The sequence below is a fragment of the Bacillus hominis genome (assembly GCF_030348325.1).
GTDB classification, from domain to species: domain Bacteria; phylum Bacillota; class Bacilli; order Bacillales; family Bacillaceae_G; genus Bacillus_A; species Bacillus_A hominis.
On sequence record NZ_JAUCFS010000005.1, the window covers coordinates 3,707,483 to 3,821,111 of the forward strand.

Sequence of the window (113,629 nt, forward strand, 5' to 3'; positions counted from 1 at the left end):
GTGTCGAACCTGATAAACAAGTAAAACAAAAGTTAGATCAATATAAAGAAAAAATCGCACCCCTTGTAAATGAAGTAGTCGGAAAGTCTACAGCACCTATTGACCGGAAACAAAACGATGCTGGTGAATCTACACTTGGAAATTTAGTTGCCGATGCCCAGCGCCAAACTATGCAAACTCAAATCGCACTTATGAATCCTGGCGGCATTCGCAATGACTTAGACGCTGGCGATATTACATGGGGCGAATTGTACGGCATTCAACCTTTTGGAAATCAATTGATTAAAGTAGATTTAACAGGTCAAGACATTCGCGATATTTTAAATCAACAATGGCAAAAAGGTACAACGAGAATGCTTCAAATTTCAGGTATTCAATATACTTGGGATGCGAGCAAACCAAACGGTGAGAAGGTTACGAATATACGCTTAACAAATGGAGAAGAATTATCTCCATCTACAACGTATAGCGTAGTTGCAAATGCTTTCTTAGCTTCTGGCGGTGATGGATTCGTATCATTTAAAAATGGTAAAAATGCAGAAACTGGTCCAAACGATTTTGAAGCATTAGTCGATTATGTAAAACAAGTGAAAGAACCAATTCAGCCAATTATTGATGGACGTATTCAAAAAATCAACTAAATACTATTTAAACTAGTGCGTGACACTCGAAAGAAGAAGCTCCTTTTATATGCAAGGAGCTTCTTCTTTTAGAGTCATACGTATTGTCATTCTTCTAGTGCAGTAAAGGATACGCACATAGCCCCTTGTTTCCTCGTAGTATATAGAAAACTATAATGGGAGGGTTTATATGTATTTCTATCCAAACAATGACGATACATTATCTCGACAAAACGACAAACTCATTCGTAGTATTGAGAAAGCAATTAATGGAGAATATAGTGCCATTCATTGTTATGCTAAATTAGCTAATTTAGCTCCAGACATAAATGAACGAAATCAAATCCTTGAAATTCGGCAAGATGAAATAAAACATTTTCACCAATTTGTACAAATCTACACCTTTTTAACTGGTAAAAACCCTGAGCCCCAAATCACTGAAGAATGTCCAACTCTTTATTTGAACGGATTAGAATTCGCTATACAAGATGAGCAACGAACAGTTGATTTTTACTTAGAAATTGCAGACGAAGCGACAAATCAACAAGTGAAAGAAACATTTCGGCGCGCAGCAGCAGATGAACAAAATCACGCTGTTTGGTTCCTATATTACTTTTCGAAACAAAACAAAAAATAAAATGAAATAAGACAAAAAGGATACACGCTCTTATATGGAACATAGTATCCTTTCTTTTATTTCTCTGGATACGTTTCATGATTAACATCATACCGTTGCAAAAATTCCTGTAGTGCTTCTTCTACAATTTTAGACTTTTGAATCCCTTTAACTTCAGATATAACATCTAATCTCGCTAATATTTCCATATTAATAGAAAATGTTCGTTTCTTTTTCTCAGCAATTTTACTAATAATTGGAACACTTACTTCTTCCCTTTTTCTTAACAATTCATAAATGCTTTGTAATTGTTCATAAATTAGTAATTGATAGTCTGTTTTGGCATATTGAAGGGCAGTAGCTTCTTGGATTTGCAAATGACGCGGCTCTTCACCATCACCTATAAAGATACGTTTTTTCTGCTCTCCATCATATTCATATCCAATCACCCTTAATTTCTTTGATAATGCATATGGGCTCATTTCAAGCCGTTTCGCTATAATAGCAATTGATTCGCGTCTATTTAAAGAATCAATAATTTCTCCAATCGTCACATTCTCCCTCCTCTCTTAATCGCCTAAGCTTGAAATCTAACCAGTATGTTATGATACAATGATTTTCTAGTAGTATATGCAAAAGAAAGAGCCTGTGCGATTCATACCATTTAAGAAAAGGAGGGTTACATATGCTTTTTCGTAGCCATACCCCTCGGTTTTATAACGAAAAGAAGCAATTAATCCCTAACAGTATCGCTACAATAGAAAACGTTATGATTAATGACCGGAAACAATCTCTCCTTATACGCGGACAAAACGTGGAACAGCCTATTTTATTATGCTGTCACGGTGGGCCTGGTATGGCACAAATTGGCTTTATTCGTCATTTTCAAAAAGAGTTAGAAAAGCACTTTATCGTTATTAATTGGGATCAACGCGGGGCAGGTAAATCCTTTTTATGGAAAGATATCCAAACAAATTTTACGATTGATCAATTTGTTTCAGATGCAAAAGAAGTCATTCACTATCTTCTTAAACGCTTTAAAAAACAGAAATTGTTTCTCGCTGGACATTCTTGGGGGAGTATTATCGGACTGCAAATCGCTAATCAATATCCCGAATATATAGAAGCATACATCGGCATCGGTCAAATCGTACATATGAAGCAAAACGAAGAATTACTATATCAACATTTAATTAGCTCTGCAAAAAAACATGACCATAAAAAAGCATTATCTTCTCTTTTAAAATTGGGGAAACCGCCCTTTTTAGATACAAGACGTCTCATCATTCAAAGAAAGTGGCTTGGTACATTTGGCGGAGCAATACAAAACGGATCTTCCTTTTCTTTCATACGAAAAGGTTTCTTTTCTCCTGAATATACGCTATTAGATTGGTTCAAATTTCTCGCAGGAAATTTAAAGTCCGGAGTTTTATGGGAAGAGATGCTAACAATCGATTTTTTTTCGTCTATTTCAAGTTTATCCGTTCCAGTTTATTTTTGTTCTGGTCGCTATGATTATCAAACTCCTTATGCACTCGTTCAACAATATTGCGATATCATTCAAGCTCCTATTAAAAAGATGATTTGGTTTCCAAACTCGGCACATTCTCCAGATTTAGAAGAACCTGAACTATTCGCCAAATCTTTACAATCAATTAAACAAGAACTATCTTTTCAACATAAATAACGAAAGGCTCTTTTACATTTCATAGAAAACATTTTATAATGATATGTCGCAAGTATATGTCACTGCAAACACTTGCTTGCCTTAACAGAATAAAAATTAGGGAGATTACATTTATTATGAACGCTGTACTCATCGCAGTAGCAGTCATGCTATTGCTTAGTTTGTTACGTGTCCAAGTCATTGTCGCCATTATCGTTGGAGCTTTAACAGGCGGACTTATCGGCGGACTCGGTATTTCAGAAACAATTAGTACTTTTACAACCGGTCTTGGGAACAGTGCTCCCATCGCATTAAGCTACGCAATGCTCGGTGGATTTGCTATTTCCCTTTCAAAAACAGGACTTCCTGATGCAATGATCCAATCAGCTTTAAAATGGATCGGCAACGAACAAGACACGAAAAAACAAGTCTATTCTAAAATACTTATATTATTTATCATTTTAACAATGGCTTGTTTCTCACAAAATGTTATCCCTGTCCATATCGCCTTCATCCCTATCTTAATTCCAGCACTTTTAAAAGTATTAAATGAGCTGAGGGTGGATCGTAGGCTTGTAACATGTCTTATTACATTTGGGTTAATTACCCCTTACATGTGGGTCCCAGCAGGATTCGGAAAAATTTATCATGACGTATTGCAAACAAATGCTGCGCAAAGCGGTCTTACATTTGATGTCGCACTTATTCCAAAAGTAATGACTATTCCAGCAATCGGTATGATTATCGGATTATGTGTAGCGGTTTTCATTACATACCGAAAACCACGTACATATGAAACAGAACAAATTCATGCTGCACAGAATGAAATCGTTCCCTATACGAAAAGAAGCATTACTTTTGGTTTATTATCAATAATCGCTACATTAACTGTGCAATTAGCAACAGAATCAATGATTTTTGGTGCTTTAGCAGGTATTATCGTTTTATCAGTTAGCGGTAGTCTCCCTCTTAAAGAAGCCGATGCTATTTTAACGAGTGGAATGCGTATGATGTCCTTTATCGGATTTGTTATGATTTCTGCCGCTGGATTTGGCGCTGTTCTTCGAAAAACGGGACATGTTGAATCTCTTGTGCAAACGAGTGCACATATAATTGGAAATAATAAACCGCTTGCCGCATTTCTTATGCTCGTTATTGGACTTCTCGTTACGATGGGAATTGGCTCTTCCTTTTCAACAATCCCAATCTTAACAACAATTTTCGTACCGTTATGCGTCCAGCTCGGATTTAGTCCAATGGCAACAATCGCAATTATAGGTACAGCTGGTGCACTAGGTGATGCAGGTTCTCCAGCATCTGATAGTACACTTGGACCAACATCCGGTTTAAATGCTGATGGCCAGCACCACCATATATGGGATACATGTGTTCCAACTTTTCTGCACTATAATATACCGTTACTTATATTCGGCTTTATTGCCGCAATTACACTATAAAAGGTGCGTTTTATCAACGCACCTTTTATAGTGTTGTTTCTCTCTCAATACATCTAAATTCTGTTTCAACTTCTTCTTGTCGCACTTGTTTCTTATTTATTTTTCCTATTAACTGCTGAAATGCTATTCCCCCATTTTCTTCGATATAACTTCCAATCGTCGTTAATGATGGGCTTATCCACTCACCCTCTATACTTCCGTTAAATCCAATGATTTGCAACTTACCTGGTATATGAATATTAAGAGTTTTCGCCGCCCTGATTAGCTCAATAGCGACCTTATCACTTGAAGCTACAATCCCATCTATGTATGGATGTTTTTGTAACAATTCAAGAAACTGTTGATTCGTATACCCTTGTACAATTTCCTCTCGATAAGAAAGTCCTTCTTTCCAAGCAGTATCTAAAAACCCTGCCACATGCTCTTCCATTTCTTCACTCTCTACTCCCTCACCGATATAAGAAAGAAACTGGCAGCCTTTCTCTTTTAATAAAGAAACAGCTTTCTGTCCACTTTCATAATAGCTCATAAGAGATTGCCTTCCCTCAAGCACAACGAAAGGAAGTGAAACTTCTCCTATACTTTGGAAAACAGATTTCGTCATTATAACGCCTGCAATGTCATTTTGTATGAACACCTCTATGTAGTTCTTCTTGTTTTCTATATTACAAACAACTACTTGATACCCTTCTTTATATGCAATTTCCTCAACGTAACGGAGCAAAGTGATGTATGATGGGTTATGCAAATTATCTACAAGTAATGCAATCATTGTTGCAGGCTGTTTAAATAAAGGTTTTGCTGTAGCATTCGGCCTATATTGTAACTCTTCAATTGCCTGTTTTACTTGTTTTACCGTATCTTCATGGACATATCCTTTTTCATTAATAACTCTTGAAACAGTTGCGACTGAAACCCCGGCCAATTTTGCAACATCACGTATAGTTGCCACATCGTCACCCCTTAATATGGTAATAGATTACAATTTTAAACTAAACCAAAATATAACATTCGTCAAGGTTATTGTTTTATATTTCTGAAAATTGTTACATAATTTACGTTTTACTTACAATTTATATTCCAGCTGAATTTCATGTGAAATCGCGATATTATCATAACCAATAAACGGAATTTCTTTTTTTATTTTTCGTGCTTCTTCCACAGCACCTACATATAGATTTGTCATGCTAAATTTACGTTTTTGATAAAAACGAAGTGCATTCATATTATCATTCGTCGTAATGAGCCAAACTTTTTTACATTCATTCTCTTTTGCCACTTGCAATGCACAATCCACCAGTTTTGTACCAATCCCCTTTCTTTCCTCAAAACTATCTAACGATACAATTTCACACATGTTTTTTATCACTTCATACGTTAAAATTCCTACTATTCCGTCATTTTCAAGCACAACAAAACCGGGTAATTCTTCTAAATGATGTACTCTGCCTCGTGAGACCATCATTGAGCTCCCCCAGTTTTTACACATAAAATCCTGAATTACTTCTTTCATTTCTGGTGTAATTTTTTGTATATGAACCATATACGATTTCGCCCCTTTTTACATCATTGTGATACAATGTTAGTGTATCATATGTAGAGGTATTTGGAGGATGAGGTAAAGTATGAAACGTTTTTTTACAGCATTGTTTACTATACTAGGTGCACTAACTGCGATTGGGATTTTCTTTACAAATAAAGTTATGTACTTGAAGAAAAAAACAGAGGAAGAAGTTTTGGAACGCGAAACAAAAAAGCATTTTCATTTGGACGATTTTAAGGCTATTCAAAAAGAAGAGGTTCACATCCCGTCTCAATTCGGATACGAACTTCACGGATATTACATGCCAGCTGGTCATTCCAATAAATTTATGATTTTTTGTCATGGTGTGACTGTAAATAAAATGAATTCCGTTAAATATGCAAATTTATTTTTAAATAGAGGATATAACGTATTTATTTATGATCATCGCCGTCATGGTAAAACAGGTGGTAAAACAACAAGCTATGGCTATTATGAAAAACATGATTTGAAGTCAGTAGTTGACTGGCTAAAAGATCGTTTCGGAACGAATATTACACTCGGAATTCATGGTGAATCTATGGGTGCTGCAACTCTTCTTCAATATGCAGGACTTGTAGAAGATGGTGCTGATTTTTATATTGCTGATTGTCCTTTTTCTGATTTTTATGGACAGTTACAACATCGTTTGAAAGTTGAGTTTCATTTACCAAAATGGCCTTTATTACCTTTAGCAAATGCCTTTTTAAAAGTTCGTGACGGCTATACAATTCGTGAAGTTTCACCAATTGATTGTATAAAAAATATTAACAACCCTGTTCTCTTTATTCATAGTAAAGATGATGACTATATTTTATCTGATATGACAAAATCACTTTATGAAGCGAAAGAAAATAATAAACAGCTTTATATTGCAGAACATGGTGCACACGCTTGCTCTTATAATGAAAATAAAGAAGAGTACGAAGATGCCATCGATCAATTTTTAAACACATATGTAAAAGAAACAAAAAACAGGCTTGCATAAGCCTGTTTTTTTACTGCGCTAAAACGTCTGTAACTTGTTCCATATTTTCAGAAATCCACTTTACTGCCTCGTCTAGCGTTGGGAATTCCGTCGTTTGAAAAGTCACCTCATCTTGAAGTAACCAAACATCTTTCGGTTCTTGGCCTACACCTGCAATGGACCAATGAAGTAAACTATATGGATGATTATCATTCAAAAATGATGCCCATGTGCGCTCATTTGCAATATTTTGTAGTGTTTGTAATTTTTTATCCATCTTTCGTCACCTTACTCTAGTCAGTTATAAAAACTATTATAACACTCTCTTCTCTCTCAAACAAAGTGCTCTTTTTATCCCGCTATTTGCGGGCAGTAAGACTCCCATCTCAAAATTCGGCTGAGGCAAAGAAGTTAGGAGGGCGATTAACTGCCCATAAACGCCCGATTGGTGAAGGCTAATAATCAGCGGGATGAACCCGCATTGATTAAAGTTTCACTTTATATTGTCAAGTACTTCCCTTGATTATATGATGAGATTAAGCGTTTGGAAAGGAGGGATAACGTTGGCAAAAGTACAAATTAAAGTAAATGATAATGGCTCTTTTCGCGTTACAGGGGACGTGGAATTAGTTGACTCACAAGGGAATGTATTCCCAGCAAAACCAGCATTTTCTTTATGTCGTTGTGGTTTATCAAAAAACATGCCTTATTGCGATGCTTCGCATAAAGGAAAATTCGAGTCTGTTGTTAGAGCACCAGAGGCAGAATAAATATTTAAAGAGCATGCACATTTATTTGTGCATGTTTTTTCTTTTGATCAAAGCCTATACAGCCCTTCCCCTTTCAACATTTCTATTACTTTCGTCCCCATTCAAACCGGCATGTATTTTCACACAATTCTTCACATTCAAATATTTTTTGCTAGCCTTTTTTCTTTTTTGTGCTATAATTTGACCAAACAGCATCCTTCGGGGTCGGGTGAAATTCCCAACCGGCGGTGATGAAGTGAAAACTTCTAAGTCCGTGACCCGTTTTCAACTCGAAAACGGTGGATCTAGTGAAACTCTAGGGCCGACAGTATAGTCTGGATGGGAGAAGGATATGTTTCTAGTTTTTTATATAGTGAATACACTTTTATTTCAGTATGCACATATATATAAATTCATTTTGAATTTATATATATGTTTAGTTTTCTATACTCATTTTTTATACTGAAATAAAAAAGAGACAACTAGCGTTTAAAAAATTTGATATCTTTGCTAGGTTTTTTCCTTATGCAAAAATGTCAATCATCGTTAGGTTTCTTTCCTATACTTTCGTATTCGAACTATATTTCTAGAAATCACGTCTCCCAAACCCCAAGGATATTAAATCCTTGGGGTTTTTTGATTTTTTTAGGAGAGGTGAAGAGAATGACAGATCAAGAATATATGAGGATTGCCTTGCAGTTAGCACAAGGGACATCAGGACAAACGAGTCCAAATCCTATGGTTGGTGCTGTCGTTGTAAAAGATGGAAACATCGTCGGTATGGGTGCCCACATGCGTGCTGGTAAAGAACACGCAGAAGTTCATGCCCTTCAAATGGCTGGTGAGAATGCAAAAAACGCTACCGTTTATGTAACACTTGAACCGTGTAGCCACTTTGGAAAAACACCACCTTGCTGTGAATTGCTCATCGAAAAGAAAGTTAAGCGCGTTGTCATTGCTACCCTTGATTGTAACCCGCTCGTTTCTGGTAATGGAAAAAGGAGATTAGAGGAAGCTGGAATCGAAGTAACTACCGGTGTTCTTGAATCAGAAGCAGTTTTATTAAACCGCTACTTTTTTCACTACATGAAAACGAAACGTCCATTTGTAACAATAAAAACAGCGATGAGCTTAGATGGAAAAACAGCAACTGTAACTGGTGAAAGCAAATGGATTACAGGTAAAAAAGCACGAGCTGATGTTCACCTGTATCGCCATACTCATGATGCGATTCTTGTAGGGGTGAATACAGTTGTAGCTGATAATCCTCATTTAACAACAAGAATTCCTAACGGGGGTAAACATCCTATACGCGTTATTTTGGATACCCATTTACGAACGCCACCATCTTCCCATGTCATGACAGATGGTTTAGCACCGACATGGATTATTGTCGGTAAAGATGTAAATAAAGAGAAAATAGCTTCTTATGAATCTGAAAATATAGCTATATTCCAAATGAAAACGAAACAAATTGAAATCCAAGATGTCTTATACCTACTCGGCGAGAAACAGATACTTTCTCTTTTCGTCGAAGGTGGTCAAACAGTGCATGCAAGTTTCTTACAATCAAACAATTTCAATGAAATTGTAACGTATATAAGCCCAAAGTTAATTGGTGGAAAAGATGCACCTACTTTATTTGGCGGATCTGGTTTTTCAAAATTACAAGATGCACTTTCCTTAACAATTCAAGAGATGAAACAAATTGGTAATGATATAAAAATTGTTGCAACCTTAAAAAGCGAGGTGACGGAATGTTTACAGGAATTGTAGAAGAGTTAGGAACAATATCAAGCATGACTCAAAGTGGTGAAGCAATGAGGCTAACTATTAGCGCAAATCAAATTTTATCAGATGTCAAGTTAGGTGATAGTATCGCGGTTAACGGCATTTGCTTAACAGTAACTACTTTTACGACTACTTCATTCACTGTTGATGCAATGCCTGAAACGATGAAATCAACATCACTTCGCCTGCTTAAATCACACTCTAAAGTAAATTTAGAGCGGGCCATGGCTGCAAATGGACGATTCGGTGGACATTTCGTTTCAGGACATATTGATGGCATCGGAACAATTTTAACAAAAAAACAACATTACAATGCCATCTATTATAAAATAGCAATTTCTGATGAATTACTACGCTATTGTTTGCATAAAGGATCCGTTGCTGTTGATGGAACGAGTTTAACGATATTTGATATAGACGATTCTTCTATTACCATTTCACTCATCCCGCACACAGTAAGCGAATCTGTTATCGGGGACAAGAATGCTGGAGATATCGTAAACATTGAGTGTGACATGATTGGTAAATATATCGAACGCTTTATTACTAAACCTGTAAAAAGAACAGATTCAATGACCGAAAGCTTTTTACAAGAAAACGGATTTCTATAAGGGGGAAGCACAATGTTTCATCGTATTGAAGAAGCTCTAGAAGATTTAAAACAAGGAAAAGTCGTTATCGTATGTGATGATGAAAACCGAGAAAATGAAGGCGATTTTATTGCTTTAGCAGAGTACATTACACCAGAAACGATTAATTTTATGATTACACACGGTCGTGGTCTCGTTTGCGTACCGATTACGGAAGGGTACGCAGAACGTCTACAGCTAGAACCAATGGTTTCTCATAATACGGATTCGCATCATACTGCCTTTACAGTAAGCATCGATCACGTTTCTACAACAACAGGCATTAGTGCTCATGAGCGTGCTACAACAATACAGGAATTATTAAATCCCGCATCTAAAGGAACGGATTTTAACCGCCCTGGACATATCTTTCCATTAATTGCGAAAGAAGGTGGCGTCCTTCGCCGCGCAGGTCATACAGAAGCTGCTGTTGATTTAGCAAAACTTTGCGGAGCTGAGCCAGCTGGCGTCATTTGCGAGATTATAAATGAAGATGGGACGATGGCACGTGTACCTGATTTAATACAGTGTGCAAAACAATTCGATATAAAAATGATTACAATTGAAGATTTAATTGCTTATCGCCGCCATCACGAAACACTTGTGACGAGAGAAGTGGAAATTACATTACCTACAGATTTCGGTACTTTTCATGCAATTGGCTATTCTAACTCATTAGATATGAAAGAACATATCGCGCTCGTAAAAGGTGATATTTCAACAGGCGAACCTGTACTTGTACGCGTTCATTCTGAATGCTTAACAGGAGATGTATTTGGTTCGTGCCGCTGTGATTGCGGACCACAGCTACATGCTGCACTTGCTCAAATTGAAAGTGCAGGAAAAGGTGTTCTTCTCTATATGAGACAAGAAGGACGAGGCATTGGCCTTCTTAATAAGCTTCGCGCTTATAAGTTACAAGAAGAAGGGTTAGATACTGTAGAAGCAAATGAAAAACTTGGGTTCCCAGCTGATCTTCGTGATTACGGTATTGGCGCTCAAATTTTAAAAGATTTAGGCTTACAAAGTTTACGATTATTAACGAATAATCCACGAAAAATTGCTGGCTTACAAGGTTACGATTTAGAAGTAACCGAGCGTGTACCGTTGCAAATGCCAACAAAAGAAGAAAATAAAACGTATTTACAAACGAAAGTAAATAAATTAGGACATTTACTAAACTTATAATTAAGGGAGAGATAAATTATGGTATTCGAAGGTCATTTAGTTGGTACAGGATTAAAAGTTGGGGTTGTTGTTGGGCGCTTTAATGAGTTTATTACAAGTAAGTTACTTGGCGGAGCTTTAGATGGATTAAAGCGTCACGGTGTAGAAGAGAATGATATTGATGTTGCATGGGTTCCTGGTGCATTTGAAATTCCTTTAATCGCTAAAAAGATGGCAAATAGCGGAAAATATGATGCTGTTATTACATTAGGTACAGTAATTCGCGGTGCTACAACACATTACGATTACGTTTGTAATGAAGTAGCAAAAGGTGTTGCGTCTTTATCACTACAAACGGACATTCCAGTTATTTTCGGTGTATTAACGACAGAAACCATTGAACAAGCGATTGAACGTGCAGGTACAAAAGCTGGTAATAAAGGATATGAATCAGCAGTTGCTGCGATTGAAATGGCTCATTTATCAAAACAATGGGCTTAAAAAAAAGAGGCTGTGGCCTCTTTTTTTTATTTTCTCACCTTTTTTCGTACATCTTCTATTAATTCATCCATCGTTTTTCCTTCTGTTTTTATACGAAGAGTTTGTGCTGTTCTCCACACATTTTCTCTTTTTTCCGCTTCTTCTATAATAGAAATTTCCTTCCTCACTTCTTTTAAATCTTTTCCTTCTGTTTCAAGTCCAAAATGTTCAGCTTTCGTTCGAAAATGCTGTTCAATTCTTTGTTGCATTTCTTTTTGTTCAGGATTTTCAGCCGCCTTAACTGGATCAGCACTTATCGCTTTTATTAAAATCAGACAAGTCATAATGGCTAATATGTATTTGTACATGTAAAATCCTCCACCCCGATATAAATTACATTTTTACTATGTACAATTGAGGCTTGGAAAATTCGTCCACAAAAATTATTTTTCTCGTCCAAAAGCGACTACTATCAAGCGTTAATGGACTTTTATTACATTTTATTTACAAAAAAAGCAAACCCTTTAAAGAGTTTGCTTTTCATCTATTTTATAGCGCACATTCTTCAATCTCAAATCCTAAATCTTCAATCATACCCCAGTCCGCAGTCGGCTCTTGTCCAGCTGTTGTTAAATAGTCACCGACAAAGATAGAGTTTGCTGCAAATAGACCAATTGGCTGTACAGAGCGTAAATTAAGTTCTCGGCCGCCTGAAATACGAATTTCTTTTGTTGGATTTACAAAACGCATCATCGCCAGCACTTTTAAACATTCTACAGGTGTTAATTCTTTTTGTCCTTCAAGCGGAGTACCCTTTACAGCAACAAGGAAATTACATGGGATAGAATCCGCATCTAAACGTTGTAATTCAAATGCAATTTCAGCGCGCTGTTCAATCGTTTCTCCCATTCCGAAAATTGCCCCAGAGCATGGAGAAATACCGGCTTGCTTCGCTTTTTGGACTGTATCAACACGATCGTCATACGTATGCGTTGAACAAATGCTATCATAATTGTTGGCATGCGTATTTAAATTGTGGTTATAACGATGCACACCAGCTTCTGCTAACTGACCTGCTTGATCTTCATTTAAAAATCCTAAACAACAGCAAATCTTTAAATCTGTCGTTTCACGAATTTCCTTAACTGCTCCAATAACGTGATTTACTTCTTTATCCGTCGGACGACGACCAGATGCAACAATACAATATGTACCTGCTTTACGTCTAATTGCTTCGTGCGCTCCTTCAACAATTTTCTCTTGTGTTAACCATGCATACTTATCAATCGGTGCTTCTGAAATAATAGACTGTGAACAATACCCGCAATCTTCAGGACATAATCCAGATTTCGTATTTATAATCATGTTCAACTTTACTTTCTTACCAAAATGATGATGGCGAATGATGTAAGCTGCATTCATAATTTCTAAAACCTCTGCATCATCAGCTTCTAATATTGCAATTGCATCTTCTTTCGTAATCATTTTCTCTTCTACTACGTCGTATGCAAGTTTTTTCCAATCCCTTTTTGTTTGTACTTGTTTCATTTCATCTCTTCCCCTCTTTTGTTATATACGTAAATAAAGCATGATATGTTGCTACTATCCCTTCTTTTTCCGTGAAGTCTCTTTCGTATATACGAAGCATCGTACGAAAGAGTGAAGGGCTTTGACAATAAGACTCTTCATTACTATTGGTCGCTCCTATTTTTCGAATAGAATGTAGGAACTCCCTAACTTCTGCAAAACTCTCTATGTAACATGTTTCAGAAACATGCACATCCCCTGTTTCTATCTTGCATATATGAAGCAACTGATCTTTCGAATAAAAACGTTGACCAATCAAAGTTTCATTTTGAATATTTTTTTCCTCTTTCGCTCGCTGAAACGAAGCATGGAGCTCTTGAAAAGTTTCTTGTCCAAAGGTGGAAAAGAGTACTATCCCATCTGTAGACAAATGATGAAATAAATTTCTTATCACTTGTTTTACATTGTTAAGCCATTGAAATGTGGCATTTGAAATTATGACATCATACGATTCTTCTAATCGTAAACTTTCGATATCCTCACAGTGAAACGTTACGTTTTCGATATTTTGTCTAGTTTTTGCAACCGCAATCATACTTTCAGCAAAATCAACGGCTGTAATTTGTGCTTTTGGAAATAACTTTGATAATTGCTCTGTGACATAACCTGTCCCGCATCCAAGTTCTAAAATACGTATTGATGATGTTTCACTATATCGCCGCTTCAATATAGAAAGTAACGAATGTGCCATCTTTTTTTGTACGTTTGCATATTGATCGTAGGATACAGCTGCCCCGTTAAACCGTTTTTGCAGTAACGTTTTGTTGATCATGTCGTATCCCCTCTACAAATTGGATAATTTCATTTGCGCAATATTCAAAATTCGTTACACATAATGCATGACCCGCCCCGCTTACTACTTTTAGCGTAGCATTCGTATTCTCCGTCATATTATGAGCTGCGGATAATGGACATATCACATCCTGTTCTCCATGAAGAAGTAACAACGGGACTTTGATATCTGTTAATTCGTTTCTCATATCTGTTTCTATTAAATAATCTAAGCCTAATTGTAAAGACTGAATCGAGTCCCCTTTAAAATTCAGCGCAATCTCTTTAAAACTCGTATTCTCCTTCAGCTCATTTTTTGTAAACATATTTTCATAGAACCGCTGTAGCGTATCTTCTTTCTTTCTCGCCAAATTCTTTTTCAACCGTTCTACATGCAAAGAATTCCATCCGCTCGTATAGTCGCTCGTATTTGTAAATTTAGCAGTACCACCAATTAGTACAATACCTTTCGCCTTAATCTTTTTATAAGCTTGAATTGTCGCTAATGCTCCTAATGACCATCCAACTAAAATTACATTTTCATCACGTGCTACATCTATTATTCGTCCCACAAATTCACTTTTCTCTTTCACGTTACGCCAATCTATGCATTGAACAGGATATCCTTTAAAATACGGAAGTACTAAAGTCCAAACACCTTCTTCCATTCCCCACCCAGGAATAAAAATAATCTTTAGCTCTTTCATACTGAAAACCCCTCTTCTTTACCAATGCGTATAATATGCTGAATGGCCCATTTTAAATCCGCCATTGTATGTTGTGACGTAACTGCAAAGCGAATTCGGGAACTCCCAACCGGAACAGTTGGCGGACGAATTGCAATGGCTGCGATACCTACCTCTTGTAATCTTTCACTAAACCGTAAAGCATTTTCATTTGAACCGACTACAATTGGTACAATATGAGTTGAGCTATTCCCAATATCAAAACCAGCCTCTCGTAAATGAGTCCTGAAATATGCACCATTCGCTATAAGGTTCTCTCTTCTTTCGTTATCTTCTTTTACAATCTCAATTGCTTTTTGCACTGCTCCTAACGTTCCTGGTGGTAAAGCTGTAGTAAAAACAAAGCTTCTCATCATATTTTGTAAGTACTCTATATAAATTGCATCACCTGTTAAATACGCACCATAACACCCTAAAGCCTTACTAAACGTCCCCATATGTATATCAATTTTTTGAGCAATATCTTTTTCTATATGAGCTAATCCAGCTCCGCCGATTCCATATATTCCACTCGCATGCGCTTCATCAACTATAATGATTGCCCCGTATTTCTCTTTAAGTTGCACTAAGCCTCTCAAGTATGCAGTATCACCATCCATACTAAAAACAGTATCAGTTACGATTAATTTCCTCTTTTCAGGTGACGCTATTTTCAACATCTTCTCTAAATGATCCAAATCATTATGACGATACCTCTTATGTTCTGCTCCGCTTAATATAATTCCATCAACAATACTTGCGTGATTTAATTTATCACTAAAAACAATATCGTGACGACCAGCTAAAGAAGATATAGCACCTACATTTGCTGTATACCCACTATTTACGATTAACGCTCTTTCAGTACCTTTCCAGTTGCATATACTTCTCTCCACCTCTTCATACAGTGGATAATTTCCTACAACGAGACGAGAAGCTGTCGCTCCAGTTCCATATATTTTTGTACACGCAACAGCAGCTTCTTTTAACCTTTCATCTCCAGCTAACCCTAAATAATTATTTGACGCTAAATTTAGCATCCTTTTCTCATTTCGAATAAGCCATGTCTCTTCCGCTTGCTCTGTCACATGCAAATTACGATACTGCCCTTGCTCTCTTAATTGTTCTATTTTAGAGTGAAGGTGTGTGTGCCACATTTGATTCATTTTGAATGAACTCCTCTAATTTCGAGATCATAATATGTTCTTTTGCAGATTCTAATACTTCTTCCCGAGTAAATTCACCTGTAAAGAATGGTAATAAACCTAAAACCGGTACTCCGCTTAACTCTTCAATCATCTCTTTATTTTCTTGCACTCTTTCCATTTCACACTCTTTACAACCAGATAAAATTACACCTGCTACTTTTAAACCATGTGCCTTTGCATAAGAAATTGTTAAAACAGTATGATTCACTGTTCCTAGCGTAGGACGCGCTACTACAATTAGAGGAAGCTGTAATTCTTTTGCAAAGTCAATCACTAAAGCATCTTCTGTATATGGGACTGCAAGCCCACCAGCCCCTTCTACAAATAGATTATTAAACTCTTTTAGTAGTTCATTATAGTGCTCAGTAATTTCTTTTAACGTTACTGTCCTTCCAGCTCTTTTCATAGCAAGTCTCGGAGCAAGTGGTTCTTCAATAGAATACGGACAAATTTCTTCTTCTCTTGTCGATACACCCGATAAGGCTTTTAACCTTGCTGCATCTCCCTCTGCATTTGATGCAACGTGTCCGCTTTGCAACGGTTTATATACCCCTACGTTATATCCCAACTCTCTAAATACACCTGCTAACGCACCTGCTACCACAGTTTTCCCAACTTCAGTATCTGTTGCTGTTATGAAAAAACCACTCATTATTCTTCCTCCGTAACATCCGAGATTGCTTTATATAAAATGCGTAACATCTCATCAATTTCAGCAATTGTAGATGCAAGAGGAGGCATAAATACAATGGTGTTACCAAGCGGACGTAAAATCATGCCTAACTCTCTTGAACGTTTACACACTTGAACACCGACTCTTTCTGTCCATTCAAACGATTCTTTCGTTTCCTTATTTTTCACAAGTTCAATACCAATCATTAACCCGCACTGACGAATATCACCTACGTGCTTATATTCATTAAGCGCTTCTAATTGCCCCGCTACATATTCTGTTTTATGCGCAACAGATTCTATTAAATTAGTTTTTTCATATAGTTCTAGATTCGCAATTGCTACCGCACACCCTAACGGATTACCTGTGTAACTATGCCCATGGAAAAATGTTTTTTGTTCCTCATACTCTCCTAAGAAGGCATTATATATTTCGTCTGTCGTTACCGTAACAGCAATTGGTAAATATCCACCTGTTAAACCTTTCCCAGCTGTTAAAATGTCCGGCGTCACATTTTCATGTTCACACGCAAACATTTTCCCCGTACGCCCAAATCCAGTCGCTACCTCATCTGTAATAAATAAAACATTATATTTTGTACATAAATTACGTAGCCCTTTTAAATATCCTTTTGGCATTGTAATCATGCCTCCAGCACCTTGCATTAAAGGTTCTACAATAATTGCTGCAATTTCTTCATGTTTTTCTTTCAACAATTCTTCCATTTCTTCTAAATGCTTATTCACAATTTCTTCCTTGTCATTTCCATAAGGAGAACGATATGTATACGGATACGGCATTTTAATTGCCTCAAATAATAATGAACTATACACTTGGTGAAACAAGTCTATTGCTCCTACTGAAACTGCTCCAATTGTATCACCGTGATACGCTTCTTTTAATGTAACAAATCTTTGTTTTCTCGGTTTCCCTTTGTGCTGCCAATATTGAAAGGCCATCTTAATTGCAATTTCAACAGCTGTCGAACCAGAATCTGAGTAGAATACTTTCTTCAAACCTTTTGGTACAACATCGATAATTTTTTCTGCTAATAAAATAGATGGAACGTTAGCAAGTCCTAACATAGTAGAATGTGCAATTTTATTTAATTGTTCACGAATTGCCTCATCTAGTTCCGGTACTTGATGCCCATGAACATTTAACCAAATAGACGAAACACCGTCCCAATATTCATTTCCGTTCACGTCGTATAACTTTCTTCCCTCTCCACGTTCAATAATGACAGGATCTTCTTCTAAATAATCTTTCATTTGTGTAAATGGATGCCATACGTAATCTTTATTCCTCTTCGATAATTCTTCATATGTATAAGACGTTTTTTTACTCGTGTTACTATTAACAGTCACAATTGCCACCCCTAATGTTAACTTGTTTATAAATATAGTTAACATTAAAATTAAATAACTGTCAATTATTTTTAAATCAAATAGTTCTTAAAAAAGAACAACTTATCATACGATAAGTTGTCCTACTTTCCATGTTGTATCTTGCCAATTTCTAAAATAATCTCTTCATCTTTTTTACCTTCTGTATCAATTCCAAGTTGTTTTGCATGCTCAATTAATAGATCGTGGCGCTTCTCAAATCTTGCGGTATTTACTTCTTTCGCAACCTCTTCTTTTGTTTTCCCATCAGTAGAAACTCCTAGTTTCGCAGCTGCTTTTTCCATCGATTTCTTCTCTTCAGCTTCTTTCACTTTCTTCACTTCTGACTGCTGTATTTGCTTTTGTTTCGACTGCTCTGATTCAGCTGCAAAAGCTGTGTAAATTCCAGCACTTCCGCCAACGACTAGTAAGGTGGTAAAAAGAATTATTTTTTTCTTCACTCTTTCCTCCCCTTTCAAATTCATTATAACGCACATTTTTACAGTATTAAAAACATTTCTCCTTTATTCCCCTAAAAAAATATCGAATATTTTTATTGACATGTATGATGAATATATGATAAAAATTTAACTAACATCATATGAATCGGCGTTGATAGGATTTAGTAGTATTTCGATTTCTGATTTCAGAGAGCTGGTGGTCGGTGCGAACCAGTACAGAGCGATTTATGAATTACCCCCTGGAGCTTCTTTTACGAAACGTGAGGAGTAGTGAAAGACGGTTATAGACCGTTATGTCTAAAGAGTGGTGAAACGACACTGTTTCACAATTTAGGGTGGTACCGCGAATTTTTCGTCCCTGCATATATTGCAGGGGCGTTTTTTATTTTATTAGCGCATATCATATGACCCTTTATTTTGTGATACATTCATTTCACAAGCTAGGGTGGTACCGCGATTTCTTCGTCCCTGCATAATTATATGCAGGGACGTTTTTTTATCCAATCATTTCCGTATCATATAGAAGTATTGACAATTACCGGTAATTTGTCGCAAAATTCTAAAATTTAGAAGGAAATAAACAATATTGGCGAATTTTATATAAAAAAGAGCTATTTTAGATTATTTAGGAGGGAAAAACAATGGTTTCAAAAATGGAATCTGTTCTTTTAACAATTTTTATCTTTTTCTGTATTGGTTTTAGTGTTATTCAATTAGAAGTTTCACCACACATCCCAATTTTATTTGGTATCGTTCTTTTATTAGCATTTGGATTTATGAAAAAAATCTCTTGGTCTACTATGGAAAAAGGAATGATCAGTAGTATTTCAGCTGGTATTCCATCAATATTTATTTTCTTACTTGTTGGCGTATTAATTAGTGTTTGGATCGCAGCTGGAACAATTCCAACTTTAATGGTATACGGCTTCCAACTTGTATCTCCAAAAATTTTCGTTCCAACTGTTTTTGTTGTTTGTGCAATTGTTGGAACGAGTATCGGTAGTGCGTTTACAACTGCTGCAACTGTAGGTCTTGCCTTTATGGGCATGGGTAGTGCTCTTGGATACGATCCAGCTCTTATTGCTGGTGCAATTATTTCTGGTGCATTCTTTGGGGATAAAATGTCTCCTTTATCTGATACAACAAACTTAGCTCCAGCTGTAACGGGTGTAGATTTATTTGAACATATTCGTAACATGCTTTGGACGACAATTCCAGCTTTCATTATTGCTTTTATTGCATATTTCATTTTAGGAAGTGGATCTGGAGGCAATGTTGATTTCACATCCTTTATTAGCACGTTAGAAAAAAATGCAACAATTTCTATCATTACACTTATTCCAATTTTATTACTGTTCCTATTCGCATTTAAAAAGGTTCCAGCAGTTCCAACATTACTTGCAGGAATCGTAGTAGGGATTATTATTCTCTTTATTTTTAAACCTAGCACTTCTTTAGCTGATTTAATGAAAATTATGCAGGATGGTTACGTTTCTAAAACTGGTATAAAAGATATTGATAGCTTATTATCTCGCGGTGGTTTACAAAGTATGATGATGTCAATTGCTCTTATTTTCCTCGCTCTTTGTATGGGTGGCTTACTACAAGGAATGGGCATTATCACGCAGCTTATGAATATCATCTCTAGCTTTGTAAAATCAAGTACACGCTTAATCATCTCTACCGCTTCCACTGCAATTGGTGTGAACTTCTTACTCGGCGAACAATACTTATCCATCGTTTTAACAGGACAAGCATTCGCTAACAAATACGATGAAATCGGTTTAGAACGTCGTAATTTATCACGAGTATTAGAAGATGCAGGTACAGTTGTTAACCCACTCGTACCATGGGGTGTAAGTGGCGTATTCTTAACAAACGTCCTTAGCGTTCCAACATTCGATTATGTTCCATACGCAATCTTCTGTTTAGCCTGTCCAGTCTTAACAATTATTGTTGGTTTCACTGGATTTGGTCTTTCATGGAAGAAAGAAAAAGCAGTACCAGTTTCATAATATATACGTAAAAAAAGGATTACCGATTACGGTAATCCTTTTTTTACAATACTTTACTATCTATTTGCTTTCTTTCTTCTAAATAACATAAGTAATCCCGCTCCAACAAACGCAAGACCCGCTCCTATTGTAGAAGCAACACTTGCACCTGTTTTCGGTAAATCACGTTCCTCTTTATCTGCTTCTTTATTTTCACTTACAGTTTCTTTTGTATTTTGATTATCCGTTGTAGTTTGTCCAGATCCTGCGTTGTTTCCATCTTGTTTTGGTTCATTTCCATTATTACCTTCATCTGTTGGCGGTGCCGTTGGATTCTCCCCATTATTTCCATCACCTGTTGGTGGTGTCGTTGGATTCTCTCCATTATTTCCATCACCTGTTGGCGGTGTCGTTGGATTCTCTCCACCAGTTTCCTTATCACCGTCGTTCTTCTTCGTTATATCAATTGCATATTTAGCGAATTCATTTTCAGATGGTCCAACATATGATATTTTTCCATCTTTCTTTATATATTTTTGTGCATTTGGTGAAGAATCAAATGTTGTATTTAATTTATCTGCAATAATCGGTTTAAACGCCCAATTTTGATCTGCTGCTGGATTAATAACTGGTGTTTCTTGCATATACTTCACAATAATTTGACGCGTTTCATCTTGTGATTGGTATACAACCTCCCCTTTACTTACACCAGGGAACGTTTGGCTACTTCCACGATAGTTATTTGTAGCAACGATAAACTCTTGGTTGTCAGCTACAGGCTTACCTTCATACGTCATATTTACAATACGATTCGTATTTGCATTTACAACTTTTCCATCTTTATCATATTTCGCCGGCTGCGTCACATCAATTTCGTATTTTAAACCATCTAAAACATCAAAATTATATGTAGGATAGCCTATATTTACTAGTGGCTGTTCTTCTGTTTTCTTTGGATCAATTTGATTAAATTGACCTGCAGACATTTCAAGCCATTCTTTCACTTGTGCTCCACTTACTTTTACAGCATATAATGTATTTGGATATACGTATAAATCTGCAACGTTTTTAATCGCTAAAGTTCCAGCTGGAATATCAGTATAATATGTAGCACCGTTTCGGCCACCTGCTTTAAATGGTGCCCCTGCAGATAAAACTGGAATTCCTTTATACTTACTGTATTGTCCATTTTCAGCAAATAACTTCTCAACATACCATTTTTGTGCATTTGTCACAAGTTGCACTGAAGGATCATCTTGTACTAATGAAAAATAACTATTGATTGGCGCTGTCGTTTTACCTACAGCTGTATTTACATAATCGATTGTCGCTTTATGATCATCTTTAATTTCATTAACTAGTTTTTGATCAGATTCTACTAATGGATTACCTTTACTATCAGCGATCGGACGAAGTTGTGGCTTCGATTGCTCTTTTTGTACTTCCCATTTTCCGTTTACCTTTTTCAATTGCATATCAATAATACCTAAGTTACTGCCAAAAACACCAGGCATTACAACTGGAACACCATTAAATACATCCTTCACTTCAGTATGTGAATGTCCCATTAATACTGCATCTACACCCGGAACCTCTGTTAAATAATACGACGCGTTTTCCATTCCAACGTTGTATCCACTCTTATCAACACCTGAATGAGCTAACGCAACGATAACGTCTGCACCTTCTGCTTTCATTTTCGGTACCATTTTCTTAGCTGTTTCAACAATATCTTTTGCTTTAACTTTTCCTTCTAAATTTGCTTTATCCCAATTCATAACTTGAGGTGGAACAAATCCCATTACACCAATTTTCACCTTTTGTTTTTGACCTGATTCATCTTCTACTTCTTTTTCAAAAATATGATATGGTTTAAAGTAATTTTGGTCGTTTTCTTCATTATTATCTTTATCGTCTTTATAGACGTTCGAATTAATAACCGGGAATTCTGTTTTACTAATTACTTTGTTTAAATAATCTAAACCGTAGTTAAATTCATGATTCCCAAGAGAGATGACGTCATACTTCATTAAATTCATTAAACGATATAATGGATGTACATAACTAGGATCAACTGGCTTCTGCGGATCATTTATTTTATTCGCTACATAATCCCCAAGTGGCGTCCCTTGTAATGCATCCCCATCATCAAATAGGACAGAATTCTTCGCTTCTTCACGCGCTTTATTAACAAGTGTTGCAGTTTGCACGAGACCTACTTTATTATCTGTTTTCGTTTGATAATAATCATAATTCATTAAGTTAACGTGAATATCTGATGTTTCTAAAATTCGTAAGTTAACTGTACTCTCCCCAGCTTTTTCCTCTGCATGAGCTGTTGTCGGCAACACTTGCGGTGCTATAACGCCAATTGCAAGTGTTGCTCCAGCTAGCATTTTTTTTGACTTTTTCACAAAAAATCCCCCTTATACAATTACCAAAGAATAATGAAATGAATTTCTATCTGTCTCTAACCACATACCTTTTTTCTTCTATTAAAGACACGATTTTCATTTCATCCTGCGCTAACGAGTAGTCCCCTTAAACGCCTGATTGATGAAGACTAACAATTAACGGGAGATAAAGCTCCCACTAAGTAGATTTTCACCTTATCTGACATTATCATATCTAAAGTTCTTTCCTACCGTCAATATTTTTTGACACACTTCTACAAATTTTCTGTAAAGTTATTGTAAAATTTTCATAAACATATAACATGCCCTTACATTGCTTATACTGCTGAATATGATACAATTACCAATTACAAGGAGGATGAATTTATGAAAAAAGTCATCTTAACAATTGTTTGTCTCCTCCTTCTAATCATTTCTTATTCTAATTTTGAAAAGAACGATGAGACAAAACAAAAAGAAAATGAAAGCAAAACAGAAAAAACATCTGCTCCCAGTTGGATTGATAAGCAAGCGAATGACTCCTTTTATCACCTCGTATTAGGTGATTCACTCGCAAAAGGATATGGCTCAACACAAGGGGGATTTGCCGAATTAGCCTCTAGACAACTAGAAGGACAAATTCATAAACCAATTACGGTGGAGAACCTCGGTGTAAATGGGCTCACTACAGATCGTCTCGCTAAAAAAGTCCAGTCAGAAAAAGTTCAACAAAAGATTAGGGAAGCAAATATAATTACTATTAATATTGGAGGAAATAATTTATTCCGCTTAAATCGTGATGTAGGTGTTATAGATGGTATTAAAATGTTAAATAAGGAAAAAGCCCGTTTTGAAACGGATGTAAAAAATATTGTAAAGACCGTTCGAGATCAAAATCCGAATGCTTTACTCATTCTATCTGAACTCTATAACCCTCTACAACTAGATGACTCCATCTCAAGTTATGCAGATATGTTTTTAGATGGTTGGAATGATTCTGTTTATGCTATTTCAAAAGCGAATCAGCCATCTATCGTTTTACCAATTCGAAAATTAATATCGAATGATAAAAAAGATTTACTATTTGACCAAGTACACCCAAATGATAACGGCTATGCGATTATTGCCAATACATTTACAAAGCAAGTATTATCCTACAAATATTAAGACGACCATAAAACAATTCTATTTTTATACCTTGTCTTTTTTGTTACAATGATAGTGGAAGGGGGCCGTTATATGGAATCACGCGAGTGGGAACGTATTGTTGATCATCTTCTTTCGCTAGTGCCTCTTTTTTATCGCAAATTTATGCTTCCTGGAGAATTTTCTTCTCAAAGACATATGCCGCCGTCACATACACAAGTGTTACTGCTTTTGCATGAAAATGGTACATTAGCAGTTTCAGAAATTGGCAAGCGGCTAGCGATTTCACGGCCTAACATGACCCCTCTATTAAACAAACTCATTCAAGAAGAACTAATAGAGCGTCATTATAGCGAAAAAGATCGACGGGTCATTTTAATTTCCCTAACAACTGAAGGGAAATTGTTAGTAAATCAATATCAGCAATTCATTTTAGACAAACTAAAAGAAAATTTTCAAACATTATCTGAGGAAGAGCGCGAAAAGCTCATTCATTCTCTTAAAACCATTCAAAATTTAATTTTGAAAACAAACGCATAAAGCTGCTTCTAAATAGAAGCAGCTTTATGATTCGTAATAATTACCATAGTATACATTTGAATACGGCCATGTCATTAAATATGGCTTTCGTTCTTGAACAGGTTGCTGCTCAGGCTGTTGCATTTGCTGTATTTGTCGCTGCGGATATACTCCGAATTGCTGCTGCCTCATATCATTTACAGGATAATAATTTGTATATGGATACACTTGAGGTACATAGTAATAATACATTCATTCTCTCCCCCTTTTTCTTAAACATATTCAAAGGAGAAAATGAATGTGACATTCTTTATATTTGCACAAGTGGTTCTCTCACTTGTTTCTTTCTTTTCTTCAAACGTAACTTACGATTCTTTTCATATAAATAATGCACAACGAAGTATGAAATTACCCCAAACACAATTCCTATTATCGTCATGCCAATTAATACATACACTTCACTCTGTAATAAGCTCTTTAACATTGTAAAAATATGACTCGAAAATAAATCTGACATCGTAAATGGTTCATGATGCATTTTCTTTACATCAAATGGATAAATCATTTTCCCTAACGCATAAGCAAACGGAAATAAAAATACTGGTAGAAACGATATTTTTCCAATAATATTACCAATAACTGCAGCTGGAAAGGATCCCTTTGCTAATCGGACTACCGGATAAAAGATTAAATATACGAGCGATGCTGTATAAATCACCAACATTTCTAAACCGAATCCAATAGCAAAACCTAACGATACTTTCTTTGCTCCTTCTGGCGATCGAAGCAACTTAAAATATTGAAACTTTAATATTCTCCACATCCGCTGGAAAAACGAATATGTTTTCTTAGTTGTTTTCAAATTCATCATCTCTTTAACTATATTTTTATACCTAGTATGTCCTTACATCATATGAAAAATAAATTTAGTTTTCTCTTTTTATTATAAATGATATAGAAAGAATTAACTAAATATACATCCGACATTTCAACACAAAAAAACCTCCCTTTTAGGAAGGCTCCTCTACATTTTTAAATAAACTTACTAATAATGCTTTTTGAGCATGTAATCGATTACCAGCTTGCTCAAAAACAATAGACTGTGGTCCATCAATAATTTCACCTGTTACTTCTTCTTCACGATGGGCAGGTAAACAGTGTAAGAAACGGTATGTTTGCTTCGCATTTGTAACAAGCTCTTTATTTACTTGGAACGGCTGGAATAAAGTGTATTTCTCTTCTTCTCCTTCTTGCCCCATACTCATCCAAACGTCAGTATAAATAAAATCTGCTTCACTTGCCGCTAATTCAGGACTATGCAAAATTTCAATTTCAGCTCCTGTTTCCTTAGCAATGGCTAACGCTTTTTTTACAATTTCTTCATTCGGTTCATACCCTACAGGAGTGGCAACGGTCATATTCATTCCGACTTTTGCACTCGCTAGCAACAATGAATGACATACATTGTTCCCATCACCTACGTACGCCAATTTAATTCCTTTAAATGTATTCACTTCTTCATATATTGTCATTAAATCTGCCAATGCTTGACAAGGGTGATGATCATCCGTTAATCCATTAATAACAGGAATGCTCGATTCTTTTGCCAACTCTTCTACATCCGCGTGTGAGAATGTACGTATCATAATCCCATCAATATAATGAGATAATACTTTTGCAGTGTCTGAAACAGTCTCCCCTCTTCCGATTTGCATTTCTTTCCCACTTAAAAACATTCCATGTCCTCCGAGCTGTACCATTCCTGCTTCAAAAGAAACGCGAGTACGGGTTGAATGTTTATCAAAAATAAGCCCTAATATTTTACCTTGTAGTAAAGGCTCCTGCTTATTCTTTTTTAAATATATAGCAAACTCAATTAAAGAAATGATTTCTTCTTGCGTCAATTCTTCTAATGTTAAAAGATCTTTCGTATTTAATTTCGGTACTTGTACAGTTGACATGAAACTTCCCCCTTATATGATTGATACGTTTTTTGTACAAACTACTTTTTTTATCATATATACTGCCTGTTCTAACTCTTCATTCGTTACAATAAGTGGCGGTAATAGTCTTATAACATTAGGTCCTGCTTGTAATACGAGAAGTCCTGCTTTTTCTAGTTGTTCTATGAAATTTGCAACCTCATGCTTACATTCGATCCCAATCATAAGTCCCTTACCACGAATATTTTGAACACATTCAACGTGTCGTAATTCTTCTTGCAATTTCTTTAATACATACTCGCCCTTTTCCTGTACTTCTTTTAAAAACGATTGTTCCTTAATGAATTGCAATACTTCTTTCGCTGCAGTCATAGCAATATAATTCCCACCAAACGTTGAACCGTGTGATCCTGCAGTAAACGATGTTCCGAGTTCTTTCTGGCCGATCATCGCTCCAACAGGAATGCCATTTCCAAGAGCCTTAGCGGTAGTAACGATATGAGGATTTATTCCCATTTGTTCGTAAGCAAATAATGTCCCTGTTCTTCCAATTCCTGTTTGTACTTCGTCTATAATAAATAAGGAACCGAACTTATTACATAATGTTTCAATCGATTTCAAAAAAGATAGATCAGCAGGTATGACTCCTCCCTCTCCTTGAACAACTTCTACCATTATCGCCGCAACTTCTTCATTCATTACTTCCTCTAATACCTTAATATCGTTAAAAGGGATATGTAAAAAAGACGGAAGGAGCGGACCAAATCCCTCTTTCACTTTATCTTGGCCTGTTGCACTCATCGTTCCAAAGGTTCTACCGTGAAAAGATTGCTCACATGTTATAACGAGAGATTTTCCAGTATGCTTACGGGCTAGCTTCAAAGCTGCTTCATTCGCTTCTGCTCCGCTATTACAGAAAAACACATAATCTAATGCTGTATTTTCTGTTAATAATGACGCGACTTCTTCTTGTAAGCTGTTTGTAAACAGGTTAGATATATGCCATATATCATCAAGCTGCTCTTGTACAGCTTTCATAACAGTAGGGTGACAATGCCCTAAATTACATACGCCAATTCCTGATGTGAAATCTAAATATTGCTTACCGTTATTATCAATGACTTTCGTTCCCTTTCCTTTTACAAACTCAATATTTCTTCTTCCATACGTTTGAAAAAGATGACTTGTCATGCAATACTCACGCCCCTCGTTACCGTCGTTCCGATACACTCACCTGTAACCTCGGTAAAATCCGTCATTCCATTTACGATACTAACCTTTTGCACTCCCATTTTTAATGACGCTAGTGCCGCCTGTACTTTCGGAATCATCCCGCCTGTAATAACACCTTTTTCTATAAATGTAACAATTTCAGATTCATCCGCTTTCTTTACTAATTTCCCTTCATGTAATATCCCATCTACATCTGTAATAAAAATGAGTTCTTTTGCGGATAGTGCGGCTGCAATTCCAGCTGCGGCAGTATCTGCATTTATGTTATAAACTTCATTACCACTTATCCCAATTGGAGCAATAACAGGAATATAATTCATATCTATCAATCCTTTTAATAAGGCTGTTTCTACATAACTTACTTCTCCTACATATCCCATCTCTTCGCCAACAGGTTGAACTTGAAGTAAATTACCGTCACATCCTGAAAGCCCCACCGCAAGTAAATCATATTTTTGTAAATTCATTACGAATTTTTTATTCGTACTTCCGCATAGTACCATTTGAACAACATCCATAACCTCTTTTGACGTTACTCGTAATCCATCTTTCTTTTCTACCTTGATATTAGAGTCTTCTAACTTGGCATCAATTTCTGGGCCACCGCCATGGACAATAACAACCTTATACTTATTTTGCAATTTCTTTATGCACTCAAAAAACACACTATTTAATCGATTCAACATGCTACCGCCACATTTAACTACAATATAATCACTCATCTTCTCTCTCCTTATGTACGATAACAAGCATTTATTTTCACATATTCATAACTTAAGTCACAGCCCCAAGCTGATCCCGTTTCATCTCCTAAATGTAAACACACATCAATTTTTATTTCATGTTCTTGTAACTTCTTTGTCATTTCCTCTTCAGAAAACATTTGAGGCTCACTATTTTTTAATACGGCGATAGATTGAAGAGTTATATCAATTGTATTTGGGTTAATAGTTACTTCACTCTGCCCAATACTACTAATAATTCGTCCCCAATTTGGATCCTCACCGTATATTGCTGTTTTCACAAGACTCGAACCGACTATTTGTTTTGCAATTTTCTTTGCTTCTTCATTTATTCGAGCCCCTAACACGTTTACTTCTATTAACTTCGTAGCCCCTTCACCATCTTGTGCAATTTTTTTCGCTAAATCTTCACATACCTTTTGTAAAGCCAATACGAAAGTTTCCCAGTCTTTATGTTCCATATTCATCGTTTTCGTTTCTGATAATCCACTTGCCATAACGATGACCATATCATTTGTAGAAGTATCTCCGTCCACCGTAATTTGATTAAACGTATGATTCGTAATTTGTGATAATGCTGTTTGCAATATTTCATGCTCTATATTGGCGTCTGTTGTAATAAAACTAAGCATCGTTGCCATATTCGGATGGATCATCCCTGAACCTTTTGCGACCCCAGCAATGGTCACTGCTTCCCCATCAATTATCATCTCATAGCAAGTTTCTTTCGTTATAAGATCCGTCGTTAAAATCGCTTCAGAAAAAGAACGTGCCCCACTTACGTTTTTTGTTGGTATAAGAGTTTCAACTCCATGCCGAATTATATCCATCGGTAAAGGGACACCAATTACACCTGTTGAAGCTACCGCGACGTAATTTTCTTTCACACCAAGATGTTCTGCTCCTAATCCGCGCATCTCGTATGCATCTTGTAGCCCCTTCATTCCCGTACAAGCATTTGCATTTCCGCTATTGACGATAATTGCTTGTAATTTCCCCTCAGCTGCTATACTTTCTTTCGTTACTTGCAGGGGAGCTGCTTGTATTTGATTTGTTGTATAAACAGCGGCACATGCTGCTGGTACTTCACAAACGATTGCACCTAAATCCTTTTTCTCTTTTTTCAGACCATTTGCAGTACCAATTGCTGAAAATCCTTTCGGCGTTACAATTGAACCATTTTCTAATTTTGTAATAGACGATACTTTAATCATAATGTCCCCCTTATGGATAAAGCGGCATATGTTGTAAACCTGTTGTCTCTTCCAATCCCGCTAATACATTTGCATTTTGAATCGCTTGCCCAGCTGCACCTTTCATCATATTATCTATAACAGAAACGACCGTGACTCTTTCTGTTCTTTCATCGTAAGCTATCCCAATATCACAATAATTTGAGCCTCTTACTTCTTTCGGACTTGGAAATTCTCCTTGAGCGCAAACTCGAACGAAAGCTGAATGTTCATACGTTTCTTCATACAAAGTTTGAAGTTGCTTTATTTTCATTTCCTGTTTCACTTTCGCATAAAGCGTAATCATAATCCCCCGCGATATCGGTATTAAATGTGTACTAAATGTAATTGGTTTCATTTCACTATTCCACTCTGTAAGCATTTGCTCAATCTCTGGAATGTGCTGATGTTGATTTACTTTGTAAATGTGTAAGTTATCATATAGCTCAGGAAAGTGAGTCATTGTTGTTGGCGTTTTGCCTGCTCCAGATACCCCTGATTTCGCATCAATAATAACGGAACCTTCTTCGATCATGCCGCTGCGTACTAACGGCGCTATCGCTAATAATGCGGCTGTAGCAAAACATCCTGGGTTTGCAATTAAATCTGCATTTTGAATCTCGGACCTTTTCCATTCGCTTAACCCATAAACTGCTTTCTTAAGAATTTCTTCTTGTGCAGCTGGCCTTTTATACCACAGTTCATATGACGAAGGATCTATCATACGAAAGTCTCCAGATAGGTCAATTACTTTTAACCCTACTGCTAATAATTTTGGAGTTAACTCTGCCGATACTCCTGCCGGCGTCGCTAAAAATACGATTTCTGCTTCCTTCTCTATTGCTTTCGCATCAATTTCTTGTAATGTATGTACGAGAACATTTCGAAAATGCGGGTATACATTTGTTATACACTCACCAACTTGCGAAAAAGAATGGAGAGATGCTATCGAAAAATACGGATGTTGCTCTAATAACCGAATTAACTCAATCCCTCCATATCCAGTTGCTCCAATAATTGCGACTTTCATAAGCTCCTCCTCATATCCATTCTTTAAATTAAGTATGATTATAATATTGTATATTTATAGAGTCAATTAAATATTTATAAATTTTCAAAACTTAAAATTCTTAATTTTACTAGAAAAATAATATACATAATCGAATTTTTATGCAAAAACAATGTATAGTAGTATTTCCATTGCACTTCAAGTACAATAAAACAATACATGTATACATACAGGCGGGGAAAAACATGAATGAAAAATTAATTGAAAAAATGATTACAAAAAGTTTTCGGCAATATCAATGTAATCCTGTTTCAAAAGAGGATCAGGAAATGCTAATTAAACATATTCAAACGATAATTCATTCAAATAATGAAATTGATGTATACGAGGCAGTTGAGGATATCGTCTACGATTATGTGACTGGAAAATAAAAAAATAGGAGATTTCCATATGGAAATCTCCTATTTTTTACTTAATGATTTGCCTGCTACACGTTCAAATACACCTGGGAATAAAGCATAGAGCTTCGGCCCAATCCCCATCCACTTCGGCAAGTTTACTTCACGTTTTTTCGTTTGCATCGATTTTACGATTTGTTCTGCTACATATGTTGGTTTTAACATGTAACGTCCCATATTTTTCACATATGTACCTGATTGATCAGCTATTTCAAAAAAGTTCGTATCTATCGGTCCTGGGTTAATTGCTGTTACATAAACATCTGTATTCGATAATTCCATACGCAAACTATTCGTAAATCCTAATACAGCGTGTTTTGTTGCTGCATAAGCACTCGACTTCGGAGTTGCAATTTTTCCAGCCAATGAAGCAATATTAATAATTTGTCCTTCGTTCTTTTTTACCATATAAGGTAATACCGCTTTCGTACAAGCTACTAATCCAAATACATTTACTTGAAACATATCCTTTACTTCATCCATTGACGCATCTTCAAACGTTTTAAAAATACCAAACCCCGCATTATTTACCAATATATCAATACGTCCTACTTCTTGTAATACCTTTGAAAAAACAGATTGTACTTTCGTTTCTTCACTTACATCTAATACATAGTAATAGCAAGGCGTATTATAAGTTGCTTTAATTTTGTCTGCTAATGCTTGTAGCTTCTCTTCTGTTCGAGCCATTAATACCGGCGTCGCCCCTTGCTCTGCAACCTGCATTGCAACTTGCTCTCCAATTCCACTAGAAGCACCTGTAATGACGATTACTTTTTCTTGTAAACGTCCCGTCATTGCTGTCACCTACTTTGCATAATAAATCAGTTGTTGTGAAGATTCATCAATCATCACTTGTTGATTATATGCTAAAAAGTCTAATTGTCCAACAGTTTCTGAGATAGTAAGTGGCAATTGCTCTTTATATAATACCGGAAATAGTTTTACACATACTTCAAATGCTGTCATTGGTTTTTCCTTTAATAGCTCCAGCACTTTAAACGCACGTGTCTCTTGCTTTTGTAATCTTGTTTCAATAAGTTGGTTCACATTCAGAACATCTTCTCCATGCCCTGATAAAATACGTGAAATATTCATTTCACTTAAACGTTTTAACGTTTGATTATATTGTAGCAATGGACGTGCTCTTTCTGTTTGCCCTTCATATGGTGGTTCTAATATGGGATTCGAAGAAATATGACTAATGAGAGCATCCCCACCAATTAATATTCCATCGGATTCTCTATATAAAGAAATATGAGTAGAAGCATGACCTGGTGTTTCAATCACTGTAAACCCAGGTAAAGAATCAATACGATCTCCCTCTCTCACAGTATGCGTTAACGATCTATTACAAGAATATTTAAGTGTCTTTGTCGTTAATAACTCCTCACCATTCAAAAATGCTGCTGGAACGCCGAACTGCAAGGCCGTCTCTTTAAAAAATTCATGATACCTCTTTAAAAATTCAGCATTCTGCGTGATCCACGGTTCATTCCAAGGATGTCCAATAATCTTTACTTTTTCAGAAAATGTATTTAAAAGTCCACAATGATCCGCATGATGATGCGTAATGACTACCGTTTCAATATCTTCTATCTTATGCCCTAATGCACCTAATTGACTTTCTAACGCATTTCTTGCCTCTTCTGTATTCGTCCCTGTATCAATTAATGTTAATGTCTCCCCCTCAACTAAAAACACATTCACTGTCTCAACTGCAAATGGCACAGGAATCTCCATTCGGTGAATCGCCGTCATGCTTAGCCCCCCTGACTCTTTCCGGTTCAAAAATGAATACCTCTTCAGTTTACAACTTCTATATAAATTTGTCATTATTTTCAGATAAAAAGAGGTGTTTTCTATAAAAAAACGAATGTATGTACATTTATAAGTATTTCTAACCAAGTTTAAAGGAGGAACATCATGTCTATTCAAAACATATCCTTTCTCGGTGCAGGTTCTATTGCCGAAGCGATTATTGGTGGATTGTTACACGCAAATGTTGTTAAAGGAGAACAAATTACCGTAAGTAATCGTTCTAACGAGACAAGGTTACAAGAGCTACATACAAAATATGGTATCAAAGGTACGCATAACAAAAAAGAACTACTTGCTAATACAAATATTCTTTTTCTAGCAATGAAACCAAAGGATGTTGCAGAAGCGGTTATTCCTCTTAAAGAATACATAAATAATGACTTGCTTATTATTTCGTTATTAGCAGGTGTTTCTACTCATTCAATTAGAAACCTACTTCAAAAAGATGTTCCAATTATTCGTGCAATGCCAAATACATCTGCGGCCATTTTAAAATCCGCTACCGCTATCTCACCTTCAGTACACGCAACGGAGAAACATATTCGAACTGCAACGTCGTTATTTGAAACGATTGGTCTCGTCTCTGTTGTAGAGGAAGAAGATATGCATGCTGTCACTGCATTATCCGGAAGTGGACCAGCTTATATTTATTACGTGGTAGAGGCAATGGAAGAGGCAGCAAAAAAAATTGGTTTAAAAGAAGATGTTGCAAAATCTCTTATTCTTCAGACGATGATTGGTGCTGCTGAAATGCTAAAAGCAAGCGAAAAACATCCTTCTATTTTGCGAAAAGAAATTACTTCTCCTGGCGGAACTACCGAAGCAGGTATTGAAGTATTACAAGAGCATGATTTTCAACAAGCATTAATTTCCTGTATTACACAAGCAACGAAACGATCACACGATCTTGGAAAAACATTAGAAAAAATAGCAAAAGAAAAATAAAAAACGGAGCTCAACTTTATTTGAGCTCCGTTTTTTATTTTAATCATATGATATGCTTTTAGTTATTACTCTTACCAAAAATCTCTTCTTGCAGACGACGACCTGTTGGTGTTGCTGCAAGTCCACCTTCTGCTGTTTCACGAAGTGCTACCGGCATCGTTTGTCCAATTCTAAACATTGCCTCAATGACTTCATCACATGGAATTGTACTAGTTACACCAGCTAATGATAAATCAGCTGAAATCATGGCATTCGCAGCTCCTGCTGCATTACGTTTTACACAAGGTACTTCTACAAGCCCTGCAACAGGATCACATACTAAACCAAGCATATTCTTTAATGAAATCGCCATCGCTGTAGCTGCTTGATCTGGTGTTCCACCAGCCATCTCAACTGCTGCTGCTGCTGCCATTCCACTTGCTGAACCTACCTCAGCTTGGCAACCTCCTGCCGCACCAGAAATACAAGCATTATTCGCAACAACCATACCGAAAGCTCCTGCTGTAAATAAAAATTCAATCATTTCTTCACGTGTCGGCTGTAATTTTTCTTTAAGTGCAAACAGGACGCCTGGCACTGTTCCAGCAGATCCTGCTGTTGGTGTTGCACAAATGATCCCCATCGCTGCGTTTACTTCATTTGTCGCAACTGCTTTACTCACTGCGTCCAAAATTGTATCCCCAGATAAGCCTTTTCCACTCTTCATATACTCTCGAACTTTCACAGCATCCCCACCAGTTAAACCAGTCGGTGATTTTACACCACGAATACCGCGTTCTACTGCTTGTTCCATCACGACTAAGTTCTTTTCCATTCCGGCAATTACTTCGTCCCTTGAGATACTTCTTGTATCCATTTCACATTGAATCATAATTTCTGCGATTTTTACATTTTGTTCTTTAGCTTGCGCCACTAGTTCCGCTGCGTTCCGAAACATGGTGTGTCCCCCCTGCAATTAATCCATAATAGTTACTTGACAAATATTTTGTTGCCCATTTATTTCCGCGATTACTTCATCCGCTAATAATTCATCTGTTTCAATGACCATAAGCGCTCTTCTTCCTTTTTCTTTACGAGAAACACTCATTGTACTAATGTTAATCTCATGTTTTGCAAGGATTGAAGCTACAGCTGCAATAGCGCCGAAGCGATCGTTATTTACAATAAGAAGTGCTGGACTCGTTCCTGATAATTGAAGATCGAATCCATTTAATTCTACAACTTCGATTTTACCGCCACCAATTGAGCAAGCAACAACTTCGATTTCCTCTTCACCTTTATACAGACGAATTTTCGCTGTATTTGGATGTGGAGCATTTGCATCTTCTTCAATAAATTCTACTTCAATCCCGCGTTCTTGTGCAATTTCTAGCGCACTTGGAATACGTAAATCATCTGTTTCAAATCCTAGTATTCCACCAACTAGTGCTACATCCGTACCATGACCACGATATGTTTTTGCAAATGAACCGTATAATGAAATGCTAACTCTCTCTGGTTCATGACGAAACAGTTGACGAGCAACTTGCCCCATTCTTGCTGCGCCTGCTGTATGTGAACTTGATGGACCAATCATAACCGGACCAATAATATCAAACACTGAGCGATACTTCATCATAACTCCCCCTAAACCTCTATGAAAAAATTATTTTCTACTATTCTATTAAGCTGCCACACCTGTTGCTTTTCCAGCCGTACCACGAATTTGCTCCGCTGTACGAATTGGATAGTTTTTGAATAGCAGTGAACCAATATATCCTGAAATAATACCAGATACCATAATACATAAGAAATATAGCGTTACTTTCATTGGATCATTAAATCTAATCCTTCTGGTACACGTTTTTCAATTTGTTTTACTAAAAATGATATAAGATAACCAGCAATAAATCCTGGTAGCAATCCAAAGTTTAACACAGAAGCCATTGCAAGCATAGCCTAAACAGGTGATACACCCATTGCTAATGCAACTAAAGTGGCACCCGCTACTCCGCCTAGACTATCTGCTGATCGTCCAACCTCTTTTAAAAATGGTATACCAATTAAATCTCCACTAACGTATAATTGAAAAACTTCAACTAAGAAACTTGCAACGGCCGCATTTGCTAAAGCCCCCATTGCTTTCATACCGTTTGGAGCTTTAAAACTAAAGAGTGAAAAAGACTTAGTACAAATAATAGTAATATCGTTCCCTTAATAATCTCCATGATGCTCTCTCACTGTTTAGTCAATTTCGTTTGTTACGAAAAATGACTAAAACGCATGATGTAAATTATAATGTGCCCTCATTATAGCTTGTTTTTTATGAAACGCTTACTTTTATTGAATTTTAAAATTTCTGAATAAAAATCTATTTTCCCTATTTGTATCACTTGTATGTCGTCCTACTTATATAACAGTTTTTCTAAATAATCGGTATTATATATTTTTATCCTATATCTCTAAACCATTACAACTTTCTGTATTATCCAATATAAATATAAAATGATAACAGTTTTAGTAAAAAATTTTTTTATTATAAATAAAAAAAATGGCAAACATATGTTACCATTTTTTGAATATTACTTTTCTACTGGAAATGATTTCAAATCCATCGCGATTTCTGTATTAGAAAATAACTCTCTTGCTTCTTTCAGCAATTCCTTATATGTATCTCCTTGATAACGAGAACTAATATGAGTCAATATTAATCGCTTTACATTTGCATTTAATGCAATACGCGCAGCTTGTTCTGTTGTTGAATGGAAATAGTCATGTGCTTGCTGTCCATCTTCTGCCGCAAAAGTCGCTTCATGAACAAGTATATCGGCATCTTGCGCAAGCTCTCTACTCGCTTCGCAATATCGTGTATCGCCTAAAATTGTAATAACTCTTCCTTTTTGAGGCGAGCCGATAAAATCCTTTCCATTTAACACTGTGCCATTCTCTAATTCAACTACTTCTCCATCTTTTAAACGCTTAAAGATTGGACCCGGTTTCACACCCATTCCCAGCAACTTATCAACTAAAAGAGCTCCCTGTATATCTTTCTCTACAATTCGATATCCGAAACATTCGATTCCGTGTGATAACCTTTTTGTTTCTACACTGAATTCATTATCCTCAAACACAATACCCTCTTCCGTAATCTCAACGATTTCAAGTGGATATTTAACATGTGTCGTACTTACTAATAATGCTACTTCAATAAATTGTTTAATTCCTTTTGGGCCGTACACTGTTAACGGCGTCGTTCCTCCTTGAAAAGAACGGCTCCCTAATAAACCCGGCAAACCAAAAATATGATCTCCATGTAAATGGGTAATAAATATTTTTTCAATGCGTCTTGGGCGTACAGATGTATGTAAAATTTGATGCTGAGTCGCTTCACCACAGTCAAATAGCCACGTTTGCCCTCGTTCTTCTAACAATTGTAAGGCGATTGCTGAAACGTTCCTTCCTTTTGAAGGAACACCTGCACCAGTTCCTAAAAATACAAATTCCACTTTCTTTCCTCCAGCTCTTTATATAATCTATCTTTCATCTTACGGAATGTTATTTCAAATGGCAAATTGAATTTACATAACCAATCATCTAGACAACTATATAACACGAACGTTTGAAATAAAAAACTTAACAATTGTTCGTATTTTGTAGTAATATAACTATATCATATATAAAGGGAGCGTTTTATTATGAAAGAAGTATTTCGTTTACAGACTGATTTTTCATCTTCATTTGATCGCTGGGTAAGTTCTTTCGTTTCTGATCATCCAGCACAACTAGAGTGGACGACTTTAAAAGAATTAATTCATGAATATACAACATCACATACAAATGAGACGTTACCAACATATATTTCTTCAGCTTTAACATATTACGCACAACGCGTTTCAACAACAAATAGCTCAGAGATTGTTATTTTTGAAAACCCTACAATCTCATAATCTATAATAAAAAGCACTGATTACAGTGCTTTTTATTTATATCCATACTCGTTTGCTCTCCTTGTTTTCAACTTGGCATGGGGCTGAAAAAGGATCTGATCGCTTCAATGCATGACCGGATTCTCTCTTCTATCTAAAAAAGAAGGGTTTATATCCATAACACCTTTTACATATACCCATTTTTTCACTTTCAACAAATAAGCAACAGCTATGCATAATCCGACACACTCCATACTCGTTTGTTCTCCTTGTTTTCAACTTAGCATGGAGCTAAAAAAGGGTTTGACCGCTTCTACGCATGGCTAGATCCTCTCTTCCATCTAAAAAAGAAAGGTTTAAATCTCTAACAACTTCTACATAAACTTATTCTCTAATTTTTGCTGAAACGACTTCTCTTGCTTACGTAATAATTGACTACCTCGCTGTAAAATAGGTGTTCCATACTTATCATTGATTTGATCAATAACAGCAAGTAACGGCTCTTCTTTCGCATCTTCTTCAAATGAAAACAAATCTAACTGTTTTACCGATTCTGTCTTCCACTCTAATTCAGTAGCCGTAACACCTAACAAACGAACAGAATCACCATCCCAGTGTTGCTTCCATAAACGGGATGCCGCTTGGAAAATAACCCGTTCTTCCCAAATTGCATTTTTCAATTGTTTACTCCGTGTTACTGTGCGACGATCATGGTATTTAATCATAATTTGAATGTTATAACTAACGAGAGTTCGTTTTTGTAACCTTTTGCTTACTGATTTCGATAATCTTTCTAACATATCAAGTAATTCTTTTTCTTCATCCATATCCTTTGAGAAAGTCATCGAATTTCCAACGCTTTTATGTTGTCCCATTTGATTTGGATCAACTTCCCTGTCATCCATACCTTTTGCACGTTTTTGTAAATCAACACCGTGCTTTCCAATTTTAGCGCGAATGATATGCTCGTCTCCTTTTGCTAACTGTTCAATTGTATGTATATGAATGTCTTTTAGTTTTTCAGCTGTTTTCTCTCCGATTCCATGCATCTCTGCAACGGATCGTGGCCAAATAATTTCTGGGATATCACGTTTTCGAAGTACTGTAATACCAAGAGGTTTTTTCATATCTGAAGCAGTCTTTGCTAGGAAAAGATTTGGAGCGATTCCGATGCTACATGGAAGCTGTAACTCTGTTAGTAACGCTTGTTGAATCATCTTCGCTATTTCAGGAGGCGAACCGAGTGCATAGCACTCTGTAATATCTAAATACCCTTCATCTATCGAAACCGGTTGTATTTTTTCTGTAAAACGGGAAAGAATTTGAAACATTTGAAATGAAGCTTCTCGATATAATGTAAAATTAGGATGCCTCACAACTAATTGCGGACATAATCTCTTTGCTTCCCATAGAGGCATCGTCGTACGTATTCCATTTTCTCTCGCCTCATAACTACATGTTATGATAATCCCTTTTCTCTCTTTTTCATTCCCCGCAATCGCTAATGGCTTTCCTTGTAATGATGGGTCATGAGCAATTTCAACAGATGCGAAAAAACAATTCATATCTACATGTAAAATAACACGTCCATTTTTCGGATACATTTCTCGCATAATACTCACCCCTTTCAAAGAACGTTTGTTCTTTCATTATATCAAATTCATGTACAATATAATAATTACTTATTCTTTTTATCCTTATTTTTGCTATACTTTATATGAACTATGGATATTATTGTAAAAGGAGTGATCTATTGTGAAATCAAATAGTAAACTCAACTATACATTTCTCGTTATTATATTAGTCATCTTAATTAATTATTTATTACTTCCTATTTTTGATATAAACGTAGCAGGGCTCCTTCCACGTTTACTAAGTATCGTAACAACCTATATACTGCCATGGATTTTCCTATATTGGCTTATCCGCCTTGTGAAAGCACTTGAATCAAAATAAAAAAAGACGCGTAAACCATAATTGGTTCACACGTCTTTTTTACTTTTTTTTACTTTATTACTTACTTCGCTACTTCTTCAATAATAGCTACAACTAATTCTGCTGTTTTCGCTAATTCTTCAACAGGAATTTTTTCATTTGTTGTATGAATTTCTTCATAACCAACTGCTAAGTTAACTGTTGGGATACCATGTCCTGCGATTACGTTCGCATCACTTCCGCCACCACTTTGGTGAAGAGAAGGCGTACGACCGATGTTTTCAGCTGCACGTTTCGCAACTTCTACAACGTGATCGCCAGCAGCAAACTTAAATCCTGGATACATAACGTTTACTTCAACGTCTGCATGACCACCCATTTCTTTTGCAGTTGTTTCAAATGCTTCTTTCATTTTTGCAACTTGTGCTTCCATTTTCTCATTTATTAAAGAACGAGCTTCTGCAAAAATTTGAACATGATCGCAAACGATATTTGTTTGTGTACCACCTTCAAAACGTCCAATATTTGCAGTTGTTTCAGAATCGATACGACCAAGTGGCATCTTTGCGATTGCTTTTGCTGCGATAGTAATTGCAGATACACCTTTTTCTGGTGCTACGCCAGCGTGAGCTGTTTTCCCGCGAATAATCGCATTCACTTTCGCTTGTGTTGGCGCTGCAACTACAATTTCACCAACTTTTCCATCACTATCTAATGCATAACCATATTTTGCTGTAATACGCTCACGGTCTAACGCTTTTGCACCAACAAGACCAGATTCTTCTCCAACTGTAATAATAAATTCAATTTTACCATGAGGAATGTTTTTCTCTTTTAAGACACGAATTGCTTCAAACATAGATGCTAATCCAGCTTTGTCATCGGCTCCTAAAATTGTAGTACCATCTGATACGATATATCCATCTTTAATAGAAGGCTTAATTCCATTACCAGGAACTACTGTATCCATATGAGAAGTGAAATAAATTGTATCAACACCGTCTTTTGTTGCTGGTAAAGTACAGATTAAGTTACCTGCACCATGACCAGTCACACCCATCGTGTCATCCTCAAATACTTCTACACCTAAAGCAGTAAATTTCTCTGTTAACACTTTGCAAATTTCTGCTTCAAATTTTGTTTCAGAATCTACTTGTACTAACTCCATAAATTCATTTACTAAACGTTCTTGATTAATCATAAGACTGCGCCTCCTGCACTACCATTATGTATGTAACAACATTAATTATAACAGAATTTCGCAAAAGTTTCGAAATACAAGACAAAAAACAGATGGTTAACACATCTAGATCCCCATCTGCCTCCTATTACTCGTTTAACAATACCCAGCGCATATGATCTTCCCAGATTCCATTTACCATTAACATCTTCCTAGATACTCCCTCATATTGAAAGCCTATCTTCGTCACTACTTGTATAGATGCTAAATTACGTGGCATAATCGGCGCTTCTATACGATGTAAATGAGATTCCTCAAAAGCAACTTGAATTGCTTTTCTAAGCGCTTCTGTCGTATAGCCTTTATTCAACTCTTCTTTATCTAATTTGTAACTGAGTACACAAGATTGATAAATACCACGAACGATTAAATTAAATGAAATACAACCAATTATTTTCGTATCATCACCCTTTTTAAAAATCCAAAGCCTGATGATCTTACCTTCCGCGAACTCTTTTCTATCCTTTTGTAACTTTTTCTTTTGATAATCTAACGTGAAAAAATCCTCCGGTCTATACTCTTCCCACGCTTTTAAAAATTCACGATTTTTGTCGTAATATTGAAGAACTTTTTCCGCATACGACTCATCAATTTCTCTTAAATGTAAACGATCTGTTTCGTATATTTTCATCATCGTATCTCCATTCTTCATGCCTGCATAACAAAAAACTAGTACTCTATCTTTTAATATATTCTCTACACACACAAAAATTTCCTGTTATACTTTACACACATTTCTCGAAATTTGTCATTTCTCTCCCCTTGTCCACAAATCCATTTCTCGTTACAATAAAGTGAAGCTTTAATTAGTTGCACCAATCGGGCGCTTACGGATAGTTGATCTCCTACCTAACTTCCCCGCATTCGCCGAATTTTGAGGTGAGACCCTTACTGTCCGCAAATAGCGGGATAAAATTTGTACTGATTTGCAAGGAGGTTTAACGATGCATAAAAAAGCTCAAAAAATTATGGTTTATATAATGCTAATTTCTATGCTTGTAACAACACTACTTACTGGCGCAAGTATGTTTTGGTAAAAAGGACGATTCACTCGTCCTTTTTTTACTGCTTACACATACAAAATAGACCATCTCGAAATCGAGATAGTCTAACTTGTAATGAACATTTTATTTTATATATATTACAATTGCTACAATACTAAAGGAAAAAGCCATTACAAGTGCTATTACAAAACTTGTATATTGTTTCTGCTGAAATGCCCCAATAACAAAAGTAAGATTGAGTAATGCCATAAATACAATCGCTACAACGTAAGAACATATATTAAAAGTTGCTAATATGAATGTAATGACAAATAGAAAACCAATGCAAAACTGCATGTAAGAAATTTTTGGATTCAAATACATATGAGCAACCCCTTTACTTAATTATCTTTATATATTCTCATTAACGCATGGTTATGTACACATGTCAAGACAACTTATAGAAAAGAAAAAAGCCAACCGTTTCGTTGGCTTTTCCAAATACTATGGCCCCTTTTTCCTTCGCCAATTGCTGAAATGTTTTTTTCGATTTCACAATCGATACTTTCGTTCCAATTGGAATACGATCAAACAAATATTCCACATCATGTTTCTTCATTCTTATGCATCCTTGCGAAATATATTTTCCAATTGAACTAGGCTGATTTGTCCCATGTATCCCATATTTACTTCCATCAGTTCCTCTTGCGTTAAATCCCATCCACCTCGATCCAAGTGGATTTTTCGGAGATCCACCAGGAATATCCTTCGCAATATAATACGGATCCTTCGCTTTCAGTACAATATCAAAAGTTCCTTCTGGGGTTAATTCATTTGTTTTCCCTGTCGCTACTGGAAAAATCTTTTGAATCTTCCCATCGTCAATGTAAGCAAGTTTATTTGTCGCTTTATTTACAATTATAAAAGGATCTCCAGCACGTGGATTATCACCAAGAGGCCAAATCGGCGATAAAGAAAAACATAATAATAAAGAAAGAAGATACGGCATATATAATTCCTACCTTCTAAATAAGTTCTTTTATATTATCCTTTCCCTTAAAACGACTTTTAATGAGCAAATATTGCTCCATTTCATAAACAAGTTGAACGAGTTTTGCACGTATTTCAAATTCTTCTCGCGAGACTGGTAAAGGCATTTCTCTAAATACCTCTCGCATTTCTTGAAGTTGTCTTAACGAAATGACCCCTGTACTTTCAGGACGAATAGAATTTCCTATATTTTCGATTACGTCTGCAATCATATCAGCTTGTTCATACGTCCAAGACAGTGATGCAGCTAATGGTATCATTCGCTCCAAAATTTCAAATTGTTGCATACGCATATCAAAATACCGATAATAATAGTCATCTTCACGCATAAATTCATTCTCAAGTTTTTTAAATGATAAATCTTTTGCTTCTTTTAGCATCATTTCTGTTTCAATTAATTCGGCCCCACTCCAATTACTATCTCGATTTCGTAAATAAACGACCATTTCAAACAAAATCGTTCTGAAATGGTCTTCTATTTTCCCTTGATACTCTTTCAGTTTATTCTCACTGCTTGGCATGTACATGTTTACTAATAAAGCGACACTAATTCCAATCGTCAGTATAGCAATTTCATTTCCAACTATAAGCCATGTAATTTGTTTCAATGAATATAGATGCATGACAATAACTGAGCTCGTGACAATCCCTTCTTGAATTTTAAACATAACTGCAGTAGGGATAAATGTAAGTAATAATACACTAATTGCAAGTGGTGTATAACCAATTGTTTCAAAAATACAAAATGCGAATACCATTGATAATACACAAGCTAAAAAACGATGTAACGATACTTGAACTGATTTACGTTTCGTGTTTTGTACACATAAAATGACTAAAATACCCGCTGAACTATAAAATTCTAAACCTAATAACTGAGCAATTAAGACTGCCGCACCTGTCCCTATTGCTGTTTTTACTGTACGGTATCCAATTTTAAACATATCATTACTCCTATATGTATAACTGTATTTAAAGTTAGTATAAAAAAAGGATGACACAATGTCATCCTTTTCTACTTATTATTCACTTAACCTTTACATATTACAATATCTTTTGTAAAAATTGTTGCGCACGTTCACTCTTCGGTGCTGCAAAAAATTCTGCTGGAGCACTATCTTCTACGAGCTTTCCACCATCTAAAAAGAGAACACGGTCTGCTACTTCTTTTGCAAATCCCATTTCATGTGTAACGATTGCCATCGTCATTCCTGTCGTAACTAATGATTTCATAACTTCTAACACTTCTTTCACCATTTCTGGATCTAACGCAGAGGTCGGTTCATCAAACAACATAACTTCCGGTTCCATCGCTAACGCTCTTGCAATTGCTACACGTTGCTTTTGTCCTCCTGAAAGGCGATTCGGATACGTATCTTTTTTATCTAATAATCCTACTTTTTCTAAAAGTTTCTCTGCTTTCTTTTCCGCTTCTTGCTTCTTTACTCCTTTTACATTAATAGGAGCATACGTAATATTTTCTAATACAGTCATATGAGGAAATAGGTGAAAATGCTGAAATACCATTCCGACATTTTCACGAACATGCATGATATTCGTTTTCGGGTTCGTTACTTCTTCCGTTCCAATCCAAATGTGACCATTTGTCGGTGCTTCTAACATATTCATACAACGTAAAAATGTTGATTTCCCTGATCCAGACGGTCCGATAATTGCAACAACTTCTCCTTTTTCAAGCGTTGTCGTAATTCCTTTTAATACTTCATTTTTCCCAAATGACTTATGAAGGTTTTCAATTTTAATCACTTTTTTTCATTCTCCCTTCAATGGCTTTCCCGACTAATGTAAGAATAATGACTAGCATATAATAAATCAGTCCAACAAAAAGTAATGGCTCAAGATATTTAAACGTTTCACCGCCTACAATGTAAGCACGGCGCATTAAATCTGTTGCTCCAATTACAGTTACTACAGCCGATTCTTTCGTAAGAGTCGCAAACTCATTTACAAGTGCTGGTAATATATTTTTTAAAGCTTGAGGAAAAATAATATTTCTCATCATTTTTCCGTAAGGAACCCCTAAAGCCATAGCCGCTTCTGTTTGTCCTTTATCAACCGCTTGAATGCCGGCACGAATTACTTCTGACATATATGCACCTGAATTTAAACTAAATGCAAGTACAGCTGCTAAAAAGGCCGGTATCTCATACCCAATCATTTGCGGAACACCGAAATAAATAATCATTAATTGCAATACTAGCGGTGTACCACGAAATATTGATGTATAAATATCTGCTGCAATATTTAATACTCGTATTCTAGCAATTTTACAAAGCGCTAATAACATCCCTAAAATAAATCCTGCCAAAGCTGATGCAGCTACAATTTTCAAAGTAACTTCTAGCCCTTTTAATATATATGGTATTGAAGGCGTAATTGCCGAAAAATCCAAGTTCATTCTTTTCATTCCTCTCACAGAAAAGTGAAAGGCAGCTTATTTTTCGCTGCCAAACCATTTCTTCACTAATTTATCCATTTCTCCATTTTCTTGCATTTTTTTAATCACTTTATTAAATTCTTCTGTTTTATCACTGTTTTTTGGAAGGGCAATTGCTGCTCCTACTTCTTCTGGTGCTTCTTTAATTTCAATTCCTTGTAATTCTTTCATTTTCTCTAAATAATTTTTCGCTACTGTATCTTCTAAAATCGCTGCATCAAAACGACCCGCTTTAATTTCTTGCACGATTTCTGGTATACGGTCACGTCCCTCAACTGTGAAATCAACTTGTTTTTTAAATTCAGCTGCCTTTTCTTCTTGAATAGATCCTGTTTGTACCCCTACTTTTTTCCCTTTTAAATCTTCTAATGATTTAATGTTAGAATCCTTTTTAGAAACAATCATATTATTAGCAACAAAATATATATCTGTGAAATCAACATTATTTTTACGCTCTGCAGTTGGCGTCATACCTGCCATAACGAAATCAACTTTTCCTGAGCTAAGAGATGCTAATAAACCACCAAAATCCATATCTTTCACTTTCACTTCATAGCCAAGTTCTTTTCCGATATATTTTGCGATATCAATGTCAAATCCGATGATTTCATCGCTCTTTGACGCTTCCACGTATTCATAAGGTTTATAGTCCGCTGAAGTACCCATAACAAGTACTTTTTCATTTTTTTCAGTAGCCTTTTCTTTCCCATTACTACAAGCACTGAACATACTTACAATTAAAATAAGTGCAAACGATATTGATAAAAACTTCTTCATCTTTCTTCCCCCTAATAATGTATATTTAAAAGTTAATTGGAATGTTTATTCGATGTTTGTATTGTATCAGTAGTTTAATTTTTATGCAATATATAAAATAAAAATAAATGAAATTACCTTAAATACCCTATTTCTCATGCATAAAATAACGCATAAAACTGTATCCATATGCATATCCTATCGTTTTAAATACTAAATAAAAAAAGGCGGTACATCCATGTAACCGTGGATGTACCGCCTTTTCACTTATTTATAGTTCTTCACAATTATCTTCGAAATACGATTGTAATTTCGCAATGACTTGCATTGGTTCATGACCTTCAATTTCATGACGTTCTACCATCGTTACAATTTTTCCATCTTTTAATAATGCAAATGATGGAGATGAAGGTGGATATCCTTCAAAATATTCACGAGCTCGTGCTGTTGCTTCTTTATCTTGCCCCGCAAATACCGTTACAAGGTGGTTAGGACGTTTATCATAATGTACGGAATGTGCAGCAGCAGGGCGAGCAATGCCACCTGCACAACCACATACAGAGTTTACCATTACAAGTGTTGTACCATTTCTTTTAAATGCTTCTTCAACTGCTTCTGGTGTCGTCAATTCTGTATATCCCGCAGAGACAATCTCTTCACGCGCTTGACGGACAACATCATTCATAAAAAAGTTAAAGTTAATCAATCTTTTCCCTCCTCTAATTCTACCTATTTGTATCTTACCAGTTAATGTTTAGAGAATACAAGTAAGTTTACTTGTATTTCAACATATAAAAGGTGTTAGAGCTCTTGCTCTAACACCTTTTATTAATGACCACGATGCTTTTGCTTTGCTTTTTGTACTTTTATAAAACGTTTTCGCTGCTTCTCTGCTTCTCGTCTCTCTTTAGATTGCACTTTCCTATCTTGTTTATGCAGTTCATAAGATAAACTAATTGCTTCTTGCGCCTTTGTAAAACGTTTTACATTTACTTCTTTTGCCGCTTGTCGTATGATACGTTTTATATTTTTTGGACGCTGTTTTTCTTTAACTTCCACACCGTATTTTGCAACGTGCTGGAAATATGCTAACATTGGACCATTCACAAATATAAGTACTTCCTCGTCTGAAGGTTCCATTCCAAAAATATACCTTGCTCCATACAATTTCCCTTTTTCTTTATGCGTAATAATTCCTACGAAAAATTGACCATCGTGATATACTGTCAAATCCATTGACAGCCCCTCCTTTAAAAAAATTAGAAATACTGGACATCCCGGAGGGGAAGGTTACTGACATGAAATCATGCGTCTGGACTACCGACCAGAACTGTGTTTTTGTATTTCTTCCACTACTATTATATCTTTTTTTCCATAATTTTCATATATTCCACAATCATTTTTTTATGCGATCCTACAATATAATCAGGTAGCTCTGTTACCCGGAAGAATTTAAGCTGAACCGCTTCTTCTTTATTCATAACAAAATTCCCTTCATATTCATCGGTATAATAGGCTGTCGTTACGGATTGAAACTCATCACCGTTTGTTAATTTTGTAAAATAGTTCGCTCCAGAAAATACATTGATTAATCGCAAATTCTTTACTTCTATTCCTGTCTCTTCATATACTTCACGGTAAGCTGTTTCTTCTGGTGATTCACCAAGCTCCATTAGCCCGCCAGGCAGCCCCCATTTTCCGTACGGCTCTGTTCGCTGTTGTAATAAAACATAACCATTTTCATTTATAACAAGTACAACAGCACCAACTAAAATTAAGGGGCGATGACCAACTACTTTTCGTAACTCCTCTACATATCCCATGGAAACACCTCCCATTTTTTCGTTGTCCACACTATTGTATCATATGTATGAAACGACAAAATGCGTATGTATTTCATTTTTTCAACAAAATATTTATTTTACATGCTTCATCCACCGTAGCTAACATAATGGACTCAATTTCTGCATTCTTCTCTAAACACTCTTTCGCCCACTCTTCCGTTTTTCCTAATAAAGCGAGTACATCTTGCTGAATTCTACCATCCTTCACTAAAATAAAAGCAACTGGAGATTTTCTCACCGCTACTTTAAGATCAAGACGAGAAACTGCTGCATATTCTGGATACTGAAATATAGAAACAACGCCGCTTGCTTCCCACAATGCTAATTTAATCGTTTTAATATCGCTCACATTTTGTACGCGAAGTTCCGAAAATAAATATTCCACCGTAATTCTCGCTTTTTTTAAGTTACTAAAATCAATGGAACCATTATGTATAAGAATAATAGGTGCAGGCTCTAAAAAACGTCTCCACCTATCCCATTTCAACATTAAAACAGAGCTTATGATGTGAAGTACAACGAGTATAAACGTTGTAATCATCGAACCGAGTAATCCAACCTTTTCATCTGATAATGCGTTAGAAATATTCCCACCAAGCAATAACACTAATACAACATCTAAAAATCGAAGTTGTGCGATGGACCTTTGTCCCATCGCTTTCGCAACTAATATTAAAAATATGTACGCTATAATAGCTCGAACAACCCATTCGCTATTAGAAAGGTGCCGTGCTCCTTCAAAAATATGCATATGCATCACATTGCACTCCTTAAACATTCCAAACTACAAGTCTGTTTTAGTTTGCAACGTTTAAGAGCATATATGTAAAAAAAGCTGGTTCGTTTTTACACGAACCAGCTTTTTTACTTAACTGAAAACATATATTTTTTATACGTTTTCCGTACCGATAATATGAGCCCCATCATAATCATATTCGAGAATAAGGAACTTCCCCCATATGATAAGAAAGGTAACGCAATACCTTTTACAGGCATTAATCCAACGATCATACCGATATTTTGGAATATTTGAACCGTTAATATACCGATAGATCCAGCACATAATAATGTACCGAACAAATTATCGGCAGAATAACCGATAATAATTGTTCGATATAATAGTAATAGGAACAAGAATACAACTAACGCCGCTACTATAAATCCACCTTCTTCGGCAATTGTAGCGAAAATAAAGTCAGTGTGTTTCTCTGGAATATAGACGTTCCCTTCACCGAATCCTTTCCCTTCCATACCTCCACTACCTACAGCTAAAATCGATTGCTGTGTTTGATAACCTTGATCTGTATGTTCAAATGGATCTAACCAACCTAAAATACGTGATTGTTGGTGAGGTTTTAGTAAAGTAACTAAATTATTAAAGAAGAAATCCTCATACCTTACGTAAATAAATATTAACGCAGTTAATATGGTGACCGGAATAACTGTACATAATGCTATCAATTTCTTCTGAATACCTGACATAAATAAAATACATGCAATGGCAGCAGCATATAAGAACACCATACCTGTATCTGGCTGACTATATACAACGGCCATAGGAGGAAGGGATACTAGCATAATTTTACCTACTAGTTTTAAATCTGTTTGGAATGTCCTCGCCATATACTGTGCATTATGTTTCACTGCTATACTTGCTACTACGAGAAGCAATGAAATTTTGAAAAACTCCGATGGCTGAATTTGTCCAGCTACTGGAAAAACAAACCATCTTTTTGCACCTAATTTTTCAGGTGTAAAACTGGAAACCGGTAGTATTTTCAAAAGAATAAGTGAACCGAACCCAGCGATATAAAGTGGCCAAGACAATTTTTGTAATTGATCTAAGTCGATGCTTGCAACAAGCAATAACAATACAACTCCAATTATGTAGTTCAAACCCTGTTTCATAGCAAAGTTCGCTTCTCCATATTGTCCGGTTTGCTGACTGCTATATATAGCAGTTATACTTATAACACAAAATGCAAACAAAATTAAAATTAATTTTACATCTAAACTTTTTAGAAACTCGGTACTTCTTTTCATGACATCCTCCTGAAACATTGTTACGGCAAAATAAAAAACCAGGAGTCAATACTCTTCATGTTTTGACGACTGATTACACATTATCTATAAAACACTTATATAGAATAACTCTCTTTTTCATACAATACAATATATTATACTACAGTTTCGTCAGTAAGATTTGCCAAAAAAATTATTCTTTTTTTATTTTATATCCATATACCATATATCAGCAATGTATTTTCGTAAATTCCTAATACATAATCGTCCATTGTAAGATTACTGGGAAAAGTGTTGTACATATAATAGGAGCAGAAGAAGAAATAAGATGATAAAAAGCTCGCCTAAGCGAGCTTTTTATTAATATACAGATGTATTATTTTCTGACGTATTTTCTAAAATTTCTTTTACACGTCCTAAGAACTTACCACAAATTAAACCATCAAGTACACGGTGATCAAGTGATAGACATAAGTTAACCATGTCACGAGCACCGAACATACCATTATCCATAATTACTGGTCGTTTTACAATTGATTCAACTTGTAAAATAGCCGCTTGTGGGTAATTAATAATGCCCATAGATTGAACAGAACCAAATGATCCTGTGTTATTAATTGTAAATGTTCCGCCTTGCATTTCGTCCGCTTTTAACGATTTCGTGCGTACTTTTCCTGCAAGTTCTGTAATTTCGCGAGCGATACCTTTAATTGTTTTTTCGTCTGCTTGCTTAATTACTGGTACAAATAGTTCATCCTCTGTTGCAACAGCGATAGAAAGATTAATATCTTTCTTCTGAACGATTTTATCGCCAGCCCACATTGAGTTAATTTGAGGATACTCTTTTAACGCTTGTGCTACTGCTTTTACGAAGAAAGCAAAGAATGTTAAGTTAAAGCCTTCACGCTTTTTGAAATCACCTTTAATTGAATTACGGTATGACACAAGGTTTGTCACATCTACTTCAATCATCATCCAAGCATGAGGTGCTTCGTGTTTACTGCGTAACATATTTGCTGCAATTGCTTTACGCACACCTGTTACTGGAATTTCGATATCTCCAGGCATTGTTGGTACTGAAACTGGTTTTGCAGCTTCTACTTTTTGTGCTACTGGTGCTGCTTTCGGTGCTTCTGGACGAGCTTCTACTACTGCTGCTACCGCTTCTGCTTTTTTCGCACCTGCTTGCGGGATATTTCCAGATTCCACAAGTTTTAAAATATCTTTACGAGTAATACGACCATTTGATCCTGTACCTTCTACTAGATCTAAATCAACGTTATGCTCGCCTGCAAGTTTTAAAACTGCTGGTGAGAAACGTGGTTTCCCATCAGTTGGTTGTTTTGCTTTTGGAGCTTTCTCAGCAGTAGTTACTTCTGCCTTTGGTTCTTCTTTCGTTTTTTCCTCTACAGCTGTTGCAGCTACTTCATCTGCGCCTTCTACTTGAATGACACAAACAACTTCACCTACAGCTAACGTATCACCTTCACCAGCTATTAACTCTTTCACAATACCAGTGAAAGAAGATGGTACTTCTGCATTTACTTTATCCGTCATTACTTCTGCAAGCGGATCATACTTATTTACGTGATCGCCAACATTAACGAGCCATTTACTAATTGTTCCCTCTGTAACGCTCTCCCCGAGCTGAGGCATTGTGATATTTTCTACAGCCATGTATAGTCCCCCCGATTAAAATTCCGCAAGTTCACGCATTGCTTTTTCAACTTTATCTGGATTTACCATAAAGAATTTTTCCATTGTTGGTGCATATGGCATTGCCGGAACGTCTGGGCCTGCAAGACGTGCGATTGGCGCATCTAAATCAAACAGACAATTTTCAGCAATAATTGCTGCCACTTCACTCATAATACTTCCTTCTTTATTGTCTTCTGTTACAAGAAGAACTTTACCTGTTTTAGAAGCTGCTTCAATAATTGCTTCTTTATCTAACGGATATACCGTTCTTAAATCAAGAATGTGTGCAGAGATGCCATCTTGTGCTAACTTCTCAGCTGCTTGAAGAGCAAAGTGAACACATAATCCGTAAGTGATAACAGTAATATCATCACCTTCGCGTTTTACATCTGCTTTTCCGATTGGTAATACATAGTCATCTTCTGGCACTTCACCTTTAATTAAGCGATATGCACGTTTATGTTCGAAGAATAATACTGGATCTTCATCACGGATTGCTGCTTTTAATAAGCCTTTTGCATCATATGGTGTAGAAGGGATAACAATTTTTAAACCTGGTTGGTTTGCAAACATCGCTTCTACAGATTGTGAATGATACAATGCACCGTGAACACCGCCACCAAATGGCGCACGAATTGTAACTGGACAAGTCCAATCGTTGTTAGAACGATAACGAATTTTTGCTGCCTCAGAAACAATTTGGTTTACTGCTGGCATGATGAAATCAGCAAACTGCATTTCAGCGATTGGGCGCATACCATACATTGCCGCACCAATTGCTACCCCAGCAATTGCAGATTCTGCAAGCGGTGCATCAAGCGCACGGTCTTCACCAAATTGATCATATAAACCGTGTGTCGCTTTAAACACGCCACCTTTTTTACCAACATCTTCTCCTAAAACGAATACTTTCTCATCGCGTTCCATTTCTTCGCGCATTGCTAATGTAATAGCATCAATATAAGACATTACAGCCATGAAACGTTCCCCCCTATTCTGCGTATACGTGCTTCAATGCATCTTCAGGTGCTGCATACGGAGCATTTTCTGCATATTCTGTTGCTTCATTTACGATATGCATAATTTCGTCTAACATTTGTTTTTCAAATTCCTCAGTTAACACGCCAGCTTCTTTTAAATAAGCTGCAAATGTTATAATTGAATCTTTTTTCTTTGCTTCTTCTACTTCTTCTTTATCACGATAAACACGATCATCGTCGTCACTAGAATGTGCTGTTAAACGATATGATACTGTTTCAATTAAAGTCGGGCCTTCACCACGACGGCCGCGGTCTGCTGCTTCTTTTACAGCTTTGTATACTGCAAGCGGATCATTTCCGTCTATTGTATATCCAGGCATACCGTAACCAATTGCACGATCTGATACGTTTTTACATGCTAATTGTTTTTCAACCGGAATAGAGATTGCATATTTATTATTTTCACACATGAAAATAACAGGTAGTTTGTGTACACCAGCAAAGTTTGCGCCTTCATGGAAGTCACCTTGGTTTGAAGAACCTTCTCCAAATGTAACAAACGTTACTAAATCTTTCTTTTCCATTTTTCCAGCTAGCGCAATACCAACTGCATGTGGTACTTGTGTTGTTACTGGAGATGATCCTGTCACAATACGATTTTTCTTTTGACCGAAGTGACCAGGCATTTGACGACCGCCAGAGTTTGGATCTCCAGCTTTCGCGAAAGCAGACAACATAAGCTCTTTAGCTGTCATACCAAACGCTAATACAACACCCATATCACGGTAATATGGTAATGCATAATCTTTCTCTCTATCAAGAGCGAACGCCGCTCCAACTTGCGCAGCCTCTTGTCCTTGACAAGAAATTACGAATGGAATTTTACCTGCACGGTTTAATAACCACATACGTTCGTCAATTTTACGTGCAAGTAACATCGTACGGAACATTTCTAATACTTGCTCATCACTTAAGCCAAGCTCTTCATGGCGCTTTTCTTTTACTTCTGCCATTTTTCATAACCTCCTAAATCCACATTTTTATGCGTGTAACGCTTTTCCATCTACAGCTAGCGCTGCTTCACCAATCGCCTCAGATAATGATGGATGCGGATGAATTGTATGTGCTACTTCCCAAGGTGTTGCATCAAGTACTCTTGCAAGACCAGCTTCAGAAATCATATCTGTTACATGTGGTCCAATCATATGAACACCAAGAATGTCATTTGTTTCTTCATCAACTACAAGTTTTACAAATCCATCTGATTCTCCGTATACAAGTGCTTTTCCGATTGCGCGGAATGAGAACTTACCTACTTTTAACTTATAGCCTTTTTCTTTCGCTTCTTGTTCTGTTAAACCGACAGAAGCAACTTCTGGGCTGCTATATACGCATTTTGATACCATAGAGTAATCAATTGGTGTAACTTCTTTCCCTGCAATATGTTCTACTGCAACAATTCCTTCATGAGAAGCAACGTGAGCAAGTTGCAGGCCACCGATTACATCTCCAATTGCGTAAATATGAGATTCTTTCGTTTGATAAAACTCATTTGTTTGAATGTATCCTTTTTCCACAACGATATCAGTATTCTCTAAACCAATATTTTGCGTATTGGCTTGTCTTCCTACAGATACAAGCATTTTTTCTGCTTTAAATTCTTTATTCTCACCATTATGTTCAGCTTGAATTGTTACTCCATTATCTTTTACCAATGTTTCTGGTAATACTTTTGCACCAGTTACCACTTTAATACCTTTTTTCTTGAATAGACGTTGCATTTCTTTTGAAACGTCCTGATCTTCTAGTGGTAATATTGTTTTCGCATACTCTAACACAGTAACTTCTACACCAAAGTCAGCAAGCATAGATGCCCACTCAATACCAATTACACCGCCACCAACGATAATAATCGAGCTAGGAAGCGTTTCCATTTTTAGAGCATGATCTGAAGACATTACGTACTCTCCATCTAATTCTAAACCTGGTAATGAATTTGGGCGAGAACCTGTTGCAACAAGTACATTTTTTGGAATTAACATTTCATTCTCTTCTCCACTTGCAAGTTCAACTGAAATTGTCCCTGGCATCGGAGAGAAAATAGATGGACCAAGAATACGGCCAATACCTTCAAACACATCAATTTTACCTTGTTTCATTAAATGTTGAACGCCTTTATGGAGCTGCGTTACAATCTTCTCTTTACGCTCTTGTACTTTTGCAAAGTTCAGTTCTACATTACTTGCAATAACTCCGAACTCTTCGCTTTTTTTAGCAGTTGCGTATACTTCTGCACTACGTAAAAGAGCTTTACTAGGAATACATCCTTTGTGCAAACAAGTACCACCAAGATTTTCTTTTTCAACAAGTGCTGTTTTTAATCCTAGTTGTGATGCGCGAATAGCAGCAACATATCCACCTGTACCGCCGCCAACGATGACTAAATCATATTCTCTTGCCATTATCTCAACCCCTAGCTACTGTTTGTTTTTCTCTTACAACATACTCTTTCGGCGCTTCTTCTTCACGTAATACACGAAGTGCTCCTTCTGCTAACGCTTGTAATTCATCTTCTCCTGGATGTACGATAACATCTGCAATCCAGTCAACACGTTCTTTTATTTCATCGACAAGAATTTTACTGTACGCAAGTCCACCAGTTAATACGATTGCATCGATTTTCCCGTGAAGTACAGCACTAGCTCCGCCAATCTCTTTTGCAACTTGATATGCCATTGCTTTATAAATAAGAGTTGCTTCAGGATCACCTTTTTCAACCATTTGTTCTACTTTAATTGCATCATTTGTGCCGATAAGACTTACAAGTCCACCTTGTCCGACAAGTTTTTTAACCATTTCGTCTCGGTAATACTCTCCAGAGAAACACATTTCAACTAATTGTCCTACTGGTACTGTACCAGCACGTTCTGGACTAAATGGTCCTTCTCCGTTTAAGCCATTATTAACATCAATAACTTTTCCTTTTTTATGAGCACCAACTGTAATACCGCCGCCCATATGTGTAACTAATAAATTTAAATCCTCGTATTTGTGGTTTAATTCTTCAGATACTTTACGAGCAACTGCTTTTTGGTTTAATGCATGGAAAATACTTTTACGTTCCATACCAGCAATACCACTAATACGAGCAATCGGCTCCATTTCATCTACAACAACAGGATCCACAATAAATGCTGGAATATTTAAACCAGAAGCAATTTCATATGCTAAAATGCCTCCAAGGTTTGAAGCATGGTGACCGCTAAATCCATTTTTTAAATCTTCTAACATCGCATCGTTTACTGTGTATGTTCCGCCTTCGATTGGACGAAGTAATCCCCCACGTCCACAAACAGCGTTCAATTTTGAAATGTTAATACCGTGAGAATGAAGAACTTCTAAGATTGTTTCTTTACGAAACTCGTATTGATCGATAATACGCTTATATTTTCCAATTTGTTCTTCGTCATGACGAATTGTTTCTTCTAAAACGGGTCTTTCATTATCAAAAACACCAATTTTTGTGGATGTACTACCCGGATTAATAACAAGAATTCGATTTAAGGACAATGTTGCTACCTCCACTAATAAATTCAAAAGGAAGTGGGAACCTCATAAGAGGTAACCACACCTTTTGTAAAAGTTGTATATGAATGATTAGCGACGGCTAATAATGTCGTGACCGTTGCGTAAGTATGTGCTACGAGTGTTTTTCAAGCTTGCAATGCGCTCTTCAGCTAGACGATCTGCTGCCACATAAGTTGCTATGCCATCGCGTTTTGAAATTTCGATTACTTTTGCAATTGTGTCATAAATAGACTCAACACGTTTTAGTGCACGTTCTCTATTGTATCCATATAACTCGTCTGCTACGTTAATTACGCCACCTGCATTAATAACATAGTCTGGTGCGTATACAATACCCATTTCATGAATGATGTCGCCGTGACGATCTTCTTTTAATTGGTTATTTGCAGAACCTGCGATTACTTTTGCTTTAAGTTGTGGAATAGTTTCATCATTAACTGTTGCGCCTAATGCACATGGTGCATAAATATCACATTCAACACCGTAAATTTCATTTGGCTCAACTGCTGTTGCACCGAATTCTTCTACTGCACGTTGCACAGCCTCTTTATTAATATCTGTAACGATTAATTTTGCTCCTTCAGCGTGTAAATGTTTGCATAGGTGATATGCTACGTTACCAACACCTTGAACAGAAATTACTCTTCCTTCTAAATTATCTGTACCGAACGCTTCTTTTGCAGCTGCTTTCATACCACGGTAAACACCGTATGCAGTTACAGGAGATGGGTTACCAGAAGAACCGAATGATGGTGAAATTCCTGTTACAAAATCAGTTTCTTCATGGATAATATCCATATCATCTACAGTTGTACCAACATCTTCAGCAGTAATGTAACGTCCGTTTAATCCTTGAATGTAGCGTCCTAATGCACGGAACATTGCTTCGCTCTTATCTTTACGTGGATCACCGATAATTACTGTTTTCGCACCACCTAAGTTTAAACCAGCTGCTGCGTTTTTGTATGTCATCCCTTTTGCAAGACGCAATGCATCTTCAATCGCCGCTTCTTCAGAATCATATGTCCACATTCTTGTTCCACCAAGTGCTGGCCCAAGTGTTGTATCATGGATTGCAATGATTGCTTTTAAACCAGATTCTTTATCTTGACAAAATACTACTTGCTCATAATCATATTTTTCTAAGTATTCGAAGATTTCTAATGTCATTGTCGTTTCCCCCTAATTGTTTTACCCTATTTGGTTTATTTTGAAGCAGTCGCAACTGCCAATGCTAATGAATATACTTTTGTTTCTGCTGAATCAGCACGTGATGTTAAAACAATCGGTGCTTTAGCGCCAGCAATCATCGCTCCTACCTTTGCATTTGCAAAATAGACGAGTGATTTATATAGCACATTTCCAGCTTCAATCGTTGGGACGAGTAAAATGTCTGCCTTACCTGCTACATCACTTACTATGCCTTTATGTTCTGCTGCAATTTGTGATACTGCATTATCTAAAGCAAGTGGTCCATCAACGACACAATTTTTAATTTGTCCGCGGCGATTCATTTGAGTTAACATCGCTGCATCAATTGTCGCTTGCATCGCAGGATTAACAACCTCTACCGCTGCAATTGGCGCTACCTTCGGCAAATCAATTCCTATTGCCTGGGCAACTTCTACAGTATTTTGTATAATAGCAGCTTTTTGTGTTACATCAGGTGCAATGTTCATCGCTGCATCTGTAACAAAAATAAGACGATCGTAATTTGGAACTTCAAATGTTGCAACGTGTGAAAGTACGCTACCCTTACGAAGTCCCCACTCTTTATTTAATACAGCTTTCAAAATATTTGCTGTTGGGATGTTCCCCTTCATTAGCACATCTGCTTCGCCATTTCTTACAGCTTTAACAGAAAGTTCTGCAGCCTCAGCACTTGACGCTGCTGCAATCACTTCAATATGTTCTGAAGTTTGTAACCCATGCTCTTGTAGCATCCCTATTATTTTCTCTTGATTTCCATATAGACGAAATTGAGCTAGCTGTAACTTAATTGCTTTCGCTACAGCTTCAATTACTTCATGATCTTCAGCTACTGCTACAGCCACAGTTTTTTTAGGCTGTCCTGCTGCTTGATCAATTAAGTGTTCTAACTTCATATTTTGTAATCAACCCTTTCCGTCGTCCCTCGTCTATTCATTAAGCAAATACCGTGCCAACTTTTAAAAGTGGTCTTACCAATAATGAAAACGCATTCAAAATGCAGTAAAATCAATACTTTGGAAAACAACGAAATATTCTGTCTCGTTTTGTCGCTTTTTGTATACCATGCAATAAATTGCATGGTACGCAATTTATTGCATGCTATTTTTTGCGCAGTCGTACTTTTCTAGCTTGTAATATAAGTTCCGAACTGAAATTCCTAACGCTTTCGCAGTCTTCGTTTTGTTCCCATCAAATTTCTCTAAATATTCACGGATAATATTCCCCTCAAATTCTGTCACTAGGTGTTCAAGGGCCTTCTCTTCTAATTCAGGTAATAAATTATTTTGTTTCGTCTCTACTTGTTCTTCTTTATGTAAAGGCGGTAAATGATGTACATCAATGTATATCTCGTTATAATTCATAAAGATAATAGCTCGTCCTAAAATATTTTCAAGTTCCCTAACATTTCCTGGCCATTCATATGATTGTAAATATGAAACGGCTGAATCGGTGAGTCCTTCTACATTACGACCATAATCTTGATTGATTTTTTGAATTAACCTTTCTGCAATCGCTGGTATGTCTCCTTTACGCTGACGAAGGGAAGGAATTTGAATCGGGATTTTATTTAAACGATAATATAAGTCCTCTCTGAACTCCCCTTCTAAAATAGCTTTTTCTAAATTCACATGCGTCGCAGCGATCACTCGAACGTTAATAGGTATCGCCTTCGTTCCCCCTACTTTCACAATTTCTTTTTCTTGTAGTACACGAAGGAGCTTCGCTTGCGTATTTGCAGATAACTCTCCGATTTCATCTAAAAAAACACTTCCATTATTCGCTTCTTCAAAGAATCCTCGTTTCCCGCCTCTTTTAGCTCCAGAAAACGCGCCTTCCTCGTAACCGAATAATTCACTTTCTAATAATGTCTCAGAAATAGCAGCACAGTTTACTCGTACGAACTTATTGTATTTTCGATTACTACTGTTATGAATAGCGTGTGCAAATAACTCTTTCCCCGTACCAGATTCCCCTCTAAGTAATACTGTTGCTGGTGTATTCGCTCCAAGTTTCGCTTGTTCAATAGCTGCCGTCGTTTCATCTGAATCGCCAACAATATCATCAAATGAATATTTCGCTTCTAACGTTCGAATGATTTGTCTTGCCCTATTCAATTCATTTGTTAACTTTTGAATTTCTGATACATCGCGAATTACCCCGACGCTTCCTTTCAATATTCCATCAACAATAACCGGCGCTACGTTTACAATTACATCTCGCTTTTTTTGCCCAATCTTCATATGTATCCCTCGTACCGCTCGGCGCGTCCGAAGTACTTTCATATGCATACTTTCACCTTCTACAATATCAGTTGTAGCCGGCTTCCCAAGAATATCTTCTTCCGTCAAACCCGTTAACTTCGTATAAGCAGGGTTTATAACTAGTCCTCTTCCTTTCTCATCAACAACCGAAATCGCTTCCTCAGATGAGTTAATAATCGCCTCAAGTAGCGTTTGAACTTCTTTTAAGTCTGTAACTTCTTCCGCTAAATCTACAACTTCTGTAATGTCTTTAAAAATCGCAAATGCCCCTTGAACTTCCCCATCTTCTTTTAATATCGGGATACGCGTTGTAATAATCTTTTTTTCATTCTCTAACGTCAGTTCATGATTCACTTCTATTTTTTTCGTTCGTATAATACGAAGCAACTTACTCGTTGGAATAACTTCTAAAATATATTTCCCTATCGCCTCTTCTTTCTTATATCCGATAATACGCTCTGCACTTTTATTAAACAGACGAACTTGTCCCTCTTGATTTATAACAATCATACCGTCATGCGTTGAATTTAAAATTAAATTCCCTTGTTGCGTCTGTTCTTCCAACTTTCCAATTAAGCCTTCCTTTTCATGCGCTAATCTCGTAACAATCTTCGCAATATCCCCCGGAATAAGAAGGGTATCTTTATGCTTGCTTCCCAATAAAACTTTATGTAAATCATAATCACCTGTCATATCAAACATTACATCAATATGAATAGAAAGAAACGGAGTTACACTATCACCAATCGGGATCCCATATTCCTTTGCGATTTGTAATCCTTTCGCAATTGGATTAATATCAATAACTCCTATAATTTGAAATATATTCGAATTTTGTAACAGACTCAGCAGTGTACTCCCACCTTCACCTGCTCCAACAATTAACACCTTTTGTTTCATACATCACACTTCCTCTCGAAGTATCTCTGCAAAATTTTTCACATCCTTATCTTACTCGTTCAGCAACCTCTTGACAAACCCCCTTTTCATATAACATCATTTAAATAAACAAAATAATCTGAAAAGGAGATTTATGTATGCAGCGTTACCTCGCTCTATTATTAGCACTCATCCCGATTTCATTAGCCGTGCTTGGTATTAAACTAATGAGAGATACTGTATTTGGGATTTTATTCTCCCCAATCCCTATATTATGGTTACAATTTTTAATCGGTGCTCTTTGCTTTGCACTCGGATTTTATATTTTCGGTGGCTTCGTCTTACACAGAGATCGTAAGAAAAATAAAGTACAAGCCCGCTTCAGAAGATAGAACAAAGTTTTCACATACCGATAAAAAAATGAGACCATTATATTAGGTCTCATTTTTTATCGGTAATAAAGTTCTTGCTGTTTCAGGATAATCAGTAATAATCGCTGATATGTTCATATCAAAATATTTACGCATAAGCGTTTCTTCATTTATCGTATAAGGACGAACCTCTACACCACTTTCCATCGTTAATTCAGCGATGGCATCTTGAAGATAACGATAATTCGGATGCACTGCAGTAGCACCCATCTTTTTTGCATATGCCCACGGGCTATGCAAACCTTCACGATACAAAATAGCTGTTTGAATATCAGGAGCCATCATATGGCACCTCTTCATACTGTAGTGATTAAAGGAAGAAAAAATAGTCCGATTCTCTAAACTAAACTTACGTACAAGTGTTATGACTTCTTCCTCTAAGCCTCTATATGGAATTGTATTATTTTTCAGTTCAACATTAAGTAGCAATTGCGTTTTTTCAAGCCATTCCAGTACTTCTTCTAAAAGAGGAATTTTACAAAAACCTACTTTTTCACTAAATTTATAACTTGCATCTAACTTACATAAATCTTCGTATAAATAATTTCGAACAGCACCTTTTCCATTCGTGGTCCGGTTCACAGCTTCATCATGAATGACGACAATTTTTCCATCTTTCGTTAATTGAACATCGAGTTCAATTCCGTCTGCCCCGAAAGCCTCCGCTGCTTCAAATGAAATCATTGTATTTTCCGGATACGTTCCCGCCGCACCACGATGTGCAAATATAAGAGTCATCCTCACTCCCCCAATCTTATGCTATACTATACGAAAAAGGAGGTACTTCTATGAGACCATTACAAATTTCTCCAGACACTGCAGTCCGCCTATCCAAAGCGTTAGGTGTTCCACTTGAACAACTTATGCATATGCCACAGCATATTTTAATCCAAAAGTTAGTTGAATTAGAAAAACAAAATAAAGACGAAGATTAATATAGTCCTGTTTTGCAGGGCTTTTTATTATCATCTATTATATCATGGATAACTTACCCACTAAAATTATGAATGCATGGAACAACAAAATAAAAGATCAATGAGTGCTTTAAACTCATTGATCTTTTATAAAAAAATTTATTTTGAATGTACTACTCTCAGCTAGCCTTATGTTCAAGTCTCAACTTATCCGCAACCATTGCGATGAACTCGGAATTCGTAGGTTTTGCTTTTGACATCGATACAGTATAACCAAATAAGGACGAAATAGAATCAATATTCCCACGGCTCCAAGCCACTTCAATTGCGTGACGGATTGCGCGCTCGACACGACTTGCTGTTGTATTATATTTCTTTGCGATATCTGGATATAATACTTTTGTAATGGATCCTAGTAATTCGATATCATTGTACACCATAGAGATCGCTTCTCGTAAGTACATGTAACCTTTAATATGAGCGGGTACACCAATTTCATGAATGATACTTGTAATACTCGCATCTAAGTTTTTCGGTTTTCCATCGATCGTTGTTGCTGATCGGAAAGATGGTAATGGACGTTTAATAGTAGCATTTTCCTTACCACTCACTTGACGAATATGACTTGTTAAATTCTCCATATCAAATGGTTTTAATATGAAATATGATGCCCCTAAATCAACCGCTTTTTTCGTCACATCTTCTTGTCCGAATGCTGTCAACATAATAACGCTAGGTTGTCTTAACCTTTCAATATGTCGCATTTTCTCTAGCACAGCTAGACCATCTAAATGTGGCATAATAATGTCTAAAACGAGTACATCAGGCTGCTTTTCTTTCAATAAGTTTAAACATTCTTGACCATTGTAAGCAATTCCAATAACTTCCATATCATCCTGAGCAGCAACATAGCTCTCTAGCATCGATACCAATTCTTTATTATCATCCACAAGACATACTTTAATTTTCTCCACAGTTTTTCCTCCCTTACCGAATCGATTCTTCCGACATGTGTAAGCTTCTAGGCTACATGAATTGTTCGACAATTGTGTGAAAATTTCCTTTTAAAGTTTCTTACTTTCCGATAAAATCACAAAAAAATATGTTTATCGTTCATTTATTTCCTTTCGCAACACATTCCATCATAGAATTACAGCGAAACGTTCAACCCTTTTCTTATATCTTACAACAAAAAACAGCTCTTGCGGAGCTTTTACAAAATTTCAACGAATTTTTCAAAAGAAAAGCGAGCTAATATGTATTAGCTCGCTTTTTTCTCTTGATCATAAATATTAATTCCAGCCTCATGTAACATCCATTCGATATGAACACCATATCCTGACGTCGGATCATTTACAAATACATGTGTAACCGCACCGATCACTTTCCCATTTTGTACAATCGGACTTCCACTCATCCCTTGTACAATACCACCCGTTTTTGCTAGTAAACGTTTATCTGTCACTTTTATAACCATACCTTTTGTAGCTGGGAACTTTTGTGGTACCGTACTAACAACTTCAATATCAAACGCTTCCACTTTATCTTGATCAATAACTGTTAATATTTTCGCTGGTCCTTCTTTTACTTGATGGGATAATGCGATAGGCATTGCTTTATCCATTATGCCGTTTGTCATATTTGTGTTTAATTTCCCAAAAATACCATACGGGCTATTTATTGTAATATTACCAATCACTTCACGATCCGGTGAAAATCTTGCTAATTTTTCTCCCGGGTTCCCGTGACTTCCTCTTTCAATAGACGTTACTGTCGAACGCATAATTTGTCCATCTTCTACTTGAATTGGCTTTTTTGTATCATTATCGGAAATTACATGACCAAGCGCTCCGTATTTCATAGAATTTGGATGTACAAATGTCATCGTTCCGATACCAGCTGCTGAATCACGAATATACAGTCCAATTCGGTAAGAGGATTCACCATTGTCTTTTTGTGGTGTTAGCTTAGCACGAATATATTTTCCATCTCTTAATAAAACAAGATTAAGCGGTTCACCTGTTTCTCCACTATTATGGATAAATGGTGCTACATCACTCATTCTTTCAATTGTTTTACCATTGATTTCAGTAATCATATCTCCAATCTGTACACCAGCTGTTTCACCAGGAGATACTTTACCCTTTTCAGTTTGAATTAAATGATGGCCTACAACAAGTACACCTTTTGTGTTCAATTTTACACCAATCGATTGTCCACCTGGAATAACTTTAAAATCTTTTAATACTTTCACATTTACTTTTTTCACTGGAAAACCAGCAAGTTGAAACACCATATCAGCTTCACCGTTTTGGTGAGAATTTACCATAAGCCCTTGTTCTTGTTCATTTGAACTCACCGTAAATACATTACGATTTGTAGATGAAGCCTTAAAAACTGGTAATGATGCTATTTCTGATTGTTGTCCTTCAAAAACAACAAGTTGCTTCGGGGATGAAATAAACGTTCGAAGCGGTTTAAAACATCCAATAAAAACTAGAGAAACAAGGAGACAAAGACCTATTATTTTTCGAAATCTTTCTAATTTCAATTTGTTCACTCTCCTCGCTCCTACCCCACATTCAGCCTCTTGGCTTCACTTTTTAATCTCTCCTTGCAGCGCTTTATTTATAACCGGAAGAATTAAGAAATCATAATTTGAGAAAAAAAGCTATCCATTACTGGATAGCTTCTGCTGTCTGTTTGAAATGATGCGCTTGCGTAAGTAACTCTTTCGCATGCTCTGTCGTTAAATCTGTAATTTCAACACCAGAAATCATTCGAGCAATTTCTGTTACTTTTTCATCCGTACTTAACACAGCAACCGATGTAATCGTCCGATCATTCGCCACTTGTTTTCTAATAAATAAATGCGAGTCCGCCATTGAAGCCACTTGAGGTAAGTGCGTAATACAAAGTACTTGCGAGTTCACTGATACACGATAAATTTTTTCTGCAATAGCCTGTGCAACCCGACCACTCACACCCGTGTCCACCTCATCAAAAATAACAGATGCAACACCTTGATGCTTAGAAAAAATACTTTTTAAAGCTAAAATAATACGAGATAACTCTCCGCCAGAAGCGACCTTTGAAAGTTGCTTTAACGGTTCACCTGGGTTCGTTGAAATATAAAACTCCACATGATCGTAGCCATCCGCCGTAAGTTTTACCGGTGTTCCTTCTACAAGCGGATCTTCTATACTTCCTTCCCGCTTCGTAATTCTTACTTCAAATTTCGTTTTTTCCATATATAGTTCTTTTAATTCTTGATGAATAGCACTTGTAAGATGATCCGCAAGCCCATGGCGCATATCACTTAACAACGTTGCTTCTTTCAAAATCACGCCTTCTAGTTCTTTTAATTTCTTTTTCGTCGTTTCAATATGTACGTCTTTATTTTCAATCGTAAAAATCTCTTGTTCAATTTTATCAGCATACGCTAAAATCTCTTCTACAGTATTTCCATACTTTCTCTTTAACATACGGATTTCATTCAAACGTGTTTCAATTTCATCTAGACGTTTCGGATCATATTCCATCATATCTAACTTTTCTCTAAGCTGGTATGCAACTTCTTCTAATAAGTAATAACTATTTGCAATTGAATCATGATTTTCTTGATACGCTTCATCTAAGTGCGTAATACTCTCCATTTGTCCCATTGCATTTCTTACGTGATCTAATCCCTGCCCGTCCCCACTTAACGAACGATACGCATCTCCTAATGCTTTATAAATCTTTTCAAAATTGGAGATTTTTAATCGTTCCTCTGTCAATTCATATTCTTCATCCATTTTTAAATCCGCCTTACGAATTTCTTCATGTTGGAATTGAATTAAATCTAGACGATGGGCCATTTGTTGTTCATTTTCACTTAAAGATTTCAGCTGTTTTTTTAACTTCTCATAGTCTGTATATACATTTTGATATATGTCCAATTGTTTAACAATCCGATCTCCATCAAAATGATCAAGCATAAACATATGACGCTCTTCGTTCATTAAATCTTGTGTTTCATGCTGTCCATGAATATCAACTAGCGTTTTTCCAATCTCTTTTAATATGCTGAGTGTAACAAGTTTCCCATTTACACGACAGACACTTTTTCCATTCGCAGCGATGTCACGCTTCAAAATAATCATGCCATCTTCTATTTCTATATCTAACTCTTCTGCCTTTTCAATACATGGATGCTTGTCATCTTCTACATAGAATAATCCTTCTATCTCAGCCTTTTCTGTTCCATATCGAACAAATTCTGCTGAACCACGGCCACCAACAAGCAAACTAATCGCATCAATAATAATGGATTTCCCAGCTCCTGTTTCACCACTTAAAACGGTTAAACCTTTTTGAAAAGAAATATTTAATGCCTCAATAATAGCAAAGTTTCTGATCGATAATTCCGATAACAATGCCCCATTCACCTCGTTATAAACTAATCCCCTATTAAGGGCTTTTCTCAGTATTCTTCATTCAAATAGTTATACTATATGTTTGTATGTACAAATTACTCTTCTAACCCGCTCCATTGTACCAAACATTCGTTTTACGGGTCAATCCACCTATTTTCTAACTTTATTCAAACAAAATATTATATTACAGTTACAAATTCATATTTTTAGCCAATAAAAATATCTTGTTTACTTTCCACTTTACAGAGGAAAGCAAACAAGATTTTTCTTTTACAGCATATTTAAGAAACGATCAGAGACAACACCTGTATCTTCAGGTGTACGGCAAATAATTAAGCAAGTATCATCACCACAAATGGTTCCGATAATCTCATCCCACTCTAAATGATCAATAAGTGCCCCAAGTGAATGAGCGTTACCAGGCAATGTTTTTAGCACAAGCATATGTCCTGCCGTGTCTAATTTTACAAATGAATCCACTAGATTTCGTTTTAATTTTTGCAACGGGTTAAATCGTTGATCTGCTGGCAAGCTATATTTATAGCGACCATCATTTAACGGCACCTTCACTAAGTGCAGTTCTTTAATATCGCGCGATACTGTTGCTTGCGTTACATTAAACCCCACATTACGTAAAATATCAACTAGTTCATCTTGTGTTTCAATTTCTTTATTCGCAATAATTTCCCTGATTTTAATATGGCGCTGACCTTTATTCATACATTTGCACCTCACACTATCTCTTACCATAGTTTAAACATTGGTATACTTCACTTATTTATGTTAACGTATAATCCGTTACTTGTACACAATTGTTTTTTACAATCATTATACGATTACACCAAAAAGAGGAACAACATATGTTATTCCCCTTTTCCTTTTTGTTTTAGAACATCATGTGCTTCTGTAACAACTTGCTCAATAGAAACCGGAGAATGATTTTCGCCATTCTCACGCTCACCGTGCCACTTTAAATGAATTAAAAATTCAATATTTCCATCCCCGCCTGTAATTGGTGAGAATGTTAAACCTTCGACATCATAGCCTTCCTTAAGAGCAAAATCGACAATCATTTCCACGACAGCTTCATGCACTTTTCTATCACGAACAATGCCTTTTTTCCCGACTTGTTCTCGTCCAGCTTCAAACTGAGGTTTAATTAATGCAGCAACATCACCATTTGGCGTAAGCATGGTTTTTAAAACCGGCAATATAAGCCTTAATGATATAAATGAAACATCAATACTTGCAAACTGCGGTAAACCACGCTCTAAATCTGCCGGTGTCACGTAACGGAAGTTCGTTCGTTCCATCACAACAACACGCTCATCTTGACGCAATTTCCACGCAAGTTGATTATATCCTACATCTAATGCATAAGATAACTTCGCCCCATTTTGAAGCGCACAGTCTGTAAAACCACCAGTTGATGAACCAATATCTATCATAACTTTATCTTGTAAATCAAGTTGAAATGTTTCTAATGCCTTTTCAAGCTTATAACCACCACGGCTTACATACGGCATAACTTGCCCTTTCACCGTAATCTCCGTATCTTGCGAGATTTTCTCCCCTGGCTTATCGAGTCTCATTTCATTCGCATATACAAGACCTGCCATAACAGCACGTTTAGCCTTCTCACGTGTTTCTATAAGTCCTCGCTCTACTAATAGTACATCTACTCTTTCTTTTTTTACGCTCATTTGTTACGCCCTTTTTTGTTTTGATGGAATCATTGTATGAATACGGTCTACAACAGCATCTGTCGTTAAACCAATTTCTTCTAACAGTTTTGTTACACTACCATGCTCTATGAAGCGATCAGGAATACCCATTCGTTCAATTAAAGCACTATGGTATCCGTTCTCAGAAGCAAATTCAACTACTCCAGTTCCAAAGCCACCGATTAAACAAGCCTCTTCAATCGTTAAAATCGGTATATTTTTTCCTAAAAGCTCATGTAAATATGCTTCGTCCATCGGCTTAATAAAGCGAGCATTCACTACTTTCACTGATACTCCAGCTTGTTCAAGTCGATCAGCTGCCTCCATTGCCATCGGGATTGTCGTACCAAACGTTAAAATTGCTGCTTGTGTGCCTTCTTTTAACGTTTCCCATGTACCAATTGGAATCGCCTTTAATTCTTCATCCATTTGAACGCCAAGTCCATTGCCGCGTGCATAACGTAAAGCAATCGGTCCATCTTCGTATTGCATCGCTGTATATACTAAATGTTGTCCTTCATTTTCATCTTTCGGCATCATAATCACCATATTCGGCAAATGACGTAAAAACGAGATGTCAAATACACCTTGATGCGTTTCACCGTCTGCTCCAACTAATCCAGAACGATCTATTCCAATGAAAACATTTAAATTTTGACGACAAATATCATGAACAACTTGGTCATATGCTCTTTGTAAAAACGTTGAATAAATTGCTAAGAATGGCTTCATTCCTTGCGTTGCCATACCAGCTGCCATTGTTGTAGCATGCTGCTCTGCAATACCTACATCGATCATACGATCCGGAAATTCTTTTTGGAATTTCTCAAGTTTCGATCCAACAGGCATTGCAGGCGTAATTGCAACGATACGTTCATCCGTTCTCGCTAGCTTAAGCACTGTTTCACTAACAACAGCACTCCATGCTGGTGCAACTTCCTTCGGTTTAACGAAGTCGCCTGACTCAATTTTATACGGTCCTGTTCCATGCCAAGTTCCAATAACGTCACTCTCAGCTGGTTTATAACCTTTTCCTTTTTTCGTAATAACATGAACAAGTACTGGGCCTTTTGTTTTCTTTGCATATTGCAACGTTTCGAATAACTTTTCATAATCATGCCCATCGACCGGACCTAAATATGTAAAGCCTAATTCTTCAAAAAAGACGCCTGATACTAGTAAATATTTCAGACTATCTTTTATTTTCTCTGCTGTCGCAGCCACTTTCCCACCGACTGCTGGGATTTTCTTCAATATATACTCTAGTTCATCTTTCACCCAATGATATTTCCCTGCGGTACGTAAACGACCAAGTACATTATGAAGTGCACCGACGTTCGGTGCGATTGACATTTCATTGTCATTCAAAATGACAATCATGTCTGTTTTTTCATGCCCAATATGGTTCAATGCCTCTAAAGCCATTCCGCCTGTTAAAGCACCATCTCCAATGATTGGTATAACATAGTCTTCCGTTTTCTTTAAATCACGTGCAAGCGCCATTCCCATCGCAGCAGATAGTGACGTCGAGCTATGACCAGTTTCCCAAACATCATGCTCACTCTCGCAGCGTTTCGGGAAACCACATAGACCTTGATATTGTCTTAATGTGCCAAACTCTTTCGCACGCCCTGTTAAAATTTTATGTACATAGGATTGATGTCCTACATCCCATAAGAATTTATCTTTCGGACTATCAAATAATTTATGCAGAGCAATTGTGAGTTCTACTACACCTAAATTAGGTGCAATATGTCCACCTGTTTGAGAGAGCTCTTCAATTAAAAACTTACGAATATCCTCACTCAATCCCTCTAGTTCACTGATAGACATATCTTTCAAAAAACTAGGGTTTTGAATTTGCGTTAGATCCACATGGATCACTCACTTTCATTTCATAATCTGTCAACATGTCAAATATTATAAGAAACATTTACATAGTACAAGAAATTCTCTTTTCTATTCTTTTATCTTGTCCTGATTTCGGAAAACACTTCCATTTTTCTTTACTTATCATATTACAAATCGAATTTCTTTGCACGATGAAAAAAATAGCCGCTAACACGAAGTGATAACGGCAATGTAATCTACATATATTTTTGCCAATAACAAGAAAAGAAAAACCTTTTCCTACATTTATATCATAAAATGCTGAATGACTCAACAAATGAAAACGCTGTTATATTAGTTATTACGTTTTGCGATTAAATCACAAATAGCTAGTAAATATTCATCTTGTAATTGTAAGGAGCTAATAGAATCTTTTGCTTTTGCAATTGTCTCCTCTAAAATAGATTTTGCTCTATCTACAGTAAATAACGTCGTATATGTGCTCTTTTCGTTGGAAGCATCACTGCCAATCGGTTTTCCAATCTCTTCTTCTATTCCTTCTACATCCAAAATATCATCTCTAATTTGGAAAGCTAGACCGATATATTTCGCAAATGCAAGTAACTTCTCTTCTTGCTCTTCTGTAGCATCAGAAATTATCGCTCCTGCAAGTACAGCAAACTCAAGCAGTTTACCTGTCTTATGCCTATGGATGTACTCTAATTCATTAATTGTAAGTCGTTTTCCTTCAGCTTCCATATCTGCCACTTGTCCAGCAACCATTCCTTCAGGTCCTGCTGCTTTCGCAAGCTCAAATACAAGTCTTACTTTTTTTTCAGCAGAGATTTCTTTTTGCTCATATGCCATAATAACTTGAAAAGCATACGTCAACAAACCATCTCCTGCTAAAACTGCCATTGCTTCACCAAATACTTTATGATTTGTAGGCTTTCCTCGTCTTAGATCATCATCATCCATACAAGGTAAATCATCATGAATTAATGAATATGTATGAATCATTTCAAGGGCACAAGCTGCACCCACTCCAAGATTTCTTTCTTTCCCAAACGCTTGTAACGTTGCAAATAAAAGTAACGGGCGGAGACGTTTCCCACCCGCTTCCAAAGAATATGCCATCGCTTCACGAAGCACATTTGGACATTGTAATTCATTTGCATAGCTTACAAGCTTTTCTTCTACGAAAGTTTTACTCTCTTTCAAAAAAGCATCAAAAGCTATATGTGTCACTATGCTTCATCTCCTAAAGCAGTAAACGGTTTAAGCTCTCCATCTTCCCCAAGGATAACTGCCATTTGTTCTTGTACATCTTTCAATTTTTCATCACAAAGCTTAGATAATTCCATGCCTTCTTTAAAATAAGAAATCGCTTCCTCTAAAGGTACATCACCTTGTTCAAGCTTAGAAACGAGATGCTCAAGCTGCGAAATTGCTTCTTCAAAGCTTAACTTATTTTCCATTATTCAATTCACGCTCCTCTATGCTTGATACGCTACAATCTAGTATTCCATCTTGTAATTGAACCGAAACAGCATCTCCAAGGCTAACATCTTTCACGCTTTTTAATACTTGTTTCTCTTCATCGTATACAAGCCCATACCCTCTCATCATTACTTTAAGCGGGCTTAATACCTCAAGCTTTTGAGCCGCTCTCACAAATACGAACTCTTTCGTTTGAAGTAATGTTTGCATTTCACGTTGCAACTGCTTTTGCAACGTTTCAATTGCCGTTTTCGTTTGTATAATTTTTTGAGATGGGTGGTGCTTTTCTAAATAAAATGAAAGTTGCTTTAATTGATTTACTTTTTTATCTATATAACGCTCTTTCGCTAAAACAAGTTGTTCAAGAGCCCTGTCTAACTGCTCTTCTTTTTGCTCGTACACTTGCCTTGGATAACGGAACGCATAAGATTTTTGTAACACTTGCAGTTTTTCTTCTTTTTTATGTACTCTCTCTCTCATTGCTCTTTGCAATCTCAGAGTTCTTTGTAATACCTTTTCTTGTAACTCTATAGTATTAGGGACCGCCAGCTCAGCTGCTGCAGTCGGTGTTGGTGCACGTAAATCTGCGACAAAATCTGCAATTGTAAAATCTGTTTCATGGCCTACAGCCGAAATAATCGGAATCTCACTTGTAAAAATTGCTCTTGCAACTACTTCCTCATTAAAGGCCCATAATTCTTCAATAGAGCCTCCACCACGTCCAACAATTAAAACATCAATATCTCCCATTTCATTCGCTGTACGAATTGCTTGTACAATCGAGGGAGCTGCTGACTCCCCTTGTACAAGTACAGGAAACACAATAACATTTCCAATTGGATAACGACGTTTAATTGTTGTTATAATATCGCGAATTGCTGCTCCTGTTGGCGACGTAATTACACCTATTGTTTTAGCATACGGAGGAATTATTTTTTTATAAACTTGAGAAAACAAACCCTCTTCCTCTAAACGAACTTTTAATTGCTCATAAGCTAAATGCAAGTTTCCAATTCCATCAGGCTGCATGTCTTGAATATAAATTTGATAAGAACCACTCGCCTCGTAAACAGAAATCTTTCCTTTTACAAGTACTTTCATTCCATTTTCCGGTCTGAATTTAATGTTACGATTATGACCCGCAAACATAACCGCTGCAATTCTTGCATTTTCATCTTTCAATGTAAAATACATATGACCACGACTATGATATTTAAAGTTGGAAATTTCTCCTTTTAACCAAACAGACTGTAAATGCGGATCATACTCTATTTTTGTTTTAATATAGCGTGTTAATGCTGTAACGGTTAAATATTGTTTCTCCATTGCTCTCTCCTCATAGCCGATTCAAATTATTGACAAACAACACCTGCACGCTTTGCAGACTCCACAGTGTTGTGAAGAAGCATTGTAATAGTCATTGGGCCGACTCCTTTTGGCACAGGCGTAATGTAACCTGCAACGTCTAATACATTGTCAAAATCAACATCACCACAAAGTTTGCCTGTTTCTAAACGGTTAACACCAACATCAATTACAACCGCACCTTCTTTAATATAGTCAGCTGTTACTATTTTCGGTCGTCCAACGGCTACGATTAAAATATCAGCTAACTTCGATAATTCTTTTATATTTTGCGTCTTAGAATGACAATATGTGACAGTTGCATTTTCATTTAAAAACAGTTGCCCCACTGGTTTACCAACAATATTACTTCTTCCAATTACAACAACATGTTTTCCAGAAATATCAAGATTCGTTTCTTTTACTAATTCTAAAATGCCATGCGGTGTACATGGAAGGAATGTGTCTTGCCCCGTCATCATACGTCCTACGCTGATTGGGTGAAATCCATCTACATCCTTTTCCGGTGAAATTCTTTCAATGATAGCTTTTTCTTCAATATGTTTTGGTAAAGGTAATTGTACCAATATGCCATTAATGCGGTCGTCTCCATTTAAGCGATCGATTTCAGCAAGCAAACGCTCCTCAGTAATCGTTTTAGGAAGTTCAATTAGCTCTGAATATATTCCTACTTGCTCACAGCCTTTTTCTTTTCCTTTTACATAAGAACGAGATGCTGGATCTTCTCCAACTAAAATAACTGCTAATCCTGGTACAATCCCTTGCTCTTTTAACTTCACAACTTCTTCTTTTAATTGTGCTCGTTTTTTCTCCGCAACTTCATTTCCTTTGATGATTACTGCTACCATTTTAAGTTTCCCCCTTAAAGAAATTACAGTGTATCTTTTATATTAGATAAAACGCCGTTAATAAAACGACGAGATTCCTCATCCCCAAATGTTTTTGCGATTTCAATTGCTTCGTTAATTGTTACATTGTGCGGAATCTCTTCCATGTATTTCATCTCACACACAGCTACACGTAAAATACTGCGATCAACAATACTAATACGCTCAAGCTTCCACTTTTTTAAGTTTTGACGAATTGCTTCATCAATCGCTTCTTTGTTGTCTACAAATCCTACAACAAGTGATTCTAGAAACTCATTTGTTTCTTCACCTTCATCTAGCGTATTTTCCACCGCTACCTTCGGTTCTAATTCTCCTGTAATATCCATTTGATATAATGCTTGCATTGCTCTTTCTCTAGCCGTCCTACGTTTCATTGTAACTCTCCTTTATACTTCAAGTCTTTCCTTATGCTTTGTTATATTATTATAATTTATAAGCCGTCAATTCACTTACTCTTGCAGTTTTCATTGATTTTCCAACCTTATAATACAATGATAATAACACAATTTATCGTTTCACACACGGGGTACAAGGCTGAAAAATAATAAAAAGATTAACTTCAAGTTCCATATCTTATCACAATGTACGTTTTTTGGAAAAATGAAACATTCCCTTTTATATTTCTTATTTTTTGAAATAGTATAATAATTAGAGGGTTTTAATTTGTGAAGAAATGACACGATAAAAAAGATGCCTATTTTACTAGGCACCTTTTTCACTCTTACACTGGTTCGATTTCTGTTTTTTGTGTTTCGAATGTTACGCCAACGATGTGAACATTCACTTCTTTTGGCTCAAGTCCTGTCATTGTAAAGAGTGCTTGGCGAATATTGTCTTGAATTTTTTGTGCAACAACCGGAATTGCTACACCAAAATACATCACAACATAAAGGTCAACAATAATATCTTCGTTTGCTAATTCAACCTTTACACCTTTACCATGATTTTTTTTACCTAACTTCTCAACAACATCTGTAGCAAAATTACCACGCATTGCCGCTACACCTTCTACTTCAGCAGCTGCAATACCTGCAATTACTTCGATTACTTCTGGTGCAATTTCTACTTTTCCAAGAGTTGTATCTTGACCCATATCTAACATATGTTCAGCCATGAAAAAAACCTCCTTTAATGTATCACTGCGTCACAAGTTCATGCTCTTCCAAAAATTTCGTGTTAAACTCACCTTTTACAAAATCAGGATGATCTAGCAATTGCAAATGGAACGGGATTGTTGTATGTACGCCTTCAATGACAAACTCACTGAGCGCTCGCTTCATTTTTGCAATTGCCTCTTCACGTGTTTTTCCGTGAACAATTAATTTAGCAACCATCGAATCATAGAAAGGTGGTATTGAATATCCCGGATATACAGCTGAATCGACGCGAATACCAAATCCGCCTGGCGGTAAGTACATTTCTACTTTACCTGGAGATGGCATAAATTTTTTGGCAGGGTTTTCCGCATTAATTCGACATTCCATTGCCCAACCATTAAATTGTACTTCTTCTTGCTGTAACGATAACTTTTCTCCAGAAGCAACAAGAATTTGTTCTTTAATTAAATCCATCCCTGTTACCATTTCAGTAACTGGATGTTCAACTTGGATTCTCGTATTCATCTCCATGAAATAAAAGCTTTTCGTTTTATATTCATAAATAAACTCAACCGTACCAGCACCTGTATAATCAACCGCTACCGCCGCTTTAACTGCTGCGTCACCCATTTGCTTGCGAATATTCTCATCAAGTGCAGGTGATGGACTTTCTTCTAATAGTTTTTGCAGGCGGCGCTGAATTGTACAATCACGCTCTCCTAAATGAATGGCATTTCCATGTGTATCTGCCATTATTTGAATCTCAACATGGCGGAAATCTTCAACGTACTTCTCCAAGTATACACCAGGGTTCCCAAAAGCGGTACTGGCTTCTTGCTGTGTAATTTGAATTCCTTTTACAAGCTCTTCTTCATGGCGCGCAACACGAATACCTTTTCCACCGCCACCTGCAGTCGCTTTAATAATAACTGGATATCCAATTTGATTAGCAAGCTCGATCGCTTCTTCGGTATTTTTAATAATCCCTTGTGAACCTGGTACAATCGGAACCCCTGCTTCTTTCATTGTATCACGTGCAACGTCTTTTGTGCCCATCTTTGAAATAGCTTCTGGACTTGGACCGATAAAAATCAAGTTACACTCACGGCATAATTCTGCAAAATCTGCATTCTCTGCTAAAAATCCATATCCCGGATGAATTGCATCACAACCTGTTAATTTCGCAACACTAATAATGTTCGTCAAATTTAAATAGCTTTCTTTTGAAATCGTTGGTCCAACACAATACGCTTCATCTGCAATTTGCACATGAAGTGACTCTTTGTCTGCTTCTGAATAAATTGCAACTGTTTCAATATCCATTTCTTTACAAGCACGAATGATTCGTACAGCAATTTCCCCACGATTGGCTATTAATACTTTTTTTATCATCACAAAGACTCCCTTATTACGCTTTTACAAGAAATAGCGGTTGTCCATACTCAACGAGCTGTCCGTTATTAACAAGAATTTCAACAATTTCGCCCTCTACATCTGCGTCAATTTCGTTAAATAATTTCATAGCTTCAACAATACATACAATAGAATCTTTCGATACTCTGTCCCCAACACTTACATATTGAGGTGTATCAGGCGAAGAAGAGGAATAAAATGTCCCTACCATCGGTGATGTGATTTTATGTAGGTTTTCATTTTGAACCGCTTTCTTCTCTTCTTGTTTTGGCACTTCTACTTGCGCTGCCGCTACCGTTGTTTCAACTTCAACAGGTGCTACTGGTTGCACGACTTGTTTTGCTACAGGTGCTTGCACCGCAACAACTTCATTACCACGTTTTTTCATTTTGATTGTTGTACCGTCTTTTTTGTATTCAAATTCATCAATATTAGAGCTATCAATTAATTTAATTAATTCACGAACTTCTTGAATTTTAAACATGTAAAATCCACTCCCATACTCTTGTTTGTCCCGTTTTTACAGATTCTCGTCACTAAAACTAGACTGACTGTAAAAATACGATGTACTCTATTAGAAAATGCATTTCATTTACTAATAGAAATATTTACTATTTCCATCTTACGATAAATTTTTTAAACATTCCAATTTATATTTCTTTATTATAAATCGAAATTCCTGTAAAAATATTATTCCACTAAAAAATTATCACCTAGTAATAATACCAAGTTTCACACAAAATTGGCAAGACCACTCCCTAAAAAACATTCTTTACTTTTTCAAAACTGTACAGTGTAAAAGCGTAATCCCCTCAGCATTCTTCATTTTATCTACAGTGAGAAAACATATTTTTACCAAATATTATTTTTTTGTTTACGCGCCGTTCATTCTTCCTTCATAAAAGAATAGTATGTTCAAAGTGTAGAAAATTTATTGTAGTGAGGTGCGGACATATGATATGGCTCATCCTGTTCTTGCCTGCCGTAGTGATTTGGGCATTTGTCCTCTTCATCCACGTCAAATCCGGAAAAAGTAATCACCATCATCACGAACCATTAATCTTTTACTCACAGCGTATTTCCCCGTTTCCATTTGAAAATACTAAATACAACTGCAAAGATGAAATAGAAAAAAGCTATCGAAAACGATAGCTTTTTTCTATTATTCTTTTATCTAACTTGAAGTAAAAACACCTATTATAATTAATATGCCCCTTTATTTTACTGATGGATCAAATTTCACACCTACATCTTTAGAGCCACCTTCACTTCTTACGAGCTGAATAATTTTATTCGCTTCTTTTTGTGAATGCTTTGCCGATTTAACTGTTACTTTAATGTCCGTTCCATCAGCTCTTACAAGAGCATCTTTATATCCACCTTGAGATTTAATCACTGTTTCAAGTAATTGTTGCTTCGTTTCCATTGTAGTGATTGCATCAAGATTATCTTTCGCTTTACTCTTTTCTTCTGCTGAAGATTTTGATGACTTCATTACATTTTGCAACTTTTCTTTCTCTACACTACGCTGATCTTCCATTTGCATACGTAACGCTGTGAAATTCTCATCACTTGATTGAACTGATACGCTAGCCTCTTTTTTACTTGTTTCTTTTTTATCATTTTCTTTTTTGTCTGTTTCTTTATTTGTAGTTTCCTTGCTTGTACTTTCTTTTGTTGTCTCTTTATTTGTAGTTTCTTTCGTTGTTTCTTTTGTAACTGCGTTGTCAGTACCTTGCTTTTCTTGCCCAATTTTTTCACCTGTTGTTGGTGCTGCTGTATTCATTTTGTCAGGAGTTGTTACGTAATAAACAGATAGTACAACCACTAAACTTAACATCGTTAATAGCCAAACCGTTTGTTTTTTTAACACTTTATTTCCTCCCTATCATTTTTTCGGTGATACTGAAACGCGATGAGCTGGTACATCTAGTAGCCTTATCACAGCTTCTTTTACCATTGCTTTTATTTGTATATTATCCACTCCCTTTGCTACGACAAGAACACCTCGTACTTTCGGTTTCTCTGTTCGCAAAACAATTGGAGTTTCTTTATCACCTTCACGTATAATGACGGTCTTTTCATCAAGAGACTCGTCTTCTACTTCCCTTTTACCGCCTGCTTTATCAGTTTCACCTGTCGTTTGTGAACGTGTTATCGTATTTTTCTCGAGTATTTTTTCTTCAGATGAATCTAAGTTCACTTTAATAGTTACGTCTTTTACTCCGGCTATCTCTTCTAAAGAAGCTTTCAATTCTTGTTCATACGCTTTTTCATATTTTTCTACATTTGACATACTATCGTTACTTTTTTGCCCGAAAGTTGGTACGTCTTTTTCTTGATTTTGAGTTTTTTGTTCTTTAAATACAGGTACTTCTTCTTTTTTACCCGCAAAGAAATTACTAGAAAACATAAGCAAAATCCCAAGTATGAGTAGGACAAGTAAAAACTTAGGTGTTACCTTTTTCCCCTTCTCATTGCTTTCTTTTTCATCCCCATTCAATAAGTTTCGAAAAAATGAGAACTTCGAATTTTTATCTTTATTGTCCATTTACTCTACCTGTCCCCCTTCCATTTGAACTTGGATTTGTTTACCCTCTAGTTGCCACCTGCTTGAAAAGAAATCTTTCATTTCTACATTCGTTTCTTTTATTTTTTTTGGAGGCTCTTTCGTGTTAATTTCAATTGGCTTTACTGTTTCGATTGCGTCATTTTTACTACGTTCTGTTTCTTTCAGCGTCACAACAACAGATTGAATATCTTTCGCTGATTTTACTTCTTCTGCACTTTCCGCTGCGACTATTTGTATTTCAGAGACTGTCATACCATACTTTTTCTCAAACTCTTTTCCTACTTCTTTTTTCATTTTGGTAGCCATCTCTTCTAAACTATATGCACGTGTTAGAGCTTGTATTTCTTTTTTCTTCGAATCTATCGAATTTTTTACAGATCCTTCTGCTACGTACTTTTCTTCATTGAAATTTGCAATAACTTCATTTACATCTGTTTGTAACAACTTAAATAGAGGCGTTAAAATTAATACGACTAACAATAGACTTACAACGAATTTAACGTACTTTTGCAAATTTGAATTTGGAAGAATAAGATGAAGCATTGTCGCTAAGAGTAAAAAAACGATAATATTTCTAATCCACTCTGTAACAAATTGCACACCCTTCACCTCCTACCGCATCATGAGAGTAATGTTCCCGGCAGCAATAATAATTGTGATACTTAAAAAGAACATAAATGATACGATAGCTAAGCAAGCAAATACGTAAATGATGCTCCGTCCAATGATATCTAAACATTGAATAATTGCTCCTCCGCCAACTGGTTGCAATACTGCTGCTGCGAATTTATAAATAAACGCGATACAAAAAATTTGAATCGCCGGGAAAGCGACAATTAAGCATAAAATAACAAGCCCAATAATTCCGACCGTGTTTTTTAATAAGCCAGATGCACTAATAACAGTATCCGCCGCCTCAGTAAACATCCTTCCTACTACAGGAATGAAGTTTCCTGTTACAAATTTAGCCGTTTTCACAGCTATACCATCAGCAACGGCTGATGCTGTTCCCTGTACAGATAATACGCCTAAAAAAATCGTCAAAAAGATACCAATAATCCCTACACTAACGTTTTGCAAAAGCTTGGACAATTTCGTAACTTTATATTGATCACTCATCGTACTTACAATACTTAATATAGTTGCAAGTAATAAAAGTGGTAGAACGATATAATTCATAAGAAGCCCACTCGTATTCATTAAGAAAATGATGATTGGATGGAAAAATGCTACAGACACGACACCGCCACCAGTCGCTATGAGTGCAAGTAAAATTGGTAATAATGCTAGTATGAAATCTACCATTGTTTGTATCGTCTCTCTTGCATATGTCATAACAACATAAAAACTATTTAAGGCGAAAATAATAAGTACCATGTATACGACTGCATCAGCAATTTTACTTACGCTACTCTTTGAAAAAGCAGATTGCAGTGATTGTAACAATGCACTAAAAATTGTGAGCATAATGAGCGTTCCAAGTAATTTTCCATTTGCAACGAGCTCGTGAAATAAATATTTTAATAACCCTAGCATCCACTCTTTTATGGAGAATTCTTTCTCTCCCTTTACAAACTCCATAAAGCTTCCTTTTTGACTCTCTGGTAAATAACCCCCATATTTTGTAACAAGCCCGTCCCAAAATTGCTTCACATCTTCAATTCCGAGCTTATCCAATTGTTGATCCATGACGTTTGTTTCTATAGGAGAAGCTTGTACAACAATCGGTAAAGAAAAGAAAAGGAAGCAAGCAAACAGCAGCTTAGCTCCGAACTTCCTCAACATGCACTCCCCCTTATCCCGTAGGTAAAAATCCGAGAATGGTTTCAATTACAACCGTCAAAATAGGAATCGCCATAACGAGAATTAAGATTTTCCCAGCTAATTCAATTTTCGAAGCGATTGCGCTTTGACCAGCATCTTTTGTTATTTGCGCTCCAAACTCAGCGATATAAGCAATCCCAATAATTTTCAATAACGTTTCTACATATACGTTACTAACTTTCGCTTCACTCGCCACTCTCTCAATCATTTGTAAAATAGAGTGGATTTGATCAATTAACAGAAGAAACATCATGCTACCAATGAACACAATAAATAACGATGTAATACTAGATTTATGCTGGTTCAAAACAGCGGCTAAAAATGTAGCAACGAGGCCTAATCCGACAATTTGTATAATTTCGATTCGAACCGCCTCCTTTATTGGAAGAGAAAGACACTTTTAATCTTGTCGAACAGAGTATTAATTAAAAATGCAACATGAAATAAAATAACAACGAAACCGACAAGGATAACCCAATTTGCAATATCCTCACGCTTTAATTCTTTTAGTACGGTATGAATGAAAGCTAAAACAATGCCGATTCCGGCGATTTGAAATATTAATCCAACATCAATGGACATCGCCTTTCTCCCCCCTATAGCAGTAAAATTACGATAAGTAGCCCTGCTAGTACCCCTAAACTCTTTATCATTTTTTCATATTGTAGTTGTAATGCTTTCGCTTCTCCTTCTTCTCTCTCCAAATGTGTAATACATAAGCGAATATGTTTTTGCTGTGATTCACGATCATGTTGTCCAAGTGTTTCACCAAATTGTTGCAGTATTTCATACTCGGTTTGTTTAAACGCCGTTAACGTCCAGTTCTCCTTCAAACTATCAATCCAAGCTTCTCTAACTGTTTGCTCCCCGCTCTCTAGCCGTTTTGAAAAGCTTTGAAATATCCAATTTAATGGCTTTGGCATTTGTTTGACTAAACGCTCTGCAGCCTCAGATAACGGCGTGTGTCCATACATAATTTCAGCTTCTAATGATTGCAATGCTGCCTTCAATAACCTAAGTTGCCGCGGTCTCTCACTGTACCTTTTAGCGTATGAAAATCCGAAAAACGTGCTAACAGCAACTATTAATACCGCACCAAATATTTTCACCATACGCCTTGAGCCTTTCTATGGGGTAATACTGGTTTTCCATCTCTATCTTTCACTTGCATAACTGTTCCTGGCCCTCTCGCTTTTGATAATTCTACAAACCTATCAAATACACCAAGTTCCAGCACCGCCTGCAGCGATGGACGTTTCACAACATCATCATAAGAAAATCCGTGTGCACTTATAAAAAGCTGAACGCCAGCATGCACCGCCTCCATAATCGCTTCACTATCTTCTTTACGTCCAATTTCATCTACGATTAATATGTCTGGACTCATAGAACGAATCATCATCATCATTCCTTCAGCTTTTGGACAAGCATCTAATACATCTACTCGCGTGCCAAAGTCATATTGCGGGATCCCTTTCACACAGCCCGCGATTTCTGATCGTTCATCCACAATTCCCACTTTACATGAAGGAATTTTTGAAGCACTCACACCTTGACTCATACAGCGTGCTACATCTCTTAAAAGTGTTGTTTTCCCCGTTTGCGGTGGGCCAATTACCATCGTGTTTAACCATCGTGATCCATAAAGATATGGCAGAAGCGGCTCAGCAATCCCTATTTTTTGACGGGCAATACGGATATTAAAAGAAGAGACATCCCGAATCATTTTCACCGCACTTTTTTCTGTAATGACTTTTCCGGCTAGGCCAATTCTATGTCCTCCTCGTAGTGTCACATATCCACGTTTCAATTCCTCTTCCATCGTATAAATCGAAAATTGACTTAATTTATTCAATAAGTAGAGTGCATCTTCCGCTGTAGCAATATAGTCATAAAAAAACACTTCTCCATGCGCGATACACTCTAGTGGCCTTCCAATTCGAACGCGAATTTCTTCTAGAGCATCGTATTGCTTACAACCTTCAACTAACTGTTTCATCGTTTTCGGTAATACCTCTAATACTTCTTTCATAAGCTTCTCCCCACTATACCTGGCTTACTATTTCAACAACGCGATAAAAATGCAGCCAATTCCAAGCGCTAGAAAAAAGAGTTTCAGGAAAGAAATTTCACTTGCTACACTCGCTATGCCAATTGTCATTGTTAAAATTAATACGGTCGGTCCAACAAACGCCAACATACCATTTATAAACAATGCTTTTTTCGCATCATTCACGTAAAGCATAAGCAAAGCGGCGAATATTTCCGCGCTACCTGAAAACAACCGAAGTAACCCCATAACAAGCACGGATGTTTCCATTGCCGCTAGCCACTGTTTCATTCTCCCACCTTCTCCCATAACGGTTACTAGTGCCGTATGCTCAAAAAGAATATATTTGTACAACCATATGCAGAGGTTGTCTATTTCAGAAGTAAAAACATAATTTTTCTCTAACGTCTTTATTTAAATCTGAATATTCTTATTTTTTATGGTGTATTATGGTATATTTAATTTAAAAGGGGTATAAACGATGCGGCACGTTACTTTATTACCACTTGATTTACGCTATGCAAATGTGATTTTTGAGCTATCAAGTGAACCACACGTAAAAAATGCATTAGGAATACAGGTAGAAAAAGTCGAAGACACGAAGGCATTTCTTCTTTTTGCAATAGAAGAAGAGCGCCAAAAGAAGTCTTTATCGAGAGTGATTGTAAATGAAGAGAATGAAATAATTGGTCTCACCACACTTAAACATATTAATTACGAGAAGAAGCAATCTCATATCGGTAGTTGGCTTGGTTATCCGTATTGGGGAAAAGGTTATAACGAGGCTGCTAAAAAAGAAATTTTTAAAATCGCTTTTTTAGACTTACAACTTACATACGTATTCGCTGGTGCTAAAACGACTAACATTCGTTCGTTAAAAGCACAAGCGAAACTCCCTTACATTTCATTGCATGTAGAAAACGAATTTCCAGAAGAGCATGCTGCACTAGAGAAAGAAGTAAAGTCACCTTGCGCACTACATGTCATATCACGCAAGAATTTTTTAAATTGGCTAAATGTACAAAATGAGGGGGGAAAATATGAAAGCATTGAAAATTAGTATTACGATTGTAGTAGAATTAGCTATTATTTATCTTTTTTCAAAAATGGTTGGTTGGCCATTTATGGAGAGTTTTTTCCTTGGCAGCTTAGCAATATTTGCAATTACGTGGTTAATTATTATGAGTAACCATAGAAACAATATTACAGATCACGCAGTAAGTAAGACATTAACTGGCGTTGAGACTGGTGAAATAAAACCATTTCAAATCGTTTTCACTCCATATATCACGGGTACTCTTTCACTTGTCTTAGTTAGTTTTGTTATAACCGCAATTTACTATCTTCCCTACTTCCTATAAAAAAAGCACTCGTGATAATCACGAGTGCTTTTCTACTATGCGCGAGAAACGTATTTACCTTCACCAGTGTTGATGATAAGTATTTCGCCTTCGTTAATGAAGATTGGTACTTGTACAACAAGACCAGTTTCTAATGTAGCTGGTTTTGTTACGTTAGAAGCTGTGTCACCTTTAATACCAGGCTCTGTTTCTGAAACTTTTAATTCAACTGTGTTCGGAAGTTCAACACCAAGTACTTCATCTTGATATGTCATAATAGATACTTCCATGTTTTCTTTTAGGAATTTAAGTTCGCGCTCGATTTGGTTTTCGCCAAGTTCGATTTGCTCATAAGTTCCGTTATCCATAAATACGTGAGACTCACCACTCGCGTATAAGTATTGCATACGACGGTTTTCGATGTGTGCTTTTTCTACTTTTTCACCTGCACGGAATGTTTTCTCTTGAACAGATCCTGTGCGAAGGTTACGTAGTTTAGAGCGAACGAATGCAGCACCTTTACCTGGCTTTACGTGTTGGAAATCCATTACTTGCCAAAGGGCATTGTCCACTGAGATTGTTAAACCTGTACGAAAATCGTTTACTGAAATCATGTAAAAAAATCCTCCTGTGTATTACAAAATAATAAGTTCTTTTGGTGATTTCGTTATTACTTCATTACCTTCACTTGTTACAATGATATCATCTTCAATACGTACCCCGCCAACACCTGGAATATAAATACCTGGTTCTACTGTTACAGCCATACCTGGTTCAAGTACTGTATCAGAACGGAACGCTAAACCTGGTGCTTCATGGATTTCAAGACCGATTCCATGACCAGTAGAGTGTCCGAAGTATTCACCATATCCTTTTTCCGTTATGTAATCACGTGTTAATGCATCAGCCTCACGGCCCGTTAAACCAGCTTTAATACCGTTCACACCACGTAATTGTGCTTCTAAAACGATACTATAAATTTCTTTTAATTTATCAGATGGTTCACCGACTGCAATCGTACGAGTAATATCAGAGCAATATCCTTTGTAATAAGCGCCGAAGTCTAATGTAACGAAATCTCCTTTTTCTATCACTTTTTCAGATGCCACGCCGTGCGGTAATGCCGAACGAAGACCTGAAGCAACGATAATATCAAACGAAGAAGATGTTGCTCCTTGTTTTCTCATGAAAAATTCAAGTTCATTTGACACTTCAATTTCAGATACTCCCGGGCGAATGAATGATAGAATATGCTCAAAGGCAGCATCTGCAATCTGTGCAGCTTCCTTTAATATCTTAATCTCTGAATCAGTCTTTATCAAGCGTAACTTTTCTACAAGCCCAGAAGTTGGGATGAATTCAGCTTCGATCGCCTCATTATGCGTTACGTAAGAGCTATATGTAAGAGTATCTTGTTCAAAGCCTAGCTTTTGAATTCCAAGTTCTTTAACTTGTTTCGCAACTTCATCAAGAATTAATCCTGAATGCTGCACTATTTCGTATCCAACCGCTTGCTTACTAGCTTGCTCTACATAACGGAAATCCGTAATAAATTGAGCACGCTCTTTCGAAATAAGTACAACACCAGCTGTTCCTGTGAAATTCGCCATATATCTACGGCTATGTTCATTCGTTAATACGATACCGTCAATACCAGCCCCATCAAACGCACTTCTTAATCTCTCGATCTTTTCCATTACTTTATGCCTCCCTCAATTTCTCCATTAATGCAAATAACGCTAGCTTATAACCGTAAAAACCAAATCCAACAATTTGTCCCGCACAAACAGCCGCTGTCACAGATTCATGACGAAACGCCTCACGCTCGTGAATGTTAGAAATATGTACTTCAATAACTGGAATCGAAACACTTGCGATAGCATCCCGAATCGCGTAGCTATAATGCGTAAATGCACCCGGATTTAGAATGATTCCTTCATATATGTCATCAGCCTCATGAATAATATCAATAATAGCTCCTTCATGATTCGATTGAAAACATTCTAACTCCACTCCCATTTTCTCTGCTTCTTGTTTCATATCTGTTTCAAGCGTCGCTAACGTTCCTTTTCCGTATACATTTACTTCCCTAACGCCAAGGCGATTTAGGTTAGGACCGTTTACGAGGAGTAACTTTTTCATTTTCTTAAAACTCCTTAATATTAAAGAATGTCTATACGACATTTTAACATAGGAATCACTTATTTGAATAGTTTGTCTTCTCGAGCCCTTCTCCTCTATTTGTATTATTAGATTCGAATGCTACAGAATACGAAATAAAAACACCATATAATATAAAGATACATACTGTCGTTACAATTGTTTCTTTCGGTAAATGGAGTGCACTTTTAATAACAGGTGCCATTAGCCCCATCCCAAAAAATAATAACGCCCACCAAAACAAACCGTATAGTACGCCAGGTAATACTCCTTCAAACTTTTTAAAAAGAGCTTTATAGAGAAATGCCACTAAAATTGAAAGAAGTCCCATACAAACGATACCTAGTACATTTCCCCAAACCCCTTCTTTCCAATCTCCAAATGCAAACGGCAAAAGTAAATAGTTAGGGCCAGCTTCTGTAAATGAGAATATATGAAGGAAATACCATATACCTCCCCAAAATAAGCCACCAAACAAACCAATTTGTACAAAATTTCTTATTGTTGATTGTTCTTGATTCACATTGACACCTCCGCTCAATAGTATGCCCGAAACTATTTTGAAGCATGTTTAAATCCTGCAAAATTTGTCTATAAAAAGAATAAGAAATGTCCGACTCTCGTAACATTTTTCCTTGTCATCTGCCTGTATTTATCGATAAAATAAAGGAAACTCGGTGATTGTCTTATTTCAAGATGACAGAACCAAGTATGACAATTGCCTCTTTTTCTACATAAGAGAGAAACAAATACAGGTTGGTGTTAACATGGCAGAAGAGTCAAAACAAATATATGGCGGGCAGGCAGTCATAGAAGGAGTTATGTTTGGCGGTAGAGAATATACTGTTACAGCGGTTCGCCGTAAAGATAAATCAATTGAATTTTATCGTTTACCACGCGCTCGTAATAAAGCATTGTCTCTACTAAAGAAAATTCCATTTTTACGAGGTATTGCCGCTATTGTGGATGCAAGTGCGAATGGAGCGAAACATTTAAACTTTGCTTCAGAACGATTTGATGTCCACCCAGAAGAAGATGAACAATTTGCAAATAAAAAAGAAGAACAATCAAAATTAACGATGATACTAGGAGTTGCAGCAGTTGGCGTTTTATCGTTCATATTCGGTAAAGTAATTTTCACAGCAGTTCCTGCACTTTTAGCTGAATTAACGAGACCGATTTTCCCATCTCATACAGGGCAAATCATTGTCGAAAGTGTCATTAAGCTCATGCTATTATTGAGCTATATATACTTCATTTCTTTAACCCCACTTATTAAGCGGGTATTTCAGTACCACGGTGCGGAACATAAAGTAATCAATGCTTATGAAAATAATCTTCCACTGACTGTAGAAAATGTTCAAAAGCAAACTCGCCTCCATTATCGCTGTGGCAGTAGCTTTATTATATTTACGGTCATTATTGGAATGTTTGTCTATTTCCTCGTCCCTACAGATCCTCTTTGGGCAAGGGTAGTAAACCGAATTTTATTAATTCCAGTTGTTCTCGGTATTTCTTTTGAAGTATTACAATTTACCAATCGATTACGAGATGTCCCTGTTTTACGAGTACTTGGATATCCAGGATTATGGCTGCAACTATTAACAACGAAAGAACCAACAGATGATCAAGCGGAAGTTGCAATCGCATCGTTTGAAGAATTATTACGTTTAGAAAACAAATAATAATTATTTAAAAATGGTGTTCAACTCCTTTCCTCATCGTTAATATACTAATTTTAATATATGTTTTTAGGAGGTGTCCCTTATGAACGGTCGTTCGTTTACATTCGCTATATTTGTGCTTATTATCGGATTAGCAATATTCGGCCTTGTTTCATCTGTTATTACAAATCCCATGGGTGTATTAAGAAATATCGGGTACATGTTACTTGTTGTCGGTATCTTTTATTTGCTATACAAGATGTTTACAAATTCTAGTGGTTCTGCAAATTCGCAAAGCTCATATAAGCGCGCAGCGAAACAATCGAACCGCAAACACGGGAAACAAAATGTAGCACCCCTAAGCAATTCTTTCTTGAAACGAAGTGCTTCTGATGACAAGGGGAAAAAGGGTAATTCTCCATCGTTGAAAAGAAAAAGAAAACAATCTCATTTAACTGTCATTGAAGGTAAAAAAAACAAAAAGAAAGACCGTGCTTCCTTTTAGGAAATACGGTCTTTTTTTATCCCAGTTGGTACGGGGCTAATAATCAGTGGAAGATGAGAAAAAACCCTACTGATTAAAGTTTCACTTTATATGTTGAAACACTTCTTTCAAACTTTTTTCTTTCATACTTTCGATACGAAGGTGATGGTTTTCAAATTGCAAATTTCTTGTCACATCATTAGGCACGACGACACATTTTAATCCTGCTGCAACCGCTGCTTTCAATCCATTTAACGAATCTTCAAATACAACAGCTTCTGATGGTTCAATTCCTAATTCTTCTATCGCAACTTTATAAAGAGCTGGATCTGGTTTTACCTTCTCTACATCTTCCCTCGTTTTAATCACTTCAAAATAATCTCTAATTTGTAGCTCTTCTAAAAAACGAACGACCCACTCCCTAGATGAACTAGAAGCTAATGCGATTTTCAATCCAAGTTCTTTCGCTTCTTCTAAATATTCTTTTACCCCGTCACGCGCTTTTGGTATTTTCATTTTCTCTTTATGTAAAGTTGTTACTTTTTCCTTTAATGCATGCTCGTTAAATTTTTCTTTTAATTGCTCTTTTAAATATGCATAAAGCACTTCATCTGTCGTTCCAATACATTTTGCAAATTCCTCTAAAGGTAACTCGCCGCCGTATTCACGAACAGCATCTCTGAAAGAGTGAAACCATATTGTTTCTGTGTCCACAATTAATCCATCAAAATCAAAAATAATTGCTTTCATTATTCTCCCGTCCTTTTCGATTGAAATAAAAAAGGAAACGCCACACGTTCCCCTTAATTACTTTTCTCTTCATTTGCTTTTTGAACACCACGAAGTGTTTCTACTCGAACTTCATCTTGTTCAAAGTATTGTACTAAATCACCGATACGGTCAATTGATTCCCAACTTAAATGATGTTCAATTCCTTCTACATCATTATAAATTTTGCTTTCATCCACACCGATAATGCGCATAAACTGTTCTAACAATTCATGACGATATACGAGACGTTCTCCGATTTTTTTACCTTTTGATGTTAATACAAGCCCTCTATATTTTTCATAAATTAGATATTCGTCTTTGTCTAATTTTTGTACCATTTTTGTTACAGAGGATGGATGTACACTAAGCGCTTCAGCAATATCAGATACACGGGCATAACCCTTTTCATCAATCAACAAATAAATTTGTTCAATATAATCTTCCATACTAGGGGTAGGCATCGGTTTCCTCCATCCAATTTCATTTTGCTTATTCCGTACGAAGCAATCAATAAAATGATACACCAGAAAGAATAACGTGACAAGGTGGAAACGAGCCTAAATGTATAAAACAAAAAAGAATCCGTATTCACATACAAATTCCTCTTATGTAAAATATTGAATTTCTGCATCAGGAAAATACTCATATATATAACCTCTTATTGTTTCTTCCAATACTTCTGCATCATCCTTTTGATATACATATTTCCCAATGCCGTATCGTCCCCATTTATATTTCCGCTTCTCTTCATCCATTTCAAGTTTCGTATTTGGATAACGCTCTTGAATAACCTTTTTTGCCGGTTTCGTAAAGCGATGCTGAATTAATTCAAATGTTAAATTTGGTATCGCCATATCTTTTAATGCATTGTACAAGCGCTCAAATAATTCGCGGTATCCCTCTTCCCACCCTTCATGCATATAAATTGGAGCAACAATAAATCCAAGAGGATAACCAGCCTCCGCTACTTTACGAGCAGCCTCAATTCGTTCTTCAAATGGCGATGTCCCTGGTTCAAAATTTTTAATCACATAACGTGAATTAATGCTAAATCGAAAACGTGTTTTCCCATTATGCTTTGCATCTAATAAATGATCAACGTGCGAATATTTTGTAACGAAACGTAAACGTCCATGTTCACTTTCTCCGATAAACTCTATCGCCCGCTTTAATGCATGTGTTAAATGATCAATTCCAACGATGTCTGATGTACACGCCGCTTCAAATCTTGTTATTTCAGGGGCCCTTTCATCCATATATTGCTTTGCCTTCTCAAATATTTCATCTAAATTCACATACACCCTTACGTAAGGTTTACTCCCAAGTGTCGTTTGCAAATAACAATAATGACAATGTCCCATACACCCTGTTGCAAGCGGGATCGCATATTCAGCTGACGGTTTTGACGTATCAAACTTTAACGTCTTCCTCACTCCAACGACAAGCGTCGCCTTTGCATTACGATACTTTTGCAAATCATTTTCGCCTGGCAAATTTCTAATTTGGTTGTGTGATGTCGTTTCACGAATTTCTAATCCCATCTTCGTAAACTTCTCATAAAGCTCTTTTCCAAGCGGATATTCGAGTGCCCTCGGTTCAAAGTAAACGAGTTTTGGCATAAATGGTTTCATGTGCTTCCCTCCTCTCGTTAGTATGGGAAACAAAGAAAAATTAACACACATTAAAGTTTTCCACTCTAGTAACTTGTAAAGCAAGTTACCAGATGTTATAATTTGGATAACAGCTACCTTGCAAGGCAAGTTACCTGAACAAAAGGTGGTGAAATCATGCACAGCCAAATGTTAAAAGGTGTACTAGAAGGCTGCATTCTATACATCATTTCACAAGAAGAAGTGTACGGATATGAACTAAGTACAAAATTAAATAAACACGGCTTTACATTCGTAAGTGAAGGAAGTATATACCCTTTATTGTTACGCATGCAAAAAGAGAAACTTATTGAAGGTACATTAAAGGCTTCCTCTCTTGGACCGAAGCGAAAATATTATCACGTAACCGATAAAGGATTAAAACAGCTTGAAGAATTTAAAAAAAGCTGGGGAATGGTTTCAACGACGGTAAACAACTTATTACAAGGGGAGTGATAGGGATGAAAGCGCAAGATATGATAGAACTAAACAACAGAAAACGCAAACTTCTAACATCTGAAAACGAAGCTGCTTATGGCGATATGCTAGTATATCTTCGGTTATCTAACGTACCTGAACATCAAGTAGAAGAACTACTATTAGAAATATTAGATCATCTCATCGAAGCACAAGCAGAAAATAAAAATGCTTATGACATCTTTGGTGATGACTTACAACCTTATTGTGATGAACTTATATCGGCTTTACCAGCTCCAACTAAGTTAGAAAAAATTTCTTTAATCGGCTTTGTTATTAGCTTACTTCTTGCTATACAGTTTGGAATAGATACCGTTGCTTCTCTTTTCATTTTTCTTTTTGAAAAGAATACAGAAAGATTAAGTCCACCTTTTAGTATTCCTGGGACTACTTTGTCTATTTCACTTATCGTACTAGGTATACTTTTCATTTTATATTTATTAAAACGCTATTCTTTTGATCAAAAGATGGATTGGAAAAGAAGAATTCTCTTTGGATTCGCGTTTGCTACTCCATTTTGTGCAGCTGTATTTTTAAATGTCTATTTTAAAAAACAACCTTATCTCATTTATCATCTAACATTTTGGCAAAACGCCTTAATTGCTATCCTATTCTTTATTTTATATAAATTACTATACAAAAAATCAAATTTTTAACAGCCTTTCAAAAGGCTGTTTTTCTTCTGTCTAATTTTACAAATTGAAAAATTTCATAAAGAAAATAAGAAAAATGCAAAATAATTAAAGTTAATTGTTGACGTGATGCTTTTATTATCGGTATCATAAATCTTCGTGAGCAATTATTTTTCGTTATACGATTTTTTTATTATTACTGAGTTTTTGAGAGGAGAAATTTGATGTCAGTTAAGAAGAAAACGCAAGTACGCACCGGCAAAATGGTACGTGAACTAATGTTAGCAGACGAAGATGTAAATGCTTCGCTAATTATGGTATATAGTGAAAACGGTGTAAACGCAGAAATTAAAATCGAGGGCTTAACGCCGAAATGTAACGAAGAATTATTTTTGAGCGGAAACGTGGATTGGAACAAGAGTGTTATTTATAAAATTGTTGATTTCACTGGGAACGCGGAAGTTGGTAAAGTTACATTAACAGCGATGAATAAAAACAATGTTTCTCTAGAAATTGAACGCGTTATGTGGAGCAAAGAAAATAAAGAAGCTGCTGAACAAGAAGAAACAGTTGTAGAAGCTACTCCGAACAAAGAAGTAGTTGTAGAAACTCCTAAAGCAGTTACACCCGCTCCTAAAACTGTTATGCGTGTAGAAACACCTGCTATAGCACCTAAGCCTACTCCGGTACCAACGCCGAAATCAGTAAGTGTTGAAGCAGCTGTAGAACTATCTACTCCAGCGCCTGTGAAAAAAGCAGTACCTACTCCAGTTACAAAGCAAGAGGCAGCACCGGTTACTCCTGCAAAACCGAAGCAACCTGCTTTGACTGAAACAAATACAAAACTACAAGAAAATTATGTTAAACTTGTGAAAAAGACAATTGAAGTTTGTCAAGATTACGAGCTTGGCATCGACATAGATGATTCTATTGAAGGATTAAAAAAAGAGCTACAAAGCCAAGGTATTAGCGTTACATTCGACAAAGAAATTATGGACGTTGTAAATCGCCTTCGTTCTTTACAAGATAAAGGAATCAAAGTAGAAAAAGTACTTAATTTACTATAAAAATAAGGAGATGGCGGTCGCCATCTCCTTATTTTTTATAATTCCATTCATTACTTTCATACTTCTCTTTTGCTAAAGTTTGAACTTCATGAAGCTGTTCTTCTGTTAGTTCATACGGCACAAGCTCTATATCTAAACCTTTTTCAAATCCAGTTTCAAACGCTTTAATTAACTGTTCAATCGTAAATGTACGGTCTGTCAATTCATTAATCGCTACCGCTTTAGAAGAAAACATGTTTTTCATACGCTCTTTTACACGTTCATTCGGGAATAAAAATAGATCGTATAACTCATCTAAATCTATTTCTAACGGAATAGAACCGTGCTGTAAGATAACACCTTTTTGACGTGTTTGAGCACTACCTGCGATTTTTCTTCCTTCAACTACAATTTCATACCAAGATGGTGCATCAAAACATACTCCTGAACGCGGATTTTTTAAATTCTCACGATCCGCTTCTGTTTTTGGAACTGCATAATACGCTTCTAATCCTAATGCCTTAAAACCGTCTAATAAGCCTTGCGAAATAACGCGGTATGCTTCTGTAACTGTTTTTGGCATATTCGGATGATCTTCAGACACAATAACACTGTACGTTAATTCTTTGTCATGTAGTACACCCCTGCCGCCTGTTTGACGACGAACGAATCCATATTTCTTTTCGTTAACTACATCCATATTTATATCTTTTTCAACACGCTGGAAATACCCGACTGTTAATGTTGGTACTTCCCATTCATAAAAACGAATTGTTGGTGGCATTTTCTTTTCACTTTGCCAATTTAATAAACATTCATCTAACGCCATATTAAACGCTGGTGAACATTGACCAGAGTTAATATAACACCATTTTTCTTTTCCCATCCTACACCTCATATAACCAATTATTTTTCACATTCTCTAGTCTACCAAATTCGACAAAATTTGTGAAAGAATACGAAATTTCTTCTTATATACAAATGAATCTGTTGCATAAATACATATGGGCATTATAATATTGAAAGTAGGATAAGAAAAAAGGGAGCGATAGAATCGTGTCAACAAACTTGATTATTATACTAGCCGCAATTGCAGCATTCATCGGCTACACTGTATGGATGTATTTCTATCAGAAAAAATTAATTAAAACACTTTCAGAAGAAGAATTTCGCGCTGGCTACCGTAAAGCACAGCTTATCGATATTCGCGAAGCAGATGAATTTAACGCGGGACATATTTTAGGTGCGCGTAACATTCCATTATCACAAATTCGCCTTCGCTACAAAGAACTTCGCCAAGATCAACCTGTTTATTTATATTGCCAAAGCGGATTCCGTACAGGTCGTGCAGCTCAATACTTAAAAAAACAAGGCTACAAAGATTTCTACCAATTAAAAGGTGGATTTAAATCTTGGTCAGGCAAAATTAAAAAGAAATAACATACAAAAAACTAGCTGCACAGTGCAGCTAGTTTTTTTATTCCATATTATTCGCAATGTACAGTAGATTTTGTTTAATCACATCTTCATCTTTCTCATCTACATTACGATATAATAGCTGATATTCAATCCCCTTCTCTTTCCATATAAGCGTAGCAAATTCGTCCCCTCGCTCGTAATCATCCTTATTTTTAAAATAAGCAGGTGCTCCATTATTCAATTTCATTTGTTCTTGAAATCGATTCTCTTCTACGAGGTATGGAAAACTATAAGAAAAGTTTGCCACTGTTAATTCTATATAGTCGTTCCTTCCTTTCTCTTGTTGCTTATATTTAATCGTTACGACAGAATTCTTCTTTCCCATCGTTCTTACCTCTCCCTTCACATCACTCGTAATGTCATAAGGTAAAAACGTTGGAACTTTAAACTTCGCCGGAAAATATTTCGGAAGTTCCTTTAGCGGAATGGGATCAGTAACACGGTCCTTAGCCCCTCCTGTTGTTCCTACAAATGTTTTTTCTTCTTGCATCGTTTGCTGAAATGAACATGAGCTAAGTATTACACTAGAAAACACGAAACAAATGATTCCTTTTTTCAATTTGTTTCCGCCCTTTCATACCGCTCTCTTAACGAGCGAAGCGTTTATACTCTCTTCTATTCGCCTCGTTATCAAACGCCTCCTTCGAAAACTTTCCACGTTATTCCCACACATTTTGACAAAAATTATTTGTAGACATACAAAAAAGACCCCGCTACTCTTACGCCCAAATAAAAAGGTTACGCGAATAACAAAAGTCATGTTTATAACATAGGTTGTGAAAAGCTTTTCAGGTCAAGTTTTTTTCATTCTTATTATTTTCCCCTTATAATTAAGTAAAGAGGTGATACATATGGCCAATATAAAACAGATTGCAAAAACTGCTGGTGTATCCATATCAACGGTTTCCCGTGTCCTTAATAATCATCCTTACGTAAAAGAAGAAAAACGTAAGCGTGTTCTAGATGCAGTTGAAGAATTGAACTATGCAAAAAATATTAATGCTGTCCATTTAATAAGAGGCAAAACATATACAATTGGTGTTATGCTGCCTTTCATTAATCTCCCGTACTTTAGTACTATTATTGAAGGAATCGGAAACGAAGCATTATTAGCTGGATATCATATTAATTTATGCCAAACGAATTACGATAGTATTGAAGAAATTCGCGTTCTTGAAATGATGAAAATGAAACAATTTGACGGGATGATTATCTGCTCTCGAACGAATTCATGGGAACAAATTGAACCGTTCGCAAAATTTGCCCCCATTATTTCATGTGAAAAAATGAAACATCCCCTCATTTCATCTGTCTTTGTAGATCATTATGAAGGATTCCGTCTCGGTACTTCCTATTTACTCAGTAAAGGTCATGAAAAAATCGGCATTTGTTTAGCAAGAAAAACAAGTGTTAATTCAATCGAGCGTGAAAAAGCTTTCGCCGATACTCTTCGTCACGAAGGAAAAACAGTGCACCCTGATTGGATTTTTCATCAATGTTATACGATGCAGGACGGGGCAAAAATACTTCATCGTATTTTAAACATGAAAAATCGTCCAACCGCTATTTTTACAGCGAACGATCAAGTAGCTGCTGGTTTATTAACAGAGGCAAGAAAACATGGCATTCGCATACCTGAAGACCTTGCTATCCTTGGATTTGATAACCATGAAATTTCAAAAGCATTAGAAATTTCAACTATTGAACATCCCGGTCTTACGATGGGATCTCGTGCTTTTTCTTTATTCCATAATCAAATGCAAAGTGAGAAAATTATTGGAAGCGCAGAAGAACTGTCATTCCATTTAATTGAGCGAAAAACGATTTAAAAAGGAGCGTTAACTATAGCGCTCTTTTTTAAGCTCTTCACCTATTGACTTTATATTTTTCATCTCATATAATAAACCTAACGAACGGTAGGTAGGGGATGAAAATGACAGCAAACCGCATTAAAGCTGTAGCACTTTCTCATTTCGCACGCTACGGCTATGAAGGAACTTCATTAGCAAATATTGCTCAAGAAGTTGGGATTAAAAAACCATCGATTTACGCACACTTTAAAGGAAAAGAAGAGCTATATTTTACATGCTTAGAATCAGCTCTTCAAAAAGATTTGCAGAGCTTCACAGACGATATCGAAAACTTTTCAAATTCGTCCACTGAAGAATTGCTCTTACATTTGTTAAAAGGCTATGCAAAACGATTTGGTGAAAGTGAAGAATCAATGTTTTGGTTACGAACTTCTTATTTTCCGCCGGATGCATTTCGCGAACAAATTATTGATAAAGCGAATACACACATCGAAAACGTCGGAAAACTTTTATTCCCTGTGTTTAAAAGAGCAAGCGAACAAGATGAACTGCATAACATTGAAATAAAAGACGCTTTAGAAGCTTTTCTATGCTTACTTGACGGTCTTATGGTTGAACTATTGTACGCAGGTTTAAATCGCTTTGAGACTCGTTTAGACGCTTCTTGGAAAGTATTTTGGCGCGGACTTTCAAACTGACGGATTGCTCCTTTGCAATGCGTCGTTTTTAAGCCCTTTACCTAACGACTGGTAGGAAGGAGAAATGACATATGGCATGGATTTATGTAATCTTAGCTGGTATTATTGAAATCTTTTGGGTGATTGGACTAAAACACGCGGAGACACCACTTGAGTGGATAGGTGTTGCTCTATTAATTACAATTAGTTTCGTCTTATTATTTAGAGCTTATAAAGATTTACCTGTCGGCACTGTATACGCAGTCTTTACAGGAATTGGAGCTGGCGGAATCGTTCTTACAGAGATTTTCATCTTCGGAGAGCCTTTCTCTATTGTAAAAGTTTTATTAATCGGTTTAATCTTCTTCGGAGTAATCGGCTTAAAACGAGTAACAGAAGAAAAAGAAGCGAAGGAGGCCGCATAAAATGGCTTGGGTATTTTTAATTCTAGCTGGTATTTGTGAAATTGTTGGTGTACTCTTTATGAAAGTAGCCACTGAAAAGAAAGGCTGGGCACCAAAGGTTATTTTAATCGCTAACTTCGGCGTAAGCTTCTTCTTCTTATCTCTTGCGATGGATACATTACCGATGGGAACTGCTTATGCGATTTGGACTGGAATCGGAACTGCTGGAAGTGCACTTCTAGGCATTCTTATTTTCCGCGAATCAGCAGATTGGCGCCGCCTTGCCTTCTTAAGCTGCATTCTATGCGGCGCTGTTGGCTTGAAACTATTAGGCTAACATGAGATGAATGTCATGTGGAAAGAAAAAAGGAAACAAATCTTAACATGGATCACACTCGGGATTATCACTCTATTGCAAATAAGTTTTCATATAATAGAATGGTTGTTTCATAAAGTATTATCCATTCTTACATTCCTTCCTAACATGGCACTTGAAATTGTATCTATCGCTTGGTCGATTATCGCCTCCATTACTATCGTGATTATATGGAGTATCGCCAAGCTATGGAATAAGTTATTTAGAAAGGACAGTTACTCTGAAAAAGAGTAGCTGTTCTTTTTTATATTCATCTAGACTTTCTATAGAAGTTTGAGGCGATAAGACAAAGCAGGCCAACTATGACAACACTTATACCAATCCCTTTATACAAACTAGGAAATAGCGGTGGTATATCTGAGTAAAAATTCGCTAATATGAGACCAATTGAAACTAAAAGTACTCCTATTCTATATAACCATTTTCTTTTTTTCATCATTCTCCCTCCTAACATTTTTCATACCCTCCTTTCTTTTGGACATACTACCTAAAAAAGGAGTGGATCATATGCAAAATTCTATACATAAGCAGATCCTATTTTTATTTTTCCTCTTTCTCATTTTCATCATCGTTTTCAGCTTTATATTACATACGCCGAAAGATGTGCCAAGTAGCGTTTCTATTTATAAACTATTGCTCTCGTATTGCCGTTATTGAAGAAGGTGCCTTTTATGAGGCACCTTTTTAAATTTTTGGACAAGAAAAAAAGACCAACATTTTCCTGTTGGTCTTTCGTATATGTATCACTTTTCAAAGCGATCTAACATTTCGTCTCTCATTCCGAAACTAACAACCGCAATTCCTACATACATAAAAAGAAGGAATGCCGGATGAACTGTATTGTACCAGCTGCTATCAACAATTAAATAAATCGTTAACGCCACAACAAGAACAAACGCTAAAATAAACATATAAAAGTGTCTTGTATTACCCATGATAAACTCCTCTCTTCTCACTTCACCATTCAACAGTATATTTTATCGAATAATTCGATATGACTCAAGGTTAACTTTCTGTTATGTAATCAAGTTCTACCTTTACAATGTCCTCACACGCTATTGAAATGATTGTTCCTTGTTTATCAATCGCTGTCACTTCTCTATTATCCATTACACGGTGCGCTACTCTTTCTAGTACTTTCCCTTGGTCTCTGTAACAAAATTCTTTTATATCTTTAATTGTTTCTCCATTTTCTAAATGGTATACCATTCTATAACATCGATATCCCATGCTTCCACCCCCACCTTGCTCGTTTTTTCACATATACATAAAAATGGGTAATTTCTACCTCATCACATCTTCTTAATTTCAATAAAATTCTAACAAAAATAAATACTTTTATCAAACCGACTTTTTCAACAAAACCACCTATAAAACTGCATCTTTACAACAATATGAAACAAAAAATAAAAATTTTTAACATTTTTTTCATTCTATCCGCACCAATGTTGCAAAAAAAAAAGAACCCGCATGTAGCGAGTTCTTTTTATTCCAATCACACTTGTACAGGTGCTAGCTTTTCATAACGTAAAACTGGTTTACGAGCAGCCAATGTTTCATCCAAACGTTTAATTACCGTTGTATGTGGCGCTTCTTGTACAACTTCTGGATTTTCTTCTACCTCTTTAGCAATTTGAATCATCTTATCAATGAAACCATCTAATGTTTCTTTTGATTCTGTTTCTGTTGGTTCAATCATAATACATTCTTCCACATTTAATGGGAAGTAAATTGTTGGTGGATGGTAACCGAAATCAAGCAGACGTTTTGCAATATCTAATGTACGTACACCAAGTTTCTTTTGACGACGACCTGATAATACAAATTCATGCTTACAATGTCTGTCGAACGGAAGATCATAGAATGGTGCTAATCTTCTCATCATATAGTTCGCATTTAATACAGCATACTCAGTTACTGCACGTAGTCCATCTGGACCCATAGAACGAATATATGTGTATGCACGAACGTTAATTCCAAAGTTACCATAGAATGGTTTCACACGCCCAATTGCTTCTGGACGATCATAGTTGAAGTGATAACCATTTTCCGTTTTCTCTAAAATCGGTTTTGGTAAGTACGGAATTAAATCAGCTTTCACACCTACTGGACCAGAACCTGGGCCACCGCCACCATGCGGACCTGTAAATGTTTTATGAAGGTTTAAATGCACAACGTCAAATCCCATATCTCCTGGGCGTGCTTGGCTTAATACCGCATTTAAGTTTGCACCATCATAGTATAATTTACCGCCTGCGTTATGGACGATTTCTGCCATTTCTAAAATATTTTCTTCGAATAGGCCTAATGTATTTGGATTTGTTAACATAAGTGCTGCTGTTTCTTCATTTACAACACGTTTTAAATCATCTAAGTCAACAAGACCATGTTCATTTGATTTTACCGTAATTGTTTCAAAACCAGCCACTGTTGCAGACGCCGGATTTGTTCCGTGAGCAGAGTCAGGAACAATTACTTTCGTACGGTTAAAATCACCATTTGCTTCATGGTATGCACGAATTAACATTAAACCTGTCCATTCTCCGTGTGCACCAGCTGCTGGTTGTAATGTAACAGTATCCATACCTGTAATTTCAATTAAATGCTCTTGTAAGTCGTACATTAATTCCATTGCACCTTGCACTGTCTTTTCATCTTGAAGTGGATGAATATTTGCAAAGCCTGCGAAACGAGCTACGTTTTCATTAATTTTCGGATTATATTTCATTGTACAAGATCCAAGTGGATAGAATCCAGAATCAACGCCGTGGTTACGGTTTGAAAGTGCTGTATAGTGGCGCATAATGTCAAGTTCAGATACTTCCGGTAGCTCTGCATCTTCTACTCGAATATAATCGCTCTCAAATACATCTTCTAGTTTCACTTCTTCTACATCTAATTTGGGTAAGCTGTATCCTACGCGTCCTTCTTTAGTCACTTCAAAAATAAGTGCTTGGTCTTGGTTCTTCATTGGATAGCCCCCATTTCGTTTACAAGTGTGTCAATTTCCTCTTTTGTACGAAGCTCAGTTACTGCTACAAGCATATGGTTTTCATGCTCTTTATAATCACGGCCTAGGTCGTAACCACCGATAATATTCTTTTGTATTAATACATCATTTATTTCTTTAACTGGACGTTTACAATCTACAACAAATTCATTAAAGAATGGTCCAGCGAACGTTACAGTGAAGCCTTTCGCTTCGAATTGACGTTTTGCATATTGTGCTTTAGAAATGTTTTGACGTGCCATTTCTTTCACACCTTGTTTTCCAAGTGCAGTCATTGCAACAGATGCTGCTAATGCATTTAACGCTTGGTTTGAACAAATATTAGATGTCGCTTTATCACGACGAATATGCTGTTCACGTGCTTGTAACGTTAATACAAATCCACGTTTACCATCTGAATCTACAGTTTGTCCAACAAGACGTCCTGGAATTTTACGCATAAATGCTTTCGTTGTTGCAAAGTAACCACAGTGCGGTCCACCAAACTGCGTTGGGATACCGAATGGTTGTGCATCACCGATTACAATATCAGCACCAAATTTTCCTGGTGGTGTTAATGCGCCTAATGATAATGGATTTGAAGAAACGATAAATAATGATTTTTGTTGATGAACGATTTTTTCGATATCAGCTAACTTTTCAACTTGCCCGAAGAAGTTTGGATATTGAACGATTACACAAGCAACTGTATCATCTACTTCACTTTGTAATACGTCTAAATCTGTTACACCGTCTTTATGATCAATTTCAACAACTTCAAGATTTTGACCTTTTGCATATGTTTCAAGTACCGCTCTTGATTCTGGATGAACTGCATTAGACACAAGAATTTTCTTTTTGCGTGTATGACCAGCTGCTAGCATTGCCGCTTCAGCTAAAGCTGTACCTCCGTCATACATAGAAGAGTTTGCTACGTCCATTCCTGTTAATTCACAAATCATTGTTTGGAATTCAAAAATTGCTTGTAATTCCCCTTGTGAAATTTCCGGTTGGTATGGTGTGTAAGCTGTATAAAATTCTGAACGAGAAATAACATGATCAACAATTACTGGAGCGTAATGATCGTATACACCAGCTCCTAAGAAAGAAGCGTATTCTTTTAAATTAGCATTTTTACTAGCCATTTGAGATAACTCTTTTAAAAGCTCTGGCTCTGATTTTGCTTCTTTAATTTTTAAATCCCCTTTAAAACGAACACTCTCTGGAATATCAGAGAATAATTCGTCGATCGTTTGAACGCCGATCGTTTGTAACATTTCTTTTTTGTCTTCTTCTGTCATTGGAAGATAACGATGCAACATGAAATCTACCCCTCTCCCCGTTACTTTGAACGTTTATAAAATGGTGTTGGAACAACTACTGCTTTGACGCGTTTATTACGAATTTCAATTTCTACTTCTGTATCAACTGCTGCGTATTTTACATCAATTAGTGCTAAACCAATGCTTTTCTTTAACGTTGGAGATTGTGTACCACTCGTTACTTCCCCGATTTTTTCTTCTCCTATAAACACAGGGTAATGCGTACGAGGAATACCGCGTTCGATTACTTCGATGCCGACTAATTTACGAGATGCACCGTTTTCTTTTTGCTCTTTTAACGTTTCTTTTCCAAAGAAATCTGCTTCTTTATTTGGTTTTACCGCAAAGCCAATTCCCGCTTCAATCGGTGTAATATCTTTTGATAATTCTTGTCCGTATAACGGAAGTGTTGCTTCAAAGCGAAGTGTATCACGGGCACCTAAACCACATGCCTTTAAACCCTCTTCTGCTCCAACTTCAAGAAGTTTCTCCCAAAGTTTTGCAGCATCTTCACTCTTACAGTAAATTTCGAATCCGTCTTCACCTGTGTAACCTGTACGAGATACAAGTGCAGGAATTCCATCTACAAGAATATCGTTTTTAAATTTAAAGAACTTAATTTCTTTCAAATCTTCTGACACAACTTTTTGTAAAATGCCTTCTGCTTTTGGTCCTTGAATTGCAAGCTGCGCAACTTCACTAGAAACATTGACTACTTTCGCATCGCCAATTACATGACTTGCTAACCATTCGTAATCTTTCTCGATATTTGATGCATTGATTACTAATAAATAGTCTTCTTCACCACGTTTGTAGATTAATAAATCATCTACTGTACCACCATTTTCGTAGCACATAGCTGTATATTGTGCGCCTCCTACCTTTAAGGTAGATACGTCATTTGTAACAACACGTTGTAAAAATGCTAAACTATCTACACCTTTTACCTCAACTTCTCCCATATGAGACACATCGAACAAACCTGCCGCTGTACGTACAGCTTCGTGTTCTTCTTTAATGCTTGAAAATTGAACTGGTAATTCCCAGCCACCAAAGTCGATTGTTTTCCCACCATACTTCGCGTATACATCAAATAACGGTGTACGTTGTAATGTAATCATGCTCTTTCCCCCTTATGCTCTGACAAATCAATAAAAGTTGCTTCCCATATCTAAACATTTTCATTCTGAAAAGATAAGGTTATACGGAATCTCAGTATTTTTTTTTATGAAAGCGTAAATAAAAAGTTACTTTCTTGGATAAAATACGAAAGATTCCACACATTTCACACCATTATCCTAACATCATTCGCTATATTTCATCAATATTCTAGCATAAAAAATAATTTAGAATTTTTTATTCTTAATCTTATTAAATATAACTTTTTGGATTTAGCCCTTTATCCCGCATTAACTGGCAGTAAGAATCCCTCCTCAAAATTCAGCGAATGCGAGGAAGTTAGGTGGGAGATAACTGCCCGTAAATGCCCGATTCGTTCAACTAATAATCAGTGGGGATGAACCCTCCCCACTGATTAAAGTTTCACTTTATCATTGCCTATTCTTTAACTTTTAGTAATTGTGATAGTGCCTTATTACGAGGCTTATAATAAAGATTTTTTAATAATCACTTTAGTTTATAAAAGGTGGGAGAGTCTTAATGAATGTCGATATTTCCGTAGATCGAACGTGGCAAAACAATTTTTTAAAAAGAATTGATGAAGATGGTCCTTGGACAAATTGGGACTTATATCATTTAGCTTATAAAACAGAGAAATCATTGCTCGTCCCTACTTTTGATGGATTGCAAGCACCGAAACATTTATCACATTTTACGCCGCTTCCACATCAATTAGAGGTCGCTCAAAATGTCATTGAACAAATGAATGGTAAAGCGATTCTAGCAGACGAAGTCGGACTTGGAAAAACGATTGAAGCTGGACTTATTTTAAAAGAATATATGGTTCGAGGACTTGTAAAAAAGGTACTCATTCTCGTTCCAGCTTCTCTCGTATCTCAGTGGGCGTATGAACTAAACACAAAATTTTTTATTCCTGCGGTCGCTCAAAAGAAAAGTTATTCTTGGGAACAAGCTGATGTCATCGTTTCATCAATCGATACTGCGAAACGTTCACCGCATCGCGATATCGTTTTAAACCTAGAGTATGACCTTATTATTATCGATGAAGCACATAAACTAAAAAATAATAAAACAAAAAACTATGAATTTGCGCAGCGATTAAAAAAGAAGTTTTGTTTATTACTAACTGCAACTCCTGTTCAAAATAAAATTGATGAAATCTTCAACCTCGTTTCTTTATTAAAACCAGGTCATTTAGGTAATCAATCTAATTTTGAAGAGTATTACGCTTCAAAAAATCGTTCCGCTGAATCCGATGAAGATTTAAAAGCTCTTATCAATAAAGTAATGGTTCGAAATAGACGCCATAACACTGGCATTGATTGGCCTAAGAGGCATGTACGAACAATCTTCGTTGAATTTAATGAAGAAGAACAAGCTTTGTATAATGAAATTGAAAATTGGCGTGGACAAAATGCCTTCACATCTGCTTTCTCATCCTTAACTTTAAAACGGGAAGCATGTAGTAGTCGTGAAGCTGTTTACTATTCATTAAAAAAACATGTAGAAAAAAGGCAGAAAGAAAATGAGCATTACATAAAGGACCCACATATTGATGTGCTGATGGATAAAATTAATCATATTCCGTTCAACTCCAAAGCAAATAAAGCACTAGATCTTATAAAAGAAGTTGACGATAAAGTCATTATTTTCACTGAATATAGAGCTTCGCAAATGTATTTACAATGGTTCTTACAACAACATGGCATTTCCTCTGTCCCATTTCGCGGTGGATTTAAGCGCGGAAAAAAAGATTGGATGAAGGAGCTTTTCCAAAATCATGCCCAAGTATTAATTGCGACGGAAGCTGGTGGTGAAGGAATTAACTTACAATTTTGTAGCCATATGATTAATTACGACTTACCGTGGAATCCAATGCGACTCGAGCAAAGGATTGGACGTATTCACCGTCTTGGACAAAAAAATGATGTTCATATTTATAACTTAGCAACAAAGCATACTGTTGAAGAGCACATTTTAAAACTACTGTATGAAAAAATTAATTTATTTGAACGTGTAATCGGTGAACTCGATGAAATTTTAACGAGGATCAACATGAAAAATATTGATGCGCATATTCAAGAGATTTTCGCGCAGTCAAAAAGCGAAGGTGAAATTCGAATCAAGATGGAAAATTTAACATCTATTATCGATTTTGCGAAGCGCAATGAAGCAGAGGTGCAGGACTATGCAGCAAAATGAAATTCATAATTACTTATACAACTTTTTTGAGGCGAATAACTGCGAAATTTTAGAACGTTCCCCTCACCTATTAGACGTGCAGTTAACAATTGAAATGGATAAATTATTAATGAACCGCCCTTTCTATTGGCACTATCTTGAAAAAACAGGAGGCGTTCCGAACCCGATGCGCCTTACTCTTATTACAAATCCGGAAAACGAAGAAAACGACGGTGAACTTATTCATTACGGTTCACCACGTTTGCATCAAATATTTGAAACGACAAAAGAACTAGGTTCATACATACGTTTATATGAGGAAGTGAAACATAGCGGGGCAACTCATACCCCCCTTCATCCTTGGCTTGGTATAAATATAAAAGTATCTTATCAATGCGACCGAAAAAAAGACATACTTCATTCCATCGGTATTCATCTTATTTCTGGGACAATGATTGCAAACTTTCATGACACTTTAGCAGAAATCAAACTCACACCGAAAATACCTGATTTTTGTTTTACGCTCTCACCTATTATTAAGCCACAAAGTGGCTTACAACGTATAGAGGATGCTTTAAAAAGTATAATCGCTGAAGATGACCACACGTGGGCAAAAGAAGCGAGAGTGCGTTGGAATCACGATTTAGACCTTTTAAATCGCTTTTACGAAGATAGCGATGAACTTCCAGAAAGCTATGAAATTGAAAAGCAAGCATTACAAGAACAATACGAACCACGCATTACAATACAAATTATAAACGGTGGTCTCTTTTATGTTACCGCAAATCATTTTCTATCTTAAAGAAAGCTCCTTCAACTGTAGAAGGAGCTTTCTTTAAATTGTTTTTCCACCCTATTCTCTATCCTCATTACGCTCTTTTTGTTGTTTCTCTGTCATACGTTTTTGATATGCACGGTCCTTCGCACTTACATGATTTGCATCAGTTGGAAGGTTTTCTTTTGAACGCCCAATTCCATTACTCATCTTTTCCCCTCCTTTTTACACACTTCAAAATGCACCTTTATTTTCAGCTAAAATTACAATCCTTATACAAAAAAATAAGAGTAGCAATTAGCTACTCCTACTCATTCACGTATTTTTGAAACATATCATGGATGCCTTGATTTACGAGGTTCGAGATCTGTTCGTCAGATTTATTCGGATAACGATCACGCAATCTGATAGATGCCTTCACCATTAAATTTTCTAATACAGAACGGCCACCTTCTCCATAAATAATTTCAGCATACTTAACAAGTCTTCCATCCTCTAATGTTGCTGGATTATGATTGAAGAAAAATTTACTCATTGTCTCCACCTCTCTCTTTGATAACGTTTACATTTATATAGATTATTTATGTTATTTATTTCACAATATTGTATGCATGTATATTTAATTAGTTTCATTATAAAGCAACATATCAATAGTAAATATGTGATTTTCCGTCCATTTTGTGAACAAAACAAAAAATGAAAGCGTTTCCTTTATTATATACTAAAAAAACTTACTACGCTAGGGGCAATTTTTTAAATCTATTAATCATCTACTTTTCTTTTTTTTCATTAAACCTTATACAATTTTCAGAAATTATATTATAAAATATATGTATGACTTAAGGAGGCCATGTATGAATCAAAATAAAAAAGCTATATTAGATCTTGTCTTTTATCTCGTATTCCCATTCCTCATTTGGAAATTTGCAAAACCTTATATCGATCCTTATTACGCAATGTTAATTTCCTCTGTTCCGGGGATTATTTATACACTGTATACCTTTAAAAAAGAAAAACAGTTTAACGTTACAGGGTTCTTTATTTTAATTACACTTATTTCTAATACAGCGGTAGACTTAATATCTGGATCAGCGGAACGAATGCTATGGAATGATGCATATTATCATATCGTACTTGGCTGCATCGTTATATGTACAATTTTTATAAAAAAACCACTTATGTTATATTTCGCAGCGGATATCGCAGCGCTGCAAGGCCATGACCGAGATAAAAGCCGTGAGCTTTACCGGGATAGTCGCATATATCCAGCTTTGCAATATTTAACACTATTTTTCGGTCTTCAATTTATATTAAAAAGTTTCTTGAAAATCTATTTCATCTCTGTTTTCGGTGTAGATGGATATGGTGAAATGAGAGCTATTATGACCGCTGTTGGCTGGGGGATTTCTATTTGTATAGGAATTGGATTTGTCTGGGTAAACAATAAAATACATGCAGTTACTGAGGAAAAAGAATCCGTGCAGTAAATAAAAAACCCCCTAGTATATGATGCTACTAGGGGATTTTTATTTTGCTAGACATATTACGAAAAAGTTAGCTTGATTTTTTTCTTTTATTTTTTACATTTCGATAAAACAAAGCAGCGCTCAGTGGCATGACACCAAACCATTTATTTAAGAATGGCTCCTTCTCCGCACGACGTTGTTGTTTCTGTTGTTTTCGATCCTCTTTTGGAGCATCCATATATGACACAAATTGCTGTGTCACAAAGCGTACATAATCATTAGTAGACATATTATCATCACCTCTACTTGATTAGTATGTCCACTTTTTTATTCATTAATCTTTTGCTTTAATTCATTCATAATTTGCTTTACTGACTTATTTGTCGTATCGATATGAATATCAGCCTCTTCATAATAAGCTCGGCGCGATTCAAATTTCGTTACAAATGCATCTATATCTTTCTTCTGAAATAGTGGACGTGTCGTATCTTTACTAAGCCTTTTTGCAATTACATGTGGATCACAATATAAATACACAACAGTTCCATTTTCCTTCATCCACTTTCGATTTTCCTCTCGTTCAATAATCCCTCCACCAGTTGTAATAATTACATTTTGAACCGGTAATGAACGTAACATTTCACTTTCATATTCCCGAAAAACCATTTCGCCTTCTTCTGCAAAAATATACCGAATCGCTTTCTCTTTCTGCTCTTCAATTTTTTGATCTGTATCTACAACATCCATATGGAGTTCTTTACTTAACGCTTTTCCAATTGTTGTTTTCCCGGCTCCCATATAGCCGGTTATGTATATAGATTTCATTTTCGTTCCTCTCAATCATCCGTTATTATTTGTTATTATAACGAAAGATGTTACTTTATTTAATCAAAAAAACGTTTTGTTCTTCTTATAAAATGAAGAACAAAACGTAATATACTCACTTTTACTTATAAGTACCTCTTCTCACCCACTGCGTTGCAATCCATTTCTCACCTTTCGTTACAGGTGCTCCTCCATGTAACGTAAGCTCATTTAGTGATTGATCTTGATAAAAATACTCAAAGTATACTGCCATTCCCTTTCTAGGGTGTACAGAAAGATTTAATTTCGGAAAGAATGTTTCCCCGCCTTCTTCTACATCATTTAAGTACATCACAAGAGTACTTATACGATTATTAGCAGCTGATCTACTATGTTCCGCAAAATAATCATAGTGCGCTTTATATTCTTGATCCACTTCATAATTTAAAATGTGCAATCCTTCTCCATGCGCTACAGGAACATTCGTGATAGATGAAATTCGTTTTTCAATCTTCGACGTTAGTTCATTCTCTTCCAAAAATGCACCGCTACTCGTTCGAATATCATTTACATTACGTGATGAACCAATTTTAGAACGCTTCATCTTATTTTTAGACAATTCAATTAATTCATCACATTCTTCATTACTTAATACATTTGCTAATACGACAATAAGAGGTTCTTCGAATTTTGAAATAATTTGTATTTCCCTATCCTCTGTCATAATCGTATTTCCTTTATGATCAAAAATAGTTTGTTCTTTATTTTCACCTATTTGATTGTTATTTGTCATTTCCTTATCTCCCTAGAAAAAATGATTGGATAGCATGAATATATCATATTCTTTCTACCTTTCTCTTTTTTGAGAAAATTTAAACTTTTGACCATGGCTTTTATCCCTTTCCACAAAGAAATTGACTCAATTCACAATGGGAATTAATGGTTCTCTTCCGCTTATTTTACACATTATCCTTCTACCCAATCCAATATTTTATTATCCTGTTTCCTATAGCGAAAGCTCACTGTGTAGAAAACTCTCTGTTTTGTAACACAGTGCAACGAAATGATAATACCATCATTTTCAAAGACGTACTTTCCACTCGCTTCTCCTCTTTCATACTGAAATAAAAAACATCCTCTTTTTCTTTTTGCTGTAAGTCTCTTTTTATATCTGAAATAGCTCGATCAACAAGTTCCTCCATGAAAAAACTTTGTTCTATTTCAGAATAAAATTTTTTATCCGAAAGTAACATATTTGTTTCGTACATCAAAAAAGAAATGAGTAAAATAAGAAAAATAATTGTTCCTGGCATTGCAAATCCACCTTGTTTTCTCATGTTTCTATCTCAATTTCACTATAGCGCACAGCCACGCCTTCATATATTTCACCACTTATATCTTTCACATATATATATAGCAAACGAGGTGTTAATTTATACGAAATCGCTTCAATCCTTTGTAATATAAATTCCCTTCCGCGCATATTTACTTTTCTTATTAAATTACTATTCACTTTTTCATACGTCACCTGATCACCATTACGAAGTTGGAAGCGTAAAATATTCTCACCATTTTCTAGTGCTATCTTCCTCCCACTTGATACTTCACGAAACTCTAATTGCATTTGTCCTAAAAACACATCCCACTCCCAGTCATTTAATCCTTTTGAATGTGTATTTTCTATCCCCATAATATGAAGACGTGGTAAAAGTAAAAAGAACATTGATAAAAGAAACAAACATACAATCATTTCTATCAATGTAAATCCCGCTTCCTTTTTATCTTTTCTCTGCATAAAGGCATTGCTCCATCGCTTTTCCTCTCATATCTTTCCACATCGTACAAACTTCATCTCCTCTCCAATATGTGTAATATACAATTCCTTTTATGACTTGCTCTTTTACTCGCTTTTCCTCATTCTCATACTTAAATAAGACCGCTTCTTTTTTTAATAATATTAATGCTTTATAGCTCATTTTTATATTTTTTCTTTCTTGCATAATTAATAGTGTTTGCGGGAGCAGTAACGATACTGCCATCATTATTAAACTTAACGCTACAACCATTTCAACCATTACTGATCCTTTTTGACACTTCACGATACGTAAATCTCCCTCTTCCAAGTTGAAATACAACCTCATATTTATACCCCCGATAGGAAAGTAAAATCGTACCACCTCTATTAATATTTCCGCTCGGATTATATGTCATTGGATTTGGAAAGGTATGCAAATCAATTTGGACATCTTTATCATATTCTCTCTTAGTAATTAAAAAGTCCGTCTCCGATTCCGAAATATAATACATATGTTTCTCTTTGAACCAGCGTAACGTATAATGTTTTTGACGCTTAATCGCTAACTGCTGCATATACAAAATATCAGTTGAAAACTGTTTCAAAAACTGCTCATTTTTTTGTTTGTCATGTAATGAAGTAACGTTAAAATGCGTAACAACACTCAGTACAGAAATAGCAAATAATACAAGTAGCATTTCTAAAAGCGTAAAACCTTTTTGCTTCACAATTTCCCGGCTGATACCGTGCCGTCATTTGAAATATGAATGGATTCACCATTCGGACACTTATCAGCTGTAATATATTTCTCATCACTTAGCTCTTTTAACGACGGAATTTTATTATGCTGTAATTGGTATACCTGTATTTGTGCTTCTATAGATTTCACATAGGCTGCACATCCTTTTCCTTGGACGGATGTGCGCTGTGTAACTACATTTGGAATAATTAATAGTAATAATACAGTTATGACAACCATAACTAATAACATTTCTAAAAGAGTAAAACCCTCCTCATTCTGCATGTAAATGCCTCCTAAATAGAATTCATCATTTGAAACATCGGCATAATCATCGCTAAATACATCAGAATGACTATGACCCCAAGACATGTAAATAAAATAGGTTGAATCACAAATAACATACGTTTAATTTTTTGTTCTACCTTTTCAATAATGAGCTCACTGTAATCACCAAGCTCATTTGCTAAATTACCGTTTGCTTGTCCATGCGTAATGATATAAGAAAGTTCTTTCTCGTAATAACCGCTTTTATCAATAATAGATTGCAACGGTTCTCCTGCAATTAATTGCCGCTCAATTCGTACTGCTTCATACTGAAAGAACGGATGATACTTTTGCTTCATCATTATTGTTAACGCTTCGTGTACCGACAATCCACCGTGTAATAAACCACTTAATTGAGCGGAAAAATAATGCGAATGATTTAAAATAAGAAATGTTTTCATAAGGGGAATACGGATCATAATCTTTACCTTTTGAGTAGGCGGCAGTTTTCGGAAATAAAATATATATAAACTAAAGCTCGTTATTACGATAAGAAAAATGATATAAATGAAGTAGGGTAATAATTTAATTGCAACTAAAACTTGCTCCGTAAGTGGTGGTGCTGTAGAACGTAAAGAACTATACATCATTTCAAACTGAGGCAATAAAATGAGGTTAAAAACAGAAAGCATAATCATTAAAAAAAATGATAAAAACATAGGATATCGCATCACTTTCATCATATCTTTCCTATATTTATCCTTCTTGTAAAGAAGTACACTCCCTTGTTGCAAAGCAAAAGCAATATCACCGTGTCGCTCTGCATAAAACAAATAACTTAGCACCTCTGGATGAAACATTAATTGGTGAAAAGAAGCGTGCAAACTTTGTCCATTTTTCAATCCCTCGATCATACGCTGTAACTGTAATTTCTTCCCTAATGGTAATTGAAACTGCAAAAATTCTAATGCCTGTAAAAGTGAGTAACCTTTCTCTAATAAATCACTTAATCTTTTCCATAATACTACTTGATCACTTAAGCTCCATTTTCTCTTAAACATAAACATCTTCTTCTAAAAAGCCTAAAGCATATCCTTTTCGCACTGATGCTTCCAATGTTTCATAGTGATACGTAACATGTTCTCCGCTTGCTTCTTTAATCGCTTGTTTTAATTCATATCCATATAACAGTTCATAAATACTCGCCTGCCTTACTTGCCTCATTGATTTACATAAAGTTGAACACTTCCCTCTGCAAAATGGACATTTTAATTCAACGAGTCGCTGAGCAGCTACAGCTAATAATGACTGTTCAATTTCTTGCCTTGTAATACCATAATCCATAAATCGCAGTATCGCTCCTTTCGCATCATTTGTATGCAAGGTTGTCATCACTAAATGTCCCGTCAAACTGGCCCTTACAGCTACTTTTGCTGTTTCTTCATCACGAATTTCGCCAACTAAAATAATATCTGGATCGTGACGCAAAATAGCCTTTAATCCTGTCTCATATGTGATACCTGCTTTTTCATTTATTTGAATTTGTAATAAACCGTCTTTTCTTCTCTCAACTGGATCTTCCAGAGTAACAATACGACGTGTTTCTCCTTTTCTAGCTACTTCTAATAACGCATACATTGTTGTTGTTTTTCCAGAACCAGTCGGCCCAGTAAATACGAGTAATCCATGAGAATGCTTTAAAAAAGAGAGTAATTTTTCCGCTGAACTTGGAAATAACGAAAGATGAGACAACGGCTGAACAAATGCTTGTAAATGGAGGCGAATAACGAGACTTTCTTGATATACTGTTGGAAGTGTTGAAAGGCGTAAATACACTTCTTGTCCATCAATTTGTAAGTACAACGAACCATTTTGAGGTTTTCTCCTCTCTCCTATATCCATTGATGCTAAAAACTTAAAGTGCGAAACAAGCTTTTTTCCAAATTCCTTTTCAATACACCGTTTCGTAATTAAATCTTTTCCTATACGTAATTGAATTGCCACATCCTTCTGCCTGGGCACAATATGTAAGTCTGATGCTTGCACCCCACAAGCTTCTTTCATAATCGTATTCGCAAAAAGCTCGATACCGTTCATCAAATTTCCCTCCTCACCATGTATATATCATGAAGAACTGGAAAAGAAAAATTAGGACTTTTGTATTTTCACTAGGATAAAAAGGGAAAATATGTTTGTGAAATTATGAACAATTTCCGAATTATTGTCTGAAATTACCTATATGTCAGTTTATCTGTATTATAATGTTAATATCTTGGATAAAGTGATAAAGGTGGAGATCCTAATGGAACAAGCTTTAAAAATTACAGGTGTATTATCTGACCCTACTCGTTATTATATTTATAAATATATTTCACAAAAACATAATTACGTAA

The 113,629-nt window shown here is 36.2% G+C and carries 137 protein-coding genes, 3 pseudogenes, 1 riboswitch and 1 other annotated feature (2 of these 142 cut by a window edge); of the genes and pseudogenes, 39 read left to right on the forward strand and 101 right to left on the reverse strand.

Features of this window, described 5'->3' with window-relative positions:
- Nucleotides 1-641 carry the 3' end of a bifunctional metallophosphatase/5'-nucleotidase gene (locus QUF93_RS21695; RefSeq protein ID WP_289360151.1) on the forward strand. It extends 949 nt beyond the left edge of the window, so only the last 641 of its 1,590 coding nucleotides appear in the window; its start codon lies off the left edge, out of view; its stop codon occupies nt 639-641.
- Nucleotides 642-810: 169 nt separating this feature from the next.
- Nucleotides 811-1,257 (forward strand): ferritin-like domain-containing protein, encoded by a 447-nt coding sequence (locus QUF93_RS21700; protein WP_289360152.1) that lies wholly within the window; start codon nt 811-813, stop codon nt 1,255-1,257.
- Between the two features lie 56 nt (nt 1,258-1,313).
- Here QUF93_RS21700 and QUF93_RS21705 read toward each other — a convergent pair whose 3' ends face one another.
- A complete protein-coding gene (locus QUF93_RS21705; RefSeq protein WP_002122271.1) occupies nt 1,314-1,790 on the reverse strand; it encodes a ribbon-helix-helix domain-containing protein in 477 nt (158 codons plus the stop codon).
- Between the two features lie 131 nt (nt 1,791-1,921).
- On the opposite strand from QUF93_RS21705, the gene QUF93_RS21710 reads away from it, so the two are divergent.
- The gene (locus QUF93_RS21710; RefSeq protein ID WP_289360153.1) at nt 1,922-2,923 is read left to right on the forward strand and encodes an alpha/beta fold hydrolase; all 1,002 of its coding nucleotides are present in this window, start codon (nt 1,922-1,924) and stop codon (nt 2,921-2,923) included.
- A 116-nt stretch (nt 2,924-3,039) separates the two neighbouring features.
- Nucleotides 3,040-4,359 (forward strand): Na+/H+ antiporter family protein, encoded by a 1,320-nt coding sequence (locus QUF93_RS21715; RefSeq protein WP_289360154.1) that lies wholly within the window; start codon nt 3,040-3,042, stop codon nt 4,357-4,359.
- A gap of 25 nt (nt 4,360-4,384) precedes the next feature.
- Here the strand turns inward: QUF93_RS21715 and QUF93_RS21720 are convergent, their stop codons facing one another.
- Nucleotides 4,385-5,311 (reverse strand): LacI family DNA-binding transcriptional regulator, encoded by a 927-nt coding sequence (locus QUF93_RS21720; protein WP_002122276.1) that lies wholly within the window; start codon nt 5,309-5,311, stop codon nt 4,385-4,387.
- Nucleotides 5,312-5,425: 114 nt separating this feature from the next.
- Nucleotides 5,426-5,902: a GNAT family N-acetyltransferase gene (locus QUF93_RS21725; protein ID WP_289360155.1), complete on the reverse strand. Its 477-nt coding sequence runs from the start codon at nt 5,900-5,902 to the stop codon at nt 5,426-5,428.
- Between the two features lie 82 nt (nt 5,903-5,984).
- Between QUF93_RS21725 and QUF93_RS21730 the strand changes: the two genes are divergently transcribed.
- Nucleotides 5,985-6,908 (forward strand): alpha/beta hydrolase, encoded by a 924-nt coding sequence (locus QUF93_RS21730; RefSeq protein ID WP_002014993.1) that lies wholly within the window; start codon nt 5,985-5,987, stop codon nt 6,906-6,908.
- A gap of 10 nt (nt 6,909-6,918) precedes the next feature.
- Here QUF93_RS21730 and QUF93_RS21735 read toward each other — a convergent pair whose 3' ends face one another.
- Entirely contained in the window at nt 6,919-7,164 is a 246-nt protein-coding gene (locus QUF93_RS21735) for a DUF2552 family protein (protein WP_002111659.1), read from the reverse strand.
- Between the two features lie 286 nt (nt 7,165-7,450).
- On the opposite strand from QUF93_RS21735, the gene QUF93_RS21740 reads away from it, so the two are divergent.
- The 5 genes from QUF93_RS21740 to ribH all read left to right on the forward strand — a co-directional run bounded on the left by QUF93_RS21740 (nt 7,451) and on the right by ribH (nt 11,724).
- The gene (locus tag QUF93_RS21740; protein WP_001151582.1) at nt 7,451-7,657 is read left to right on the forward strand and encodes a CDGSH iron-sulfur domain-containing protein; all 207 of its coding nucleotides are present in this window, start codon (nt 7,451-7,453) and stop codon (nt 7,655-7,657) included.
- Nucleotides 7,658-7,847: 190 nt separating this feature from the next.
- Nucleotides 7,848-7,991: riboswitch (FMN riboswitch) on the forward strand.
- 308 nt (nt 7,992-8,299) lie between these two features.
- Entirely contained in the window at nt 8,300-9,412 is a 1,113-nt protein-coding gene (gene ribD, locus QUF93_RS21745) for a bifunctional diaminohydroxyphosphoribosylaminopyrimidine deaminase/5-amino-6-(5-phosphoribosylamino)uracil reductase RibD (protein WP_289360156.1), read from the forward strand.
- Nucleotides 9,394-10,038: a riboflavin synthase gene (ribE, locus tag QUF93_RS21750; protein ID WP_289360157.1), complete on the forward strand. Its 645-nt coding sequence runs from the start codon at nt 9,394-9,396 to the stop codon at nt 10,036-10,038. Before ribD ends, ribE begins: the two co-directional genes overlap by 19 nt.
- Before the next feature lie 12 nt (nt 10,039-10,050).
- Nucleotides 10,051-11,244, forward strand: a complete 1,194-nt coding sequence (ribBA, locus tag QUF93_RS21755; protein WP_289360158.1) for a bifunctional 3,4-dihydroxy-2-butanone 4-phosphate synthase/GTP cyclohydrolase II — start codon at nt 10,051-10,053, stop codon at nt 11,242-11,244.
- 18 nt (nt 11,245-11,262) lie between these two features.
- Nucleotides 11,263-11,724 carry a 6,7-dimethyl-8-ribityllumazine synthase gene (gene ribH / locus QUF93_RS21760; RefSeq protein ID WP_000230892.1) on the forward strand — a complete coding sequence of 154 codons (462 nt, stop codon included), beginning with the start codon at nt 11,263-11,265 and terminating at the stop codon, nt 11,722-11,724.
- Between the two features lie 26 nt (nt 11,725-11,750).
- Here the strand turns inward: ribH and QUF93_RS21765 are convergent, their stop codons facing one another.
- The 8 genes from QUF93_RS21765 to QUF93_RS21800 all read right to left on the reverse strand — a co-directional run bounded on the left by QUF93_RS21765 (nt 11,751) and on the right by QUF93_RS21800 (nt 18,513).
- Nucleotides 11,751-12,071 carry a hypothetical protein gene (locus tag QUF93_RS21765; protein WP_289360162.1) on the reverse strand — a complete coding sequence of 107 codons (321 nt, stop codon included), beginning with the start codon at nt 12,069-12,071 and terminating at the stop codon, nt 11,751-11,753.
- A gap of 181 nt (nt 12,072-12,252) precedes the next feature.
- Complete coding sequence (bioB, locus tag QUF93_RS21770; RefSeq protein ID WP_289360163.1) at nt 12,253-13,251, reverse strand: biotin synthase; 999 nt, start codon at nt 13,249-13,251, stop codon at nt 12,253-12,255.
- A 1-nt stretch (nt 13,252) separates the two neighbouring features.
- Nucleotides 13,253-14,062, reverse strand: a complete 810-nt coding sequence (gene bioC, locus QUF93_RS21775) for a malonyl-ACP O-methyltransferase BioC (RefSeq protein WP_289360165.1) — start codon at nt 14,060-14,062, stop codon at nt 13,253-13,255.
- Nucleotides 14,028-14,768: an alpha/beta fold hydrolase gene (locus QUF93_RS21780; RefSeq protein ID WP_289360166.1), complete on the reverse strand. Its 741-nt coding sequence runs from the start codon at nt 14,766-14,768 to the stop codon at nt 14,028-14,030. Before QUF93_RS21780 ends, bioC begins: the two co-directional genes overlap by 35 nt.
- Nucleotides 14,765-15,952 (reverse strand): 8-amino-7-oxononanoate synthase, encoded by a 1,188-nt coding sequence (gene bioF, locus QUF93_RS21785; RefSeq protein WP_289360167.1) that lies wholly within the window; start codon nt 15,950-15,952, stop codon nt 14,765-14,767. The genes QUF93_RS21780 and bioF overlap by 4 nt, the downstream gene beginning before the upstream one ends.
- On the reverse strand, nt 15,918-16,646 hold the full coding sequence (gene bioD, locus QUF93_RS21790; protein WP_289360168.1) for a dethiobiotin synthase: 729 nt from the start codon (nt 16,644-16,646) through the stop codon (nt 15,918-15,920). The genes bioF and bioD overlap by 35 nt, the downstream gene beginning before the upstream one ends.
- Nucleotides 16,646-18,079 carry an adenosylmethionine--8-amino-7-oxononanoate transaminase gene (gene bioA / locus QUF93_RS21795; protein WP_289360169.1) on the reverse strand — a complete coding sequence of 478 codons (1,434 nt, stop codon included), beginning with the start codon at nt 18,077-18,079 and terminating at the stop codon, nt 16,646-16,648. Before bioA ends, bioD begins: the two co-directional genes overlap by 1 nt.
- Nucleotides 18,080-18,156: 77 nt before the next feature.
- Complete coding sequence (locus QUF93_RS21800) at nt 18,157-18,513, reverse strand: hypothetical protein (RefSeq protein ID WP_289360170.1); 357 nt, start codon at nt 18,511-18,513, stop codon at nt 18,157-18,159.
- Between the two features lie 142 nt (nt 18,514-18,655).
- Nucleotides 18,656-18,876: a binding site (T-box leader), on the forward strand.
- A 278-nt stretch (nt 18,877-19,154) separates the two neighbouring features.
- Here QUF93_RS21800 and nhaC point away from each other — a divergent pair.
- Nucleotides 19,155-20,528 carry a Na+/H+ antiporter NhaC gene (nhaC, locus tag QUF93_RS21805; protein WP_289360171.1) on the forward strand — a complete coding sequence of 458 codons (1,374 nt, stop codon included), beginning with the start codon at nt 19,155-19,157 and terminating at the stop codon, nt 20,526-20,528.
- Nucleotides 20,529-20,584: 56 nt separating this feature from the next.
- On the opposite strand, the gene cpdB is transcribed toward nhaC, so the two are convergent.
- Nucleotides 20,585-22,921 (reverse strand): bifunctional 2',3'-cyclic-nucleotide 2'-phosphodiesterase/3'-nucleotidase, encoded by a 2,337-nt coding sequence (gene cpdB, locus QUF93_RS21810; protein ID WP_289360172.1) that lies wholly within the window; start codon nt 22,919-22,921, stop codon nt 20,585-20,587.
- 366 nt (nt 22,922-23,287) lie between these two features.
- On the opposite strand from cpdB, the gene QUF93_RS21815 reads away from it, so the two are divergent.
- Nucleotides 23,288-24,067, forward strand: coding sequence for a GDSL-type esterase/lipase family protein (locus QUF93_RS21815; RefSeq protein WP_289375810.1), 780 nt, complete (start codon nt 23,288-23,290; stop codon nt 24,065-24,067).
- 72 nt (nt 24,068-24,139) lie between these two features.
- Nucleotides 24,140-24,586 carry a MarR family winged helix-turn-helix transcriptional regulator gene (locus QUF93_RS21820; protein ID WP_002111682.1) on the forward strand — a complete coding sequence of 149 codons (447 nt, stop codon included), beginning with the start codon at nt 24,140-24,142 and terminating at the stop codon, nt 24,584-24,586.
- Nucleotides 24,587-24,610: 24 nt separating this feature from the next.
- On the opposite strand, the gene QUF93_RS21825 is transcribed toward QUF93_RS21820, so the two are convergent.
- The 7 genes from QUF93_RS21825 to argC all read right to left on the reverse strand — a co-directional run bounded on the left by QUF93_RS21825 (nt 24,611) and on the right by argC (nt 30,746).
- Nucleotides 24,611-24,817: a hypothetical protein gene (locus QUF93_RS21825; RefSeq protein ID WP_002122314.1), complete on the reverse strand. Its 207-nt coding sequence runs from the start codon at nt 24,815-24,817 to the stop codon at nt 24,611-24,613.
- Between the two features lie 58 nt (nt 24,818-24,875).
- Nucleotides 24,876-25,427 carry a DUF2062 domain-containing protein gene (locus QUF93_RS21830; protein WP_289360174.1) on the reverse strand — a complete coding sequence of 184 codons (552 nt, stop codon included), beginning with the start codon at nt 25,425-25,427 and terminating at the stop codon, nt 24,876-24,878.
- Between the two features lie 148 nt (nt 25,428-25,575).
- On the reverse strand, nt 25,576-26,526 hold the full coding sequence (gene argF, locus QUF93_RS21835; RefSeq protein ID WP_289360175.1) for an ornithine carbamoyltransferase: 951 nt from the start codon (nt 26,524-26,526) through the stop codon (nt 25,576-25,578).
- A 12-nt stretch (nt 26,527-26,538) separates the two neighbouring features.
- Nucleotides 26,539-27,699 carry an acetylornithine transaminase gene (gene argD / locus QUF93_RS21840; RefSeq protein ID WP_289360176.1) on the reverse strand — a complete coding sequence of 387 codons (1,161 nt, stop codon included), beginning with the start codon at nt 27,697-27,699 and terminating at the stop codon, nt 26,539-26,541.
- Complete coding sequence (argB, locus tag QUF93_RS21845; RefSeq protein ID WP_289360177.1) at nt 27,696-28,463, reverse strand: acetylglutamate kinase; 768 nt, start codon at nt 28,461-28,463, stop codon at nt 27,696-27,698. The genes argD and argB overlap by 4 nt, the downstream gene beginning before the upstream one ends.
- Nucleotides 28,464-28,474: 11 nt before the next feature.
- Complete coding sequence (argJ, locus tag QUF93_RS21850; RefSeq protein ID WP_289360178.1) at nt 28,475-29,698, reverse strand: bifunctional glutamate N-acetyltransferase/amino-acid acetyltransferase ArgJ; 1,224 nt, start codon at nt 29,696-29,698, stop codon at nt 28,475-28,477.
- A 10-nt stretch (nt 29,699-29,708) separates the two neighbouring features.
- On the reverse strand, nt 29,709-30,746 hold the full coding sequence (gene argC / locus QUF93_RS21855) for an N-acetyl-gamma-glutamyl-phosphate reductase (RefSeq protein ID WP_289360179.1): 1,038 nt from the start codon (nt 30,744-30,746) through the stop codon (nt 29,709-29,711).
- A 224-nt stretch (nt 30,747-30,970) separates the two neighbouring features.
- Between argC and QUF93_RS21860 the strand changes: the two genes are divergently transcribed.
- Nucleotides 30,971-31,156 carry a YqzH family protein gene (locus QUF93_RS21860; protein ID WP_002122336.1) on the forward strand — a complete coding sequence of 62 codons (186 nt, stop codon included), beginning with the start codon at nt 30,971-30,973 and terminating at the stop codon, nt 31,154-31,156.
- A gap of 30 nt (nt 31,157-31,186) precedes the next feature.
- Here the strand turns inward: QUF93_RS21860 and QUF93_RS21865 are convergent, their stop codons facing one another.
- Nucleotides 31,187-31,981 carry an SDR family oxidoreductase gene (locus QUF93_RS21865; protein WP_289360180.1) on the reverse strand — a complete coding sequence of 265 codons (795 nt, stop codon included), beginning with the start codon at nt 31,979-31,981 and terminating at the stop codon, nt 31,187-31,189.
- A 9-nt stretch (nt 31,982-31,990) separates the two neighbouring features.
- Nucleotides 31,991-32,944, reverse strand: a complete 954-nt coding sequence (locus QUF93_RS21870) for an MBL fold metallo-hydrolase (protein WP_289360181.1) — start codon at nt 32,942-32,944, stop codon at nt 31,991-31,993.
- A gap of 165 nt (nt 32,945-33,109) precedes the next feature.
- On the opposite strand from QUF93_RS21870, the gene proI reads away from it, so the two are divergent.
- Complete coding sequence (proI, locus tag QUF93_RS21875; RefSeq protein ID WP_289360182.1) at nt 33,110-33,949, forward strand: pyrroline-5-carboxylate reductase ProI; 840 nt, start codon at nt 33,110-33,112, stop codon at nt 33,947-33,949.
- A 58-nt stretch (nt 33,950-34,007) separates the two neighbouring features.
- On the opposite strand, the gene sdaAA is transcribed toward proI, so the two are convergent.
- The 5 genes from sdaAA to rnz all read right to left on the reverse strand — a co-directional run bounded on the left by sdaAA (nt 34,008) and on the right by rnz (nt 37,434).
- Nucleotides 34,008-34,886 (reverse strand): L-serine ammonia-lyase, iron-sulfur-dependent, subunit alpha, encoded by an 879-nt coding sequence (gene sdaAA, locus QUF93_RS21880; RefSeq protein ID WP_002122347.1) that lies wholly within the window; start codon nt 34,884-34,886, stop codon nt 34,008-34,010.
- Nucleotides 34,887-34,904: 18 nt separating this feature from the next.
- Nucleotides 34,905-35,564, reverse strand: coding sequence for an L-serine ammonia-lyase, iron-sulfur-dependent subunit beta (gene sdaAB, locus QUF93_RS21885; RefSeq protein WP_002122350.1), 660 nt, complete (start codon nt 35,562-35,564; stop codon nt 34,905-34,907).
- A gap of 48 nt (nt 35,565-35,612) precedes the next feature.
- Nucleotides 35,613-35,759, reverse strand: coding sequence for a hypothetical protein (locus QUF93_RS21890; protein ID WP_002122352.1), 147 nt, complete (start codon nt 35,757-35,759; stop codon nt 35,613-35,615).
- Between the two features lie 128 nt (nt 35,760-35,887).
- On the reverse strand, nt 35,888-36,076 hold the full coding sequence (locus QUF93_RS28935; protein ID WP_353050851.1) for a PTS sugar transporter subunit IIC: 189 nt from the start codon (nt 36,074-36,076) through the stop codon (nt 35,888-35,890).
- A gap of 434 nt (nt 36,077-36,510) precedes the next feature.
- Nucleotides 36,511-37,434, reverse strand: a complete 924-nt coding sequence (gene rnz, locus QUF93_RS21900) for a ribonuclease Z (RefSeq protein WP_289360183.1) — start codon at nt 37,432-37,434, stop codon at nt 36,511-36,513.
- Nucleotides 37,435-37,623: 189 nt separating this feature from the next.
- On the opposite strand from rnz, the gene QUF93_RS21905 reads away from it, so the two are divergent.
- Nucleotides 37,624-37,875 (forward strand): DUF3932 family protein, encoded by a 252-nt coding sequence (locus tag QUF93_RS21905; RefSeq protein WP_002111702.1) that lies wholly within the window; start codon nt 37,624-37,626, stop codon nt 37,873-37,875.
- A 104-nt stretch (nt 37,876-37,979) separates the two neighbouring features.
- On the opposite strand, the gene QUF93_RS21910 is transcribed toward QUF93_RS21905, so the two are convergent.
- Nucleotides 37,980-38,108: a hypothetical protein gene (locus tag QUF93_RS21910; RefSeq protein ID WP_002122360.1), complete on the reverse strand. Its 129-nt coding sequence runs from the start codon at nt 38,106-38,108 to the stop codon at nt 37,980-37,982.
- 120 nt (nt 38,109-38,228) lie between these two features.
- Nucleotides 38,229-39,467 (reverse strand): DNA polymerase IV, encoded by a 1,239-nt coding sequence (locus QUF93_RS21915; RefSeq protein WP_289360184.1) that lies wholly within the window; start codon nt 39,465-39,467, stop codon nt 38,229-38,231.
- A 142-nt stretch (nt 39,468-39,609) separates the two neighbouring features.
- Between QUF93_RS21915 and QUF93_RS21920 the strand changes: the two genes are divergently transcribed.
- Entirely contained in the window at nt 39,610-39,810 is a 201-nt protein-coding gene (locus tag QUF93_RS21920) for a hypothetical protein (RefSeq protein ID WP_289360185.1), read from the forward strand.
- Between the two features lie 61 nt (nt 39,811-39,871).
- On the opposite strand, the gene QUF93_RS21925 is transcribed toward QUF93_RS21920, so the two are convergent.
- Both QUF93_RS21925 and QUF93_RS21930 read right to left on the reverse strand, forming a co-directional pair.
- The gene (locus QUF93_RS21925) at nt 39,872-40,990 is read right to left on the reverse strand and encodes a tripeptidase T (RefSeq protein WP_002122364.1); all 1,119 of its coding nucleotides are present in this window, start codon (nt 40,988-40,990) and stop codon (nt 39,872-39,874) included.
- 127 nt (nt 40,991-41,117) lie between these two features.
- Nucleotides 41,118-41,663, reverse strand: coding sequence for a GNAT family N-acetyltransferase (locus tag QUF93_RS21930; RefSeq protein WP_033712281.1), 546 nt, complete (start codon nt 41,661-41,663; stop codon nt 41,118-41,120).
- Nucleotides 41,664-41,973: 310 nt separating this feature from the next.
- Between QUF93_RS21930 and prli42 the strand changes: the two genes are divergently transcribed.
- Complete coding sequence (gene prli42, locus QUF93_RS21935) at nt 41,974-42,066, forward strand: stressosome-associated protein Prli42 (protein WP_000549036.1); 93 nt, start codon at nt 41,974-41,976, stop codon at nt 42,064-42,066.
- A gap of 90 nt (nt 42,067-42,156) precedes the next feature.
- Here the strand turns inward: prli42 and QUF93_RS21940 are convergent, their stop codons facing one another.
- From QUF93_RS21940 to QUF93_RS22030, 19 genes are all read right to left on the reverse strand, one after another.
- Nucleotides 42,157-42,396, reverse strand: a complete 240-nt coding sequence (locus QUF93_RS21940; RefSeq protein WP_002122370.1) for a DUF3894 domain-containing protein — start codon at nt 42,394-42,396, stop codon at nt 42,157-42,159.
- A gap of 64 nt (nt 42,397-42,460) precedes the next feature.
- Entirely contained in the window at nt 42,461-43,021 is a 561-nt protein-coding gene (locus QUF93_RS21945) for a L,D-transpeptidase (protein WP_289360186.1), read from the reverse strand.
- 16 nt (nt 43,022-43,037) lie between these two features.
- Entirely contained in the window at nt 43,038-44,006 is a 969-nt protein-coding gene (locus QUF93_RS21950; protein ID WP_002122374.1) for an aromatic acid exporter family protein, read from the reverse strand.
- A gap of 100 nt (nt 44,007-44,106) precedes the next feature.
- Complete coding sequence (locus tag QUF93_RS21955; RefSeq protein WP_002122376.1) at nt 44,107-44,829, reverse strand: amino acid ABC transporter ATP-binding protein; 723 nt, start codon at nt 44,827-44,829, stop codon at nt 44,107-44,109.
- The gene (locus QUF93_RS21960) at nt 44,822-45,481 is read right to left on the reverse strand and encodes an amino acid ABC transporter permease (protein ID WP_289360187.1); all 660 of its coding nucleotides are present in this window, start codon (nt 45,479-45,481) and stop codon (nt 44,822-44,824) included. Before QUF93_RS21960 ends, QUF93_RS21955 begins: the two co-directional genes overlap by 8 nt.
- A 36-nt stretch (nt 45,482-45,517) precedes the next feature.
- Nucleotides 45,518-46,297 (reverse strand): transporter substrate-binding domain-containing protein, encoded by a 780-nt coding sequence (locus QUF93_RS21965; RefSeq protein ID WP_289360188.1) that lies wholly within the window; start codon nt 46,295-46,297, stop codon nt 45,518-45,520.
- Between the two features lie 250 nt (nt 46,298-46,547).
- The gene (locus tag QUF93_RS21970) at nt 46,548-46,961 is read right to left on the reverse strand and encodes a BrxA/BrxB family bacilliredoxin (protein ID WP_002015097.1); all 414 of its coding nucleotides are present in this window, start codon (nt 46,959-46,961) and stop codon (nt 46,548-46,550) included.
- Between the two features lie 143 nt (nt 46,962-47,104).
- Complete coding sequence (locus QUF93_RS21975) at nt 47,105-47,512, reverse strand: YjdF family protein (RefSeq protein ID WP_289360189.1); 408 nt, start codon at nt 47,510-47,512, stop codon at nt 47,105-47,107.
- Between the two features lie 122 nt (nt 47,513-47,634).
- Nucleotides 47,635-48,099, reverse strand: a complete 465-nt coding sequence (locus QUF93_RS21980; RefSeq protein ID WP_289360190.1) for an NUDIX hydrolase — start codon at nt 48,097-48,099, stop codon at nt 47,635-47,637.
- 73 nt (nt 48,100-48,172) lie between these two features.
- Complete coding sequence (locus QUF93_RS21985; RefSeq protein ID WP_289360191.1) at nt 48,173-48,877, reverse strand: DUF421 domain-containing protein; 705 nt, start codon at nt 48,875-48,877, stop codon at nt 48,173-48,175.
- A 107-nt stretch (nt 48,878-48,984) separates the two neighbouring features.
- Entirely contained in the window at nt 48,985-50,163 is a 1,179-nt protein-coding gene (locus QUF93_RS21990; protein ID WP_289360192.1) for an FtsW/RodA/SpoVE family cell cycle protein, read from the reverse strand.
- Between the two features lie 339 nt (nt 50,164-50,502).
- Nucleotides 50,503-51,819 (reverse strand): dihydrolipoamide acetyltransferase family protein, encoded by a 1,317-nt coding sequence (locus QUF93_RS21995; RefSeq protein ID WP_289360193.1) that lies wholly within the window; start codon nt 51,817-51,819, stop codon nt 50,503-50,505.
- Between the two features lie 15 nt (nt 51,820-51,834).
- Nucleotides 51,835-52,818, reverse strand: coding sequence for a 3-methyl-2-oxobutanoate dehydrogenase subunit beta (gene bfmBAB / locus QUF93_RS22000; protein ID WP_000290071.1), 984 nt, complete (start codon nt 52,816-52,818; stop codon nt 51,835-51,837).
- A gap of 13 nt (nt 52,819-52,831) precedes the next feature.
- Nucleotides 52,832-53,833 carry a 3-methyl-2-oxobutanoate dehydrogenase subunit alpha gene (bfmBAA, locus tag QUF93_RS22005; RefSeq protein ID WP_000852549.1) on the reverse strand — a complete coding sequence of 334 codons (1,002 nt, stop codon included), beginning with the start codon at nt 53,831-53,833 and terminating at the stop codon, nt 52,832-52,834.
- 27 nt (nt 53,834-53,860) lie between these two features.
- Nucleotides 53,861-55,282, reverse strand: coding sequence for a dihydrolipoyl dehydrogenase (gene lpdA, locus QUF93_RS22010; protein WP_000090438.1), 1,422 nt, complete (start codon nt 55,280-55,282; stop codon nt 53,861-53,863).
- Nucleotides 55,283-55,286: 4 nt separating this feature from the next.
- The gene (gene buk / locus QUF93_RS22015; RefSeq protein ID WP_128280987.1) at nt 55,287-56,390 is read right to left on the reverse strand and encodes a butyrate kinase; all 1,104 of its coding nucleotides are present in this window, start codon (nt 56,388-56,390) and stop codon (nt 55,287-55,289) included.
- 87 nt (nt 56,391-56,477) lie between these two features.
- The gene (locus QUF93_RS22020) at nt 56,478-57,578 is read right to left on the reverse strand and encodes a leucine dehydrogenase (protein WP_002122402.1); all 1,101 of its coding nucleotides are present in this window, start codon (nt 57,576-57,578) and stop codon (nt 56,478-56,480) included.
- A 35-nt stretch (nt 57,579-57,613) separates the two neighbouring features.
- Complete coding sequence (yqiS, locus tag QUF93_RS22025; RefSeq protein WP_289360194.1) at nt 57,614-58,513, reverse strand: phosphate butyryltransferase; 900 nt, start codon at nt 58,511-58,513, stop codon at nt 57,614-57,616.
- 195 nt (nt 58,514-58,708) lie between these two features.
- On the reverse strand, nt 58,709-60,781 hold the full coding sequence (locus tag QUF93_RS22030) for a sigma 54-interacting transcriptional regulator (RefSeq protein ID WP_289360195.1): 2,073 nt from the start codon (nt 60,779-60,781) through the stop codon (nt 58,709-58,711).
- A 137-nt stretch (nt 60,782-60,918) separates the two neighbouring features.
- Here QUF93_RS22030 and QUF93_RS22035 point away from each other — a divergent pair, with 137 nt between their 5' ends.
- On the forward strand, nt 60,919-61,152 hold the full coding sequence (locus QUF93_RS22035; protein WP_002122407.1) for a DUF2627 domain-containing protein: 234 nt from the start codon (nt 60,919-60,921) through the stop codon (nt 61,150-61,152).
- A 42-nt stretch (nt 61,153-61,194) separates the two neighbouring features.
- On the opposite strand, the gene QUF93_RS22040 is transcribed toward QUF93_RS22035, so the two are convergent.
- Complete coding sequence (locus tag QUF93_RS22040; RefSeq protein ID WP_289360196.1) at nt 61,195-61,929, reverse strand: glycerophosphodiester phosphodiesterase; 735 nt, start codon at nt 61,927-61,929, stop codon at nt 61,195-61,197.
- A gap of 50 nt (nt 61,930-61,979) precedes the next feature.
- Between QUF93_RS22040 and QUF93_RS22045 the strand changes: the two genes are divergently transcribed.
- Nucleotides 61,980-62,126, forward strand: coding sequence for a YycC family protein (locus QUF93_RS22045; protein WP_289375812.1), 147 nt, complete (start codon nt 61,980-61,982; stop codon nt 62,124-62,126).
- Nucleotides 62,127-62,284: 158 nt separating this feature from the next.
- Here the strand turns inward: QUF93_RS22045 and spo0A are convergent, their stop codons facing one another.
- The 14 genes from spo0A to accB all read right to left on the reverse strand — a co-directional run bounded on the left by spo0A (nt 62,285) and on the right by accB (nt 76,826).
- Nucleotides 62,285-63,079: a sporulation transcription factor Spo0A gene (spo0A, locus tag QUF93_RS22050; protein WP_002122410.1), complete on the reverse strand. Its 795-nt coding sequence runs from the start codon at nt 63,077-63,079 to the stop codon at nt 62,285-62,287.
- Between the two features lie 287 nt (nt 63,080-63,366).
- Nucleotides 63,367-64,665 (reverse strand): SpoIVB peptidase, encoded by a 1,299-nt coding sequence (spoIVB, locus tag QUF93_RS22055; RefSeq protein ID WP_289360197.1) that lies wholly within the window; start codon nt 64,663-64,665, stop codon nt 63,367-63,369.
- 118 nt (nt 64,666-64,783) lie between these two features.
- The gene (gene recN / locus QUF93_RS22060) at nt 64,784-66,523 is read right to left on the reverse strand and encodes a DNA repair protein RecN (protein ID WP_289360198.1); all 1,740 of its coding nucleotides are present in this window, start codon (nt 66,521-66,523) and stop codon (nt 64,784-64,786) included.
- Between the two features lie 270 nt (nt 66,524-66,793).
- Nucleotides 66,794-67,243 carry an arginine repressor ArgR gene (gene argR, locus QUF93_RS22065; RefSeq protein ID WP_002122414.1) on the reverse strand — a complete coding sequence of 150 codons (450 nt, stop codon included), beginning with the start codon at nt 67,241-67,243 and terminating at the stop codon, nt 66,794-66,796.
- Between the two features lie 143 nt (nt 67,244-67,386).
- A complete protein-coding gene (locus QUF93_RS22070; RefSeq protein ID WP_002122416.1) occupies nt 67,387-68,226 on the reverse strand; it encodes a TlyA family RNA methyltransferase in 840 nt (279 codons plus the stop codon).
- Nucleotides 68,227-68,229: 3 nt separating this feature from the next.
- Entirely contained in the window at nt 68,230-70,122 is a 1,893-nt protein-coding gene (gene dxs / locus QUF93_RS22075; protein ID WP_289360199.1) for a 1-deoxy-D-xylulose-5-phosphate synthase, read from the reverse strand.
- A gap of 309 nt (nt 70,123-70,431) precedes the next feature.
- Nucleotides 70,432-71,325 carry a polyprenyl synthetase family protein gene (locus QUF93_RS22080; RefSeq protein ID WP_289360200.1) on the reverse strand — a complete coding sequence of 298 codons (894 nt, stop codon included), beginning with the start codon at nt 71,323-71,325 and terminating at the stop codon, nt 70,432-70,434.
- Nucleotides 71,325-71,555, reverse strand: a complete 231-nt coding sequence (gene xseB, locus QUF93_RS22085) for an exodeoxyribonuclease VII small subunit (protein WP_000428422.1) — start codon at nt 71,553-71,555, stop codon at nt 71,325-71,327. Before xseB ends, QUF93_RS22080 begins: the two co-directional genes overlap by 1 nt.
- Nucleotides 71,545-72,903 carry an exodeoxyribonuclease VII large subunit gene (gene xseA / locus QUF93_RS22090; RefSeq protein WP_002122424.1) on the reverse strand — a complete coding sequence of 453 codons (1,359 nt, stop codon included), beginning with the start codon at nt 72,901-72,903 and terminating at the stop codon, nt 71,545-71,547. The genes xseB and xseA overlap by 11 nt, the downstream gene beginning before the upstream one ends.
- A gap of 26 nt (nt 72,904-72,929) precedes the next feature.
- On the reverse strand, nt 72,930-73,790 hold the full coding sequence (gene folD, locus QUF93_RS22095) for a bifunctional methylenetetrahydrofolate dehydrogenase/methenyltetrahydrofolate cyclohydrolase FolD (protein WP_289360201.1): 861 nt from the start codon (nt 73,788-73,790) through the stop codon (nt 72,930-72,932).
- A gap of 23 nt (nt 73,791-73,813) precedes the next feature.
- Nucleotides 73,814-74,206: a N utilization substance protein NusB gene (nusB, locus tag QUF93_RS22100; protein WP_002122428.1), complete on the reverse strand. Its 393-nt coding sequence runs from the start codon at nt 74,204-74,206 to the stop codon at nt 73,814-73,816.
- Nucleotides 74,207-74,553: 347 nt separating this feature from the next.
- Nucleotides 74,554-74,946, reverse strand: a complete 393-nt coding sequence (locus tag QUF93_RS22105) for an Asp23/Gls24 family envelope stress response protein (RefSeq protein ID WP_000807630.1) — start codon at nt 74,944-74,946, stop codon at nt 74,554-74,556.
- 22 nt (nt 74,947-74,968) lie between these two features.
- The gene (accC, locus tag QUF93_RS22110) at nt 74,969-76,321 is read right to left on the reverse strand and encodes an acetyl-CoA carboxylase biotin carboxylase subunit (RefSeq protein WP_002122429.1); all 1,353 of its coding nucleotides are present in this window, start codon (nt 76,319-76,321) and stop codon (nt 74,969-74,971) included.
- A gap of 16 nt (nt 76,322-76,337) precedes the next feature.
- Nucleotides 76,338-76,826, reverse strand: a complete 489-nt coding sequence (gene accB / locus QUF93_RS22115) for an acetyl-CoA carboxylase biotin carboxyl carrier protein (protein ID WP_289360202.1) — start codon at nt 76,824-76,826, stop codon at nt 76,338-76,340.
- 470 nt (nt 76,827-77,296) lie between these two features.
- Here accB and QUF93_RS22120 point away from each other — a divergent pair, with 470 nt between their 5' ends.
- The gene (locus QUF93_RS22120; protein WP_080018468.1) at nt 77,297-77,494 is read left to right on the forward strand and encodes a DNA recombination protein RecO; all 198 of its coding nucleotides are present in this window, start codon (nt 77,297-77,299) and stop codon (nt 77,492-77,494) included.
- Nucleotides 77,495-77,558: 64 nt separating this feature from the next.
- On the opposite strand, the gene QUF93_RS22125 is transcribed toward QUF93_RS22120, so the two are convergent.
- The 9 genes and pseudogenes from QUF93_RS22125 to QUF93_RS22165 all read right to left on the reverse strand — a co-directional run bounded on the left by QUF93_RS22125 (nt 77,559) and on the right by QUF93_RS22165 (nt 83,079).
- Nucleotides 77,559-78,215, reverse strand: a complete 657-nt coding sequence (locus QUF93_RS22125; protein WP_289360203.1) for a SpoIIIAH-like family protein — start codon at nt 78,213-78,215, stop codon at nt 77,559-77,561.
- Between the two features lie 15 nt (nt 78,216-78,230).
- Nucleotides 78,231-78,893, reverse strand: coding sequence for a stage III sporulation protein AG (gene spoIIIAG, locus QUF93_RS22130; RefSeq protein ID WP_289360204.1), 663 nt, complete (start codon nt 78,891-78,893; stop codon nt 78,231-78,233).
- Nucleotides 78,883-79,514, reverse strand: a pseudogene (spoIIIAF, locus tag QUF93_RS22135) (stage III sporulation protein AF). Before spoIIIAF ends, spoIIIAG begins: the two are co-directional and overlap by 11 nt.
- Nucleotides 79,515-79,526: 12 nt before the next feature.
- The gene (spoIIIAE, locus tag QUF93_RS22140) at nt 79,527-80,699 is read right to left on the reverse strand and encodes a stage III sporulation protein AE (protein ID WP_289360205.1); all 1,173 of its coding nucleotides are present in this window, start codon (nt 80,697-80,699) and stop codon (nt 79,527-79,529) included.
- A gap of 10 nt (nt 80,700-80,709) precedes the next feature.
- The gene (gene spoIIIAD / locus QUF93_RS22145; protein ID WP_079999168.1) at nt 80,710-81,093 is read right to left on the reverse strand and encodes a stage III sporulation protein AD; all 384 of its coding nucleotides are present in this window, start codon (nt 81,091-81,093) and stop codon (nt 80,710-80,712) included.
- Between the two features lie 23 nt (nt 81,094-81,116).
- Nucleotides 81,117-81,320 (reverse strand): stage III sporulation protein AC, encoded by a 204-nt coding sequence (gene spoIIIAC / locus QUF93_RS22150; RefSeq protein WP_000020914.1) that lies wholly within the window; start codon nt 81,318-81,320, stop codon nt 81,117-81,119.
- A 14-nt stretch (nt 81,321-81,334) separates the two neighbouring features.
- Nucleotides 81,335-81,850, reverse strand: coding sequence for a stage III sporulation protein SpoIIIAB (spoIIIAB, locus tag QUF93_RS22155; protein ID WP_144504915.1), 516 nt, complete (start codon nt 81,848-81,850; stop codon nt 81,335-81,337).
- Nucleotides 81,844-82,770 (reverse strand): stage III sporulation protein AA, encoded by a 927-nt coding sequence (gene spoIIIAA / locus QUF93_RS22160; protein WP_289360206.1) that lies wholly within the window; start codon nt 82,768-82,770, stop codon nt 81,844-81,846. The genes spoIIIAB and spoIIIAA overlap by 7 nt, the downstream gene beginning before the upstream one ends.
- 27 nt (nt 82,771-82,797) lie before the next feature.
- Nucleotides 82,798-83,079, reverse strand: coding sequence for a YqhV family protein (locus QUF93_RS22165; RefSeq protein WP_000816054.1), 282 nt, complete (start codon nt 83,077-83,079; stop codon nt 82,798-82,800).
- Nucleotides 83,080-83,269: 190 nt separating this feature from the next.
- On the opposite strand from QUF93_RS22165, the gene QUF93_RS22170 reads away from it, so the two are divergent.
- Nucleotides 83,270-83,848, forward strand: a complete 579-nt coding sequence (locus QUF93_RS22170; RefSeq protein ID WP_289360207.1) for a GNAT family N-acetyltransferase — start codon at nt 83,270-83,272, stop codon at nt 83,846-83,848.
- On the forward strand, nt 83,829-84,149 hold the full coding sequence (locus QUF93_RS22175; protein WP_002122452.1) for a hypothetical protein: 321 nt from the start codon (nt 83,829-83,831) through the stop codon (nt 84,147-84,149). The genes QUF93_RS22170 and QUF93_RS22175 overlap by 20 nt, the downstream gene beginning before the upstream one ends.
- Nucleotides 84,150-84,184: 35 nt before the next feature.
- Here the strand turns inward: QUF93_RS22175 and efp are convergent, their stop codons facing one another.
- Genes efp through QUF93_RS22195 form a run of 4 tightly spaced genes read right to left on the reverse strand, consistent with a single transcriptional unit; the run spans nt 84,185 to nt 86,811 of the window.
- Nucleotides 84,185-84,742 carry an elongation factor P gene (gene efp, locus QUF93_RS22180; protein WP_098089359.1) on the reverse strand — a complete coding sequence of 186 codons (558 nt, stop codon included), beginning with the start codon at nt 84,740-84,742 and terminating at the stop codon, nt 84,185-84,187.
- A 21-nt stretch (nt 84,743-84,763) separates the two neighbouring features.
- Nucleotides 84,764-85,825, reverse strand: a complete 1,062-nt coding sequence (gene pepQ / locus QUF93_RS22185; protein WP_289360208.1) for a Xaa-Pro dipeptidase — start codon at nt 85,823-85,825, stop codon at nt 84,764-84,766.
- Between the two features lie 4 nt (nt 85,826-85,829).
- Nucleotides 85,830-86,270 (reverse strand): type II 3-dehydroquinate dehydratase, encoded by a 441-nt coding sequence (aroQ, locus tag QUF93_RS22190; RefSeq protein WP_002122456.1) that lies wholly within the window; start codon nt 86,268-86,270, stop codon nt 85,830-85,832.
- 55 nt (nt 86,271-86,325) lie between these two features.
- Nucleotides 86,326-86,811 carry a YqhR family membrane protein gene (locus QUF93_RS22195; protein ID WP_289360209.1) on the reverse strand — a complete coding sequence of 162 codons (486 nt, stop codon included), beginning with the start codon at nt 86,809-86,811 and terminating at the stop codon, nt 86,326-86,328.
- A 244-nt stretch (nt 86,812-87,055) separates the two neighbouring features.
- Here QUF93_RS22195 and QUF93_RS22200 point away from each other — a divergent pair, with 244 nt between their 5' ends.
- Both QUF93_RS22200 and QUF93_RS22205 read left to right on the forward strand, forming a co-directional pair.
- Complete coding sequence (locus QUF93_RS22200; RefSeq protein WP_289360210.1) at nt 87,056-87,973, forward strand: DUF1385 domain-containing protein; 918 nt, start codon at nt 87,056-87,058, stop codon at nt 87,971-87,973.
- An 82-nt stretch (nt 87,974-88,055) separates the two neighbouring features.
- A complete protein-coding gene (locus QUF93_RS22205) occupies nt 88,056-88,457 on the forward strand; it encodes an SA1362 family protein (RefSeq protein ID WP_002122462.1) in 402 nt (133 codons plus the stop codon).
- Between the two features lie 81 nt (nt 88,458-88,538).
- On the opposite strand, the gene QUF93_RS22210 is transcribed toward QUF93_RS22205, so the two are convergent.
- From QUF93_RS22210 to splB, 3 genes are all read right to left on the reverse strand, one after another.
- Nucleotides 88,539-89,186 (reverse strand): HAD family hydrolase, encoded by a 648-nt coding sequence (locus QUF93_RS22210; RefSeq protein ID WP_289360211.1) that lies wholly within the window; start codon nt 89,184-89,186, stop codon nt 88,539-88,541.
- Nucleotides 89,187-89,239: 53 nt separating this feature from the next.
- Nucleotides 89,240-89,668: a transcriptional regulator MntR gene (mntR, locus tag QUF93_RS22215; protein WP_001143080.1), complete on the reverse strand. Its 429-nt coding sequence runs from the start codon at nt 89,666-89,668 to the stop codon at nt 89,240-89,242.
- A 144-nt stretch (nt 89,669-89,812) separates the two neighbouring features.
- Nucleotides 89,813-90,838 (reverse strand): spore photoproduct lyase, encoded by a 1,026-nt coding sequence (splB, locus tag QUF93_RS22220; protein WP_289360213.1) that lies wholly within the window; start codon nt 90,836-90,838, stop codon nt 89,813-89,815.
- Nucleotides 90,839-90,994: 156 nt separating this feature from the next.
- On the opposite strand from splB, the gene QUF93_RS22225 reads away from it, so the two are divergent.
- From QUF93_RS22225 to QUF93_RS22235, 3 genes are all read left to right on the forward strand, one after another.
- Nucleotides 90,995-91,312, forward strand: a complete 318-nt coding sequence (locus QUF93_RS22225) for a PadR family transcriptional regulator (RefSeq protein ID WP_289360214.1) — start codon at nt 90,995-90,997, stop codon at nt 91,310-91,312.
- A 5-nt stretch (nt 91,313-91,317) separates the two neighbouring features.
- Nucleotides 91,318-91,989 (forward strand): DUF1129 domain-containing protein, encoded by a 672-nt coding sequence (locus QUF93_RS22230; protein ID WP_289360215.1) that lies wholly within the window; start codon nt 91,318-91,320, stop codon nt 91,987-91,989.
- Between the two features lie 200 nt (nt 91,990-92,189).
- On the forward strand, nt 92,190-93,032 hold the full coding sequence (locus tag QUF93_RS22235; protein ID WP_289360216.1) for a hypothetical protein: 843 nt from the start codon (nt 92,190-92,192) through the stop codon (nt 93,030-93,032).
- Between the two features lie 28 nt (nt 93,033-93,060).
- Here QUF93_RS22235 and QUF93_RS22240 read toward each other — a convergent pair whose 3' ends face one another.
- Complete coding sequence (locus QUF93_RS22240; RefSeq protein WP_002122474.1) at nt 93,061-93,897, reverse strand: octanoyltransferase LipM; 837 nt, start codon at nt 93,895-93,897, stop codon at nt 93,061-93,063.
- Nucleotides 93,898-94,067: 170 nt separating this feature from the next.
- On the opposite strand from QUF93_RS22240, the gene QUF93_RS22245 reads away from it, so the two are divergent.
- Entirely contained in the window at nt 94,068-94,451 is a 384-nt protein-coding gene (locus QUF93_RS22245) for a rhodanese-like domain-containing protein (RefSeq protein ID WP_002122476.1), read from the forward strand.
- Nucleotides 94,452-94,488: 37 nt separating this feature from the next.
- Here the strand turns inward: QUF93_RS22245 and QUF93_RS22250 are convergent, their stop codons facing one another.
- Nucleotides 94,489-95,025, reverse strand: coding sequence for a hypothetical protein (locus tag QUF93_RS22250; protein WP_002122477.1), 537 nt, complete (start codon nt 95,023-95,025; stop codon nt 94,489-94,491).
- A gap of 316 nt (nt 95,026-95,341) precedes the next feature.
- Between QUF93_RS22250 and QUF93_RS22255 the strand changes: the two genes are divergently transcribed.
- The 5 genes from QUF93_RS22255 to QUF93_RS22275 all read left to right on the forward strand — a co-directional run bounded on the left by QUF93_RS22255 (nt 95,342) and on the right by QUF93_RS22275 (nt 97,992).
- Nucleotides 95,342-96,319 (forward strand): LacI family DNA-binding transcriptional regulator, encoded by a 978-nt coding sequence (locus tag QUF93_RS22255; protein WP_002122478.1) that lies wholly within the window; start codon nt 95,342-95,344, stop codon nt 96,317-96,319.
- A gap of 98 nt (nt 96,320-96,417) precedes the next feature.
- A complete protein-coding gene (locus QUF93_RS22260) occupies nt 96,418-96,999 on the forward strand; it encodes a TetR/AcrR family transcriptional regulator (protein ID WP_002122480.1) in 582 nt (193 codons plus the stop codon).
- Nucleotides 97,000-97,070: 71 nt separating this feature from the next.
- On the forward strand, nt 97,071-97,403 hold the full coding sequence (locus QUF93_RS22265; protein ID WP_002122481.1) for a DMT family transporter: 333 nt from the start codon (nt 97,071-97,073) through the stop codon (nt 97,401-97,403).
- A 1-nt stretch (nt 97,404) separates the two neighbouring features.
- On the forward strand, nt 97,405-97,719 hold the full coding sequence (locus tag QUF93_RS22270; protein ID WP_002122482.1) for a DMT family transporter: 315 nt from the start codon (nt 97,405-97,407) through the stop codon (nt 97,717-97,719).
- Between the two features lie 15 nt (nt 97,720-97,734).
- Nucleotides 97,735-97,992 (forward strand): DUF3975 family protein, encoded by a 258-nt coding sequence (locus tag QUF93_RS22275; RefSeq protein ID WP_289360217.1) that lies wholly within the window; start codon nt 97,735-97,737, stop codon nt 97,990-97,992.
- A gap of 16 nt (nt 97,993-98,008) precedes the next feature.
- Here the strand turns inward: QUF93_RS22275 and QUF93_RS22280 are convergent, their stop codons facing one another.
- The 6 genes from QUF93_RS22280 to gcvT form a co-directional block, all read right to left on the reverse strand.
- Nucleotides 98,009-98,194: a hypothetical protein gene (locus QUF93_RS22280; protein ID WP_289360218.1), complete on the reverse strand. Its 186-nt coding sequence runs from the start codon at nt 98,192-98,194 to the stop codon at nt 98,009-98,011.
- Nucleotides 98,195-98,501: 307 nt separating this feature from the next.
- Entirely contained in the window at nt 98,502-98,693 is a 192-nt protein-coding gene (locus QUF93_RS22285; protein WP_002088608.1) for a hypothetical protein, read from the reverse strand.
- 70 nt (nt 98,694-98,763) lie between these two features.
- Nucleotides 98,764-98,988, reverse strand: coding sequence for a DUF3929 domain-containing protein (locus QUF93_RS22290; protein WP_000542261.1), 225 nt, complete (start codon nt 98,986-98,988; stop codon nt 98,764-98,766).
- Between the two features lie 265 nt (nt 98,989-99,253).
- The gene (gcvPB, locus tag QUF93_RS22295) at nt 99,254-100,729 is read right to left on the reverse strand and encodes an aminomethyl-transferring glycine dehydrogenase subunit 2 (protein WP_002122485.1); all 1,476 of its coding nucleotides are present in this window, start codon (nt 100,727-100,729) and stop codon (nt 99,254-99,256) included.
- Nucleotides 100,726-102,069, reverse strand: a complete 1,344-nt coding sequence (gene gcvPA / locus QUF93_RS22300) for an aminomethyl-transferring glycine dehydrogenase subunit 1 (RefSeq protein ID WP_088059992.1) — start codon at nt 102,067-102,069, stop codon at nt 100,726-100,728. The genes gcvPB and gcvPA overlap by 4 nt, the downstream gene beginning before the upstream one ends.
- A 20-nt stretch (nt 102,070-102,089) precedes the next feature.
- Nucleotides 102,090-103,190 carry a glycine cleavage system aminomethyltransferase GcvT gene (gene gcvT / locus QUF93_RS22305; RefSeq protein ID WP_002122489.1) on the reverse strand — a complete coding sequence of 367 codons (1,101 nt, stop codon included), beginning with the start codon at nt 103,188-103,190 and terminating at the stop codon, nt 102,090-102,092.
- Nucleotides 103,191-103,728: 538 nt separating this feature from the next.
- On the opposite strand from gcvT, the gene QUF93_RS22310 reads away from it, so the two are divergent.
- Both QUF93_RS22310 and QUF93_RS22315 read left to right on the forward strand, forming a co-directional pair.
- The gene (locus QUF93_RS22310; protein WP_289360219.1) at nt 103,729-105,411 is read left to right on the forward strand and encodes a DEAD/DEAH box helicase; all 1,683 of its coding nucleotides are present in this window, start codon (nt 103,729-103,731) and stop codon (nt 105,409-105,411) included.
- Nucleotides 105,398-106,192 carry a YqhG family protein gene (locus QUF93_RS22315; protein ID WP_289360220.1) on the forward strand — a complete coding sequence of 265 codons (795 nt, stop codon included), beginning with the start codon at nt 105,398-105,400 and terminating at the stop codon, nt 106,190-106,192. Before QUF93_RS22310 ends, QUF93_RS22315 begins: the two co-directional genes overlap by 14 nt.
- Before the next feature lie 51 nt (nt 106,193-106,243).
- On the opposite strand, the gene QUF93_RS22320 is transcribed toward QUF93_RS22315, so the two are convergent.
- Entirely contained in the window at nt 106,244-106,375 is a 132-nt protein-coding gene (locus tag QUF93_RS22320) for a hypothetical protein (RefSeq protein ID WP_289360222.1), read from the reverse strand.
- A gap of 97 nt (nt 106,376-106,472) precedes the next feature.
- On the reverse strand, nt 106,473-106,700 hold the full coding sequence (locus QUF93_RS22325; protein WP_000032698.1) for a hypothetical protein: 228 nt from the start codon (nt 106,698-106,700) through the stop codon (nt 106,473-106,475).
- A 72-nt stretch (nt 106,701-106,772) separates the two neighbouring features.
- Between QUF93_RS22325 and QUF93_RS22330 the strand changes: the two are divergent.
- Both QUF93_RS22330 and QUF93_RS22335 read left to right on the forward strand, forming a co-directional pair.
- A pseudogene (locus QUF93_RS22330) lies at nt 106,773-106,890 on the forward strand (GTP pyrophosphokinase).
- 129 nt (nt 106,891-107,019) lie between these two features.
- A complete protein-coding gene (locus QUF93_RS22335; protein WP_289360223.1) occupies nt 107,020-107,652 on the forward strand; it encodes a VC0807 family protein in 633 nt (210 codons plus the stop codon).
- A 67-nt stretch (nt 107,653-107,719) separates the two neighbouring features.
- Here QUF93_RS22335 and QUF93_RS22340 read toward each other — a convergent pair whose 3' ends face one another.
- The 10 genes and pseudogenes from QUF93_RS22340 to comGA form a co-directional block, all read right to left on the reverse strand.
- Nucleotides 107,720-107,920: a YqzE family protein gene (locus QUF93_RS22340; protein WP_002015009.1), complete on the reverse strand. Its 201-nt coding sequence runs from the start codon at nt 107,918-107,920 to the stop codon at nt 107,720-107,722.
- Between the two features lie 38 nt (nt 107,921-107,958).
- Nucleotides 107,959-108,456, reverse strand: coding sequence for a shikimate kinase (locus QUF93_RS22345; protein ID WP_002122495.1), 498 nt, complete (start codon nt 108,454-108,456; stop codon nt 107,959-107,961).
- A gap of 121 nt (nt 108,457-108,577) precedes the next feature.
- Nucleotides 108,578-109,228 (reverse strand): 2OG-Fe(II) oxygenase, encoded by a 651-nt coding sequence (locus QUF93_RS22350; RefSeq protein ID WP_088059994.1) that lies wholly within the window; start codon nt 109,226-109,228, stop codon nt 108,578-108,580.
- Between the two features lie 173 nt (nt 109,229-109,401).
- Nucleotides 109,402-109,772: pseudogene (comGG, locus tag QUF93_RS22355) on the reverse strand (competence type IV pilus minor pilin ComGG).
- Entirely contained in the window at nt 109,769-110,230 is a 462-nt protein-coding gene (comGF, locus tag QUF93_RS22360; protein ID WP_002122499.1) for a competence type IV pilus minor pilin ComGF, read from the reverse strand. The pseudogene comGG and the gene comGF overlap by 4 nt, the downstream one beginning before the upstream one ends.
- Nucleotides 110,214-110,510, reverse strand: coding sequence for a hypothetical protein (locus tag QUF93_RS22365; protein ID WP_033712008.1), 297 nt, complete (start codon nt 110,508-110,510; stop codon nt 110,214-110,216). The genes comGF and QUF93_RS22365 overlap by 17 nt, the downstream gene beginning before the upstream one ends.
- Complete coding sequence (comGD, locus tag QUF93_RS22370; RefSeq protein WP_289360225.1) at nt 110,503-110,958, reverse strand: competence type IV pilus minor pilin ComGD; 456 nt, start codon at nt 110,956-110,958, stop codon at nt 110,503-110,505. Before comGD ends, QUF93_RS22365 begins: the two co-directional genes overlap by 8 nt.
- On the reverse strand, nt 110,955-111,254 hold the full coding sequence (comGC, locus tag QUF93_RS22375; protein ID WP_289360226.1) for a competence type IV pilus major pilin ComGC: 300 nt from the start codon (nt 111,252-111,254) through the stop codon (nt 110,955-110,957). Before comGC ends, comGD begins: the two co-directional genes overlap by 4 nt.
- Nucleotides 111,255-111,265: 11 nt before the next feature.
- Entirely contained in the window at nt 111,266-112,303 is a 1,038-nt protein-coding gene (gene comGB, locus QUF93_RS22380; protein WP_289360227.1) for a competence type IV pilus assembly protein ComGB, read from the reverse strand.
- On the reverse strand, nt 112,290-113,333 hold the full coding sequence (gene comGA / locus QUF93_RS22385; RefSeq protein WP_088060001.1) for a competence type IV pilus ATPase ComGA: 1,044 nt from the start codon (nt 113,331-113,333) through the stop codon (nt 112,290-112,292). The genes comGB and comGA overlap by 14 nt, the downstream gene beginning before the upstream one ends.
- Before the next feature lie 205 nt (nt 113,334-113,538).
- Here comGA and QUF93_RS22390 point away from each other — a divergent pair, with 205 nt between their 5' ends.
- Nucleotides 113,539-113,629, forward strand: the 5' portion of a protein-coding gene (locus QUF93_RS22390) for a helix-turn-helix transcriptional regulator (RefSeq protein WP_289360228.1). It continues 605 nt past the right edge of the window; the window shows 91 of its 696 coding nt (coding positions 1-91); the start codon lies at nt 113,539-113,541; its stop codon lies beyond the right edge, outside the window.

Bases quoted from the DNA above. Each gene is read 5' to 3' on its own strand.
- QUF93_RS22320 (WP_289360222.1), bottom strand. From the start codon at position 106,375: ATGAGTAATGGAATTGGGCGTTCAAAAGAAAACCTTCCAACTGATGCA.
- yqiS (WP_289360194.1), bottom strand. From the start codon at position 58,513: ATGAAGTTAGAACACTTAATTGATCAAGCAGCAGGACAGCCTAAAAAA.
- QUF93_RS21865 (WP_289360180.1), bottom strand. From the start codon at position 31,981: ATGACGGGACGTTTACAAGAAAAAGTAATCGTCATTACAGGTGCTTCT.
- bfmBAA (WP_000852549.1), bottom strand. From the start codon at position 53,833: ATGGCAGAAGTAAAAGAAAAGCGCCATGAAGAGCTTGGCTTAAGTGAT.
- QUF93_RS22310 (WP_289360219.1), top strand. From the start codon at position 103,729: ATGAATGTCGATATTTCCGTAGATCGAACGTGGCAAAACAATTTTTTA.
- QUF93_RS21995 (WP_289360193.1), bottom strand. From the start codon at position 51,819: ATGGCTGTAGAAAATATCACAATGCCTCAGCTCGGGGAGAGCGTTACA.
- QUF93_RS21970 (WP_002015097.1), bottom strand. From the start codon at position 46,961: ATGAATGATGTTGTCCGTCAAGCGCGTGAAGAGATTGTCTCTGCGGGA.
- QUF93_RS22045 (WP_289375812.1), top strand. From the start codon at position 61,980: ATGAGACCATTACAAATTTCTCCAGACACTGCAGTCCGCCTATCCAAA.
- QUF93_RS21980 (WP_289360190.1), bottom strand. From the start codon at position 48,099: ATGGGATATGTAGAGGAGTTACGAAAAGTAGTTGGTCATCGCCCCTTA.
- QUF93_RS22285 (WP_002088608.1), bottom strand. From the start codon at position 98,693: ATGGGTAATACAAGACACTTTTATATGTTTATTTTAGCGTTTGTTCTT.
- QUF93_RS21990 (WP_289360192.1), bottom strand. From the start codon at position 50,163: ATGAAAAGAAGTACCGAGTTTCTAAAAAGTTTAGATGTAAAATTAATT.
- QUF93_RS22070 (WP_002122416.1), bottom strand. From the start codon at position 68,226: ATGAGCGTAAAAAAAGAAAGAGTAGATGTACTATTAGTAGAGCGAGGA.
- QUF93_RS21985 (WP_289360191.1), bottom strand. From the start codon at position 48,877: ATGCATATGCATATTTTTGAAGGAGCACGGCACCTTTCTAATAGCGAA.
- ribD (WP_289360156.1), top strand. From the start codon at position 8,300: ATGACAGATCAAGAATATATGAGGATTGCCTTGCAGTTAGCACAAGGG.
- QUF93_RS22200 (WP_289360210.1), top strand. From the start codon at position 87,056: ATGGCAGAAGAGTCAAAACAAATATATGGCGGGCAGGCAGTCATAGAA.
- QUF93_RS22240 (WP_002122474.1), bottom strand. From the start codon at position 93,897: ATGGGAAAAGAAAAATGGTGTTATATTAACTCTGGTCAATGTTCACCA.
- comGB (WP_289360227.1), bottom strand. From the start codon at position 112,303: ATGTTTATGTTTAAGAGAAAATGGAGCTTAAGTGATCAAGTAGTATTA.
- QUF93_RS21965 (WP_289360188.1), bottom strand. From the start codon at position 46,297: ATGAAGAAGTTTTTATCAATATCGTTTGCACTTATTTTAATTGTAAGT.
- bioA (WP_289360169.1), bottom strand. From the start codon at position 18,079: ATGTTAACTATATTTATAAACAAGTTAACATTAGGGGTGGCAATTGTG.
- QUF93_RS21945 (WP_289360186.1), bottom strand. From the start codon at position 43,021: ATGCCGTATCTTCTTTCTTTATTATTATGTTTTTCTTTATCGCCGATT.
- QUF93_RS21870 (WP_289360181.1), bottom strand. From the start codon at position 32,944: ATGACGGCGATTCACCGAATGGAGATTCCTGTGCCATTTGCAGTTGAG.
- QUF93_RS22030 (WP_289360195.1), bottom strand. From the start codon at position 60,781: ATGAAACAAAAGGTGTTAATTGTTGGAGCAGGTGAAGGTGGGAGTACA.
- QUF93_RS28935 (WP_353050851.1), bottom strand. From the start codon at position 36,076: ATGAAAGCAATGGGGGCTTTAGCAAATGCGGCCGTTGCAAGTTTCTTA.
- bioB (WP_289360163.1), bottom strand. From the start codon at position 13,251: ATGAAACAAGTACAAACAAAAAGGGATTGGAAAAAACTTGCATACGAC.
- sdaAA (WP_002122347.1), bottom strand. From the start codon at position 34,886: ATGTTTCGGAACGCAGCGGAACTAGTGGCGCAAGCTAAAGAACAAAAT.
- QUF93_RS21915 (WP_289360184.1), bottom strand. From the start codon at position 39,467: ATGCGAGAAATGTATCCGAAAAATGGACGTGTTATTTTACATGTAGAT.
- QUF93_RS22315 (WP_289360220.1), top strand. From the start codon at position 105,398: ATGCAGCAAAATGAAATTCATAATTACTTATACAACTTTTTTGAGGCG.
- mntR (WP_001143080.1), bottom strand. From the start codon at position 89,668: ATGCCTACCCCTAGTATGGAAGATTATATTGAACAAATTTATTTGTTG.
- gcvT (WP_002122489.1), bottom strand. From the start codon at position 103,190: ATGATTACATTACAACGTACACCGTTATTTGATGTATACGCGAAGTAT.
- spoIIIAB (WP_144504915.1), bottom strand. From the start codon at position 81,850: ATGGTGAAAATATTTGGTGCGGTATTAATAGTTGCTGTTAGCACGTTT.
- QUF93_RS22255 (WP_002122478.1), top strand. From the start codon at position 95,342: ATGGCCAATATAAAACAGATTGCAAAAACTGCTGGTGTATCCATATCA.
- QUF93_RS21765 (WP_289360162.1), bottom strand. From the start codon at position 12,071: ATGTACAAATACATATTAGCCATTATGACTTGTCTGATTTTAATAAAA.
- QUF93_RS21825 (WP_002122314.1), bottom strand. From the start codon at position 24,817: ATGTATTATTACTATGTACCTCAAGTGTATCCATATACAAATTATTAT.
- argF (WP_289360175.1), bottom strand. From the start codon at position 26,526: ATGTCAACTGTACAAGTACCGAAATTAAATACGAAAGATCTTTTAACA.
- bioC (WP_289360165.1), bottom strand. From the start codon at position 14,062: ATGATCAACAAAACGTTACTGCAAAAACGGTTTAACGGGGCAGCTGTA.
- QUF93_RS22350 (WP_088059994.1), bottom strand. From the start codon at position 109,228: ATGACAAATAACAATCAAATAGGTGAAAATAAAGAACAAACTATTTTT.
- QUF93_RS21725 (WP_289360155.1), bottom strand. From the start codon at position 5,902: ATGGTTCATATACAAAAAATTACACCAGAAATGAAAGAAGTAATTCAG.
- QUF93_RS22275 (WP_289360217.1), top strand. From the start codon at position 97,735: ATGTGGAAAGAAAAAAGGAAACAAATCTTAACATGGATCACACTCGGG.
- xseB (WP_000428422.1), bottom strand. From the start codon at position 71,555: ATGGAAAATAAGTTAAGCTTTGAAGAAGCAATTTCGCAGCTTGAGCAT.
- proI (WP_289360182.1), top strand. From the start codon at position 33,110: ATGTCTATTCAAAACATATCCTTTCTCGGTGCAGGTTCTATTGCCGAA.
- spoIIIAA (WP_289360206.1), bottom strand. From the start codon at position 82,770: ATGAAAGAAGTATTAGAGGTATTACCGAAAACGATGAAACAGTTAGTT.
- QUF93_RS22225 (WP_289360214.1), top strand. From the start codon at position 90,995: ATGCACAGCCAAATGTTAAAAGGTGTACTAGAAGGCTGCATTCTATAC.
- QUF93_RS21905 (WP_002111702.1), top strand. From the start codon at position 37,624: ATGAAAGAAGTATTTCGTTTACAGACTGATTTTTCATCTTCATTTGAT.
- QUF93_RS21975 (WP_289360189.1), bottom strand. From the start codon at position 47,512: ATGGATTTGACAGTATATCACGATGGTCAATTTTTCGTAGGAATTATT.
- QUF93_RS21735 (WP_002111659.1), bottom strand. From the start codon at position 7,164: ATGGATAAAAAATTACAAACACTACAAAATATTGCAAATGAGCGCACA.
- QUF93_RS22235 (WP_289360216.1), top strand. From the start codon at position 92,190: ATGTCAGTTAAGAAGAAAACGCAAGTACGCACCGGCAAAATGGTACGT.
- argD (WP_289360176.1), bottom strand. From the start codon at position 27,699: ATGACAAGTCATCTTTTTCAAACGTATGGAAGAAGAAATATTGAGTTT.
- QUF93_RS22175 (WP_002122452.1), top strand. From the start codon at position 83,829: ATGAAAGCATTGAAAATTAGTATTACGATTGTAGTAGAATTAGCTATT.
- QUF93_RS21860 (WP_002122336.1), top strand. From the start codon at position 30,971: ATGAATGAAAAATTAATTGAAAAAATGATTACAAAAAGTTTTCGGCAA.
- bfmBAB (WP_000290071.1), bottom strand. From the start codon at position 52,818: ATGGCTGTAATGTCTTATATTGATGCTATTACATTAGCAATGCGCGAA.
- QUF93_RS22260 (WP_002122480.1), top strand. From the start codon at position 96,418: ATGAAAATGACAGCAAACCGCATTAAAGCTGTAGCACTTTCTCATTTC.
- QUF93_RS22210 (WP_289360211.1), bottom strand. From the start codon at position 89,186: ATGAAAGCAATTATTTTTGATTTTGATGGATTAATTGTGGACACAGAA.
- QUF93_RS21910 (WP_002122360.1), bottom strand. From the start codon at position 38,108: ATGGAGTGTGTCGGATTATGCATAGCTGTTGCTTATTTGTTGAAAGTG.
- QUF93_RS21710 (WP_289360153.1), top strand. From the start codon at position 1,922: ATGCTTTTTCGTAGCCATACCCCTCGGTTTTATAACGAAAAGAAGCAA.
- ribE (WP_289360157.1), top strand. From the start codon at position 9,394: ATGTTTACAGGAATTGTAGAAGAGTTAGGAACAATATCAAGCATGACT.
- QUF93_RS22265 (WP_002122481.1), top strand. From the start codon at position 97,071: ATGGCATGGATTTATGTAATCTTAGCTGGTATTATTGAAATCTTTTGG.
- QUF93_RS22170 (WP_289360207.1), top strand. From the start codon at position 83,270: ATGCGGCACGTTACTTTATTACCACTTGATTTACGCTATGCAAATGTG.
- QUF93_RS22165 (WP_000816054.1), bottom strand. From the start codon at position 83,079: ATGAAACAGTGGCTAGCGGCAATGGAAACATCCGTGCTTGTTATGGGG.
- splB (WP_289360213.1), bottom strand. From the start codon at position 90,838: ATGAAACCATTTATGCCAAAACTCGTTTACTTTGAACCGAGGGCACTC.
- accC (WP_002122429.1), bottom strand. From the start codon at position 76,321: ATGATAAAAAAAGTATTAATAGCCAATCGTGGGGAAATTGCTGTACGA.
- QUF93_RS21950 (WP_002122374.1), bottom strand. From the start codon at position 44,006: ATGTTTAAAATTGGATACCGTACAGTAAAAACAGCAATAGGGACAGGT.
- ribH (WP_000230892.1), top strand. From the start codon at position 11,263: ATGGTATTCGAAGGTCATTTAGTTGGTACAGGATTAAAAGTTGGGGTT.
- argB (WP_289360177.1), bottom strand. From the start codon at position 28,463: ATGAGTGATTATATTGTAGTTAAATGTGGCGGTAGCATGTTGAATCGA.
- QUF93_RS21820 (WP_002111682.1), top strand. From the start codon at position 24,140: ATGGAATCACGCGAGTGGGAACGTATTGTTGATCATCTTCTTTCGCTA.
- comGC (WP_289360226.1), bottom strand. From the start codon at position 111,254: ATGCAGAATGAGGAGGGTTTTACTCTTTTAGAAATGTTATTAGTTATG.
- QUF93_RS22270 (WP_002122482.1), top strand. From the start codon at position 97,405: ATGGCTTGGGTATTTTTAATTCTAGCTGGTATTTGTGAAATTGTTGGT.
- sdaAB (WP_002122350.1), bottom strand. From the start codon at position 35,564: ATGAAGTATCGCTCAGTGTTTGATATTATTGGTCCGGTTATGATTGGT.
- spoIIIAG (WP_289360204.1), bottom strand. From the start codon at position 78,893: ATGGACAATAAAGATAAAAATTCGAAGTTCTCATTTTTTCGAAACTTA.
- argR (WP_002122414.1), bottom strand. From the start codon at position 67,243: ATGAATAAAGGTCAGCGCCATATTAAAATCAGGGAAATTATTGCGAAT.
- spoIIIAE (WP_289360205.1), bottom strand. From the start codon at position 80,699: ATGTTGAGGAAGTTCGGAGCTAAGCTGCTGTTTGCTTGCTTCCTTTTC.
- nhaC (WP_289360171.1), top strand. From the start codon at position 19,155: ATGGTTTCAAAAATGGAATCTGTTCTTTTAACAATTTTTATCTTTTTC.
- QUF93_RS22230 (WP_289360215.1), top strand. From the start codon at position 91,318: ATGAAAGCGCAAGATATGATAGAACTAAACAACAGAAAACGCAAACTT.
- QUF93_RS22325 (WP_000032698.1), bottom strand. From the start codon at position 106,700: ATGAGTAAATTTTTCTTCAATCATAATCCAGCAACATTAGAGGATGGA.
- bioF (WP_289360167.1), bottom strand. From the start codon at position 15,952: ATGAATCAAATGTGGCACACACACCTTCACTCTAAAATAGAACAATTA.
- spoIIIAC (WP_000020914.1), bottom strand. From the start codon at position 81,320: ATGTCCATTGATGTTGGATTAATATTTCAAATCGCCGGAATCGGCATT.
- argJ (WP_289360178.1), bottom strand. From the start codon at position 29,698: ATGATTAAAGTATCGTCTATTACAAAATTAGAAAATGGTTCAATTGTA.
- QUF93_RS22205 (WP_002122462.1), top strand. From the start codon at position 88,056: ATGAACGGTCGTTCGTTTACATTCGCTATATTTGTGCTTATTATCGGA.
- QUF93_RS22020 (WP_002122402.1), bottom strand. From the start codon at position 57,578: ATGACATTAGAAATCTTCGAATACTTAGAAAAATATGATTATGAGCAA.
- QUF93_RS22120 (WP_080018468.1), top strand. From the start codon at position 77,297: ATGATATGGCTCATCCTGTTCTTGCCTGCCGTAGTGATTTGGGCATTT.
- QUF93_RS21960 (WP_289360187.1), bottom strand. From the start codon at position 45,481: ATGAACTTGGATTTTTCGGCAATTACGCCTTCAATACCATATATATTA.
- QUF93_RS21715 (WP_289360154.1), top strand. From the start codon at position 3,040: ATGAACGCTGTACTCATCGCAGTAGCAGTCATGCTATTGCTTAGTTTG.
- QUF93_RS22105 (WP_000807630.1), bottom strand. From the start codon at position 74,946: ATGGCTGAACATATGTTAGATATGGGTCAAGATACAACTCTTGGAAAA.
- gcvPB (WP_002122485.1), bottom strand. From the start codon at position 100,729: ATGAAGAACCAAGACCAAGCACTTATTTTTGAAGTGACTAAAGAAGGA.
- bioD (WP_289360168.1), bottom strand. From the start codon at position 16,646: ATGAGTGGTTTTTTCATAACAGCAACAGATACTGAAGTTGGGAAAACT.
- efp (WP_098089359.1), bottom strand. From the start codon at position 84,742: ATGATTTCAGTAAACGATTTTCGTACAGGTTTAACAATCTCAGTGGAC.
- argC (WP_289360179.1), bottom strand. From the start codon at position 30,746: ATGAAAGTCGCAATTATTGGAGCAACTGGATATGGAGGGATTGAGTTA.
- comGF (WP_002122499.1), bottom strand. From the start codon at position 110,230: ATGCAGAGAAAAGATAAAAAGGAAGCGGGATTTACATTGATAGAAATG.
- xseA (WP_002122424.1), bottom strand. From the start codon at position 72,903: ATGGAGAAACAATATTTAACCGTTACAGCATTAACACGCTATATTAAA.
- QUF93_RS21925 (WP_002122364.1), bottom strand. From the start codon at position 40,990: ATGATTAATCAAGAACGTTTAGTAAATGAATTTATGGAGTTAGTACAA.
- QUF93_RS21940 (WP_002122370.1), bottom strand. From the start codon at position 42,396: ATGTATTTGAATCCAAAAATTTCTTACATGCAGTTTTGCATTGGTTTT.
- QUF93_RS21780 (WP_289360166.1), bottom strand. From the start codon at position 14,768: ATGAAAGAGCTAAAGATTATTTTTATTCCTGGGTGGGGAATGGAAGAA.
- QUF93_RS21730 (WP_002014993.1), top strand. From the start codon at position 5,985: ATGAAACGTTTTTTTACAGCATTGTTTACTATACTAGGTGCACTAACT.
- aroQ (WP_002122456.1), bottom strand. From the start codon at position 86,270: ATGAAAAAGTTACTCCTCGTAAACGGTCCTAACCTAAATCGCCTTGGC.
- QUF93_RS22340 (WP_002015009.1), bottom strand. From the start codon at position 107,920: ATGTCTACTAATGATTATGTACGCTTTGTGACACAGCAATTTGTGTCA.
- folD (WP_289360201.1), bottom strand. From the start codon at position 73,790: ATGGTAGCAGTAATCATCAAAGGAAATGAAGTTGCGGAGAAAAAACGA.
- accB (WP_289360202.1), bottom strand. From the start codon at position 76,826: ATGTTTAAAATTCAAGAAGTTCGTGAATTAATTAAATTAATTGATAGC.
- QUF93_RS22035 (WP_002122407.1), top strand. From the start codon at position 60,919: ATGCAGCGTTACCTCGCTCTATTATTAGCACTCATCCCGATTTCATTA.
- QUF93_RS21700 (WP_289360152.1), top strand. From the start codon at position 811: ATGTATTTCTATCCAAACAATGACGATACATTATCTCGACAAAACGAC.
- pepQ (WP_289360208.1), bottom strand. From the start codon at position 85,825: ATGGAAAAGATCGAGAGATTAAGAAGTGCGTTTGATGGGGCTGGTATT.
- comGA (WP_088060001.1), bottom strand. From the start codon at position 113,333: ATGAACGGTATCGAGCTTTTTGCGAATACGATTATGAAAGAAGCTTGT.
- QUF93_RS21815 (WP_289375810.1), top strand. From the start codon at position 23,288: ATGAAAAAAGTCATCTTAACAATTGTTTGTCTCCTCCTTCTAATCATT.
- QUF93_RS22290 (WP_000542261.1), bottom strand. From the start codon at position 98,988: ATGGGATATCGATGTTATAGAATGGTATACCATTTAGAAAATGGAGAA.
- prli42 (WP_000549036.1), top strand. From the start codon at position 41,974: ATGCATAAAAAAGCTCAAAAAATTATGGTTTATATAATGCTAATTTCT.
- lpdA (WP_000090438.1), bottom strand. From the start codon at position 55,282: ATGGCAAGAGAATATGATTTAGTCATCGTTGGCGGCGGTACAGGTGGA.
- QUF93_RS21890 (WP_002122352.1), bottom strand. From the start codon at position 35,759: ATGAAAGTAACGCTATATTTCTTATGTATTATGGTATCTGGTATTATT.
- QUF93_RS22040 (WP_289360196.1), bottom strand. From the start codon at position 61,929: ATGACTCTTATATTTGCACATCGTGGTGCGGCGGGAACGTATCCGGAA.
- gcvPA (WP_088059992.1), bottom strand. From the start codon at position 102,069: ATGTTGCATCGTTATCTTCCAATGACAGAAGAAGACAAAAAAGAAATG.
- QUF93_RS22280 (WP_289360218.1), bottom strand. From the start codon at position 98,194: ATGAAAAAAAGAAAATGGTTATATAGAATAGGAGTACTTTTAGTTTCA.
- ribBA (WP_289360158.1), top strand. From the start codon at position 10,051: ATGTTTCATCGTATTGAAGAAGCTCTAGAAGATTTAAAACAAGGAAAA.
- QUF93_RS22335 (WP_289360223.1), top strand. From the start codon at position 107,020: ATGAATCAAAATAAAAAAGCTATATTAGATCTTGTCTTTTATCTCGTA.
- nusB (WP_002122428.1), bottom strand. From the start codon at position 74,206: ATGAAACGTAGGACGGCTAGAGAAAGAGCAATGCAAGCATTATATCAA.
- QUF93_RS22345 (WP_002122495.1), bottom strand. From the start codon at position 108,456: ATGAAATCTATATACATAACCGGCTATATGGGAGCCGGGAAAACAACA.
- QUF93_RS21930 (WP_033712281.1), bottom strand. From the start codon at position 41,663: ATGATGAAAATATACGAAACAGATCGTTTACATTTAAGAGAAATTGAT.
- QUF93_RS22365 (WP_033712008.1), bottom strand. From the start codon at position 110,510: ATGGTTGAAATGGTTGTAGCGTTAAGTTTAATAATGATGGCAGTATCG.